The sequence below is a fragment of the Lentzea sp. NPDC058450 genome, from assembly GCF_042721395.1.
GTDB lineage: Bacteria > Actinomycetota > Actinomycetes > Mycobacteriales > Pseudonocardiaceae > Lentzea.
In genome coordinates this window covers 1-102,725 of sequence record NZ_JBHXLO010000034.1, presented here as the reverse complement: position 1 = coordinate 102,725, position 102,725 = coordinate 1, and the positions used below count along the sequence as shown (strand labels likewise).

The window sequence follows — 102,725 nt, the reverse complement described above, 5'->3', positions numbered from 1 at the left end:
CCTCACGCTGCCCAACCGACAACGAACTACCCGAATACACAACACTCCCCGGACGAAGGAACTGGAACCCAGTCCAACTTCCGGGGAGCAGTTCACATGGAAGACCCCCTGAGCCCGAACGCTACTCAGGGGGTCCGACAAGATCAGAACAGCTGCGTCACCGGTCCGGCGACGTCACCGGCGCATGAACGGCGGCACGTCCACCTCGTCGTCCGGGTCGTCCGTGACCGGCACCGGCCGGGACGGCAGCGACCCGTTGGGCGACAGCGACCGGGGCACCGACGGCACGTACCCGTTCCCCTGGGCCGGCGACGGCTGAGGCGGCACGGTGGTCGGCGGCTGCTGCACCGGGGCGGGCTGCACGGGCTGCTGCACCGGCGGCGCCTGGACCACCGGAGGCGGCGGAGGCGGCGCGGTGACCGGCTGCTGGACGTGCGCGACCGGCGCCGCCGTGGCGGAGGCGATCGGCCCGGAAGCGGTCCGGGGCGGCGAGGACAGCGCCGTCGGTTCCAGCTTCTTGTGCGTAGGCCCGCCGCCGTCGAACCCGGCGGCGATGACGGTCACGCGGACCTCGTCGCCGAGGGAGTCGTCGATGACCGTACCGAAGATGATGTTCGCGTCCGGGTGCGCGGCCTCCTGGACCAGCGACGCCGACTCGTTGATCTCGAAGAGTCCGAGGTCGGAGCCACCGGCGATGGAGAGCAGGACGCCGTGGGCGCCTTCCATCGACGCTTCCAGCAGCGGCGAGTTGATGGCCTTCTGGGCGGCTTGGACCGCCCGGCCCTCGCCTCTGGCCGAGCCGATGCCCATCAAGGCAGAACCCGCGCCGGACATGACCGACTTGACGTCGGCGAAGTCCAGGTTGATCAGACCGGGGGTCGTGATCAGGTCGGTGATGCCCTGGACACCGGAGAGGAGCACCTCGTCCGCCGAGCGGAAGGCGTCCATCAGGCTCACGCCGATGTCGCCGAGCTGCAGCAGCCGGTCGTTCGGGATGACGATGAGCGTGTCGCACTCGTTGCGCAGCGCCTGGATGCCGTCCTCGGCCTGCTTGGCGCGGCGCTTGCCCTCGAAGGAGAACGGGCGCGTCACCACACCGATGGTCAGCGCGCCGAGCTTGCGGGCGATCGAGGCCACGACGGGTGCGCCGCCGGTGCCCGTGCCGCCGCCTTCGCCGGCGGTCACGAAGACCATGTCGGCCCCCTTGAGGACCTCCTCGATCTCTTCGCGGTGGTCTTCGGCGGCCTTGTGACCGACCTCGGGGTTCGCTCCGGCGCCGAGGCCGCGGGTGAGCTCACGGCCGATGTCGAGCTTGACGTCGGCATCAGACATCAGCAAGGCCTGCGCGTCGGTGTTCACCGCGATGAACTCGACGCCCTTGAGCCCGACCTCGATCATGCGGTTGACGGCGTTGACGCCGCCACCACCGATGCCGACGACCTTGATCACCGCGAGGTAGTTGTGCGGGGGCGTCATCGGATCCGCCTTCCTGATCGTGGTCCGTGCTGTGGTGCTGGGTGGGGATGCACCCGGATTGAAACTCTCAACCTCTCGTCGAGGTCCAGAGTTATGTCAACCCCATATGTTCCTGCTGGACGGTAAGCACCGGCGGTGCGTCGGTCCAGCAGCCACGCCGTAGGGTCCCAACACTGTGCGCTACTACTCCCCGGTCGTGCCGTCAAGTAGTGCGCACGGCCCTGAGGACGACGCCCCACAAGCCTAGTCGGACCTCGAATCGGAGATCGTCTCGCCCGCCCTAACCGCGATTTTCTGTCAGGGGTCCCCGCTAGCGTCGAGGCATGGGGATGAAATTGCTGGGCATCGCGCTGAGCGCGATCGCCCTGGGGGCGGTGATGGTCGCACCCGCGGGTGCGGCGGAGGACGGCAACGAACTCGTCGAGATCAGGAGCGTCCTGCTCGGCGAGTGCCTGCAGGCGGCGGAGGAGCCGCACCGGGCCACGATGCTGCCGTGCACCGGCGGCAAGGAGCAGTACTGGGAGGTCGTGCCGGTCGGCGAGGGCAGGAACCTGCTCCGCAGCGTCGCGAACCACCGGCAGTGCCTGAGTGAGCGGTACAACTTCTACTACTGCGAGGACGAGGCGCCGCACGGTTTCGCCTCGATGGTGCCGGAGCCTTCCGGTGCCGTGCGCATCAGGTTCGGCGACTCCGACGCCTTCATGAAGGTGTCGAGCCGGACGGACGGCACCCAGGGCGTGCTGATCGTCCCCTGGGGCGAGCGCGACGAGCAGCAGTGGGAGGTGCGCACCGTCGGGACGACGGGGCCGTCTCCCGACACCACGGGCCAGGTGGTGCGGATCCGCTCGGCCGAGACCGAGAGGTACGGCTGCGCCGGCCTGTCCGGCACCAGGCTGCTGCCGGTGCCGTGCGCGGACGTGCCGGAGCAGAGGTTCCAGCGGATCGAGGTGGGTCCGGGCGTGACGGCGTTGCGCAGCGTCGCCAACGGCAAGTGCCTCTCGCTCTGGGGCGCGGGGGCCGTCGAGCCCGAGGTGACGCAGGACTGCGTGCCCGCCGACGCCCGGCAGCAGTGGTCGATCGAGCCCACGAAGCTCGGCTCGGCGCGCCTGCGGAACGCCACGGGCGAGAAGTTCCTGACGCCGGGCACCGGCTGGGTGTTCATGACCGAGCACTACAGCAACACCTGGCAGCAGTGGGACCTGGTGCCGGCCTAGCGGTATGACCGGGGGCGTGGCCGGGTTCGCCCGGCCACGTTCCGAACCGCCGGCCGCCGCGCGTCACCGGCCCGCCCGAACGTCAGCAAGACCGCACCGCAGCAATCCGCCGCGCCGCCAGCCACCCGAGACCAGCACCAGCCACAACCCGACGCCCGACGTGACGCCCGCACCGCAACCCGAGTCACCGTCCAGCAAGCCCGAACGTCAGCGAGACCGCACCGCAGCGATCCGCCGGGCCGCCAGCCGGCCGGAGATCAGCACCGGCGGCACCCCGACTCCCGGCGTGGTGCCCGCGCCCGCGAGCGCCACGTTCTCGGCTCCCCGCACGACGTTGCGCGGCCGGAACGGACCGGTCTGCGCGAAGGTGTGCGCCAGCCCGAACGGCGTGCCCGCCGCGTTGCCCCAGTCGGCCGGCGTCACGAGCACCTCGTCGCGCACCGCCGCGCCGAAGCCGTCCAGTCCGCGCGCCTCCAGCGTGCGGACCAGCTCGTCGCGGTAGCGGGGGCCCACGCGCTGCCAGTCGACTGGACCCACCCGCAGGTTGGGCGTCGGCGCGAGCACGTAGTGCAGGCCGTCCTGGGCGTGCGTCACGAGCAGCGACGGGTCGGACATCAACCGTCCCTTGTGGACGATCTCGTCGAACGTCCCCCGCCACGCCCGCCCGAACAGGATGTTGTGGTGACCGAGGTCCCACGTGCGGTCCGTCGCGGCGTGCAGCACGACGGCGGACGGCGACCAACGCCGAGGCAGCAGACGTCGTGGTGCCTTGCCCAGCAACCGATAGGCGTCCGGCAACTCACACGCCAAAACAACGGCGTCACACGCGATGCGCTCTCCACCGGCGTGCACGGCCACCACACGCGCGCCACTCCACTCCAGCCGTGTGACCGTTGCGTCGTAACGGAACTCCGCACCGTGCTTCACCGCAGCAGCAGCCAACGCTTCAGGAACCGCGTGCATCCCGCCGCGTGGGTAGTACACGCCGGCGATGGTGTCCATGTACGCGATGACCGCGTACGCCGCGAGGGCCTGCTGCGGCGGCACACCGGCGTACAAGGCCTGGAACGAAAAGAGCCGGATCAGCCGTTCGTCCCGCAGGAAACGCCGCAGCTGCGACTCCAGCCGCCCGAACCCGCCCAGCGCGCAGAGTCGCGCCAGCTCCGGCCGCACCAGGTCGAACGGCGAGTCGAAGTTGGCGCCGATGAAGTGCTCGCGCTGCACCGAGTACAGCCCCCCGAGCCACCGCCGCAGCTCCCGGTACCCGGCCGCTTCCCTTGCCCCGCAGACGGTGCGGACCTCGTCCTCCATCGCCGCGGCGTCGGTGTGCACCGAGATCCGCGACCCGTCGGCGAACCGCGCGCGGTAGGCGGGAGCCACGGGGTCGAGCGTCAGCCAGTCCGCAAGCCGTTCCCCCACAGCGTCGAACGCCTCTTCGAGGTACTCCGGCATCGTCAGCACGGTGGGGCCGTTGTCCGCGACGAACCCGCCGACCCGCACGGTCCCGGCCCGCCCGCCAGGGGCGTCACCCTTTTCGACCACCGTGACCCGCCTGCCGGACCCCTGCAGGTGCAACGCGGCTGACAGTCCGGCAAGACCGGCGCCCACAACGACGACGTGGTCCGGCATTGAGTACTTCCTTCGGGTGACAACGATCAATCTGGCTAATACGGCGAGTGGCACTCCGATGAGCACGGTAGTCGTTCATCACCAGGAGGCACGTCTTGGCACCCGCACCCGCGTCCGTGCGTTCGCTCGTCATCGAGGCGATCGTGTTGGAACTCGTCACGAGCAGGCTCGGCAGCCTCGTCGTACGAGCGGCGATGGCGCGCCTGAAGCAGAACGGCTAGCGGCGACCCGAGGAGATTCCCGTGTGCTCCCAACCGATCCACCGGCCCTCGCACCGGCGCCCGCGCCGCTGGCCGACGCCGTCCCGCCCACCGGCACCCCGCCGGTAGCCGCACCGACCGAAGGACCTCCGTGGAACCCATTCCACCGACAGTGGTGAACATCGGGCCCGAGCCGACGCCGAGACGCCGGCCACCGTGGCTCGCGATCGGCTTCGCGCTGGTCGCGCTCACGGCGGGCGGACTCGGCTTCGGGCTCGGCAGAGCCACCGGTCCCGACCTGCTGCGCACGGCCGACACGAACCCGCCTGCGTCGTCGACGACCTCAGGGCCCGCGTCGTTCACGATCGTCGGGTCGATGACTGTGAACGGCAACTGCGGTTCCGGCGGCTACAGCGACATCAGGCTCGGTGGCCAGGTCGAGATCGTCAACCAGGACAACGAGGTCCTCGCCGTCGGAGTGCTCATGACCGGCGTGGGTTCGTGCAAGTTCACCTTCTCCGTGAGCGGCGTCCCCGAAGGAGAGCGGCTCTACGGCACGAAGATCGGCAACGCCAACCGCGGTGTCATCTGGAAGTCGCAGCAGGAAGCCGAAAGCCAGGGCTTCCACCTGACGCTCGGCTAGGAGCCAGGAGCTAGGACACCGTGGCCAGGTCCGGCGACGACACGTCGAACACCAGGCCCTGGCGCGTCAGCAGCACGAGCAGCACGGCCGCCTTGCGCGGCGTGTTCTCGGCACTGCCCCACTTCACCACGCGGTCGCCGGTCAGCGTCAGCTTCACGTCGGCACCGGTCGTCGCCGCCACCGACACCACGTCGGGCCGCAGCTTCTCCGGCAGCTCGTTCATCACGCCGACGACGGCGCGGGTGGCGGGATCCGACGACGACGGCAGGGTGAGCACCAGTTCGGGCACGCCCGGCGCGGCGGCGGGCAGGACCGCGTAGTCCTTGCCGGTGGAGTCGACGAGGTGGAAGCCGTCGGGCAGCTTCACCGAGCCGACCGGGATGCGTTCGGTGATCAGCAGGCGCACGGTGCCGGGGAGCTGGCGTTCCACCTCCACGGCGGCGACGCGCGGGATGCCGGCCACGCGGTCGTGGATCTCCTGGAGGTCCAGGCGGATCAGGGGTGAGCCCGGCTCGATGTCGGCGACGGCGCGGACCTCGTCCTCGGTGAGGGCCGCGTTGCCGCGGACGTCCACCTGCGTCACGCCGAGCAGGGGCGTGAAGAAGACGCAGTAGGCCAGGGCCACCACGGACAGCACTGTCAGGAGCGCGACCAGGCGGCGGCGCAGGATGGTCCTGCGCCGCGCCCGGTACTCGGCGCTCTTCGGTCTCCGGTTCGCGGGGCGAACTCGCGTGGACCTGCCGCGAACCGGTGCGCTCATGACAGCGCGCTGACGATCTCGGGACCGAGCATCGTCACGTCGCCCGCGCCCATGGTCACCACGAGGTCGCCGTCGCGGACCAGCGACGCCACCAGGGCGGGCACGCGGTCGAACGACGGCTCGTAGTGCACCGAGGCCGTGACCTGGTCGGCGATCAACGCGCCGGTCACACCCGGTTCCGGTTCCTCGCGCGCGCCGTAGACGTCCAGCACGACGACCTCGTCCGCCAGCGACAGCGCGGCGGCGAACTCGGTGGAGAACGTGCGGGTGCGGGAGTAGAGGTGCGGCTGGAAGACCACGACCACGCGGCCCGCGCCGGCCACCGGACGAGCGGCGCGCAACTGGGCGTCGACCTCCGTCGGGTGGTGCGCGTAGTCGTCGTAGACCGACACCCCGCCGCCACGGCCCTTGAACTCGAACCGCCGGCGCACGCCACCGAACGCGGCGAGCCCCTCCAGCAGCCCGGTCTGGTCGGCACCGATCTCCAGGCCGGCCAGCAGAGCGGCGATCGCGTTCAACGCCATGTGCTCGCCAGGAACGGCGACGCGGACCTCGACCGGCACACCGTCGATCTCGACCGACGCGAGGCCGCCCGACTCGAACGGCTTGTAGTCGACGAGCTTCGCGTCGGCACCGGCCCGGCCGTACTCGCGCACGCGGATGCCGCGCGCACGGGCCTCGGCGATCAGGCGAGCAGCACCCGGATCGTCCACACAGGACACCAGCACGCCACCCGGAACGATCCGCTCCAGGAACGAGTCGAACACGGCCGTGTAGGCCTCGACGGTGCCGTGGTGGTCGAGGTGGTCGGCTTCCACGTTCGTCACGACGGCGACGGACGGCGAGAAGAACAGGAACGAGCCGTCCGACTCGTCGGCCTCGGCCACGAACACGCCGCCGGTGCCCTGGTGGGCGTTGGCGCCGGACTCGTTCAGGTCACCACCGATGGCGAACGACGGGTCGACGCGGCAGTGCTGCAACGCGACCGTCAACATCGAGGTGGACGACGTCTTGCCGTGCGTGCCGGCGACGCACACGACGCGATGGTCTTCCATCAGCGCGGCCAGAGCCTCGGCACGGCGCAGCACGGTGATGCCACGCTCGCGGGCGGCCGCGTACTCCGGGTTCGTGTCCTTGATCGCGGTCGACACCACGACCTCGGTCGGGCCGCCGACGAGCTGGTCCAGGTTCGCGGCGTCGTGGCCGACGGCGATCCGCGCGCCCTGGGCCCGCAGCGCCAGCACGGTCCGCGAGTCCTTGGCGTCGGAACCGGACACCTGCACGCCGCGCGCCAGCAGGATGCGGGCAATGCCGCTCATGCCGGCACCACCGATGCCGACGAGGTGAACGCGTTCGAGACTCACTTCTTGATCACATCCAGAACGGTGCGGGCCAGGATCTCGTCCGCCTCACGCCGGCCGGTGCCGAGCGTCGCGCGGGACATGTGCGCGAGCCGCTCGCGGTCCGCCATCAGCGGCACGACCAGCGACGCGACCTTCTGCGGCGTCAGCTCCTCGTCGGGCACGAGGATGCCGCCGCCCGCCGAGACGACCGGGCCGGCGTTGAGCGCCTGCTCGCCGTTGCCGATGGGCAGCGGCACGAAGACGGCCGGCAGACCGACGGCCGACACCTCGGCGACGGTCATCGCGCCCGAACGGCACAGCACGGCGTCCGCAGCGGCGTACGCGAGGTCCATGCGCTCCAGGTACGGCACGGGCACGTACGGCGGGCGGCCCGGAACCTGTTGCACGGCAACGGTGTTCTTCGGACCGTACGCGTGCAGCACGCCGACGCCCGCGCGGGCGAACTCGGCGGCGACCGGCGCGACGGCCTCGTTGATCGACCGCGCGCCCTGCGAACCGCCGAACACCAGCAGCGTCGGGGCGTGCGGGTCGAGGCCGAAGAACTGCCGGGCCTCGGCCCGCAGCGCGGCGCGGTTCAGGGACGTGATCGACTGGCGCAGCGGGATGCCGATGATCTGCGCGTCGGTCAGGCCGGAGTCCGGCACGGCCGCGGCGACGTGCTCGGCGAACTTGGCGCCGACCTTGTTCGCGAGACCAGCCTTGGCGTTCGCCTCGTGCACGACGATCGGCACGCGGCCGCGCGCGGCCAGGTACGCGGGCAGCGCCACGTAGCCGCCGAAGCCGACGACGACGTCCGCGCCGACGCGCTCCAGCACCTCACGCGTCTGCTTCACGGCGCCGCGCACGTTCAGCGGCAGCTTCAGCAGGTCGAGGGTGGGCTTGCGCGGCATCGGCACCGGCGGGATCAGCTCCAGCGGGTACCCGCGGGCGGGCACGATCTGGTTCTCCAGGCCGCGCGCGGTGCCGAGCGCGACGACGCGTGCGTCCGGTCGCAGCCGCATGACCGCGTCGGCCAGCGCCAGTGCCGGCTCGATGTGACCCGCGGTGCCACCACCTGCGACCACGACGCACGGACCACTGGGGGCAGGGTGCCCGGTCAAGACTTCTCCCGAATGTGAGTTGATCGATCAGTTGTGTCGCCCGCGACCGCGGGTCGACCGGCCTTGCTCTGAACGGCCCTGTGTCCGCCGCGATTCGCGGCGACGGTACTCCGAAGGCGGAGCGGAGCGTCCAGCCATACGACGTTCGTCGACCACCGGGAGTTGCGCGGTGCGCCTGCCCGGTGCGCGCGGAGGGGTGGAAGGACGGGACGGCTTGCGCTTGGCCGGCGGCCGGTACGCCTCGGGCGCGGGCAGCTTGAGCAGGCCGCCCACCCGGCCGGGGCCGAGCGAGCGCAGCGCCGCGACGGCGTCCGGCTCGTGCCGCGCGCAGTTCGCGAGGATGCCGAACACGACCATGGTCGTGACGACCGAGGTGCCGCCGGAGGAGATCAACGGCAGCGTGAGACCGGTGACGGGGAGCAGCCGCACGACGTAGCCGATGTTGATCGCGGCCTGCGCGACCAGCCACACCGTCAGCGTCGCGGAGACGATCCGGATCCACGGGTCGGTGTTGCGCGACGCCACCCGCAGCCCGACCCAGGCCAGACCGCCGAACAGCGCCAGGACCAGCGCGCACCCGACGAACCCGAGCTCCTCGCCGATGACCGCGAAGATGAAGTCCGACTCGACGTTGGGCAGGTAGCGCCACTGCGAACTGCCCTGGGCGAGCCCCTTGCCGAACAACCCGCCCTCGGCCAGGGCGTACATCGCCTGCCGGGCCTGCAGTCCGGCGCCCTGCGGGTCCGCGTCGGGGTTGAGGAACGTCGTCACGCGCTGCAGCCGGTACGCGGCACCGATCGCGAGGACGACGGCACCCGCCACCGCGCCGCCGGCGATCACGCCGAACAACCGCATCGGCGCGCCGACGAACCACAGCAGGCTGACCAGCACGACGCCGAGCGTGATCGTGCCGCCGAGGTCGGGCTGGAGCATGACCAGCGCGAACACCAGCATCGCGACCGGCACGACCGGCACCAGCAGGTGGCGGTACTGCGACAGCAACGCCCGCTTGGTCACCAGGACGTGCGCGCCCCACAACGCCAGCGCGAGCTTCACGGCCTCGATCGGCTGGAACGACACGGGCCCGAGCGTGAACCACGACCGCGCGCCACCGCGCACGTCCCCGAGCGGGGTCAGGACCAGCGCGAGCAACACCACGCCGATGCCCATCGCGGCCGTCGAGAAGTGCCGGAGCTTGCGCAACGGGAACCGCAGCATCACCCAGAACAGCACCGCGCCGATGCAGACGTAGATCAGCTGCTTCTGGAACACGCTGTACGCGGACACGCCCGAGGCGACCTGTCCCGGCGCCGACGCCGACAGCACCATCACCAGGCCGAGCACGGTGAGCATGCCGAAGATCGCCAGCAGCAGGTGGAAGTCGGCGAGCGGACGGCTCAGCCACGACGTCAGGCCGCCGCGCAAGGAGGCGACGCGGCCCGCGGGACGAACCTTCCGCTTGCTCTTCGGCTTGTCGGCGACGACGGTCACCAGATCATCGTCTCCTGTGTCAAGCGCTCGAACGGGGATTCCTGGGGCGTGTCGCCCCTTTAGCACCCTACCGACCGCCCGTGAGGGCCCTCACGGCGTCCGTGAACGCCTGCCCGCGGTGCGCGTAGTCGGTGAACATGTCCATCGACGCCGCCGCCGGAGCCAGCAAGACCGTGTCACCGGACTGCGCGAACTCCTGCGCGGACCGCACGGCCGCGAGCATCGGGTCCTCGTCATCGGCCACGTCCAGCACCCGCACCGGAACGTCCGGCGCGTGCTTCGCGAGAGCCTCCGCGATCACCGCGCGGTCCTGGCCGATCAGCACCGCGGCTCGCAGCCGGTGGGCCTCGGTCCGGACCATGTCCTCGACCGACGCGCCCTTCAACAGGCCGCCGGCGATCCAGACCACGCTGTCGAACGCCCGCAGCGACGCCACCGCGGCGTGCGGGTTCGTCGCCTTCGAGTCGTTGACGTACTTCACGTCCGCCGCGTCGACAGTCACGAGCACCGCCCGGTGCGCGGCCGGTTCGAACGCCTCCAGGCCTTCCCGCACCGCCTCGGACGGAACGCCGTACGCGCGCGCCAGTGCCGTGGCGGCCAGGGCGTCCGCGATCCCGGGAGGACCGGCCGGACGGATCTTCGCGACCTCGACCAGCGGCTCGTCGTCGGCGAACGCGCGGTCGACCAGCCAGCCGTCCCGCACGCCGAGCTGACCGGCCGCGGGCTCCTCCAGCGTGAACCCGACGCGGTCGCGGGCGGGCGCGGCTTCGAGGAGGTCGACCACGCGGTCGTCCTCCAGCCAGCCGATCGCCACGTCACCGGTGAGGACCCCGGCCTTGGCCTGCGCGTAGGCGTCCATGCCGCCGTGCCAGTCCAAGTGGTCCTCGGCGAGGTTGAGCAACGCTCCCGCCTGCGGGCGCACCGACGGCGCCCAGTGCAGCTGGAAGCTCGACAGCTCGACGGCGAGCACGCGACGGCCCGCCAGCAGCGCGTCGACGACCGGGAGGCCGACGTTTCCGCAGGCCACGGCATCGGCACCGGCGGCGTGCAGGATCGACTCCAGCATGCCGACGGTCGTCGTCTTGCCGTTGGTGCCGGTGACCGCGAGCCACACCGGCGGGTCGGCCAGTTCGGTGCCCATCCGCCACGCCAGCTCGACGTCGCCGATGACCTCGATCCCGGCGGAGGCGGCGGCCGCGAGCAACGGGCTGGACGGCTGCCAGCCGGGGCTCGTGACCACGAGAGAGGTGCCGGCCGGGGGTTCCGCCAGGCCGGGCACCAGCTCCACGCCTTCGAGCAGGGTTTCCAACGCCGCGAGGCGTTCTGCCGAAGAGTCCGTCACCACGACCTCGGCGCCCGCCGCGAGCAACGCCTCCGCGGCGGACCGGCCGGTCACTCCAGCACCGGCGACCAGCACCTTCGAACCAGCCAGTTTGGTCATAGCCCTAGAAACCGCCCGTCAGCCACTCGCTGTAGAACACGCCGAGCCCGAACATGCAGCAGATGCCGGCCATCAACCAGAACCGGATGATGACCGTGGTCTCCGCCCACCCGGCGAGCTCGAAGTGGTGGTGGAACGGGGCCATGCGGAACAAGCGCCGTCGTGAGGTGCGGAACACCGCAACCTGCAACGCCACCGACAGGGCCTCGACCACGAACAGACCACCGATGACGATCATCAGCAGCTCGGTGCGGGTGGCGATCGCGAGACCGGCGACGAGACCGCCGAGCGCGAGCGACCCGGTGTCACCCATGAAGATCTTGGCCGGAGCGGCGTTCCACCAGAGGAAGCCGATGCAGCCCGCCATCGCGGCCGCGGCGATCACGGCGAGGTCCAGCGGGTCGCGGACGTCGTAACAGCCGGCCACGGCGTAGCTGGAGCAGTTGTAGCGGAACTGCCAGAACGAGATGACGACGTACGTGCCGAACACCATCGCCGACGAACCGCCGGCGAGGCCGTCGAGACCGTCGGTCAGGTTCACCGCGTTCGACCACGCGGCGACCATGCCGTAGCAGAAGACGATGAACCCGATGACGCCGAACGACACCACGGGGATGTCGCGCACGAACGACAGGTTGACCGACGCGGGCGTCAGGCCTTCCTTGTTCGGGAACTGGAGCACCAGGACCGCGAACGTGATGGTCGCGATGAACTGGCCGACCAGCTTCGCCGTCTTGTTCAGGCCGAGGTTGCGGGCCTTGCGGATCTTGATGAAGTCGTCGAGGAAGCCGACGAGGCCCAGCGACGTCGTCAGCATCAGCACGAGCAGGCCGGACGCCGTCGGGGTCTGCCCGGACGCCGAGGCCGACATCGAGTTCACGAGGTGCGTGCCGAGGTAGCCGGCCCACATCGCGACCAGGATGGCGAGGCCACCCATGGTCGGCGTGCCGCGCTTGGTCTTGTGGTGCTGCGGACCGTCCTCGCGGATCTCCTGGCCGAAGCCCTGCCGGGAGAAGACCTTGATCAGGTAAGGCGTCAGCAGGATGGACACCGCGAGTGCGATCGCGGCCGCGATCAGAATGCTCTTCACTTGGTTCCTGCCTCCAGCAGGGCCTCGGCGATGCGCCACAGGCGGTAGGCGTTGGATGCCTTGACCAGCACTACGTCACCGGGCCGGACTTCCCCCGAGAGCAACGCGAGCGCCGCGTCCGCGTCCGGCACCAGGACGGATTCGTCTCCCCAAGATCCTTCCAGGTGCGCGCCCTGGTGCATCGCGCGGGCCGGGTCACCGACCACGACCAGCTTGCTGATGTCCAGGCGCACCACCAGGCGGCCGATCTCGTCGTGCTCGCGCACCGCGTCGTCGCCCAGTTCCGCCATCGGGCCGAGGACGGCCCAGCTGCGGCGGGCGGGCGTCGTCGCGCGCGCGATCGAGGCGAGCGACTTCAACGCCGCGCGCACCGAGTCGGGGTTCGCGTTGTAGGCGTCGTCGATCACCGTCACGCCGTCCGCGCGGTCGGTGATGACCATGCGATGTGCGGAGACCCGTTCCGCGGCGCCCAGTCGCCGCGCCACCTCTTCGGGCGTGGCGCCCAGTTCGAGTGCGATCGCGGCGGCGACCAGGGCGTTGCCGACCTGGTGCGCGCCGTTCAGACCGAGCTTGACGCGGGCCTCGCCCTGCGCGGTCTTCAGCGTGAAGCTCGCGCGGGCCTGCTCGTCCAGCTCGACGTCCACGGCGCGCACGTCCGCGTTCGGGCTCTCCCCGACCAGGACGACCTTGGCCTTCGTGCGGCTCGCCATGCCCGCGACCAGCTGGTCGTCGGCGTTCAGGATGGCGACGCCGTCCTCCGGCAGCGACTCGACGAGCTCGCCCTTGCCCTGCGCGATGCCCTCGCGCGAGCCGAACTCGCTGAGGTGCGCGGTGCCGACGTTGAGCACGGCGCCGAACTTCGGTGGCGCGACCTCGCACAGGTTCGCGATGTGGCCGACCCCGCGCGCGGACAGCTCCAGCACGAGGAACTTGGTGTCCTCGGTGGCCCTCAGCGCCGTCCACGGGTGGCCGAGCTCGTTGTTGAACGAACCGGGCGGGGCGATCGTCTCGCCGACCGGGCTCAGCACCTGGGCGATGAGGTCCTTGGTGGACGTCTTGCCCGCCGAGCCGGTGATGCCGACGATCGTGAGGTCCTTCAGGCGGTCGGTGACGTGGCGAGCCAGCTTGGCGAGCGCCTCCAGCACCGCCGCGCCCTCACCGGTCTTGTCGCCCGCGAGCACGTAGGCGTTGGTGTGCTTGGCCTGCACCGGCGGCGCGATCACCGACGGCGCGTCGACCTCGCGGCCCGCCAGCACCCCGGCGGCGCCCGCGGCCACGGCCTGGGCGGCGAAGTCGTGGCCGTCCACGCGTTCCCCGGGCAGAGCCAGGAAGAGGCCCCCCTCGGCGACCTCGCGGGTGTCGAACTCGATGGTGCCGGTGACCACCGGACTGCCATCGGTCGCGTGCAACCGTCCGCCGACGATCTCCGCGATCTCGGCGAGCGTGAGTGCGATCAACGGTGCGCCTCTCTGATCGCGGCGGTCAGCGTCTCGACGTCCGAGAACGGATGGATCACGCCGGCGATCTCTTGTCCCGTCTCGTGTCCCTTGCCCGCCACGACGACGACGTCACCCGGATGTGCGAGCTCGACGGCCTTCTCGATCGCGAGCCTCCGGTCGCCGATCTCCAGGACCTCGCCCCGGTTCGCGGTGGCGAGCGCCCCTTCGAGCATGGCGGCCCGAATAGAGGACGCGTCTTCGCTCCTGGGGTTGTCATCGGTGATGATCAACACCTCGGCCCGTTCCGCGGCGGCCTCGCCCATCAGCGGGCGCTTGGCGCGGTCCCGGTCGCCACCGCAGCCGAGCACGATGATCACCCGGCCGTCGGTCTTGGCCCTGACCGCGTCCAGCGCGAGCGCGACGGCGGCGGGCTTGTGCGAGTAGTCGACGACGGCGGTGAAGTCCTGGCCCTCGTCGACGCGCTGCATGCGGCCGGGGACCTGCACGTTCTTCAGACCCTCGGCGATCGCCTCGCCGCTGATCCCCTCGAGGTGCAGGCAGGCGATCGCCAGCAGGGCGTTCGTGATGTTGAAGCTGCCCGCGAGCGGCAGGTGGATGCGGAGGTCGCCGTCCGGGCCGTGCGCGGTGAAGGTCTGCTCCCCGGTCGCGCTGACCTCGACGTCGCTCGCGGTCCAGTCGGCCTCGGTGGTCCTGGCGACGGTGACGGTGCCGGGCTGCACGAGCCGCGGGCCCCACTCGCCGTCGACGCAGACGACCTCCTTGCGCGCGCGGCCGTCGAACAGCTGCGCCTTGACCTGGAAGTACTCCTCCATGTCGGCGTGGAAGTCGAGGTGGTCCTGGCTGAGGTTCGTGAACGCGCCGATCTCGAACTCGGTGGCGGCGACGCGGCCCATGTGCAGCGCGTGGCTCGACACCTCCATCGCCACGTCGGTGACGCCGCGCTCGGCCATCACCGCGAACAACGCCTGCAGGTCCGGCGCCTCGGGCGTGGTGTGCGAGCTGCCGAGCTGCTCGGTGCCGATCCGGGTGCCGACCGTGCCGATCAGGCCGGTGTGCTTCCCGGCGGCGCGCAGCACCGACTCGATCATGTACGTGGTGGTGGTCTTGCCGGACGTGCCGGTGACCCCCCACAGCTTGATCTTCTGCGACGGCTGCCCGTAGACGTGCGCGGCGAGCAGACCCACGACCTCGCGCGGACGCGGGTGGATCAGCACGGGCACGTCCTTGAGGGCGTCGCGCGCGGCGCCGGCCTCGTCGGTCAGGACGGCGACGGCGCCGTTCTCGATCGCCGTGGCGGCGAAGTCGGCACCGTGGACGTGCGCGCCCGGCAGCGCGGCGTAGAGGTCTCCGGCGACCACGTGCTGAGCACGCAGAGTTACCCCTGTCACCTGGACGTCGGCATGCGCCGGCCTGGTCAGGTGCACGTCGGCGACCGCGGCGAGAGCAGCCACGGAAGCAGGGCGGATGGCAGTGGGGCGGGGCGGGGCGGTCGCGACCTTGCCCTCGAGCTTGGCAGGCACGGGCGAGAGGCTACCGGCCTGCGCGGAGTGGGTGAGCGGCGCGTTGGCGTTCGGGTGATGATCAGCGGCTCTGCGCCGTTCGGGTGGCCTCGTCCGCTGGTCTGCGTGAGCGAGCCCGTCCGGCGGAACAAGTTCCTGCCCGCCTTGGGACTTCCGGCCCTGTGGGCACTGGTGCGGCTGCGGTGAGGTAGAGCGCGGCAGGAGGCGGCGATGAGAACACGCACGGCGGTGGAACCCAGGAGATTCTCCTTCTGGGCACCGGATTTCAGCAGGTCCGTGACGGTCGGGGTGGACACGTCCGAATTCGCGTATCACGCGTTCGAGTGGGCCGCGCGGCACGCGTGGTCGCTCCGGACGGACCTCCAGGTGTACCTGGCGGACCCCGGTGACACGACGGTCCAGAAGGTCCTGGAACGGCTGCCGATGCTCACCGCCCACTTCCGCCCCAGTGGCGACGACCCGGTGGCCGCACTGGTGGGGGCGTCGGACTCGAGCGCGACCTTGGTCCTGGGGTGCAAGGGAGAACAGCACCGCGGCCTGGGTCTGGGGTCCCTCGTCCTCCCGGTGTTGCGCCGCGCGCGGTGCGGCGTCGTGGTGGTGCGCGGACGACCTGAGGCGATCCGCGGCGAACACGGCTGGGTCACCGCTGCCGTCGGCGGGTGCGAGGACCCGGTCGTGCTGCGGCGCGCGGTCGAGCTCTGCCGCACCCGCCGAGCGCGGCTGCGGTTGCTGCACATCCACCTGCCCGCGCAGCACGACCCGTCGGCGCCGCGGGACGAGGCCGCGCTGCGCCGGGCCGTGTTGTTCCTGCGGACCACGGCTCCCGAGCTGACGCCCGAGGTGCGGGTGGAGGCACGGCACCCGCACGAGTCCATGGCGTCGCTGGACTCCGACCTCGTCGTGGTGGGTCGCGGCGGGCAGCACGACGGGGTCGGGCTGGTCACGCGGGCCGCGCTGCACCACGCGTCGTGCCCGGTGCTGGTGGCGCGCGCGGAGCCCGCGAAGGACTAGCAGGTCTTGCGCAGGACCGTTCCGGTCGTGCCGGGCAGCGCCACGAAGTTCACCGGCGCGTTGTGCTCGTTGAACTGCGTCGAGGCGAGGCGGACGGTGAGCGGTGCGCTGCCGGTCCGGTTGGCGTTGACGATCACCGTGCCGCACTCGAAGTCGCGCTGGTGCACGTTCTTCGCGATCTCGAAGTGCTCGCCGAGCGGGGCGCCGAGGTCCCAGTCGTACTCGGTGCGCCACAGCGACGGGTTGTCGTAGCGGTCGGTCTCCTCGATCTCGGAGATCGCCGCGTTCTCGCCCGCGGCCAGCAGGTAGCTCGCGAACGCGTAGCGGAACGGCTGCTCGGCGCCGCTGTGGTGCGGCTGCACCCAGGTGATCTTGCCCTTGGCCTCGTTGGCGGTGATCTGCTCGATCTGCCGGCTCCAGCCCTGCGCGTACTCGCTGAGCAGGTCGGAGTCGCCGAAGGTCAGCCACCACTCGTCGAAGCCGCCGTCGAGGTGCTCGACATAGCTGTCCCACGCGCCGTCGTGCAGGCGGGCGTTCGACATGTTCGCGACGGTCTTGAGACCCGCGTCCACGAACTTCTGCCGGGTGCCGGCGAGCATCGAGCGGTAGGCGTCCTGCATCGAGGAGTCGGTCGGGTACTTCGCCGGGCACACGCCGTCGTGGTAGGTGTCGCAGGCGAACAGGGCGTTGTCCATGAAGACGCCGTCGAACGCGCCGGCCGACGACTTCACGACGTTGTCGGCCCACGCGTTCTGGTACTCGGCGTTGCCGACGTCCATCTGCCAGTGGCCCTCGTAGCCGTCGTACTCGAACCGGTCGCCGGAGGCGTCGGTCAGGAACCACGACGGGTCGGCCGCGCAGTAGCCGACGCCGGCGGGGAGGTCGGCGTCGTCCACACCGTTCTCGCAGGCGTAGCTGCGCGTGGAAGAAAGATCTTTGTAGACGAAGGTCTGGATCTTTGTATTAGCCGCTTTGAACTTCGCGGCAAGATCCTTTTCCCAGGCGTTCAGAACGACGTAAGAACGCCGTTGCGCCTCTTCGTAGATCATTTTCTCACTGGTCGGAGTGCTGTTCATGTGGAGCCAGAAGGAATCGACCACGGACGGATCCTCGTCTGCCTGAGCTGCGGGAATGATCGTCACCGCCAGGACGCCCGCCAAGATCGCAATGCTGAAGGAACGCACGCCGAACCCCATCTCGCCTTGCCACTCCGGTTTCGGAGCATTAGACGTGATGGAATGCGTCTCATTACGGCGGGAAATTAACAGATGACATCGAATTGTCCTGTTGTCATGCCTGGGCGTGCTTCAGGTCACGCCCAGGAATTACATCTGCAGCTGCACGAACGGCGTCTGCTCGGCCGACATCGGCACCTGGAACCGCTGCGTCAGGAACGTCGCGATGTCGTGGAACAGCGGCGCCGCCGACGAGCTGAACTGGGTGCCGGTGGGCGCGTCGAGCATGATCCCCACGACGTAGCGCGGGTTGTCCGCCGGCAGGATGCCCGCGAACGTGATCCAGTACTGCGACTGCGAGTAGCACTTGCAGTTCTGGTCGATCTGCTGCGCCGTGCCGGTCTTGCCCGCGACCTGGTAGCCGGGCAGCGCGGCCTGCTTGCCGGTGCCGTTCTGGTTCGCGTCGCGCGGGTCGGACTGGGTGACCGAGCGGAACATGTCGCGCACGGTCTTCGCGGTCTCCGCCGACACGACCCGGACGCCCTCCGGCCGTTGCTTCTCCGACCGCGCGCCCTCCTCGCCGATCTCGGCGCGGACCAGCCGCGGCGGGATGCGCACGCCGTCGTTGGCGATGGCCTGGTACATCCCGGTCATCTGCAGCAGCGTCATCGAGAGGCCCTGGCCGATCGGCAGGTTGCCGAACGTCGAGCCGGACCACTGGTTGAGCGGCGGGACCTGGCCCGCCTCCTCGGCGGGGACGCCGGACTGGGTGCGGCGGCCGAGACCGAACTTCTGCAGCATCTCGGCGTAGCGCTCCTGGCCGACCTCCTGGGCGGCGAGCAGCGTGCCGACGTTCGAGGACTTCGCGAACACGCCGGTGAACGACATGGGCACGGTCGGGTGGTTCCAGGCGTCGCGGATGGTCCGGTCGGCGACCTTGATCGACCCCGGCACCTGGAGCACGTCGTCCGGCTTGTGCAGGCCGTACTCGACGGCGGCCGCGGCCGTGACGATCTTGTTCACCGAGCCGGGCTCGAAGCTGTAGGCGACGGCGGTGTTGCGCTTCTGGTCCTCGGTGGCCTTGCCGAAGTCCGTCGGGTCGTACGTCTTGTCGTTGGCCATCGCGACGATCTCGCCGGTGCGGCTGTCCAGCACCACGGCGGAACCGTTCTTCGCGCCCGACTTCTTCGTGTAGTCGGTGACCATCTTCTGGACGGCGTACTGGGTGTCGATGTCGATCGTCAGTTCCAGGCTCTTGCCCGGCTGCGGCTTGACCAGCTCGCGTTCGGTGTTGGGGATGACGAGGGTGTCGTCGCCCGACATCGTGTCGACCACGCGCCGGCCCGTGCGGCCCGCGAGCACGTTGTCCTGCGCGTTCTCCAGCCCGAGGATGCCCTGGACGGTCGGCGGCTTCTCGCCCTCGCGCCAGTTCGCCGCGCCGATGATGTTCGAGGCCACATCGCCGTTGGGGTAGATGCGCTTGGAGCGGTACTCCGAGCCGATGTCCGACGGGAACTTCGCGACGATCTTCGCGGCCTTGGCCGGCTCGGCCTCCCTCGCCAGCACCTCGTAGGTGATGTCCTGGACGAGCTGCTGGTAGATCGACTCCTCGTCGGTCTTCTCGCCGTTGACCTCGGGGCCGAGCGTCTCCGACATGAACTTCGCGATCTCGCGCGCGTGGTCCTCGTACGTGCCGGGATACTTCTTCGCGTCCTTCGCGTGCGCCTCGTCCCAGGTCTTCCGCGCGCGTTGCGGGAGGACGTAGAGCGCGCGGACCTCGATCGAGAACGCGAGCTGGTTGCCGTTGCGGTCGAGGATCGAGCCGCGTTCGGCAGGGATGTCGATGGGCGTCGTGCGCTGCTTCTGCGCCTGCTGCGACAGCTCGGCGGCCTGCAGACCCTGCACCTGCACGAGCTTGACGCCCGCGATCAGCAGCGCGCCGATCAGCAGGATGCGGCCGACGGCGATGCGCACCCTGCTGTTGCCGCCCAGGCGGGTGGCCGGCCGGGAGCCGCGCACGGACAACGGCCGGCGCGGTCCCCTGGTCTGCGGACCCGGCATCTCAGCCGCCCGCCGGAGGCGTCTGACCGGCAGGCGGCGTCTGCCCCTCGGGAGGCGTCTGGCCCGCGGGAGGCTGCTGACCTGCCGGAGGCGTCTGGCCCGCCGGCGGCGCCGGGGTCTCCGAGGACGGCGCGGGCGGCGGCGCCGGCTTGGTCGCCGGGCTCGGCTTGCCGAACTCCTCGATCGAGCCGTCCGGGTTCTGCCGCAGCCTCGCCGGGTTCACCGGCTCGACGAGACCCATCTCGCCCGCGCGGCGGGCCAGGTCGGTCGGCGACTCCAGCAGCGCCACCTCGCGGCGCAGCTGCTCCATCTGCAACGTCAGCCGCTCGGCCTCGGCCCGCGCCTCCTGGAGACGGTAGGTGTCGGCGGCGGCCTGGGTGGAGAAGTACATGATCCCGGCGACGCCCGCGCCGAGCACGAGCATCACGAGCACGACGAACGGCGCCTTGGACGCGACCTTCTGCTGCGGCGCGGCACCGCCACCCCGCAGGTTCTGGGCGCGCTGGGCCCGGCGGGCGTAGGCGCGCTCCGCTCCGGCCGTACGCCTGCGAGCCTTGTCCTTCTGCTCGCGCTTGTCCTTCGACGACTTGGACGGGTCGCGCGGCGACGGCCCGCCGACGCGTGCGGGTGCCGTCATCTCGGTTCTCCGATCCGCTCCGCCGCGCGCAGGCGCACCGGCGCCGCACGAGGGTTGTCCTCGATCTCCTGCTCGTTCGCCAGCTCGGCGCCCTTGGTGAGCAGCTTGACCTCGGGCCCGTGGCCCGGCAGCTCGACCGGCAGCCCTGGCGGGGTCTTCGACTTCGCGAGCTCCGCGAACGCCTGCTTCACCATCCGGTCCTCGAGGGACTGGTAGGACTCCACGACGATCCGGCCGCCGACGCCGAGCACGCCCAGCGCGGCGGGCAGGGCCAGCCGCAACGACTCCAGCTCGCCGTTGACCTCGATCCGCAACGCCTGGAACGTCCGCTTGGCCGGGTGCCCGCCGGTGCGCCGCGAGGCCGCGGGCACGACGGCGTAGAGCAGCTCGACCAGCCGTCCGGAATTCGTGAACGGCTCCTTGTCGCGCTCGCGCAGAACGGCCGAGGCGATCTTGCCCGCGAACCGCTCCTCGCCGTACGTGGAGAGGATCCGGGCGAGGTCGCCGTGCGAGTACGTGTTGAGCACGTCCGCCGCCGTCATGCCGGTGCCCTTGGACATCCGCATGTCGAGCGGGGCGTCCTTGGAGTACGCGAACCCGCGTTCCTCCTCGTCGAGCTGCAACGAGGAGACGCCGAGGTCCATCAGCACACCGTCCACACGGGAGTAACCGAGGTCTTCCACGGCTTCGTCGATGTGGTCGTAGGTGACGTTGACGAGCTTGACCCGGTCGCCGTGGCGAGCGAGCCGCTTGCCGGCCATCTCGATGGCCTGCGGGTCGCGGTCGAGCCCGATGAGCGTGAGTTCCGGGTGCGCGCTCAACAGCGCGTCGGAGTGGCCGCCCATGCCGAGGGTCGTGTCGACAACGATGGCAGGCTTGCCTTCGAGCGCCGGAGCGAAGAGTTCCAGGACGCGGTCCAGCAGCACCGGAACGTGCCGCGGCTGATCCATCGTCCCTCTACTCCCCTTAATGCGCGTTTCGGGTGACGTCAGGTCCCCGCCCGCCCGTCGAACCTGGCGCCGGGGAAGGTGCGCCAGGGCCGATACTCGAGCGGACCGAGGCCTCACGGCACCCGAATCGCGTTGGAACATCCGGCCTGTTGCTCGGCTGACCGCCATCAGAAGACGCCCGGAATGACCTCCTCGCGAGCGGTGGCGTAGCCGTCCTCGTGCTCGTCGAGATAGGTCTGCCAGGCCGCCGCGTCCCAGATCTCCAACCTGGTGAACGCGCCGACGACCACGCACTCCTTGGTCAACCCGGCATACCGGCGCAGTTCCGGTGCGATCAGGACGCGGCCCTGACCGTCCGGACGCTGCTCGTCCGTACCCGCGAACAGATAACGCTGATAGGCGCGTACGGCGTCGTTCGTGAACGGCGCCTCGGCGACCTTCCTCGCCATCTGCTCGAACTCAGCCCGGGGGAACACGTACAGGCAGTGGTCCTGGCCCTTGGTGACCATGAGACCTCCCGCCAGTTCGTCCCGGAACTTCGCAGGCAGTGTCAGCCGACCTTTGTCATCCAGGCGCGGGTAGTGAGTGCCGAGGAACACGGCAGACACCTCCCTTGCCGGGCGACGAGACCGGCAGTGGAGCCCCCGTCTGCCCCACCGGCCGCCACAGTACCCCACTTTTCACCACAGTCAACGTTGAAACAGGTGTTTACACAGCATGTCGAAACTCGTTTGTGCTGGTAGACGCCGTGGGGCGGGCCGGGGGGACGGTGGGGGAACTCGTGCGGCACCACCGTGGCGGGTGAGGGTTCGGCCGCGAATAAGCACTCGAACGGCCTAGAAAATTCCGGGAAAACGGCGCGTGACGGCGAGTTGGTGGGGGAAGGTGGATGGCATGGGTTTTCGCAGGTGCGCCGGGACTGTCGGTGCCGCCCGCTACCGTGATGACGAAATGGTCACGGTGATCCAGGCCTACCGGTTCGCGCTCGATCCGACCGCAGGTCAACGTACAGCCCTGCGGTCGCATTGCGGCGCGCAGCGCTATGCGTTCAACTGGGGACTGGCGCGGGTCAAGGCCAACCTGGACCAACGTGCGGCCGAGGCCTCCTACGGCATCCTCTCCGGGGAACTCACCCCGCCGGTGTCGTGGTCGGCCTTCAGCCTGCGCGCGGACTGGAACCAGGCGAAGGCCGCAGCCGCGCCGTGGTGGGGCGAGAACTCCAAGGAGGAGGCCTACGCGTCCGGGCTGGCCAACCTGGCCGCCGCGTTGACGAACTGGCACGACAGTCGCAGAGGCAGGAGACGCGACCCCGCGGTTCGGTTCCCCGGGTTCAAGGGCAGGCGAGCTGGGTCTTCCTGCCGGTTCACCACCGGCTCCTACGGCGTCACCGGTGATCGGCGGCACGTGAAGTTGCCGCGCATCGGCGCGGTGCGCACTCACGAGTCCACGCGCAAGCTCTCCCGCCATCTGGAGCGCGGCACCGCGCGCATCCGGTCTGCCACCGTGTCGCACCGGTCCGGGCGCTGGTTCTGCTCCTTCTCAGTGGAGATCACCCGGACCGAGCCGACGCCTCGGCGGCCTGACGGCGCGGTCGGCGTCGATCTCGGTGTGACATCGCTCGCGGTGCTGTCCACGGGTCTGGTCGTGCCGAACCCGCGACACCTCAGCGTCTCGCTTCGCGCTTTGCGCCGGCTGCAGCGCCAGGCAGCTCGGCGCATCGGCCCCGACCGGCGCACCGGGCACCAGCCCTCGAACCGATGGCGCAAGACTCGCGCCAAGATCGCACGGCTGCACGCCGGAATCGCGCACTCCCGACGCGACGGCCTGCACAAAATCACCACCGGGCTGGTCCGCGAGTTCGGCACGATCGTGCTGGAGGACCTCACCGTGTCCGGCATGCTGCGCAATCGCCGCCTGGCTCGGCACATCGCGGATGTCGGCATGCGCGAACTGAGGCGGCAGACCTCTTACAAGTCCGCCTGGGGCGGTTCCCGGCTGGTCGTCGCCGACCGCTGGTTCCCGTCCTCGAAGACCTGCTCGGACTGCGGTGCGGTGAAAGCCAAGCTGTCGCTGCGCGTCCGGGTGCACGACTGCGACGAGTGCGGCTTCGTGCTCGATCGCGACCTCAACGCCGCCCGCAACCTCGTCGCGCTCGTCAGCGAGGCAGCGGGTAGCACGTCCGCGGCGAGTTGCGCCGGGACGAGAAACAAGCCCGACGGAAACCCACGTCAGACTCACGCAACGTGGGCAGCGGGTACCGCCGCGGGAAGGCCCGGCCGCGGCCGGGCCAACGCCGCACCGCGAGGTGACGGCTACCGAGCGCAGCGGCCCGACGTCGCTCACGCCTCAGGTAACGGAAGGTGGAAACTGGTGGTGGAGGATGCTGCCGGTAGCTAACGGCGCTTAGCCAAGGTTTGACACACTGCGTGAAACGCTCACACGTCCGTGTTCCGGACACGGCTGCTGGAGGTTTAGTGACGCCGGGAAGCCCAAGCGCGAACAGTCACGCGCCGGTCGATCAGGTTCTGGGTGAGTTGCACGGCGCCGTCCAGCGGATCGCCGCCAACGTGGAGCGGGTGCTCGTCGGCAAACCCGACGTGGTCCGCCTCGCCCTGGTGACGCTGCTCGCCGAGGGGCACCTGCTGGTCGAGGACGTGCCGGGTGTCGGCAAGACCTCGCTGGCCAAAGCGCTGGCCCGTTCGATCGACTGCACGGTGAGCCGCGTGCAGTTCACGCCCGACCTGCTGCCGAGTGACATCACCGGCTCGTCGATCTACAACCGGCAGGAGAACGACTTCGAGTTCCGGCCGGGACCGATCTTCGCGAACATCGTCGTCGGCGACGAGATCAACCGCGCCTCCCCCAAGACGCAGTCCGCGCTGCTGGAGTGCATGGAGGAGCACCAGGTCACGGTCGACGGCAACACGTACCCGCTGGGGTCGCCGTTCATGGTGATCGCGACGCAGAACCCGATCGAGATGGAGGGCACCTACGCCCTTCCCGAGGCGCAGCGCGACAGGTTCACCGCGCGCGTGTCGGTCGGGTACCCGGACCCGCAGGCCGAGCTCGCGATGGTGGACGAGCACGCGGGCCACAACCCGCTCGACGACCTGCGGCCCGTCTCGGACGCCGCGCAGATCCTGCGGCTGATCGAGGCCGTGCGCCGGGTGCACCTGTCGCCGGAGGTCCGCCGGTACGCCGTCGAGCTGGTCTCGGCGACGCGCCGCCTGCCGGAACTCCGCCTCGGTGCCTCGCCGCGGTCGACGCTGCACCTCGTGCGGGCGGCCCGTGCGCAGGCCGCGCTCGCCGGTCGGGACTTCGTGGTGCCGGACGACGTCCACGCGGTGTCGATCCCGGTGCTGGCCCACCGGCTGGTGCTGACCGCGGAGGCCCAGGCCGCCCGCCGGTCCCCCGCCGAGCTGATCAGGGCGCTCTTGCAGCGCGTGCCGGTGCCCACGGCGGCGCTGGACCCGAGTGCGGCGTTCGTCCGCAGCATGAACAACAACAACGCAGGGACGCCACGCTAACGATGCGCACCGCACTCTCCGGTCTGACCACGCGCGGAAGATGCTTGCTGGCCGCGGGGTTCGCCGCCGGAGTGTGCGCCGCCGTGCTGAACGAGCGCGACCTGTTGCGGGTCGCGGCCTTCGTGATCGCGCTGCCGCTGCTGGCCGCGTGGCTCGCGACGAGGGCTCGGGTGGGGCTGCACGCCGCCCGGTACCTCGCCCCGAGCCGGGTGCCGGTCGGTGCCGCGTCCGAGGTGAAGCTCGACCTGCGCAGCACCGGACGGCTGCCCACGGGCGGCCTGATGCTGGAGGACACCGTTCCGTACGCCCTGGGCGCGCGGCCGCGGTTCCTCGTCGAGCGGCTGCCCCGCAACACGCCGACGTCGTTGCGCTATCCGCTCAAGCCGGTGATGCGCGGGATCCAGCAGGTCGGGCCGTTGATGGCGCGGATCACCGATCCGTTCGGGCTCGCCGAGTTCGACCGCGAGCTCGCCGGCCGGTCACGCCTGGTCGTGGTGCCCCGGGTCGTGCGGCTGTCGGGGTTGCCCGGCGGGTCCGGCATGGGCGCGGGCGACGACGGCTCGGTGCGGCTGCGGGCCGGTCAGGGCGAGGACGACGCGGTGGTGCGGCCGTACCGGCAGGGCGATGACCTGCGGAAGGTGCACTGGCGGTCGACCGCCCGGCGCGACGAGCTGATGGTGCGCGTCGAGGAACGCCCGTGGCGTGGCGGCACGACGGTGCTGATCGACCACCGGGTGCACGCGCACCGCGGCAGCGGGCCGACGGCGTCGCTGGAGTGGGCCATCTCGTTCTCCGCGTCGATCTGCCTGCACCTGCACCACTTCGGGCACCAGGTCCGCCTGGTCTCCGAGGACGGGCGGGTGCTCGCGGGCGGGTCGTCCGACGGCGGGCACAGCGACCACGTGGTGCTGGACTCGCTCGCGGCGTTGCAGGGTTCGCACCGCCGTGAGCTGAGCGGCGGCACCGACCCCGGCGCGGGCCAGGAGGTCATCGCGGTGCTGGGCGGGTTGTCGCCGGCGTCGGCGGAGGAGCTGATCCGGTACCGGCCGCGCGGCACCCGCAGTCTCGCGGTGCTGCTGGACGTGAACGCGTGGGCCGGCGGGACCGACCAGGCCGCGCCCGAACCCGAGGACGCCCGGCGGTTGCTGGCGGGCGCGGGCTGGGGCGTGGCGGTCGCGAAGCCGTCCGCGTCGATGCAGCAGGTGTGGCAGGAGTTGTGCGCCTCGGCAGGAACCCGGGGTCCGTCGTTCCGCTCGGAGGTGGGCTGAGATGGGGAGCCGTTCCGCTCCTGCCAGAAGCACCGAACCGGAGTGGTTCACCTCGGCGACGCCGTGGATCGCCGCGCTGGCGGTGCTGTGCGCCTCGACCGCGCTCTCCGGCGTGATCGAGGGCGACCTGTGGCTCGTCCGGATCGCCGTGATGATCGTCGCGATCACCGTGACCGGCGCGTTCCTGCGCGCGACCAGGCTGCCCGCGCCGTTGGTGGCGCTGGCCCAGGTCTTCGTGCTGTTGTGCCTGCTCACCGCGTTGCACACGCGGTCGGGCATCTTCCTGTTCATCCCCGGTCCGGACGCGCTGAGCGAGCTCGGCGACGTGCTCGCGGAGTCGGTGGCGCAGGTGCAGACCGGGGTGCCGCCGGTGCACGCGTCGCCGGCGATCCAGGCGCTCGTCGTGCTCGCGATCGGTCTGGTCGCGATCCTGGTCGACACGCTCGCGGTGGCCGCGGCGGCTCCGGCGGCGTCCGGGCTGGTGCTGCTGTGCGTGTTCGCGGTGCCCGCGTCGCTCGCCGACGAGATGCTGCCGTTCTGGACGTTCGTGCTGGGCGCGGCGGCGTTCGCGATGCTGCTCGCGGTCGACGGCCAGCACCGGCACGTGGCGTGGCGCGGCCGGCTCGGGTCGGGCTCGGCCAGCGGGTCGGGTTCGTCGGCGACGTCGGTGGCGGCCATCGCGATGGTGATCGCGCTGGTGGTCGGGTTCGCGTTCACGTTCGTCGGCACGGTCGGGCGGTTGCCCGGCAACGGCTCGCTGGGCGGTGGCCGGGGTGGCATCGGCCTGAGCGAGATGACGTCGTTGCGCGGCATGCTGAACCGCGGCCAGTCGGCCGAGGTGTTCATCGTGCGCGGGATGCCCAAGGAAGAGCCTGTGTACATGCGGGCGTCGACCCTGGCGCAGTACGTGCCGAACAAGGGCTGGGAACGCGGTTCGCCTCCCGGCGGCTCGCCCGCGCGCGGCGAGCTGCCGCTGCAGGCGGGTGACCGGGGCGAGGGCAACTCCGTCACGATCAAGATCGAGCCGCGCAGCTGGCGGAGCTACTGGCTGCCGACCTACGGCAAGGTCCGCTCGATCCAGACGTCGGACGACCAGTACCAGTTCGACCCCAAGAAGGGGGTCATCTACACCCAGCAGGAGCGCGAGCCGGAGCCTTACGAGATCAACACGGTGCTGGCGACCCCGGCGAAGGGCGCGCTGCGGCTCGCCCCGGCCCAGGCGAACGCGGTCGACCGCGAGTACTACTCGTTCAACGGCGTCGAGCAGGAGGTCCAGGACCTCGCGAAGAAGGTCGTCGACGGCGCGACCAACGACTTCGACAAGGCCGCGAAGCTCACCGAGTTCTTCCACGGCTCGGAGTTCAAGTACGACCTCAAGACGCAGGGCGACGTCAACCGGGACGCGCTGACCGACTTCGTGACGAAGAGCAAGGTCGGCTACTGCGAGCAGTACGCGTCCGCGATGGCCGTCATGGCGCGCGTGGTGGGGCTGCCGTCGCGGGTGGCGATCGGCTTCACCGCGGGCGTGCTGTCGCCGGACCAGTCGTACCGGACGATCAGCACCGAGGACGCGCACGCGTGGGTTGAGATCTTCTTCCCGAACTACGGCTGGATGACGTTCGACCCGACGCCGGTCGACGACGGCCGCGGCATCGTGCCGCCGTACCTGCGCGAGGAGGCCCAGGGCCAGGACGAGCTGCCGACCGCTCCGGCGGAGACCGAGACGTCCACGCCGACCGCGAGCGGATCGGCGCAGGCCTCGACCTCGCCCGACGGTGAGGACGGCACGGCGGCCATCGGTGACGCGACGGTGCAGGACACGTCGAGGGACTGGGTTCCGTGGGCGGTGGGCACCGTCGTCGCTCTCGCGTTGCTCCTCCAGCTCTTCCGCCGGATGAGCGCGAGGACCGGCCCGCCCGGTCCCGGTGACGTCGGCGGAGACCAGCGGCGGGACGGTCCCGCACCGCCGCCGACCGGTCCGGTGGCAGCACTGCGGCGGTGGAGCGGGCCGATCTCGATCGTGCTGTGGGCGGTCGCGTTGCTGCTCGCGGTGGCGTGGCTGTCGTACTGGCTGACGGCGTTGCTGCTGGTGTTGATGCTCGTCGCGACGCCCGGAGTCGTTCGCGCGATGCGACGGCGTGACCGGCTGAGGCAGGTCACCGGGCTCGGACCCCGGGCTGCCTCGGCGGCGTGGAACGAGCTCATCGCCGAGTCGATCGACCGCGGCGCGCCCGTGCCGGCCGCCGAGACGATCCGGATCGCGGCCCGCCGGCTGGCGCGCGAGCACAACCTCGACGACGCGGGCAAGGAAGGTCTGCGCACGGTCATCGGGGCGATCGAGCGGTCCTGGTACAGCCCGAACCCGGCGGCCGACCCGGCGTTGCCCGCCGCGCTGGAGGCGGTGCGGCAGTCGTTGCGGCTGAACGCGCCGCTGTCGTGGAAGGCGAAGCTGTTCCCGAAGTCGGTGCTGAGGCCGGTGCCCGCACCGGTGGCCGACGTGCCGGAGCGCGAGCCGGTCGGGGTCTGAGTTCCCCTGGTGAACGAGCAACGGGCCCGCTCCCCTTCGTGGGGGGCGGGCCCGTTGCTGTGGATCAGTGGTTACTGCTCTTCGTCGAACCGGCGACGGAAGCGCTCTTCCATCCGTTCGGAGAACGAGCTGCGGCTGCGCGCGGGCTTGCCGTCCTCCTGCGTGCCCTCGGCGACCTGGTCACCGCGACGCAACGTCGTCAGGGTGATGAGGGCACCGAAGAACATGAGCAGGAAGCCGAAGACGCTCACCACGGGGATGCTGGCGATCGAGAGCTGCGGGAGCATCACGCCGGTGATGAGCGCGGCCACGCCGACCACGAACAACACGATGCCTTGTACGCGGCGTCGCTTGGACGGCCGCCGCAACTTGGCGCCCCGTACGGTAGATGCGAACTTCGGGTCCTCGGCGTAGAGCGCGCGCTCGATCTGGTCGAGCAGTCGCTGCTCGTGCTCGGAGAGTGGCATCGTTCCTCCTCCGGCACAGCGGTCGCGGGCGCCGGGTGTTTTCGGTTTGCGCCGAACCCGGCGGACGACCCACCCCTGGGACGTCACCCTCCAGGATACGATCCGCGCGCCCCGGCGACTACCCAGTCGGCCTTCTCACTCGGTCTGTTCTGTCACCATCATCCTCCTGGGGCAGTGGTGAGGCCTTCGTGAGGCTTGCTCAATGCCCTTGTAGCCGTCCGTTCACGCCTCGTTCGACCTCCTGATCCGCCGGGGACAGCCCCGCTTGCTCGGATCAGTCGCATGACCGAACTCATCGTCAACGGCGCCGCCGAGCAGGGCCTGACCGGCTGGCTCGTCGTCGCGGGCGCCCCGATCGTGCTGCGGTACGACACGGGCCAGGGGTATCCGGGGCCCGGTGATCCCGGTCCGGCACAGCGCGGGTCGTCGTTCTTCGGCGGCGGCGGCACGCCACTGAGCACGCTGCGACAGAGCGTGACATTGCCGCGCCGAGCGACTCGGTTCGCCGTGTCGGCGTGGCTCGGCGGCTACGCGGCGCAGCAGGACGGCGCCCGGTTGTCCGTCGAGTTCCTCGACGCCGGCGGCACTCCGCGCGGCCTGGTCGTGCTCGGCCCGGTCACGGCGGAGGAACGCTCCGGCCGCACGGGCCTGCTGGAGCGGACGTTCCAGGGCACCGTGCCGCCCGGCAGCAGGACGGCGGTCGTCACCTTGCAGATGACCCGATCCGGCGGCGGCACGTCGAACGACGGCTACGCGGACAACATCTCGTTCACCGTGGAGGCCCGCTGATGCTGAACCGACGTGATCTCCTGCGCGCCGCTGCCGCCGCGGGCGCCCTGGGCACCGCGTGGCCGTTGGCCGAGGGCCTCTCCCCTGCCGAGGCCCACGCGGCCGCGCTGGACCTGGGCGCCACGTGGGACGCGGCGCCGTTCACACTCGGGGTCGGCTCCGGGGACCCGTTGCCGGACAGCGTGATCCTGTGGACGCGCCTCGCCCCCGAACCGCTGGCGTTCGAGCAGCCGCTGCCCGAGATCGTCGAGGTCGAGTGGTCCGTCGCCCTGGACCGCACGATGCGAGCCCGCGTCGCGTGCGGCACGGTCGCGGCCTCGAACCTGTTGGGGCACAGCGTGCACGTGCCCGTCTCCGGCCTGCGTCCCGGTCGCACCTACTACTACCAGTTCTCGGCGCTGGGCAAGCGTTCCCGCGTGGGACGCACCCGCACGGCCCCGGTCGGCGCGGTGTCTCGCGTCCGTTTCGCGACGGCGAACTGCCAGGCGTTCCACGACGGCTTCTACGCGGCCCACCGCGGCATCGCCGCGGAGAACGTCGACTTCGTCGTGCATCTCGGCGACTACATCTACGAGCACGGCCAGGTGGGCGGCCAGCACGTGCGCGACCACGAGGGCCCGGCCGTGCTGTCCCTTGCGGACTACCGCCGCCGCCACGCGCTCTACAAGGGAGACGCGTCCCTGCGCGACGCCCACGCGGCCCACCCCTGGTTCCTCACCTGGGACGACCACGAGGTGGTGAACGACTACAGCGGCACCGAGGGCTCCGCGCCGTTCGTGAAGCGCCGCGCCGCCGCCTACCAGGCCTGGTACGAACACCTCCCGATCCGCTCCGGCAGCGCCTTGGAACCGCAGATCTACCGCCGCCGGGAATGGGGCTCCCTGGTCGATCTGACCGTTCTGGACCTGCGCCAGTACCGGTCCGCGCAGAACCTGGCCGACGGCACGATCCTGGGCGCCACGCAGAAGAAGTGGTTGTTGGACGGTGTCTCCGGCGCCCGCGAGGCGTGGCAGGTGTGGATCAACTCGATCATGCTGTCGCAACTGAGGCGCCCCGGCGGCGGCTACTACTTCACCGACCAGTGGGACGGCTTCCTCGCCGAACGCCGCGAGGTGCTCGGCCACGTGGCGGCCGCGGAGCTGAAGGACCTCGTGGTGCTCACCGGCGACTGGCACTCGGCGTTCGTCGACGACATCCGCCCGGACTTCGACGACGTGTCCTCACCGGTGATCGGCACCGAGTTCACCGCGCACTCCGTCACGTCCGGCGCGTACTCGCCGGAGTGGAACGCGGCGAACGGGCCCGTGATGGGGGCGGCGAACCCGCACCTGAAGTACTTCGAGGGCAACAGGTACGGCTACGACGTGTACGAGGTGACGCCCCGGCGGTTCACCACGCACATGAGGGTGGTCGGGGACCGGCGGGACGCGGCGTCGCCGGTGACGACGCTGACGTCGTTCCACGTCGACCGGGGGAAGGCGGGGAGCTACGAGGACCCGGCGACGGCGGGGTCCCCGGCGCAGTACCGACGGGCCTGACGTCGGGCCGGTGTTGTTGAGCGGCGCAGGCGTTGCCGTTGTGGCCGAACGAAATCGGCTGCAGTGGGCGTCGTTGAGCGTCGTTGAGTCGCGCCGGCGGCAGGCTGAGCGTTGCCGGCACGGCAGAGCGGTTCCGATGTCGTTGAGCAGTACCGGCGGCGGCGCTGGGGTGCTGAGTGGCATTGCGCCAACTGTTGCCGTCGGCGTCGGCGTCGGCGTTGGCGTTGGCGTCGCAGAAAGTGTCAGACCCGCTGAGTAAGCTCGAACTCGGGGGTTCCCGGGCCCTGTGTGGCTGAGGGCGGGCCCCCGAATCCGGGGCTACTCAGCGGGTCTGACAGTTCTGGTCAGTCCGGCAGGTCTTGCCGGACCTCTGCGGCCGTGCCGATCAGCTTGCGATCTTGTAGGCCCGGATGATCGTCGACTCACCCGTGTTGCCGGCCGCGTCCGTGGTCTTGGCGCGCAGCGAGGCGTACCTGGCGTTCTTCGGGTGGTGCAGGAGCAGCTTGTCGCCGACGACCTGCGCCTGCTTCCAGGTGGCGCCGTCGTCGTAGGAGACCTCGACGGTGAGGCGTTTGACCTTCGGCGTGTTCGCCGCCTGCTCGACCTTGAGCGGGACGATCTGCACGCGGCCGCGTGCGGTGTCCTCGTCGTCGAGCTTCGGCTGGTAGCGGACGACGGTGAGCGGCAGGGTCGTGATGTCGCTGGTGTGCTTGGACTTGAAGGTCCAGGCGCCGCTCACCTTCGTGGACAGTTCGGCGTCGCGGCTGTGTTCCATCTCCGCGCGGTAGGTGCCTTCCTCGGCCGGCACGTCGAAGACGGCGGTCGGGGTGTTCTGCTCGCCCACCTTGGAACCGTTGCGCGACAACGTGGTCTTGGCCGTGCCGCCGTTGACCCTGCCCGCGCCGCCGTTGTTGTCGGTGAAGAGCGGGACCACGACGGCGATCTGGTCCTCCAGACGTGCCAGGCCGAAGCGCGGCTGTTCCGGGACCGACGGGCCGAGGATCGCGGCGCCGAAGGTCTGCTCGTACTTCTTGCCCCCCTTGAAGGAACGGCTGGGCGTCTCGGTCGAGTACTCGTTGTTGTTGTCCGGGCCGACCCGGTCGTAGATCCAGCTCCACTTGCCGGTGACGGTCGTGACGAGGTCGACGGAGTGGCCGCCTTCGGGGACCGGGGTGAACCAGGCGAAGCCACCGCTGCCGTCGACCGGGTGCGGCATGACGGCGACGCCGTGCTGCCGGCCCTCACCCGCCGGGCGGAAGCCCGTCTTCACCTCGGCCAGGTCACTCGCCTTGGCGGTGCGTTCGTAGCCGGTGGGCAGGCTCTTCTCGGTGTACATCATGCGGTAGCTGACCGGCGTCCTGTCGTCGCGCGGCGTGCCCTTGGCCTGTTCGGCGATGGTCACCGAGAAGCCCTGCGGGGACGGTCCGATCTGGGCCGTGTACGCCTGGCCGGCGAGGCCGTCGAAGAACGCCCAGCCGTGGCCGAACGGGCTGCCCGCGACCTGGGCGCTGTAGCCGATGGTCCCGATCATGCCCTGGGAGGCGGGGTCGGGGGTCCTGAGCGCGACCGGCTTGGCCAGGCGCGTGTCGATCGTGATCGACCCCTTGCCGGCCACGACGAACTTCGGCTGCACCACGAACGCGACCTTGAAGTCCGCGCTGATCACGGAGCTGTCCACCAGGTACTCGCCCTTGGGCAGGCGGACGTTCTTGCCGGTTCCGGGATAGCGCTTGCCGGTCTGGGCGTTGACGAACACGGTGCTCTGGTTCTCGGTCGGGTTGCCGTCGGCGCCGAGCACCGCGACCGCGGTGTCGTAGCTCTCGACCTCGCGGTTGACGCTCACCAGCGTGCGCAGACCGTTCGACGCGACGACCGCGCCGCTGTAGGCACCGTCCGCCGCGGTGACCCTGGTGTCGGCGGTGATCGTGGCCTTGGCCTCGCCGCCGGCCGGGACCGTGACCTTCGCCGGGGACACCGTGAACAGACCCGCCGGAGCGGGCTTGCCGTCCGGTCCCTTGACGTCCGCGCTCAGGTCGAGCGTGACGGGCGCGGTGCCGGGGTTGCGGTAGGTGACCTCGCGGACGACCTTCTCGTCATCGTCGTGCGGCCACTGCTGCACCCCGAAGTTGATGTTCGCGGGCTCGGCGACCACCTGCTGCGCCAGCATCTTCGGCACGTCGACCCGGCCTGCGCCCTGGTCGAACGCCGTCAGCGACGGGTTCGCCCTGGCGGAGGCCATGATCGTCGCCTTGAGCCGCTCACCGGACCAGTCCGGGTGCTGCTGCTTGAGCAGCGCGACGACACCCGCGACGTGCGGCGTCGCCATCGACGTGCCGTCCATCGCGACGTGTCCCTGCGTACCGGCCTCGGCCGCCACGATGCCGACACCCGGCGCCGTCACGTCCGGCTTCACCGCTCCGTCCGCGGCCGGGCCGCGGCTCGAGAACGACGCGATGGCGTCGTTGCGGTCCACCGCTCCCACGGTCAGCGCGGACTCGGCGCTGCCGGGCGAGCCGATCGTCTCGGGACGCCCGGAGTTGCCCGCCGCGACGACGAACAGCACGCCGTTCTCCCGGGAGATCCGGCTGAGCGCCTCCTCGATCGGGTCGATCTCGGGGGTGTCACCGCCGCCCAGGCTCATGTTGACGACCTGCGCGCCCTGATCCGCCGCCCACTGCATGCCCGCGAGGATCGCCGAGTCCGGGCAGCCGCCGGGCTGGCAGACCTTGCCGTCGAGGATCTCCGCGTCCGGCGCGACACCGCGGTACTTATCGCCCCTGCTGGCGATGGTCGACGCGACGTGCGTGCCGTGCCCGACCTCGTCGGTGTTGTCCGGCGAGTCGGTGAAGTTCTTCTCGGCGACCTGCTTGCCCTGCAGGTCCGGGTGCTTCTCGTCGACGCCCGTGTCGAGCACCGCGACCTTCACGCCCTTGCCCGTGACGCCGGCCTGCCACGCCTCCGGCGCACCGATCTGCCTGGTGCTGCGGTCGAGCGACACCTTGCGCACGCCGTCGAGCCACACCTTCTCCACCGCGCCGCCGCGCAGCGACTCCCAGGCGCTGCCCGACTTCGCGGCCGTGCCCGTCACCAGACCGGCCACCGGCTCCTGCGCCGCCAGCGCCGTGACTCCCGATCGCGCGCCCGCCGCCGGCCGCACGATCAGAGGAACGGTGCCGCGCCGCGCGTCGTCGTAGCCGAAGTCGGCCATCGACGTCACGTCGAACAACCGCGGGTCGAGCTTTCCGTTGTCCACCAACGCGATCGCATCCGCCGGCACCACGTGCTGGTGCCCGTCGCGCGTGAACGTGCGCACCGGGATCCTGCCCCTGCCCGGCCCCGGTACGACCCGCACGACGCGGTTGCCCGCCAGTTCCACGCGGTCACCGGTGATCAGCGTGACGCTGCGATCGCCTTGCCCCGGCGACTCCTGCGCGTGCGCGACCGCCGCCGTCCCCGCGATCGTTCCCGCGGTGACGAGCCCTGCCGACAGCGCGAGCGCGGTGAACCCCCTGCGGGCACCTCGCTGTCCTGCTCTCACTGGTACCTCCAGTGCTCGATGAGGTGTTGCACCAGTGACCGTAGGGACACCGAGCGTCACCCACCTCCGCCTGAAGGCCGGAGCAGCGCGCGGGGATGTCATCCCGCAGCGGTACGAGGTCTGGCCGATCGGCTGGTTGACACCTCCTCGTTCGTTTGGACTCAGCCGCCTTTTCGGGATTGAGTCGTGACCCGACTTTCGTGCACACTTCGTGCTGCCGTCATCTGGGGGCGGCACCGGGGGCTTGGGGGAAGGTCGCTCTACTCATGCGTGTTTCGTTTCGTGCTGCCATCTCGGTGGCGCTGCTCGTCGGTTTCTACGTCCTCGCCTTCGGGTTGATCGCGGGCCTGCTGGCCCTGGAGACGTACGTCCTGATCGAACGGCCTGTCGTCGGGCTCAAGTTCGCGCTGTTCGTCGTGCCCGTGGTGTACGCGATCGGCAAGGGTCTGCTCTCGCTCGACCGCCGCGTCCGCGCCGAGGTGCCCGGCCTCCTCGTCACGCCCGAGGAGCAGCCCGACCTCTGGAGCCTGGTGCGCCGCCTGGCGAAAGAGGTCGGCACCCGCCCGCCGGACGAGATCAGGATTCTCGCCGCGGTGAACGCCGGCGTCTCCGAGGACACCCGCTTCCTGGGCCTGCGCGTGCTGAAGCGCCGCATGTTCATCGGTGCACCGCTGCTCACCTCCTTGACCGAGAAGCAACTCATCGCCGTGCTCGCCCACGAGCTCGGTCACTACGCCAACAAGGACACGCGCCTGGCCGGTGTGGTGGTCTCCGGCCGTGACGCGATGCTGCGCGCCGGTTCCCACATGAACACCGAGAAGTGGTTCCAGCGCATGATCGCGAAGCTGTTCCGCGGCTACGCCAAGCTGTACCTCCGCGTCTCGCAGGCCATCAGCCGGCGCCAGGAGTTCGCCGCCGACCGCTTCTCCGCCACCCTCGCGGGCTCGTCCGCCGCCGCGTCCGCGCTGCGCGAACTGCCGGTGATCGACGCCGCGTGGGACCTCTTCACCGAGCGCCACCTGACCGTCGCGTGGGAGCTCGGCTACCTGCCCACGACGTTCTTCGACGGCTTCGCCCGCCTGCGCACCGCCCCCGAGCTCCACGAGAAGCTGGAGGAGATCCGCCAGGACCCGCACGACCCCGACCGCGGCCCGTACGACTCGCACCCGCCGTTGAAGGACCGCATCGGCGCCATCGAGACCATGGCCCTGGAACCGGAGTCGGGCTGGGGCGACCGCCCGGCGCTGGACCTGCTCGCCGACCCGATGCCGTTGCTCGACGCCGCCGTGCTGGACACGCTCGTGGCCGACGCCGCGGCGAAGGAACGCGTCGACTGGGCCACGCTCGGCCACATCGGCGCGCGGGCCCGAGTCGTCCGCGGCACCCAGCGCCTGCTGGAGAAGAGCGCGGAGCTGACCGGCAAGCAGCCGTCACTCACGACCGTGCTCGACGCCCTGGACGCGGGCCACCTCGCCGACCTCGGCACTCACGTGCCGGGCGACCGCGAGGCAGGCGCCCGTGCCCGCCGCGAGATGGCACGCGGCGAGGTGCTGCCGGAGCTGTCCGCGTTGGTGGCGCTGGCCTTCTCCGACGCGGGCCTCGCGCACTGGGAACTCGACTGGCTGGGACGAACCACGTTCGTCACCTCCTCTCAGGACTTCGACATGGCCGAGCACCTCGACGCCGCGGTCGCCGACCACGGCAGCACCGCGGGCCTCCGCGCCGCACTCGCCACCGTCGGCGTGGCCCCCGACTACCGCCCCGCGCACTGAGCGCGTTCGATCTTCTGGAGAACTTCCCGTGGTGCTCTCGCTTCTCTTCAAGCCCAAGGAACTCGTCCGCGTGGTCCGCCTCATCCGCGAGGCGAAGCGCCGCGGTGTGGAGGTCGACGAGCTCCCCACCGACGTCGTGGCCTCGTTCGTGCTGCCCAAGACCCACCCCGAGCGCTACGGCCTGGTCCCCGACGACGAGGTGACCACCACCTCCCCCATCGCAGACCTCGCACTCGCCGCCGTGAAGGACGACGTCCGAGCCGGCAACTGGGAGAACGCCGCCGACCTGGTCGCCGCTACCGGCGGCGACTGGGACCGCCGCGACCGGGTCGTCTGGGCCCTGGCCGACCTCGCCGCCAAGGACGACGCCTGGATGCAGGCCTGGATCGAGGCCCGCCCCGGCGACCCGCACTGGATCGTCGTGCACTCCCGCTCACTCGTGGCCCTGGCCTGGGAGATCCGCGGCAGCGCCAGCGCCTCCGCGACCACCCGCGAACAGTTCGACGGCTTCCACCGCGTCCTGTTCGAGGCGCGCGAGGCCGCCGCCATCGCCGCCTCGGTCCTGCCCGACGACCCCACGCCGTGGAGCACGTTGCTGACGCTCGGCCGCGGTCTGCAGGTGGACAACGACGAGTTCCGCGCGATCTGGGCCGAGCTCGTCGCGCGCGACCCGCTGCACCACTCGGCGCACACCCAGGCCCTGCAGTACTGGTGCCGCAAGTGGTTCGGGTCTGATGCCTTGGCGCTGGAGTTCGCTCTGGAGGCCGCGGCCAAGTCGCCGAAGTTCCTCGGGTTGCCGTTGCAGGCCGCCTATGAAGCCGACAACTCCGACTCGAACATGTGGAAGGACCCTTCGGTCGTCCGGTCGCTCGACGCTCTGCTGGACCGGTTGGCGGATGAGGGGGCGGACACGCACGCGCTCCGGAACGACCGGGGGTATGCGATCTTCGGGCTGATGCAGTTGCGGCGGTTCGAGGAGGCTGTGGGGCAGTTCCGGGCTTTGGGGGCGCTGGCGGATGCCGGGCCTTGGAACTACTTCGAGGAGCCTCGGTTGTCGTTCTTGAGCGTTCGGGGGAAGGCCGTCGGTGAGATGGCCAAGGGGCGCGGGGTGAAGGCTCCTGTCCGGTAGGGCGGGGCGAGGGGTTGGGGTGCGGGGCTTGGCCGAGGCCGGGCTTGGCCGAGGCCGGGTTTGGCTGGGCTGGGGTGTGGAGCTTGGGCTTGGTCGAGGCCGGGTTTGGCCGGGCTGGGCTGGGTGTGAAGCTCGCGCTCGGGCTGGGTTTTGAAGCTCGGGCTAGGAGTCGCAGGCTGGGATTGGGGCTTGAGGGTCGGCGCGGTACGTCGCGGGCGGAGGTCGGGGCTAGGGCCGCGGGCCTGCGGGGTCGGGATTGAGGCTCGGGTCGCGGGCTGGGGCTGGGGTTGTTGAGGTTGGGACAGCGGGCCGGCGTGGGGACGCGGGGCTGAGGTAGCTGGGTTGAGCTGCGGGCGTGCGGAGGTTGGAGCTCGCTCGGGGCTGGGTGTGAGAGGGACAGGCCGGCTCAGCGGGTTGAGTTGAAGCGGGTTGCCGGGGCGGGGTGGTGGCCTGCTTGGTTGGGTTGGGGCTGACCGCGGAGGCGGGTTGCCGGGGCGGGGTGGTGGCCTGCTCGGTTGGTGGTGGGCTGCTTTGGGTCAGCCGATTGGTTGTGGGGTTCTGGCTTGCGGAACTGATGGTGGGCGGCGGTCCATCACGGCCAGTTCCAGTTGGCGGGCCGGGGAGTCGCCCAGCAGTTTGCGGGCCAGGGTGGTGCCCTTGCGTGGGGCCAGGGCCAGTTCTGCTCTCAGGGCTTGGACGCCTACGTAGTGGGTGACCTCTTCGAGGATTGATTTCGTGTCCGGGATTGAGCGGGTTCTGCGGATCGCGTCTACCGCCGCTCGTTCCAGCGGGGCCACGTGGAAGCCCCTTCTGATGGCCGGTTTGGGCAGGCGGTCTGTTCGTTCCAGGCGCAGGGTGGCGTGGCCCCAGGCTCTTGAGTTGCGTGGGGCGAGGACGTGAATTGCGTCTGCTGTCGGGAGGACCGACCTCATGCCGTGGAGGTAGAGGGCGTCGTAGGCGGTCAGCATTGCTCCCTCGCCTGTGTAGAGGAGGGCTGCCTGGACCAGTTGTTCTCTCGACGGGCCCGCTCTGGAGAGCAGGACCATGTTCGGGAACAGGCGTTGCCACGGGCCGCCTGGGCGGGAGCGTTGGTCGATCAGGGACGCGGACAGTCCTATGTGGAGCAGGGCTGCTACCGGGGCCACTCGGTGCAGGAAGAGGGTGCCCAGGGTTTCCAGGTCGATGGGGTGGCGCATGGGTTCAGCTTGCGGCAGGGGTGGGTGTGGGAGTGCCGGCACAGCTGAAGTTGTGGATAACTCGCGGGTTGTGGACAGGTTGCGATCATTCGGGCTTCGGTTCGAAGTCCGCTGTCCTTTCTGGACTCTCGCGGAGGAGGGACGCTGGGCGCACCGCCAGCGAGCCGAAGCGGGAACGGGCCTGGTCGGCGGCTTGATCGGCTTCGCGCCAGCCTCGTTCCGGTGCGTCGAAGATCAGCTGCTGGGCCGAGTCCGCGTTGTCAAGACCCTCTATTCGGACGCCGATCAGGCGGATGGCTCCGGGTGGGGTCTGGGTGTCCAGGAGTTCCACGGCCACTCGGTAGACCTCCTGGGTCACGTCCGTGGCGACCGGGAGGGTGCGGGAGCGGGTGATCGTGGTGAAGTCGGCGAAGCGGACTTTGATCGAGACCGTTCTGCCCAGCAGACCCTTGGCGCGCAGGGAACCCGTGGAGCGTTCGGAGAGGCGGAGTAGTTCCCGGCGCAGCAGCGAGCGGTCGGTCACGTCGATCTCGAAGGTCTCCTCGGCGCCGATCGACTTCTCACGGGAGACCGGGACGACCGCGCGGTCGTCCACGCCGGAGGCCAGGGCGTAGAGGTGGTCAGCCAGGGCCGTGCCCACCTTGCGGCGCAGGCGCGGCAGCGGCGTGGAGGCCACGTCGGCCACCGTCTTCAGGCCCAGTTCCTCAAGGCGAGCAGCGGTTTTCGCGCCCACGCCCCACAGCGCGGAGACGGGCAACGGGTGGAGGAACTCCAAAGCGGCAGAAGAAGGCACGACCATCATGCCGTCGGGCTTGCACATGCCCGAGGCGAGCTTCGCGAGGAACTTCGTCGAGGCCACGCCCACGGAGCAGGTGACGCCGTGGTCGGCGAACACGCGCGACCTGATCAGCTCACCGACGCCGCCCGGCGTCAGGCCGAGGCGGCGGAGAGCGCCGCCGACGTCGAGGAACGCCTCGTCCAGGGACAGCGGCTCCACCAGCGGGGTGATGTCGCGGAAGATCGCCATGACGCCCCGCGACACCTCCTGGTAGAGGTCGAACTGCGGCGGCAGGTAGACGGCGTGCGGCGCCAGGCGGCGGGCGTGGGCCGTGGGCATCGCGGAACGGACGCCGAACGTGCGGGCGAGGTAGTTGGCGGAGCAGACGACGCCGCGGCCACCGATGCCGCCGACCACCACGGGCACGGATTCGAGTTCCGGGCGTTCGCGGATCTCCACTGACGCGTAGAAGGCGTCCATGTCCACGTGCAGCATCCGGCAGCCCGTGTCGTCGGGCCACACACCGTCGCGCGCACGGTATCGATCGACCAGGCCGCGTGGCAGGTTCGCACTGCGACCCATGAACACCCTCCTCGAACGCCAGTTCGAAACGGATCCTACAGTTCGTACACGCGCGCTGCGTTCTCCGACGCGATGAGCCGCGCTATCCGGTGAGCGTCCTCTTCCAGGAACGCGTCCGTGCGCAGCCCATCGGCCAAGAAGTCGGACAACGCGCGCCGGAACAGCAACGCACCGAGGTAGTACAACTCGGGCAGTGCGAACGCGTCGGAGGAGAAGAGGAACTTGCCGTACGGCACGATCTCCAGCGCCTCCGCGAACACCCGCGACGCCTGATGCCCCAGCCCGTGCGTGGCCAGCCCGAGATCGCAGAACACGTGCGGGAACACCTGCGCGAGATACCCGGCCTGCCGATGGAACGGGTAGTTGTGCAACAACAACACCGGCACACCGAGAGACGCGGTCGCACGCAGGAATGGCGTCAGCAAAGTCGGATCGCACAAGTGCAGGTCGAGGTCCGAGTCGCCGTACCCGACGTGGAACTGCAACGGCAGCCCGGCGTCCAGCGCCTCCCACGCCAGCCAGGCGATCACCACCGGGTCCGCCAACCGCCCCGACGTCCACGAAGCACAAGCGCGCAGAACGTCGGCATCCGAAGGCCGCGCACCAGGCAGCCCGAGCCCGATCCGGTAAGCCGCAACGGACTTCGCCCCCACCGCGGCACCGGAGGCCAGCTCCGACCGCACCGCCGAGACGAAGTCCGCGGGCGACACGTCCGGCCGCACGGACTCCGCCAACGCCTCCAGCCGCACGATCGAGTGCGCCACTCCCCCGCCCAGCCCGGCCAGCTCGGCGCCGGACAACAACAACTCGGGCCGGAACCCACCGTCCACCAGGAACGTGTGAATCCCCGACGCCATCAGGAACGTCCGCGACACCTCGGCGATGTGCAACGAGTTCCGCCGTTCGAGGTACGCGTCAGCGGAGGCGTGCCGGGGCAGGTCCAGCAACGGCGCGCACCACCGCCGCACCGCGAACCCCAGCGCCGAGTCGAAGAACGACCCGCCCAGCGGAGAGACCTCATCGGCCTCCAACAACAACGACTCGAACTCCGGCCGTGTGCTGTCCGCGCGCAACACACCATGACAGTGGTGGTCGATCAGCCCGAGTTCGGCGACGAACGGCAAAATGCCCATAACCTTAGGATCGTGGACTCTGCGGAACGGGACCAGCGGTTCGAGCGGGCGACCGAGCTCTTCGACGGGCTCAACGCCAGGGACGTGAGCGTCGTGGCGCTCACCTGGGTCGACAACAGCGGCATCACCCGCACCAAGTCGGTGCCCCTGCGCAGGCTGGCCCACGCGGCCGCGCACGGCGTGGGCGCCTCACCGGTGTTCGACGTGTTCCTCTTCGACGACTGGATCATCCAGGGCCGGTTCGCGGGCGGCCCGGTCGGCGACCTCCGGCTGCACCCCGACCTCGACCGCCTCACGCCCCTCGCGGGTCAGCCGGGCTGGGCCTGGGCCCCCGCCGACCGGCACTTCCAGAACGGCGTCGCGTACCCCATGGACCAGCGCCTGCAGGCGCGCAAGGCCGTCGCGAAGCTCGCCGAGCACGGCCTCACCGCCCAGGCCGGCTTCGAGATCGAGTGGTGCGCGGGCAAGCAGGGCACCGACGACTGGGTCCCCGCGACCACCGGCGGCGCGTACGGCCACGCCCGCCAGGTCGAGCTGTCCGATTACTGCGTCGACCTCCTCAACGCCCTCGACCAGCAGAACGTCGAGGTCCTGCAGTTCCACCCCGAGTACGCCGCGGGCCAGTTCGAGATCTCCACGGCCCCGGAGGACCCGCTGAACGCCGCGGACACCGCCGTCCTCGTCAAGGAGACGATCCGCGCCGTCACGATCCGGCACGGCATGCGCCCGTCGTTCTCGCCCAAAGTCATCAACGGCGGCGTCGGCAACGGCGGCCACCTGCACCTCAGCCTCTGGCGCGACGGCACGAACCTCTTCGACGGCTTCCAGGACGAGGCGCGGAGGTTCAGCGCCGGCGTCCTCACCCACCTCCGCGCGTTGTGCGCGATCGGCTGTCCCTCTCTCGCGAGCTACCTCAGGCTCGTGCCGAACACGTGGGCGGCGCCGTTCGTGGCGTGGGGCGAGGAGAACCGCGAGACGGCGCTGCGCCTGATCAAGGACAACCTCGAGATCAAGTGCTTCGACCTCACCGCGAACCCGTACCTGGTCGTCGCGGGCGTGCTCGCCGCCGGTCTCGACGGCATCGCCACCGAGGCCGAGCTACCCGAGGGCCTCAACGTCGACCCGGCCCTGCTCGGCACCGTCCAGCGCCTGCCCACGTCGCTGAAGGAGGCCGTCGACGAGTTCGAGAAGGACTCGGTGCTCGCCGAGGCGTTCGGTCAGGAGCTCGCCGGCACCATCGCGGACGTCCGGCGCGGCGAGATCGAGCGGTACAAGGACGCCAGCCCCCAGGGCATCGCCAACATCACTCGCTGGCGGCACTGAGCTCCTTGCGCAGCCGCGTGAGCGCCCGGTGCTGAGCCACCCGCACGGCACCGGGCGTGGAGCCGACCGCCTCGGCCGTCTCCTCCGCCGACAGACCCACCATCACCCGCAGCACCACGATCTCGCGCTGCTTCTCCGGCAGCACCTTCAACAGCGTAGCCATCTGGTCCGACAGTTCTCCCTGCATCGCCCGCTGCTCGGGCCCGGCCGCCGTGTCCATCGACTCCGGCAACTCCGGCACGGCCTCCGCCCGGTTGCGCGAGAAGCTGCGGAACGAGTCCGCCACCTTGTGCGCCGCGATGCCGTAGACGAACGCCAGGAACGGCCGCCCCTGATCGCGATACGACGACAGCGAGGTCAGCACCGCCAGACAGACGTCCTGCGCAACGTCATCAGCCGACGCGAACGTGCCGACGCGCGCACGGCAGTACCGCAAGACCAACGGCCTGATGGTGCCCAACAGCCGTTCGACGGCGGCGCGATCACCGGCGACAGCGCGCGCGACGTGCTCGTCGGCCGACTGCTGGCGACCCGAGTAGTAGGAGGCCGCCGGCGGGTCGACCGGCTCCTCGGGAGCGACGGTGGTCCGCTCGACCAACGCGTCGATCGTGCCCCGGGATGCGGAGACCGGCCCACCGACGGATGAGGCCTGGACGGCTTCCGCGGGCACCTTGCGGTGCAGGCCGGGTGAGAACTCCACGTTGATCACCGTTCCTCTTCTGGACGCCGGCGCACGGCAAGGCGCGCGCGCCGGATCCGTCCTTCGACCGCGCGCGGGGTGAGCCGCATCAGCTCACCGATCTCCGCATGCGAGTAGCCCTGGTCAGAAAGGAAGAGCAACCGCCGGGTGTCCTCGCTCAGCGCGGCGAACGCGGCGTTCGCGATCTGCTGTTCGATGACCGCGTCCTCAGGGGTTCCCTCGGCTTGGACGTGTTCGAGGGAAGCAAGGGTGTCCACGAGCCGTACGTCCTGCCAGCCGTGCGCACGCGTCTGCCAACGCCGGTAGACGTTGGGAAACGCGAGCACGCACGCGTTGACGAAGTACTCGGTCAACGGCTGGCCGTGCTCAACGGACCATTCGCGCCCGAGCAGTCCCCGGTCGCGGAAGTAGACGAACCCCTCGTACACGGCGTCGCTCGCCAGTTCCTCGGCCTCCTGCGGCGCGATGTCCTGCTTCTGCAGGTACCGGCCGTTCCGCCCGGAGCGGGCGAAGATGGCACCGGACCGCACGAGTTTCGTAACGATCGTGAGTCCGTGTCCGAGAAGCTGGCGGTGGAACTGGTCCCAGCGGACACCGGTCAGCCCCGACTCGCGGAAGTGCTGAACCAGCACCCCGTCGATGCGCAGCCGGTCGGCGGCAAGCGCTGAGTCCGAACTTCCCATGCCCCCTGCGTCCCTATGTCGGCGTCTTCCTGCCCTCTAGGTATGTCGTTTGGGTGCGTTCTCCCCACGCAACCGCTACGACTCGTCACAAATGCAAACGAATGTCACCCGATCGGGACAGCTAACGACGCGATTTCCTTGCGAAGGCGACCGAGCGCGCGGTGCTGTGCGACCCGCACCGCACCCGGCGTCGACCCCACCGCGTCCGCGGTCTCCTCCGCGGACAGACCCACCACGACGCGCAGCACGAGGATCTCCCGCTGCTTCTCCGGCAGGAGGTGCAACAGCTGTCCGAGCGTGCCGTTCAGCTCGTCCTGGAGGACGAACTCCTCCGGTCCGTGGCCCCGGACGGCTTGGTCGGGGACCTCGGCCACCGGCTCCGCACGGTTACGAGCCAGCGACCGGTGCGCGTCGGCGACCTTGTGCGCGGCGATGCCGTAGACGAACGCGAGGAAGGGCCGACCCTGCTCCCGATAGTTCGGGAGAGCCGTCAGCACGGCCAGGCAGACCTCCTGCGCGACGTCGTCCGCGGTTGTCGCGGAACGACCCACACGTGCGCGACAGTACTTCACCACCAGCGGGCGCAGGTGGCGAAGTAGCTGCTCAGTGGCCCTGCGCTCGCCCCGCACAGCCAGACTGACCAGTTCCGCGGATAACGCTGAACTCTCCATCCGAAGGTTCCCCTCGTCGACGTCCCGTGGAGGAGACGTGCGACGCGTCACTCCTTATGCGGAAAGTAGGGAGAACTTTCAAACGTCACCCGTTCAGAGCAACGAAGAGCGGTTGGTAATAGGCGTCGAGCAACCACTCCACGTAACCGAAACCCGCGCGTTCCGCCAATTCGGTGATTTCGTGACGAGTAATCGCCCAATACCGTGCCTTGCCCACGACGACCCGCCACGCGTCCGCTTCGTGCAGCCGGAACATCTCCAGCTCGTACTGATCGCCGTCCCAATGCCAGAGCTGGAACCACACGACGCGACCCGGCCCGACGGACGGAGGAGTCGCCAACGGACGCTCGTTCCGGATCGCGTCGTAGTCGCGCGTAGAGAGGATGATCCGACCACCGGGCCTCAGCACGCGGCGCATTTCACGCAGCGCCGCGAGCACGTCACCGGGCGTCAGCAAATGGGGCAACGCGTTGTCCGCCGCCAGCACCACGTCGAAGGAGCCGTCCGCGAACGGCAACGCACGCATGTCCGCAGCGAACGCAGGCACCGAGACGCCACGCGCAGACGCCTCCACAACGGCCCGAGAGGCCGCCAGAGGGCTCAGATCGGCACCCACGACCTCATAGCCGCGCAACGCCAGACCGATCGCCTGTGTGCCGATGCCGCACGCACAGTCCAGAACGCGCGCGCCCGCCGGAACGAACTCCGCGAGCTGCGCCGCCTGACGGGCCATCGACGCGTCCCAGTCCGGGAACATCAGGTCGTACGTCCCGGACAGGGCGTCGTAGAAGGCGCCGGTCAAATCAGCTCCTCGACCCCCACGGTCGAACGCAGCTTGGCCAGCGCGCGGTGCTGGGCGACCCGCACGGCGCCGGGCGTGGATCCGATGGCCTCGGCGGTCTCCTCCGCCGTCAGCCCGACCACGACGCGCAGCAGCAGGATCTCCCGCTGCTTGTCCGGCAGCAGCCGCAGCAGCTGACCGAGCCGCGCCGACAACGACCCGAGCAGCGCGTTCTCCTCGGGGTCGATCGTGAGCGACGGCCCGTCCGGCACCTCGGCGACGGGCTCGGATCGGTTGCGCGCCGACACCCGGTGCGCGTCGGCGACCTTGTGCGCGGCGATGCCGTAGACGAACGCCAGGAACGGTCTTCCCTGTTCACGGTAGGTGGGCAGGGCCGTCAGCACGGCCAGGCACACCTCCTGCGCCACGTCGTCAGCCGACGCGTACGCACGTTCATTGCGGCCTACGCGCGCACGGCAGTAGCGCGCCACGAGCGGTCGCACGGAGGCCAGCAGTCGTTCGACGGCAGGCCTGTCACCCGCGACGGCCTCGTTGACCAGTGAGGCCAGCAGGTCGGAACTTTCCATCTCGTCGGTCCCTACTTCGGCAGCGGAGGCCATTATCGTTCGCCGCCGCGTCGTTTGGGACCACTCATCAGGGTCATAAAAGTCCCGAATGCAAACCGTTTCAGGCGATGGTCCGGCGTGCCAGCACGTGCAGCCTGGCGGCGACGTCCCGCAGCGGGGACCTGGTTGCGGCAGCCAGTTCCAGTTCCGCGAGCGCGTCGGCGGCACCCGGATTCGCGTCGAGCACGACACCGGGGACCAGATCAGAAACTACCCCGTGACCTTGCAGGATTTCGACTGCCAACCCCGCGTCGAGGACGAGTTTTTCGAGCCCGGCCACGTCGAACCGGCGCTGCAACGGGTCGCGCGTGCCCGCGAGCTGCCCCGCGTCGTCGTCCAGCAACCGCCGCGCGTCGACGATCCGGCCGGCGATCGCGCGGTGCAGGATCGCCGCGAAACGGTTCGCGACCAGCACCGACACCGCGCCGCCGGGGGCCACCGCGGCGGCCATCGACGCGAGCGCGGCCGGTGCGTCGTCGACGACCTCCAGCAGCCCGTGCGCCAGCACCAGGTCGGCCTCACCAGCGGGAACGCCCAGCGCGTCGGTGTCGCCCTGCACGGCGTTGATGGTCACGCCGGCCTCGCGCGCACGGGTGTTGAGCGTCGCCAACGCGTTCGGGGACGGCTCCACGACCGTGACGGCGCATCCGGCCGCGGCGAGGGGCACGGCCCAGACACCGCTGCCGCCACCGACGTCGAGCACGCGCGGCGGTTCTCCACCCCTGCGCTCGCGTGCGGCGGCCAATTCCGCGTCGAGCAGCCTCTGTACGGCGTCCGGTCGCATGGCCAACAGACTAGGAGACCCTAGAGTAGGTCTGTGCATACGGTGTCCGTGCTCAGCCTCAAGGGAGGCGTCGGCAAGACGACGGTGGTGCTCGGCCTGGCCTCTGCCGCCCTCCGCCGTGGTGTCCGCACGCTGGTGATCGATCTCGATCCGCAGTGCAACGCCACGTCGACGCTGGAGCCCGAGGAGTCCAAGGCCAGCATCTACGACGTTCTGCAGGACCCGTCCGAGGAGAACCTGGAACAGGCGATCCGCCCCAGCCGCTGGGGTGACGGCATCGACGTGCTGTCCGGGTCCGAGGACGCCGAGCTGCTGAACCACCCCGATCCGAACGAGTCGCGGCTGCACCGCCTGAAAGACGCGCTGCGCACGTTGCGGGACATGTACGACGAGTTCCCGTACCACCTGGTGCTGCTCGACTGCCCGCCCTCGCTCGGCCAGCTGACCCGCTCAGCGCTGGTCGCGGCCGACCGCGCGCTGCTGGTCACCGAGCCGACGATGTTCGCCGTGGCGGGCGTGCAGCGGGCGTTCGAGGCCGTGCAGAACGAGCGCGAGCAGAACAACGCCGACCTCCAGCCGCTGGGTGTCGTCGTGAACCGCGTGCGGCCGCGTTCGCACGAGCACCAGTTCCGCATCGACGAGCTGAGGGACATCTTCGGCCCGTTGGTGATGCCCGTGGCGTTGCCGGACCGTCTGGCCGTGCAGCAGGCACAGGGCGCGTGCATGCCCATCCACGAGTGGGGCACGCCGGGCGCACGGGAGGTCGCACTCGCGTTCAACCTGCTGCTCGCCCGCATCCAGCGCATCTCGCGCAGCCGGCGCCGGGCCGTGCACCACGACTTCGACGACGACGAGATCCAAGAGGCGGTGGATGCCTGAGGGCGACACCGTCTTCCTGGCCGGCCACCGGATGCACGAGGCGCTGGCCGGGAAGACGCTGCGCCGCGGCGAGCTGCGGCACCCTCGGCTGTCGACGCTGGAGCTGACCGGGCTGGACGTGCTGGGGGTGCGCACCTACGGCAAGCACATGTTCACCCGGTTCTCCGACGGCCACAGCCTGCGCAGCCACTTCCGCATGGACGGCTCGTGGCACCTCTACCGGCCGGGCGAGCGCTGGCGCCGTCCGGCACACCAGGCCCGCGCGGTGTTCGAGGTGGACGACCGTCAGGCCATCGGATTCGCGCTGCACGACATGGAGTTCGTGCCGACCGCTGAAGAGGATCGGCTCATCTCACATCTCGGACCTGATCTTCTAGCTGATGGGTTCGACGCCGCTGAGGCCGTTCAGCGGTTGACCGCTGATCCTTCCCGGGGCATCGGGCTCGCATTGTTGGACCAGCGGATCATGGCCGGTGTCGGCAATCTCTACCGCGCGGAAGTTTGTTTCCTGTTGGGAGTTCTTCCCACGACTCCGGTGTCATCTGTGGACGCCTCACGTGCGGTTGCGCTGTCGCGGAAGCTCTTGCAGGCCAACCAGTGGCGACCGGAACAGATCACCACGGGCGACCGCCGGGTGCAGCACTACGTTTTCGAACGCACGGGCAAACCCTGTTTGCGTTGCGGCACAAGAGTCCGATCGGACGAGATCGAGGGCAGATTCGTGTACTTCTGCCCAAAATGCCAATCCGGTTGAACCGAGACGCGCTCCCGCCCGTGTCCCCCAATATGGCGGTAAATCTGGATGCGCTGCGCCCCGGCTTCACCGACGACCCCTACGCCGTGCTCAAGAGCCTGCGCGACGCGGGCCCCGTGCACAGGGTCGAGACCTTCGGCGTGCCGATGTGGCTCGTGACCCGGTACCCCGACGTGCGCGCCGCGTTGGACAACCCGCTGCTGTCCTCCCACGGCAAGGCGCTCGCCGAACCGCTGCGCGGCCATCCGCACTTCGCGTCGTGGTGGTTCGGCGACCTGTCGGACCACATGATGAACAGCGACGAGCCCGACCACACGCGGCTGCGGCGCGCGGTGTCGAGCCAGCTCACGCCCCGGCGCATCGCGGCGCTGCGCCCCCGGATCGAGCAGGTGGCGACGCAGCTCGCGGACGAGTTCGCGGACGGCCGGTGCGACCTGATCGCGGACTTCGCGGCCCCGCTGCCGATCACCGTGATCATGGAACTGCTCGGCGTGCCGTCCGTCGACCAGGAGAACTTCCGCTACTGGGCCGACGTCGTCACGGGCCTCGCCGACGGTGACGCGTCGTCCGCGCGCGAGGAGACCTCCGGGTACCTGCGCGACCTCGTGACGCACAAGCGGACGTCCGGCGACGACGACCTGATCGGCGGCCTGGCGCGCGCGACCGGCGAGACCGCGCTGAGCGACGACGAACTGGCGTCGCTCGCGTTCCTGCTGCTCGTGGCGGGCTACACGACCGCCGTCGACCTGGTCGGCAACGGCGCGCTGGCGTTGCTGCGCCACCCCGAGCAGCTCGAACTGCTCCAGCGCTCCTCGTCGCTGCTGCCCGGCGCGATCGAGGAGTTCCTGCGGTTCGACGGCCCGACCTCGCACCTGCTGCGGTTCGCCACCCAGCCGTTGACCATCGGTGGCGTGCAGATCCCGGCGGGCGACGTCGTGCTGCTGTCGCTGGCGTCGGCCGAGCACGACCCGAACCGCTACCCGCGCGCCGACCAGCTCAACATCGAGCGGGCGGACCGGCAGCACCTGGCGTTCGGGCACGGCATCCACTTCTGCCTGGGCGCGCCGCTGGCCCGGCTGGAGGGCGAGGTGGCGTTCAAGACGCTGCTGTCGCGGTGCGCGGGGCTGGCGCTCGACACGTCCCAGCCGCTGGGGTGGCGGGTGTCGCTCGGGAGCCGCGGGCTGCGGGCGTTGCCGGTGACGTTCCTGGCCAAGCCGAAGATGCCGCTGGACGAGCAGGCGACGATCAAGGTCGCGAAGCCGACCTTCTAGCGCGCAGCCGGTCCAGCTCCTGCCGGGCGCCGGGCAGGTGGCCCGCGTCCATCAGGCGCAGGAAGTAATGCGCGTACCCGGACGGCATCGGCAGCAGCTCGCGGAAGCCCCGGCGCAGCTCCTCCGCCTCCAGCCGCTGCTCGGTGGTCAGCTCGACGTGCAGGTCGAAGTAGCCCGACCCCTCCATCAGCTCGGCCCAGTCCTCGATCTCGTCGGCGAGCGGCTCGTCCTTCCAGTCCGACTTCGGTTCGAGCCTCTTGAGCACGTACTCGACCGGGTTGCCCAACGCCACGCTGACGGCCAGCGTCACGTCGTAGTACGGCCGGTCAGGTCGCCACAGTGCGATGAACGCTTCTTGTGCGGTAGCGCCGCCTGCGAGCAGAGCGCGCGCTTCGTCCGTGAGATCCCCCATGCCGTTCATGATGCCCAGGGATGTAACGCAGGTGCTCGAAGTCGGCAACCATTAGCGTGAGTCAGCCGATGACAGCACCACGACATCCACCACCAGCGTCTCCCACGCGTGCGGCGCGCGCGTTCGAGGAGCTCTACGAGGCCGAGTTCGACGTCGTCATGGCGTACTTCGCGCGGCGCACGTCGGATCCGCAGACGGCCGCCGACCTGACCTCGGACACGTTCGTCGCCGCCATCACGTCGTTCGCGACGTTCGACCGTGCACGGGGCACGGCACGAGGCTGGGTTCTCGGCATCGCACGGCGGGTGTTCGCCCAGCACTGCGAGACCGTCACGCGCGGACGGGACGTGGTCGCGCGCATCCGGGGACGGCGAGTGCTCGACGGCGACGAGATCGCGGAGCTGGTCGCGCGGATCGACGCGGAACGGGCCGGGCGCGAGCTGATCGCGGCCATGTCCGCGTTGAGCGCCACCGACCGCGAGGTGATCGAGCTCGTGGACCTGGTGGGGATGGCGCCGAAGGACGCCGCGACGGTGCTGGGCATGTCGTCCGGCGCGCTGCGGCTCAGGCTCTTCAGGGCGCGTGGCAAGGTGCGCGCTCTCGCGGACGGGGGACAGTGATGACGACGTTCAAGGACAAGCTGCTCAACGACCTGATGCGCGAGCACGGCGAGACGGTCGAGGAGGCGCCTGAACGGCCCGTGAGGTCCACACGGCCGTTGCTCGTGGCTGCTGGTGCGCTCGTGCTGGCCGGGGTGGCGACCGTGGCGATCGTCAACAACGACTCGCCCGCGTACGCCGTGACGAAGAACGCCGACGGCACGGTCACGGTCACCATCAAGGACATCAAAGGCGTGGACGGGGCCAACGCGAAGCTGCGCGAGTACGGGATCAACGCGAAGGCCGTGCCGATGTCGCGGGACTGCGCCGACCTGGACGAGAGCAAGATGGACGCGCGCGACTACCGGCTGCCGGACCACGGCGAGGACGGGTCGCTGACGTTCCGGCCGGGCGACCTGCCCGACGGCTACAAGGTGCTGCTGGGCATCTCGAACCTGCCGAACCGCGGCAACGGGCTGGGCTACACCGGACCGATCCGCGACCCCGCCCCGGACTGCCTGCGAGAGGTCGGGAGCTAGGTGCCGCGCGCCCGCCCTGAGCTGCCGTTATAGGGTGGGCGCGTGGTGTACAAGCAGGTGGTTCGCAGGGCGTTGTTCGGAATGCACGGCGGCGACGCGGAGCGGGTCCACGAGACCACGCTCGCCATGATGGAGCGGCTGAGCCCGCTGGCGCGGTTCGCCCGCAACCAGAACAACCCGCGCACCGTCTTCGGTGTCCGCTTCCCGAACCCGGTCGGGCTCGCCGCGGGCCTCGACAAGGACGGGCGCGCGCTGCCGGCGTGGGCCGCGCTGGGGTTCGGGTTCGTCGAGGTCGGCACCGTCACGTGGCACGCGCAGCCGGGCAACCCGAAGCCGCGGCTGTTCCGCCTGCGCGAGGACGAGGCGATCATCAACCGGATGGGCTTCAACAACGCGGGTGCGCAAGCGCTTGCCGCGAAGCTCGACCACACGCCGTTGAAGGCGCCGCTCGGCATCAGCCTCGGCAAGTCCAAGATCACGCCGGTCGAGGACGCCGTGCAGGACTACCTCGACTCGCTGAACGCGCTGAAGCACCACGGCGACTACTACGCGATCAACGTCAGCTCGCCGAACACGCCCGGCCTGCGCAGCCTCCAGGACAAGGGCGCGCTGACCGAGCTCGTTCAGGCCCTCACCGCCGCCACCGACAAGCCGATGCTGGTCAAGATCGCGCCCGACCTCACCGACGACGCCATCGCCGAGGTCATCCAGGTGTGCGTCGACAACGGCATCAAGGGCCTCATCGCCACGAACACCACCCTCAGCCGCGAGGGCCTCGTCAGCGCGCACAAGGCGGAGACCGGCGGTCTGAGCGGCCGGCCGCTGACCCAGCGCGCGAACGACGTGGTCCGGTTCATCACCAAGAACAGCGACCTGCCGGTGATCGGCGTCGGCGGCATCCGCACCGCCGACGACGCGAAGCGCATGATCGACGCCGGGGCGAGCCTGGTGCAGATCTACACCGGGTTCATCTACGAGGGCCCCGGCCTGGTGTCGCGGATCAACCGGGCACTGAGGTGAGCGTGCGCTCGACGTGTTCCCAGCGGCCGACCGGACGGTAGCCGCGCAGGACCGTGAACAACGAGCGCAGCACGGCCACGAAGTCCACGAACACGATCACCATCAGCAGCGGGTAGGCCAACGGCGCCAAGGCGAGCAACGGAGCCTTGGCGCGCCACGGTTCGGTCAGATCGCCGATGATGGTGAACAGCGCCACGCCCGTGTACACCGAACACAGCAGCAGGATGCCGGTGAACCAGCCCGTCTGGAACGTCGCGCTGATGACGACGTAGATGAACACGGGCTCGAACAGCACGAGCACCTCCCCCGCCGCCGTGTACGGCAGGTGCACCCAGGTGAGCAGCCGCGAGCACGTGCGGCCGAAGAAGAGCGAGCGGTGCTTGTAGAACGCCTGCAAGCGCCCGAACTTCCACCGGAACCGTTGCCGCAGCAGGCCTTTGAGCGACGGCACGGCCTGCGTGTACGCGATGGCGTCGGCCGCGAAGATGATGCGCCAGTCGTAGTTCCCGCGCATGGACAGGATCTTCATCGAGAAGTCGATGTCCTCGGTCATCGTGTCCGTGTCGAAGTAGCCGCACGCGCGCACGATCGACGTGCGGAACATCGACCCCACACCGCCGATGACGTACTCGCAGTTGAAGACCGTGTAACCCTGCTTGAGCCGGTGCACGACCGCGTACTCCAGCCGCTGCACCCACCCCAGCGCGCCGCGCTGGTCGGCGATCTTCACGTTGGCCGCCGCCGCGAGCACCATCGGGTCGGCGAAGTGCGCGACCATCTTCGTGACGGCGCTGCGGGACAACGTCGAGTCGGCGTCCAGCACCATCACCAGGCCGTCGCCGACGAGGTGCATGCCGGCGTTGATCGCCGCCGCCTTGCCCGCGTTCTCCTGCGAGACGACCTGAACGCGCTCGCCGAAGCGGTGAAGAGCGGCCACCGTGCCGTCCGTGGAACCGTCGTCCACCACGATCACGGAGACGTCGTCGTAGCAACTGTCCAAAACGGACTGAACCGCCCGTGCGACGCACAGCTCCTCGTTGTACGCGGGGATCACGACCCACACCGTTGGCGTGTAAGGCAATGGACGTGAACGGAACAACGAGAGGTCGTAGAGGTCAGCCGCCACCAGGACGACACACACGCGCACCACGCCGATCATCGCGAGCGGCACCATCAACCACGCGAAGGATGTCATCGGCGGTGACGCAGCAACCGGATGCGTGTGGCGACCAGACTGCCCGCGATGATGGCGCAGGCGAAGAAGAGCACCACGTAGTACGCGGCGACCATGACCGAACTCCCTCCAGTGGACCGGAAACTGGATCGGTCCGAAGTGGAGTCACGGAAACCACACCAACGTGTGGTGGCTAGTTACGGCGCGCAGCCCTGAGCCAGCGCATCACCGGGTGCAGGATCACGACCAGGAGCGAGCCCCACACCATGCCGCCGAGCTCCAGGTCGCCGATCTCGATGGTCAGGTCACCGACACCGGCCACCAGCGCGGCGCCGCCGACCATCGCGTTGACCGGGCTCGCCAGGTCGACGCCGCGGTCCATCCAGATCCGCACGCCGACCAGCACGATCAGGCCGTAGAGCACGAGCGTGCAGCCGCCCAGCACCCCCGGCGGGATGGTGCCGAACAGCGCGATGGCCTTCGGGGAGAACGCCAGGAGCACCGAGAACACGCCGGCGAACGCGAACGCCGCCGTCGTGTAGACGCGGGTCACGGCCATCACGCCGATGTTCTCGGAGTACGTCGTGGTGCCCGCGCCGCCGCCGAGGCCGGACAACGCGGTCGACAGGCCGTTGGCGATGATCGCGTCACCCGCGCTGCCGTCGAGGTTGCGGCCGGTCAGCGCCGCGACGGCCTTCACGTGCCCGACGACCTCGGCCACCAGCACGATCACCACGGGCAGCATCAGCAGCACGACCGACGGCCGCAGCTCCGGCTGGTAGAGCCGCGGCAGGCCCACCCAGGCCGCCTCGCGCAGCTCGGCGATCCGGGCGGACGGCACGGCACCGAACGCGAGGCCGCCCATCCAGACCGCCACGAAGCCGATCAGGACCGAGAACCGGAACACCAGACCGCGGCCCAGCACGCCGGCCAGCAGGATCACCACGGTCGTGAGACCGGCGAGCAACGGCTGCTCGCCGAAGTTCGAGGTGGCCTGCCGCGAGAGGTTCAGGCCGATGAGGATCACGACGGCACCGGTGACGACCGGCGGCATGACCGACTCCAGCAGCCGCACGCCGAGCGCCTTGACCGCGATGCCGACGACGATCACCAGCAGGCCGGCGGCGACGACCCCGCCGAGCTGCGCCGCGATGCCCTGCTCGCGGGCGGCGATGAGGGGCGCGACGAAGGCGAACGACGAGCCGAGGTAGCTCGGGACCCGGTTCTTGGTGATCACCAGGAACAGCAGCGTGCCGAGGCCGGAGAACAGCAGCGTGGTGGCGACGGGGAGACCGGTGGCGGTGGGCACGATCACCGTGGCGCCGAACATGGCGACGAGGTGCTGCACTCCGAACCCGATGGTGAGCGGCCAGCTCACCCTCTCCTGGGGTGCGACGGTTTCACTGTCGGTGATCCGACCGTCCCCGTGCACGGTCCACAACGCCAATGCACTGCCTCCCGGCAATTCAGCCGGACTTCCCGCAGACCGGCCCCGAGATCCTGCCACGCCATGTAGCGGCTACGGCTAGATAACAGTCCGATAATCACACGATTGCAGCAAAGATCTCCAGAGAGACTCGCCGAATAGCCGTAACCAACTACGGAGCGTTACATTCAGTACGCTGAATAGCCTGAGACGTCCCGCATCGCAGACGCCAAACCGGCCATGTGATCGGTCGCGTCGTCCAGCACCTCGGCCGGGTTCTGGAACTGCGTGCTCGCCGCCAGGGCCTTGCCGGCCTCGGCGACCAACGCACAGTAGCGGTCCACGCCGTCCGCGAGCTGGATCCGCAGCACTCGCACGCCCTCGACCAACGACGCGCGCTCCAGGTGCGGCGCGTTGTCGCGAGCGCGTTCGACGGCCTGCAACTGCGCCGAGACCGCGCGGATCGCCGAGGAGGCCTCCTGGGCGGTCTGACGGGCCTGCTGGACGGACTCGGTGGGCATCGACGTGAGCGCCGGCGAGTCGAGCTGCACGAGCAGCTGCGTCATCGCGTCCTCGGCGCTGTGGAGCTTCTCCATGGGCACCCGCGCGGACGAGATGTGCGCGGGCAGCGGCGGCCGGGGAGCGGGCGGCGGCGACAACGCGAGGCGCTGCCGGGCGACGCCGATCTCCTTCAGCTTGAACCCGCTGCGCACGGCGAGGACGGCGGGCACCGCCGCGCCGATCGAGCCGGTGACGGCGGCCCACGTGCCGAGCACGCCGATGAAGCCCAGCACCGCGAGGGTGCCGAGCATCGTGATCACGATCAGCCAGAACGTCAGCACGGCGTTGGTGCGCTTGCGCCGGCGTTCGAGCTTCGCGACCGGGTCGTTCCACTTCTGCAGGCGGTAACGCGCCTGCTCGGCCAGCGGGTGGCCCTGGAGCGACGCACCCAACTCGTTAACGACCTTGCGGACGATCTCGTTGTTGGGACGGTTTCTCCAGGGCTCCATGATCACCTGCTGACTCCTCCTGCCCAGGGCCTGCTCCCTGGGCCTCGTTCGATGAGAGGCGCGCCTGAGGTGGTTCCTGGTGGTGCGGGCGGACGAGCCGCGTACCGGTGTTGTACGTGGGTCGTCCGCCCGTGCCTCCAGGGGCCGCCTCAGGCCCGCCTATCGCGGACACGGGCCCAGGGAGCAGGCCCGTCGCCCAGATCAGTTCTGGGCGGGCGGGACCTGCTGCTGGGTCTTCTGCTCCGACTGAACGCGCTGCGCGATCTCGGCCTGGATCTGCGCGGCCGCGCTGTTGCCCGCCGTGACCTGCTGCGGGGTGCTCGACTGGCCGCCGTGCATGGACGCGCGGATCTGCTCCAGCCGCGACGAACCGGCGAGCTGGGTGGTCGAGGCCTGCACCTCGAGCATCCGGCCCTGCACGGAGTTCTGGGCGAGCTCCGCGGACCCGAGCGCGGTCGAGTAGCGCTTCTCGATCTTGTCGCGGACCTCTTCGAGCGACGGCACGTTGCCGGGCGCCGCGAGCTCGCTCATCTGGTTCAGCGACGCGGAGACCTGCTCCTGCATCTTCGCCTGCTCGAGCTGGCTGAGGAGCTTGGTGCGCTCCGCCAGCTTCTGCTGCAACATCATCGAGTTGCGCTCGACCGCCTGCTTGGCCTGTGCGGCGGCCTGCAGCGACTGGTCGTGCAACGTCTTGAGGTCCTCGATGCCCTGCTCGGCCGTGACGAGCTGGGTGGCGAAGCCCTGCGCGGCGTTCTCGAACTGGGCGGCCTTCTGCTCGTCGCCCTTCGCGCGCGCCTCATCGGCGAGCACGAGCGCCTGACGTGCGGAGGCCTGCAACTTCTCGACGTCGCCGAGCTGGCGGTTCAGCTTCATCTCCAGCTGACGCTGGTTGCCGATGACTGCTGCCGCCTGCTGGGAGAGCGCCTGGTGCTGACGCTGCGCCTCCTCGATGGCCTGCTGGATCTGCACCTTGGGGTCAGCGTGCTCGTCGATCTTCGACGAGAACGACGCCATCAGGTACTTCCAGAACTTCACGAACGGACTGGCCATCTCCTACGCCTGCCTTCTCGGTGCCGGTGTTGGATCCATCGTCTCAATTGTGCGTCGGCGTATCCACCGACATGGGGAGATATCCGGGAACACCCTGACCCACCCCGGGACTTAGGTAGACACGCCTTGCAACGTGCCAATCCTGCCCGCACCCGCGTCCCGAGACGCGGTGACCCAGCGTGCTGATGCCAAGCCGTTGCCTGCCGTTCAGCCCGCTGCCGTCGTTGTCAGTTGAACGTACGAAGAGGCAATCTTGTTGCAGACCGTCACGTGGCGGGGGCCACAGGCTTCGTGAGTTCACCCGAATGCAGGCGACCCCGCACGCCAGAGGGCGCACGGGGTCGTGGATGACATGGGGTTATGCCGCAGCGACGGCCTTGGGCTTCTCGCCGATCTTGCTCGTGAGCCTGTGACTGAGCATGGGCTGCAGGCGCAGATCGGACAGGTCGTCCGAGAGCGTGGACGGCAGCACGCGGCCACCCTCCAGCTTGCGTCCGTCCGAACGTCCGTCCGGAACGGTGTCGGGCACCGTGTCCGGCGTCTGCTGGACGGCGCCGATGTCGGAGGCGACGTGGTGCAGCAGTTCGGACAACGGAAGCTCTAACGCGTCACAGATGGCCGAGAGGAGCTCGCTGGAGGCCTCTTTGCGGCCGCGCTCCACCTCGGACAGGTACCCCAGGCTCACGCGGGCGGTCCGAGAGACCTCGCGCAGCGTGCGGCGTTGGTTGGTGCGGGCATGGCGAAGCCGATCACCGATCGCCTCGCGTAGCAGCACGGTCATCGCGCGCCTCCTTCCGGCCGGCCGTGTCCCTACGTTACCGATCGACACCGACAACGGGCACTGACTTCCGAACACGTCCGCCAAGGGCGAACGAACGCGGAGTCATCATTTGTTCCCGGCGTCGGTCATCAGCAGGTAATCCGAGAGCAGGACCAGGGCTTTTTCCACCGACCCCCGACGCACAGCAGAACGATCACCACTGAGAGTGATTGTCCGCACTGTGGACACTCCAGGTCCGCTCAAGCCGATGTGGACCGTTCCCAGGGGCACACCGTCCTGCGGATCGGGTCCGGCGACCCCGGTGAGCCCGATTCCCCAGTCCGATTTGCACCTTTTCTTGGCGCCTTCGGCCAGTTGGATCGCGACGTCGGGATGCACGGCCCCGTGCTCGTCGAGCAACTGCTGATCCACGTCCGCGAGCTCGTGCTTGAGCTCGGTGGCGTAGACGATCAACCCACCGCGGACCACGGCACTCGCCCCCGGTGTGTCGACGATCGTCGCGCACAGCAGACCCGCGGTGAGCGACTCGGCCGTGGCGACGGTCTGGTTCCTCGCTTTGAGCAGTTCGACGACGTTCATACCACCGCCCTCCCTGCCCTCGCCTTCAACTTGAACGCGCGGATGACGTAGTCGATTCCCGTGACGATGGTTAGCACGAGCGCGACCGCCATGATCACCCACGCGATCAGCTGGAGCACGTCGTTCTGCGGCAGCACGAACAGCCCGATGGCGATGACCTGGGCCAACGTCTTGGCCTTGCCGCCGCGGCTCGCCGGGATGACGCCGTAGCGGATCACCCAGAACCGCAGCAGAGTCACGCCGATCTCGCGCACGGCGATGACGATCGTGATCCACCACGGCAGCACGTCGAGGATGCTCAACCCGACCAGCGCCGAGCCGGTGAGCGCCTTGTCCGCGATCGGGTCGGCGATCTTGCCGAAGTCGGTGATGAGCCCGTGCTTGCGCGCGAGCGTGCCGTCGATGTGGTCGGTGAAGCTCGCGACCGCGAAGACGGCGAACGCGATCAGGCGCCACGTCGTGTCGAAGCCGCCCGCTTCGAACAGGGAGAACAGGAAGACCGGAACGAGTACCAGCCGCGCCATCGTGAGGATGTTCGCGACGTTGAGCAGCGGGACCTTCCGGGCTTCTGTCATGTCCCGATTACCTCGACGATCAGGTCCACGCCCTCGGAGTCGACCACCCGGCAGCGCACGAAGTCGCCGCGCTGGAGCCCCTCGGCCTCGAGCACGATGCACTCGCCGTCGACCTCGGGCGCCTGGTGCTCCGCGCGGCCGACGCAGTCGTTCTCGTCGTCTTCCTCGGTCTCGATCAGCACGGTGACCTCGGTGCCGACCCGGTCCTCCGCGCGCTGGCTGGTGAGCTCCTCGACGAGGTTGCCGATCCGCTGCACCCGCTCCGCGATGACGTCCGCGTCGAGCTTGCCGTCGAGCTCCTCGGCCTCGGTGCCGTCCTCGTCGGAGTAGCCGAAGATGCCGACCGCGTCGAGCCGCGCCTCCGTGAGGAACCGCTCGAGCTCCTGCAGGTCCGCCTCCGTCTCGCCGGGGAAGCCGACGATGAAGTTGCTGCGGATGCCGGCCTCGGGCGCGTGCTCGCGGATCTGCCACACGAGCTTGAGGAAGCTGTCCGTGTCCCCGAACCGGCGCATGCGGCGCAGCACGTTCTCGCTGGAGTGCTGGAACGACATGTCGAAGTAGTTCGCGACCTTGTCGGTCTTGGCGATGGCCGCCACCAGACTCGGCTTGGTCTCCGCGGGCTGCAGGTAGCTCACGCGCACGCGCTCGACACCGGGGATGCTCGCGAGGCGCGGAAGGAGTTGTTCGAGGGCACCCTGGTCGCGCGGCAGGTCCTTGCCGTAGCTCGTGGAGTTCTCGCTGACGAGGAAGAGCTCCTTGACGCCGTTCTCGGCGAGCCACATGGCCTCGGAGACGATCTCGTCGGGGTGCCGCGACACGAACGCGCCGCGGAAGCTCGGAATCGCGCAGAAGCTGCATCGCCGGTCGCAGCCACTTGCGATCTTCAGGGGCGCGACGGGCGCGTCGTCGAGGCGCTTGCGGGGCGTTTTGGTCGGACCCCAGCCGTGGCCGGGCACCTGAACGGCGTCCTTGGCCTCCTGGCGCTTCACCGGCGTGATCGGCAGCAGCGTGCGGCGGTCCACCGGCACGTGCGACTCGACGGGCTTGCCGTGCAACACGTCCTGAAGGCGCTCGGCGAGGTCGTTGTACTGGTCGAAGCCCAGGACCGCGGCCGCCTCCGGGAGGCTGTCCGCGAGCTCCTTGCCGTAGCGCTCCGCCATGCACCCGACGGCCACGACCTTGGCCCCGGTGTCGGACGCGGCGAGCAGCGTGTCGACGGAGTCCTTCTTGGCCTGCTCGACGAAGCCGCACGTGTTGACGACGACGACGTCAGCGCCCTCGTCCACCAGCTCCCAGCCGCCCTCGCCGAGGCGTCCGGCGAGCTCTTCGGAGTCGACCTCGTTGCGGGCGCAGCCCAGGGTCAGCAGCGACACGCGTCGCGGAGTGGTGGGAGAAGACACGACGCTCAGAGTAACCGGCCCAGGTCCCACCGCTGGAATCGCGCTGCCGAGGGCGATGTCCAGGAACGGCACCCACATTTCGTCCACTTCTGATGTCCAGTGCTCGTGGACCCTGTGCCCGTGCTCATCGAGTTGCTGAAGCAGGGGTACGCGGTGCCGGTGCTGCTGGCCGTGTTCGCGCTGCTCACCCGGCACGTGTGGGTCGAGCTGGCCCGTGCGTTCCGCGACTGGGTGCGCTCCGGTCACGACCGCCGTCGTGCCGGCCTGGAGAAGAAGGTGGTCGACCACGCCCTCAAGAGCGAGACCGAGGACGAGCGCGAGCACTCGGTCGAGCTGCTCCGCCTGTTGTTGAACGCTCCTGGTCACTCCCTGCCCGAGACACCTCCACCCGAGACACCTCCACCTGACGACCCACCGCCTGAGGAGAAGTCCTACTGAGGCGCGGCCCATACTTGACGGTTGTGACCAGTGGGGTAGTCGTGCGGCGTGCCCGCACCAGCGACGTGCGCGCCATGAAGGCGTTGATCGACGGATACGCGGGCAAGGTTCTGCTGGCCAAACCCCTGGTCACGCTCTACGAGGCGGTCCAGGAGTTCTGGGTGGCCGAGGAGGACGGCGAGCTGCTCGGGTGCGGCGCCCTGCACGTCATGTGGGAGGACCTGGCCGAGATCCGCTCCGTCGCGGTCTCCCAGCTGGCGCTGGGCAAGGGGGTGGGGCACCGGATCGTGGCCCAGCTCATCGCCACGGCCAAGGAGCTGCAGCTCGGGCGCATCTTCTGCCTCACGTTCGAGACCAAGTTCTTCAACAAGCACGGGTTCGTGGAGATCGAAGGGACGCCGGTGAGTCCCGAGGTCTACGAGGAGATCATGCGGTCGGTCGACGAGGGTGTGGCCGAGTTCCTCGACCTCAGCTACGTGAAGCCGAACACGCTCGGCAACAGCCGGATGCTCCTGGAGTTGTAACTCTTCGAGTAAATACTCGAAGAGTCTTGACTCAACGAACGGCACGCTCCAAGATTCGGGGCGTGTCCGAATCGCTGACCGTCGACGAGCTCGCTGCCCGGATCGGCCTGCCCAGCAGCACCATTCGCATGTACCAGACGAAGGGTGTGCTGCACGCGCCGAGACGGCAGGGACGCGTGGCGTACTACGACGCCTCGCACGTCGAGCGGTTGACGTTGGTGCAGCGGTTGCAGCAGCGGGGGTTCTCGTTGCCGGCGATCGCGGAACTGATCCAGGCGAGGGAAAAGGGCGAGTCGGTCGCCGCGGTGCTCGGCATGGGCGAGACCGAGGGGCCCGACGACTGGGTTCGGATCAAGGTGCGCGACATCAAGCACCTGATTCCGATGGGAGACGTCCAACCGCGACTCCTCCTCCGGGCTATGCGGTTGGGCTTGGTGCGGTGGAAGTACGGCTGGCCGCACGCGCGTCGCTGGGCACTCGAAGCGGGCGGTCGGCTGGCCGGCCTCAGGGTGCCCAGCGATGACGTCATGGACAGCTTCACGCGCCTGCGCACGGCGACCGACGCGGTGGCGGCGGACTTCGTGCGGTTGTTCGAACGGCAGTTCTGGCCGGAACTGGCGCGCAAAGCAGGGGATGAGAACCAACTCGAGAACGTGCGGGCGTTGCTGGTCGAGCTGACGTACACGGCGGAGACCGCGGTGGTCGGGACGCTGCGGGAGTCCATCCGGGACGCGGCGGAGGAGTTCGCGTCACGGCACGGGTTGTTGCCCAGTGACGACTACCAGCCCGCGTGGGCCGAGCAGCCGTTGCCGCCGATCGCCGAGAACCTCATGGATCCGGCCGGTGATCTGCCGAGCGAGCAGGAGATCGAACGCTTCCTGCAAAGGGGGGACGAGGATGAGCCTGGTCGCTGATCCCGCCTGGCACGCGCAAGTGAGAGACGAAGGCCTTGTGGTGTACGCGGGAGCTGATCTCGCGTACCTGATTCCGGACCTGCCCAGGGCGGTGGCCGTGGCGCTGGCGGGACTGTTCGAGCCAGTTTTGAGGGGAGTGGCTCGAACGGTCGACGAGAACCGGTTGGGGGAACCGGTTCGCCAGTACCTGGCCCAGCTGAGGACCCTGGGCGCTCTCCGCCCGGCCGGGTTGCCTCAGGGCGAAGCGCACCAGCCGATGGGGGTCGGCACGCGCTTCGTCGGAGAGGCACCCGCCGGGCTGGCAGAGCTGTTGCCGCACAACGAGAATCCGGATCTCCTGCTCGTGGTGCGGACGACCGGCACGCTGGTCGACCTGATCGAGGTGGCGCGCGAGACGAAGGTCCCGCACCTGTTGCTGGACCTCGCGTACCACCACACCGCCGCCGTCGGGCCCTTCGTGGTGCCCGGTGCCGGCGCGTGCCTGGCGTGCCTCGCGGTGCGGGCGGGGCGGCGGTGGGGGGATCCGCCGCCTCCCCCGCATCCGGCGGCGATGACGCACGACTTCCCTGTTTCTCTTGCTCTTCAAGCGATCCAGAACATCCGCAACGGCTCGCTGGCGCTGCTCGACACGGTCGTCACCGTCCACCTCGACGAGTTCACGACGACCCGCGAGAGCGTGCTGCCCGCGGCCGGGTGCGAGGTCTGCCCGGCCGTCGAGGTCGGGCGAGTGTCACTTCCTTGGGGGAACCTTGAACGCGACGGCAGTCCGGTTACCTGACCAGTTCTCACCCGGTGCGGCCGCCGCCAACGCCGCGACGCCCACCTGTTGCTGTTGTTGTTGCTGCTGCGCCGTTTCCTCGGTGGGCGCCGCCGTGCAGATCCCTGCGGCCCTGCGCGAGGACACCAAGCACCTGCCGCAGCCCCGCAGTCTGCTCGTGCTGCCGTCCGCGATCTTCCCGCTGCTCATCGTCGTGCTGCCGTTCGTGACGATGGGCGCGGTCTTCGACCTGCACTGGGGCTGGTGGGTGGCAGCGGCGACAGCCGCCCTGTCGTGGTCGGTGGCGGCAGGGTTCATCGCCCGGTCGCCCAAGCCGTGGCGCAGCTTCGGCAGGTTGCTCGGCTGGACCGTCCTGTGGTGCGTCGAACCGTTCGCCGTGCTCCTGGTGCTGGGCCCGATCGCGGCGACCCACGAGATCGCGGCGGTGGTGGTCGGCGTGCTCTACGTGCTCAGCGCCCTGCTGTGCGGCTACGGCATCTTCCGGCACTACCGGAGCAAGCCGTGAGGACCGTGGCGGAGGCCCTCGCGGAACGCGCCGTCGGCTGGCGCCAGGGCGTGGTGTCGCAGCTCCAGCCCGTGCCGCACAGTCTGTCCGATGTGGACGTCGAGGGCTGGGCCGCGGTGCCGGAACCCTTCGCCACGGGCGGAACCTCCGGCGGCACCACGAGAACAGCCGCCATCGCCGAGGCCCTCGAACGCCATGCGGCCGCACGTGCACAGCTCGACACCGCGACCACCGGCGAGTGCTGGCCGCTGGAACACTTCAGCCTGCACACGGTCGAGCAACGCGTGTCCCCGAACTACCGCTACCGCAAGGGATACGTCGACACGAGGTACACCACCGCGTGGACGCTCCCGGGCAACACACCGATCCGCGTCCCGGCGGGCCTGGTCGCGCTGGACCCGTCCTACGGCCTCCCGGCGACGTCATCGGGCCTCGCCGCGGGCCCGTCCACGACCAGTGCCCTGCTCCGCGCGGTCCAGGAACTCGTCGAGCGCGACGCGTTCACCACGACCTGGCTGCACTCCCTCGCCCCGCAACGCTTCGAGGCGGGCCTGCCGCACGGCGTCCAGGCGTTCGACCTGACCCCGGCCTACAGCCCGCACCCGGTGGTGGCCGTCGCGGGCTCGCTCCCGATCGCCGGCAAGCCACGACCGACCCTGGGCCTGGCGTGCCGCGCCACCACGGCAGAGGCCGTGCGGAAGGCCTACGAGGAATGGGTCCAGGGCACGGTGTTCATCGAGGTCTGGCTGGCCCGCAACGGCGCCGAGCCCATCACCGACGTCACGGACTTCGACAAGCACGCCGCCTACTACGCCACGAACCCGGAGCAGTGGGACGCCCTGCCGTGGTTCCAAGGCTTCGAGGCGGACCCACCAGAAGACGCGCAATCCCAAGGCACAGCGGCAGAACTGACCGAACTGGTGCACGCCCTGGCCAACGCGGACATCCGTCTCGCCTACCGCGAACTGACCACGCCGGAACTCTCCGCGGTGGGCCTGCACTGCGTCCGGGTGCTCTCCCCGGACCTCGCGCCGCTGCACTCCGACCACAACTGGCCGCACGTCGCCGGCCGCACCGGCGAGCTGGACTGGCGCTACCCGCACGCGTCACCAGGCACGTTCCCCAATCCCGCACCACATCCCCTGGGGTGAGCCCGTGTTCGACGACTTCTGGGCCGCGAGCCGCTTCTCCCCTCTGCACCAACGCAGACTCGGCGACCAGCTCCGCGACTTCCGCCCGCCGCCCCAGCTGATCGACCCGTTGGAGCTCCCCACGACTCCCACGCCACTTCCCCGCCCGGCAGACCGGCTGCAGAAGCTGTTCCAGGCGCGCAAAAGCACCCGCGACTTTGCCCGAAAACCCCTGAGCGACAAACAACTCGGCGCGGTTCTGGGCGCGCTCACCGACCACAGCTTTCCGTCGGCGGGCGGCCTCGACCCGTTGCGCTGCTACGCCTTCGTGCACGGCCGCGCGGTCCGCTACGACATCCGCCGCCACGCCCTGCAGGACATCGGTCCCGCGCCGGAGAACCTGCCCGAGATTCTCGGAACCCCTGACACCCCACCGCTGACGATCGTCCTGGTGTTAACGGACAAAGACTCGTTCGAGAAGTACGGCGAACGCGCGGGCCGCTTCGGCTTGATCGAAGCAGGTGCCGCGGCGCAGACGATCTGCCTCCGTTTGGCCGAACAGAACCTCGGCGGCTATCTGCTCGGTGGAGTAGCCGACCACGAGATGCTGCGGGCACTGGGACTTCCCCGTGAACTCCGGGTGGCCACCGCGATCGCCTGCGGCCATCCGGGCACCTGACGTTCATCAGATCGTGTCTACCGAGGACAGTCGATCACCCGCTACAACTGGCGAGACCCTGCTCACAATCCGAGGAGCTCGCCATGTCGAAGACCCTGCGCTCGGCATTCGTGGGTGCCGCCGCCTCGATCGCCCTGATCTTCACGGGCGCCCCGGCACACGCCGTGGACATCGTCGCGGTCACCGACGACTACCTGTACTCGAAGTCCCTGAGCCAGTTCACAACACTGCGCGCCCAGCAGCCCTACGCGGGTCAGCTGGACTGGTCGTCCGACGGCTGTTCGTACTCGCCGGACAACCCCTTCGGCTTCAAGTTCCTGCCGACCTGCCACCGCCACGACTTCGGCTACCGCAACTACAAGCGGCAGGGCCGGTGGAACGAGACGAACCGCCTGCGCATCGACAACAACTTCAAGGCCGACATGTACAACCAGTGCGGCTCGAACTGGGCGTGCAAGCGCACCGCGGACCTGTACTACGCCGCCGTCCGCCAGTTCGGCGGCAGCGCCAGCTCCACCGCCACGAGCATCCAGAAGGCCGGCCTGAAGTAGGCACGCGCGCAGCGGACGGCCTCACTCGTCGGTGGGGCCGCCGCCACGCATCAGGTAGACCACGTTCTCCAGCTCGTCCGGCTTGATCAGCACCTCACGGGCCTTGGAGCCCTCGGACGGCCCGACCACCCCGCGCGTCTCCAGCAGGTCCATCAGCCGTCCGGCCTTGGCGAACCCGACCCGCAGCTTGCGCTGCAACATCGACGTGGACCCGAACTGGGACGTCACGATCAGCTCGGTCGCCTGCACCAGCAGCTCGAGGTCGTCGCCGATGTCGGCGTCGATCTCCTTCTTCTCGCCGGCCTTCTGCGCGGTGACGCCGTCGGTGTACTCGGGCTGGGCCTGGTTCTTGGTGAACTCGACGATCGACGAGATCTCCTCGTCGCCGACGAACGCTCCCTGGATGCGGACCGGCTTGCCGGCGCCCATCGGCAGGTAGAGCGCGTCGCCCATGCCGATCAGCTTCTCGGCGCCGGGCTGGTCCAGGATGACCCGCGAGTCGGTCAGCGACGACGTGGCGAACGCGAGGCGCGACGGCACGTTCGTCTTGATCAGGCCGGTGACGACGTCGACGGACGGGCGCTGGGTGGCGAGCACCAGGTGGATGCCGGCGGCACGGGCCTTCTGCGTGATCCGGACGATCGCGTCCTCGACGTCGCGCGGTGCGGTCATCATCAGGTCGGCGAGCTCGTCGACGATCGCCATGATGTACGGGTACGGCCGGTAGACGCGTTCGGAACCGGGCGGCGCGGTGATCTCGCCGGACTTCACCTTGCGGTTGAAGTCGTCGACGTGCCGCACCCGGTTGACCTGCATGTCCTGGTAGCGCTGCTCCATCTCCTCCACCAGCCACGCCAGCGCCGCGGCAGCCTTCTTCGGCTGCGTGATGATGGGCGTGATCAGGTGCGGGATCCCCTCGTACGGCGTGAGTTCCACCATCTTGGGGTCGATGAGGATCATCCGGACCTCATCGGGCGTGGCGCGGGCGAGCAGCGACACCAGCATCGAGTTGACGAACGACGACTTACCGGAACCGGTCGAACCCGCCACGAGGAGGTGCGGCATCTTCGTCAGGTTCGCGGTGACCATGTGGCCCTCGATGTCCTTGCCGAGGCCGATCACCATCGGGTGCGTGTCCTTCACCGTCGAAGGCGAACGCAGCACGTCCCCGAGTCGCACCATCTCGCGGTCGCTGTTGGGCACCTCGATGCCCACCGCGGACTTGCCCGGAATCGGCGCCAGCAGCCGGACGTTGTCGGTGGCCACGGCGTACGCGATGTTCTTGGTCAGCGCGGTGATCTTCTCGACCTTCACGCCGGGGCCGAGCTCGACCTCGTACCGCGTCACCGTCGGGCCGCGGGTGAAGCCGGTGACCTGGGCGTCGATCGAGAACTGGTCCAGCACCCCGGTGATGGCCTCGATCATCTGGTCGTTGGCCTTGCTGCGGGACTTCGGCGCGTCGCCGTCCTTGAGGATGCCCGGCGGCGGCAGCTTGTAGTCGCCCTCGACCGCGCGCACGGCCATGTCCGGCGCGGTGGCGGCGGCCTTCTCCTTCTTCGCGACGGGCTTCGGCGCGGGTTCCGGTTCCGGCTCCTCCAGGGGCAGCTCCGGCGTCTCCTCGACCGGTTCCACGGCCTGGCGGCGCCGCGACGGGCGGCGCAGGCGGACCGGCTTCGGCTCCTCCTCCGGCTCGTCCGCGGTGGTGGCCTCCTCCTTGGAGGCGCCGGGGTGCAGCAACGAGCGGATTCGTTCGGGCGCCTGACGGATCGGTGTGTGCGTCACGACCAGCAGCCCGTACGCGAAGATCAGGAACAGCAACGGCCCGGCGACCCACGGCGTCAGCCCCTGCGCGAGGAACCCGCCGGCCAGGTACCCGAGCGCCCCACCGGCGCTGCGGCGTTCGACCGGGTCCATCGGCAGCCCGCCGATGAGGTGGAACATGCCGAGCACGCCGATCATCATCAGCGACGAGCCGATGATCAGCCGCGGCCGCGCGTCGGGCGTCGGGTCGGTGCGCATCAGCGTCACGCCGATGCCGAGCAGCACGACCGGCACGATCACCGCCGGGAACCCGACGGAGCTGCGCACGGCGACGTCGACCCACTGGCCGACCGGACCGCCCGCCTGCCACCACACGCCCGCGCCGGTGATCACGGCGAGCGCGATCAGCAGCAGCCCGAGTCCGTCGCGGCGGTGTTCGGGATCGAGGTCCTTGGTGCGGCTGACGGTGCGCACGAGGCTGCCGACACCACGGCCCAACGCACCCCACACGGCGCTGATGGCGCCGCCGCTCTTGCGCGCGGCGGGTTTCCTGGACGCGGTGGATCGCGCCCGCGGCTTGGCTGGTGCTTTGCCGCGTGACGTGGTCTTTCTCGAAGTCCCTGTGCGCCCGGCCATGTGTATAAGGTAGTCCCTCGCGTCTCACCAGCCCCGTTTGCAACTGGGACGCGTGCGAAACCTCATGGTTCCCCGGATCAAGCACGGTGTCGTTCCGACACGCCGTACGCTGCCCCGCGTGTCCACACCGCTCTTCTGGCGCGTGCTCATGGTGGTCGACCGTGGCCTGATCGCGCTGACCGGCAAGCTCGAGGTCTCGGGAGACATCCCGCCGGAGCTGCTCGGCAAGCCGTTGTTGCTGGCCTCCAACCACATCGGCAACCTCGACCCGATGGTGCTCATCGCGGCGTGCCGCAAGATCGGCGTCAACCCGCGCTTCATGCTCGCGGGCGGCCTGCTCGACGCGCCGGTCATGGGCCCGGCGCTCAAGGCGTGCGGTCACCTGCGCGTCGACCGGGCGTCGGCGAACGTCGGCGAGGCCATGCACCGGGCCGTGGCAGCGCTCCAGGCCGGTGGCGACCCGATCGCCGTCTACCCCGAGGGCAAGATCACCCTGGACCCGGGCATGTGGCCGGAGCGCGGCAAGACCGGCGTGGCCCGGATGGCGCTCGGCGGCGCGATCCCGGTGGTTCCGATCAGCCAGTGGGGTGCGCACGAGGCCGTGTACTGGGGGAACCTCAGCGTCGGCGGCTGGAGGGACCTGCTGCCCTACCTCACGTCGTGGCTGCGCGCGGTGCGCAGGCGCCCGACGTTCAAGGTCCACTTCGGCAAGCCCGTCGAGCTGTCCGACCTCAACGCCGAGACCATGGGCGACGCCCGCCGCGCGCACGAACGGATCATGCGCGCGATCACCGAGGGCCTGGCGCCGTTGCGCCTGGACGAACCGGACGTGCCGAAGTTCCACGACCCGACCCGTCCGACGACCGGTTCCTCCCCTTGGCGGCCCGCCTGATCGAGTAGGCGAGCACGGTCACCAGCATCGTCAACGGCATCGGGTTGCCCATCCAGAGCCCGAGACCGAAGTCGATCCCCGCGATGACCAGGCACGCGAAGAACGTCGCCGCGCTCGCCGTGGGCAGCTTGACCTTCGGGTCGGCCCACGGCGTACGCCCCCACGGCTTCGCGACGCTCAACCAGGCCTGGAACGAGATCGCGCTGATCATCAACGCCGTCCCGACCGGCATCCACGCGCTCGTGTGCCCGTCGATCGCCTGCGCCAGGTTGCCGCTCAGAATGAAGATGCCCACGTAGAGCTGGCTGACCGTGATCACGAACTTCGCGAGCACCCACCAGTGCCGGAAGTACCCCCACGGCGTCGTCGCGCTGAGCATGAACCCGCTGAACGCGCTGACGTTCGCCATGATGGCGAGCACCCCGTGGTCGAGGAAGCGCGCCATCCTGAACGCGTTCACGTCGCCCGTCTTCATGCCGTACAGCAGCAGGGCGAGCAGCGCGACGGCCTGGCTGAGCCAGCCGACCGAGGTCACGACGTGCAACCACACCAACAGGGTCCGAGCGCGCTTCTGCATGACATGTAGCTTGCCTACCTATCGCGGCGGGCACATCAGGGATCGCCCCTAGGCGAGGTCGTGCAGCCGTGCGCGCACCTCGGGCGTGCGCGGGTGGTCGTAGTCCTCGTAGATCGTCAGCGCTTCCAGCAGGTGCGTGCGCGCGACCTCCGGCTGGCCCGCGCTCGTCTCCCCCAGCCCGTGCAACGCCTCCGCGAGGCTCTTCCGGTCGCCGAGCACGCGCAGGAACGTGATGCCGTGCCGGAACGACTCCCGCGCCTGGCCCGCTTGACCGAGCCCGAGCAGCGCCCAGCCGATGCTGACCAGCGCCATCGCCTTGCCGTGCACGGCGTCGTGCGCGTCCATCAGGTCGAACGCCGTGCGCGCCGACGCCAGCGACGCGTCGAACTGGCCCGCCGAGCGCAGGATGTCGCTGTGGAACAGGCGCGTACCCGCCTCGCCGAACCACGACCCCACCTCGGCGTGACCTCGCAGCGCCTCGCCGAACCGGTCGACGGCCAGGTCGAACTGGCGCAGGCCGCCGTACGCCATGCCGAGGCCCGTCAGGCTCCACGCGGCGCCGGCCGCGTCACCGATCTCGCGCCTGATGGACAAGGCCCGGTCGAAGAGTTCCAGCGCGTCCGCGAAACGTTCGCCGCGGAACGCCGCGAGCCCCTGACCGTGCACCGCCCACGCGCGTACGGCCTGGTTGCCGTCACGGGCCGCGCTGCGTTCGGCGACGCGGTAGGAGCGCATCCACTCGTCGAGCGCGCTCGACACGATGAAGTAGTTCCACAGCGCCACCGGGATCTGCCAGGCCGTGGGCGAGTCGTGCTCCTCGCCCAGCCTCGTCACGGCCAGCAGGTTCGAGGATTCCGTTCTGCACCAGGTGAAGGCCTCGTCGTGCGAGGTGAAGTCCTGAGTGGACAGTGGCGGCAGCAGGAACGACGGGTGGTCGGGTGGCGCGATCAGGGCGCCCGCGGCGTTCGCGGTGTCGAAGTACCAGCCCAGCAGGCGTGCCACGGCGTCGTCGCGGCCCGTCGCCGACTCCTCGGTGGCGCTGAGTTCCGTGGCGTACAGGCGAAGCAGGTCGTGCAGGCGGTAGCGGCCGCGGGCGACCTCCTCCAGCATGTGGCCGCCCGCGAGCACGTCCAGCAACGTCCGTGCGCGCGACACGGGCACTCCTGCCAGCGCCGCCACGGCGTTCAGGCTGATCTCGGCGCCGGGGTGCAGGCCGATCAGCCGGAACGTCCTCGCGGCGTCGGGTTTCAGGGCCAGGTACGACCACGAGAAGGCGGCGCGCACGGCCGTGTCCTCGTCATCGCCCGTGGCCAGCACGTTCAGCCTGTCGCGTTCGTCCGCCAGGTCGCTCGCCAGGTCGGCGAGGGTCAGATGTGGCCGTGTGACAACGCGTTCGGCCGCGATCCGGACGGCCAGCGGGAGGTGCCCGCACAGTTCCACGAGCTTGGCGGCGGCCTCCGGTTCGGCGGCCACACGGTCGGAACCGACGGCGGACGTCAGCAGCGCGAGGCCTTCGTCGCGGGAGAGCGTCGACAACGTCAGGGAGTGCGCGCCGTCGCGGGCGACGAGTCCGCCGAGGTGGTTGCGGGACGTCACGAGCACCATCGACGTGGAGCGGCCCGGCAGCAGCGGGCGGACCTGCTCGGCGAGCCGTGCGTTGTCGAGCAGCACCAGCACCCGTTTGCCCGCGAGGACACTGCGGTAGAGCGCGGACTTCGCGGGCAGGTCGTCCGGGATGCGTTCGGACGGCACGCCGAGGCTGTGCAGGAGCTGGTGCAACGCGGCGGCGGGCTGCACGGGCGGTGCCGACGAGTCGAAGCCGCGCAGGTCGACGTGCAGCTGGCCGTCCGGGAAGCGTGCCGCGACCTGGTGCGCGAACCTGACGGCCAACGCGGTCTTGCCCACCCCGCCGGTGCCGGTGATCGCGACGAGCACCGGTGCGTGGTCGTGCGGGACGACCTCGGTGAGCTTCGCGAGCTCCTTCTCGCGGCCGGTGAAGTCGCGGATCTCGTGCGGCAGCTGGACGGGCACCAGCGCGGGCGCGGCGGGTTCCGGTTGCGGGTCGGGCCTGCCGACGAGGAGCTGTTCGTGCACCTGACGGAGCTCGGGGCCGGGTTCGATGCCGAGCTCGTCGATCAGCAACCGCCGCAGGTCCGCGTAGACGGCGAGCGCCTCCGCCTGCCTGCCGCCGCGGTACAGCGCGGACATCAGCAGGCCGTGCAGCCGTTCACGCAACGGATGCGCGCTCACGAGCGTGGTGAGTTCAGCGGCCACTTCGGCCTCACGACCGACCGTGAGCATCAGGGCCGCACGTTGCTCCACGGCCGTGAGCCGGAGTTCGGCCAGGCGCGCGCGTTCCACGGCGGCGAACGGTCCCGGCACGCCGTCCAGAGCGACGCCCCGCCAGAGTCCCAGCGCCGCGTCGAACGCGGCCAGCGCCTGTTCCGGCTGGTCGCGAAGCCGTCCGGCCTCGTCCAGGTGGGCGCGGAACACGGCCGCGTCCGAACACCGCGAAGGGAGCCTCAGCAAGTATCCAGCGTCCGTGGAGAGCAGCACGGAACTCGGTGCGCGCGACGCCCGGCCCGGTTCGAACAGCCTGCGCAGGCCGGCGACGTAGGTGTGGATGCCGTTGTCGGCGCTGGCCGGCGGGTCGTCACCCCACACGGCGTCGATGAGCTCGCTGCGCGACACGACGTGGTTCGCGCGCAAGGCGAGCACCGCGAGCACGGCTCTTTGCCGCGGCGGGCCGAGCGTCAGCTCCTGACCGTCCACCGCGGCCGCGAGCGCGCCCAGCAAGCTGACGCGCAACTCGTTCCGCACTCTTCGTCTCACTTCGTCGCTGTCCGCGTTCACCCAGCAACCTACCGTCAGTTTTCGTCCAGAAGCCATCCAGAGGGCGTGCAGAGACCTTCTCCACACTTCACTCAGGTGGATTGGGTCGAAATGAGGGGCGGGGTATGAACGCGGCCGAGGTCTTCGACACGCTCGGACTGGAATACCAACGCGCTTGGTCGCACCAGCCCGCACTGCACGGCACGCTCGCCTGGTTCGCCGCGACGCAGCCCTCGGGCTCGCGCGTGCTCGACATCGGCTGCGGCACGGGCGTTCCCGTGGCCCGCACCCTCGCCAAGGCGGGCATGAAGGTCACCGGGCTCGACGTCTCCCCCGTGATGGTGGACCTCGCGACGGAGCAGGTGCCCGGCGCGACGTTCCACAAGATCGACATCCGCGACTTCGAGTCGCCCCCCGGCTCGTGGGACGTCATCTGCGCGGTGTTCTCGCTGCTGCAGATGTCCCAGGCCGAGATCATCCAGACCCTCGGCCAGATCTCGACCTGGCTGCGGCCGGGCGGCCACTTCTTCCTCGCCACCGTCGCGATCGACGTCGAGAAGGTGACGCTGCCCTGGATGGGGCAGGAGATCGAGGTGTCGTCGTTCTCCGAGGAGAACTTCGAGGCGCACCTGGCCGAGGTCGGCCTGCGCGTCGTGCGCCGGAGCCGGCCGGTCTTCACCCCGTCGTACCCCGGCGCCACGCCCGAGGAGTCGCTGCACCTGGTGTGCCAGCGCCCCTAGGCGCCGAGTTCCTTCACCACGTCCCAGAAGGCGCCCTCCGGTGCCCGATCGAACAGCGCCCGGCGCACGGCTCGGGCGTGCGCGGGGCGGGCTTCGGCCAGCGCGGCACGACCCGCGTCGGTCGCGATGACGAACATCCGCCGGCCGGGGCGAGGAACGGCTGGCGGCCGCGGCCGCGCTCCTGCCGGGCGTCGAGACGTTCGTCAACGACGTCGCCACGCCTTCGGGCAGGTCGCTGCTGGCCGACCACGTCCGCGCGGCCATGCCGGACCTCGACGTGCTGATCAACAACGCGGGCATCCAGCGACGCGTCGGCATCACCGCGGACCAGGCGCTGTGGGACGAGGTGCAGCACGAGATCGACGTCCTGCTCGCCGCACCGATCCACCTCGGCCGCCTGCTCGTGCCGGTGATGCTCGCGCACGGCCGCCCCAGCACACTGATCAACGTGACGTCCGGCGGCGCGTTCGTGCCGCAGCCGTTCGCGCCGGTCTACAGCGCCTCCAAGGCCGCGTTGCACAGCTACACCGTCAACCTGCGCAAGGCGTTGGCGGACACGACGGTCCGGGTGGTCGAACTGATCCCACCCGCCGTGGCGACCGAACTCGCCGGGCCGGGCCAGTCGCACGGCGCCGACCTCGACGAGTTCTGCGACACGGTCTTCCCGCAGTTGGACGGCTCGAAGCCCGAGGTCGGCTTCGGCCCGACGCTGCAGCTGATCTAGCGACCGATCGCCCGCAACCCCTCGGGAGGCGCGCCTTCGTGCACCTCGCCGTCACGCACGAGCCACGCCCGCCCGTAGTCCATCTCGCCGGTCAGCACGAAGAACCCGACCGGGTGGTCACCGTGCTCGTCCACGAACTTGGCGATCTCGGCGACGTGCGCACGCACCCAGTCCACCCAGTCCGCGCGCACGTTGCCGCCGTACGTCACGTAAAGCGTCGAGTTGAACCATCTCTCCGGCACGTGCCAGCCCGCCGAGTAGAGGTCGTGCTCGTGCTCGTCCAGGACCTCCCGCACCGCGTCGCGATGCTCGTGCGCCAGCTCGAGCCACCCGCGCACCGAGACGTAGAGGGCCATCAGTGCTGCTCCGCCAGCGCGCGACCGATGAAGTGCGCCGACAGCAACGCGAAGATGTACGCCTGCAACACCTGCACCAGCGCCTCCAGGAAGAACAACGCGATCGCGAGCGCGAACCCGATCACCGACACCGGCTTGAGGTAGATCGGCGCGTTGAACAGCAGGAACTCGCTGCCGAGCGTGAACACCAGGATCAGCAGGTGGCCCGCGAACATCGCCGCGAACACCCGGATCGCGAGGTTCACCGGGTCGAAGAAGAACTTGAGGATGACCTCGGTCGGGATCAGCAGGCCCCACAGCACGGGCTTCGGCACGCCCGGGATGACGAACTGGTTGCGCAGATAGCCCTTGAGCCCGAACTTCCGGATGCCCACGTAGTGGTAGAGCGGAAAGATGATGATCAAAGCGATCGCGAACGGGAACCCGCTGTGCGTGAACGTCGGGAACTGCACGAGCGGAATCAGCCCGTAGACGTTGTTCACCAGCACGAAGCAGAAGATGCTGACGATCAGCGGAACGTACGGCGCGAATTCCTTGGCACCGATCTGCTCGCGCGCGATCGTGTTGCGCCCGAAGTCGTAGACCGATTCCGCGGCGAACTGCCAGCGGGACGGCACGATCTTCAGGTTCCTGGTCGTGACCAGGAAGAACGTCAGGATGATCACCACCGACAGCACCAGCAGGACCTGCGGCTTCGTCACCTCGAGGGTGAACGGCAGGCCGAACGGCTCCTGCCAGCTGAAGATCGGTGGGAGAAGAATGTCTTCTTTGCCCGGTGGGTTGAAGACGTCATTACCGGCCATTGGGCGACCCCCTCGTCCATGGTCTGGGACTAGACCTTATCGGACGAGGGGGACGCAGATCACAGCAGGGTCACGCCGCGATCTGCTTTCACACCAACGGGTTACACCGGGATGACCGTCGGAACGATCATCGGACGGCGGCGGTAGGTCTCCGCCACCCAGCGGCCCACGACGCGGCGCACGGCCTGCGCGATCCGGTGCGTGTCGGTGATGCCCTCGGCCTCGGTGCGCGCGAGTTCCATCTCCACGAGCGGCACGACCGCCTCCAGCGCCTTGGGGTCGTCGGAGAAGCCCCGGCCGGAGATCGTCGGCGCCACCACGGCGCGTCCGGTGGTCTGGTCGATGGCGACGGAGATCGAGATGAAGCCGCCCTCGCCCAGCACGAGGCGGTCGGACAGCGTCGACTCGCCGACGTCGCCCACGGACAGGCCGTCGACGTAGACGTGGCCGACTACGACTCGGCCGGAGACCGACGCCTTGCCGTCGATCAGGTCGACGACGACGCCGTCCTCGGCGATCACGACGTGGTCCTCGGCCACACCCGTGGCGACCGCCAGCGCGGCGTTGGCGCGCAGGTGACGCCATTCGCCGTGCACCGGCATGACGTTGGACGGCCGCACGGCGTTGTAGAGGAACAGGAGCTCGCCCGCCGGGGAGTGGCCGGAGACGTGCACCTTGGCGTTGCCCTGGTGGACGACGGTGGCGCCCAGCTTGGCGAGGCCGTTGACGACGTTGAAGACCGCGTTCTCGTTGCCGGGGATCAGCGACGACGCGAGGATCACCGTGTCGCCCGCGCGGATCGAGATCTGGCGGTGCTCGCCGCGGGCCATGCGGGACAGCGCGGAGAGCGGTTCGCCCTGCGAGCCGGTGGAGACGAAGATGACCTCGTCCTCCTCCATCCGCATCGCGACGTCGAGGTCGACGAACAGGCCGTCCGGCACGTTCAGGAAGCCCAGGTCGGCGGCGATGCCCATGTTGCGGACCATCGAGCGGCCGACGAACGCGATCTTGCGCTTGTACTGCACGGCCACGTCGAGGACCTGCTGGACGCGGTGCACGTGCGAGGCGAAGCACGCCACGATGACGCGCTGGTCGGCCTTGCGGATCACGTTCTCGAGCACGGGGCCGATCTCGCGTTCCGGCACGACGAAGCCGGGCACCTCGGCGTTGGTCGAGTCGACCAGGAACAGGTCGACTCCCTCGTCGCCCAGGCGCGAGAAGCCGGCCAGGTCGGTGAGGCGGCCGTCCAACGGCAGCTGGTCGAGCTTGATGTCACCGGTGTGCAGCACCAGACCGGCGGACGTGCGGATGGCCACGGCCAGCGCGTCCGGGATCGAGTGGTTGACGGCGAAGAACTCCAGCTCGAACGGCCCGAACGGGTGCCGCTCGCCCTCGCGCACCTCGACCAGGCGCGGGTTCTGCCGGTGCTCGCGGCACTTGGCGGCGAGCAGCGCCAGCGTGAAGCGGGAACCGACGACCGGCAGGTCCGGGCGCAGCTTGAGCAGGAACGGGACCGCGCCGATGTGGTCCTCGTGGCCGTGCGTCAGGACGATGGCGTCGATGTCGTCGAGCCGGTCCTCGATGGCGCGGAAGTCGGGCAGGATCAGGTCCACACCGGGCTGATCGTCTTCGGGGAACAGAACTCCGCAGTCGACCACGAGCAGCCTGCCGGCGTGCTCGAAGACGGTCATGTTGCGGCCGACCTCGCCGATTCCGCCGAGAGCGACGACGCGGAGGCCGCCTTCCGGCAGTGCGGGTGGCAGTTCGGTCGATTGGGTCACGCGTTGACTCCCAGTTCGGCCGCGATGGCCTCGATGTCTTCGGCGGCGGCCGGCACCAGCGGCAGACGGGGATCACCCACGTCGAGTCCGCGCAGGCGCAGCGCCGCCTTCGTGTACGTCACGCCGGGAACCCGGCGGAAGGGTCGCAGCAAAGGCAGCAGCGACTCGTGGATTTCCTTCGCCCGGGCCACGTTCCCGGCTTCAAAAGCTTCGACGAGGTCCCGCAGGCGGTCGGCCGCGAGGTGGCCGATCACGCTCACGAACCCGACGGCGCCCACGGAGAGCCACGGCAGGTTCAGCGGGTCGTCGCCCGAGTAGTAGGCGAGATCCGTCCTGGCGATCACCTGGCTGCCGGCGTGCAGGTCGCCCTTGGCGTCCTTCACGGCGACGATGCGCGGGTGCTCGGCCAGCCGCAGGATGGTGTCGACCTCGATCGGCACGATCGCGCGCGGCGGGATGTCGTAGAGCATCACCGGCAGCTCGGAGGCGTCGGCGACGGCGGTGAAGTGCGCCAGCAGGCCTTCCTGCGGCGGCCGCGAGTAGTACGGCGTCACGACCAGGGCGCCGTGCGCGCCCGCCCGTTCGGCCTGCTGCACCAGGTGGATGCTGTGCGCGGTGTCGTAGGTGCCCGCACCGGCCACCACGGTCGCGCGGTCGCCCACGGCCTCGACGACGGCCGTGATCAGCGCCGTCTTCTCCCGGTCGGTGGTCGTGGGGCTCTCACCGGTGGTGCCGTTCACGACCAGACCGTCGTTGCCCAGGTCCACCAGGTGCTTCGCCAGTTCCTGCGCTTTGGGGAGATCGACCTCGCCGCGCGAGTCGAACGGCGTGACCATGGCGGTGAGAACGCGGCCGAACGGGCGGTTCGGCGCTGCGTAGGGGCTTGCGGGCATGCGCAGAAACTACCCGAGTTCACACACTTCGGTTCAACGACCGCACCCGTTGCACCGCGTCGGCGTCACCGCTGTATTCCACGCGGACCTCGTCGCGCCCGAACGCCAGCATCACGAGCTCGGCCACCTCACCGGTGATCACCACGCCGTTCGCGCCCTGCTTGACGACGACGTGGTCGCCATCAGGCCGTACGAGCGTCACGCCGACGGGCGACGACCGGTACGTCATGCGCGCGGTGAACGGCAGCACCTTCCACAGCACCTTCTCGCGGCGCTCGTCGTACGGCCGTGGCTCCCAGTCCGGCTGTGCCCGCCGCACGTCCTCGTGATGCACGAAGTACTCGCTGCTGTTCACCAGGTCGTCGATCGGCTGGACCCAGAACGGCGGCGTGCGCACGAGGTCGAGGAGCTCGCTCCACGCCTTGTGCGCGTAGTCCGCCTGGACCTTCTCGGTCCACTTCGTGAAGACGGGCAGCAGGATGCCGGGAGCGGTGTCGAGGCGGCGCTCGCGGATCGCGAGGTGCGCCGCCAGGTCCTTGGTCGACCACGTGCCGCACAACGTCGGCGCGTCGGGACCGAGCTCGGTCATCAGGTCGACCAGGGCCTTGCGCTCATCGCGGGCGAGACTCACTCCCCCATTCCACCACAGCCGGGTCTCGCTACGGCTTGTAGCAGTCCTTGAAGCCCGCCGGCTTGGACGAGTTGTCCGCGAGGAGCTTCTCGACCTGGTCGCGCTTCAGGTTCTCGGGGTAGCCGGGCCAGTCGGGCTCCTGCCCGTTGACGTGCAGCTCGTCGAGCCAGTAGCCGGACTGCCCCGAGGTCTTCGCGAACTCCAGCTCGCAGCCCTTGACGTTGACCATCACCTCGATGGTCTTGTCCTTGGACTTGATCGTGCGCTTGCCGATCTTCTTGGACTTCGACTCGGTCTCCGTGCTGGGCTCACCGGGGTTGCTGAAACCTGCGGCCTTGAGCTCGGAGACGAACTTGTCCTCGTTGCTGGTGCACGCCGAGAGGGCGGCTGTCGCACCGAGGACCAAAAACGCGGAGATGATCCGTCGCTTCACTTGTCAGTTGTCCTTCTTCGCACTGATGGTGCCGTCCAGTTTGCTGCCGTCCTTGGCGCCCGCGAGGCACCAGATCTTGCGCTCCGCGTTGCCGCTCTTGTCCTTGGTCCACGAGCTCTCGCTGGGAACCAGGGTGGTGAGCTTGAGCTTCGAACCGTCCTTGATCCAGGGCGAGTTCAGCGTCATCTCACAGCGTGCCACCCCGAGGCTCTTCAGGGAGTCGATTCCGGGATATGCGGCGTCGGGCAGGTTGGAGGCGACGGGCAGCGTGTCGATCGCGTCGAACACCTCGAAGTCGTGCGGCTTGTCGCACTCCTCGCGGGTGTCGGAGTTGAGCAGCTTGGCCGGCGCGACCTCACCGAGGCCGCAGGTGTTCTCGTACAGGCCGAACACCGGGATCTCCGCGCCCTCGCCGTACGTCAGCGCGGTGCTGCCGCTGCTGCCACCGGGAGTGTTGAACGCCTTGTTCGTGAAGATGCCGCCGGTGAACGCCGCCGCCGCGATGACGACCGCGCCGACCAACGCGATGATGCGGTTGCGCTTCTTCTTCGCCGGGTCGACGGCCGGGGCCTGCTGGTACTGCTGCGTCTGCTGGGGCGAGATGCCGGTGGGCGGCGTCGGCTGGTTGCCGATGCTGGAGAGCATCGCGCGGGCTTGCGGGCCGGACAGCCGGGCGTTCGGGTCGGCGATCAGCAGGCCGGTGATCACGGCGCCGAGCACGCCCGTCGCGCGGGTCAGCCGCGGCGTCTCGCTCATGATCGCGTGCAGCGTCGAGGCCGTGGAGGAGCGTTCGAACGGGCTCCAGCCCTCGACGGCGTAGCAGAGGGTCGCGCCCAGGGCCCACAGGTCGGACGCGGGACCGGCCTCGTGGCCATGGATGCGTTCCGGCGCCATGTAGGCGGGCGAGCCGATGAGGCTGCCGCTCGTGGTCAGGCGCGGGTCGTCGACGGCCTGGGCGATGCCGAAGTCGGTGAGCTTGAGCTTGCCGTCCGGGCGGACCATCAGGTTGCCGGGCTTCACGTCGCGGTGCACGATCCCGGCCTGGTGCGCGGTCTCGAGCGCGGACAGCGCCTGCAGCGCCATCGAGATGACCTGGTTCGGCGGCATCGGGCCGTGCACGCTGATCAACGTCGACAGCGTGGCCGCCTCGACCAGTTCCATGACGATGTACGTCGTGCCGTTCTCGTTGATCGCGTCGTAGACCGTGACGACGGCGGGGTCGTTGAGCTTGCCCGCCGTGCGTGCCTCACGGAGCGCGCGCTCTTCGAGCACACGGCGTTCCTCGTGCGCGATGCCGTCCGGCAGGTGCAGTTCCTTGATGGCGACGAAGCGCCCGATGTGCCGGTCCTGGGCGCGCCAGACGATGCCCATGCCGCCGCGGCCGAGCTCCGCCACCAGGGCGTACCGGCCGGCGATGACGCGCGGTTCGACTGCCTGTCCGTGCAACGTGCGCTCCTACAACCTCGGAACCGGGGGCGTTGACGGTACTTGAGACCCGCCAACTGGAGGATCGGTTCCTAAGCTTCCGGCGCTACAACCAGTTCGTGACCTGCGGCACGCAACGCCACCACGGCACGGCCCAAGTCGGTCTGCTTCACCAACAGATGGTCGGTGTCGTATGTGGACAGCGCGAACAACGAGACGCCCGCCGCCGCCAGTTCACCCGCGAGAGCGGCCATGATGCCGGTGAGGGTGAACTCCAGCGGCCCCCGCACGGTGAGCAGCCGCCAGCCCTTCTCCGCCGCCTCGCCGTCCAGTTCGAACGACGCGGGCCCGATGATCGACAGCTCGGCCGGGGTCCTGGTCACGGACACCAGGACGCCGGTGAGGTCGAGCAGCCCGCTGGGGACCGGCGCGTCCGGTGCCAGGCGCGTGACCGCGTATTCGCCGGGCCGGACGTCCACGATGAGCCGCTTCATGCGCTCAGCCTTCAACCACCAGCGGGCTGGAGGCAACTTCTGTGCCGTCCGGGAGTGTCGAGATCACGAAGTCGGCGAACGCGTTGGGCGCGGCCTTGGTCAGCTCGCGCAGGCACGCGACGGCGAGCTCGCGCAGTTCGACGTTGATGTGCTCGGTCGCGCGCATCGCGATGAAGTGCCGCCACGAGCGGTAGTTGCCCGTCACGACGATCTCGGTGCCCGTGGCGTTGGGCAGCACGGACCGGGCGATCTGCCGTGCGCGCCGGCCGTTGACGGACTTCTCCAGGCTCTGCACGAGGTCCTCGTACGCCTTCAGGCTCGCCTCGGTCGCGGCGACGAACCGCGCGTGCAGCTCCGGGTCCTTCGCGATCAGGTCCGGTTCGACGACGTCGGTCGGGTCGGTGCGCTGGGAGAGCTGCGAGTACGAGAAGTGCCGGTGCCGGATCAGCTCGTGGGTGAGCGAGCGGGACAGCTCGGTCAGGTAGAGCGACGCGCTGCCGTGCTCGAACGCGGCGAGGTGGCCGACGTCGAGCAGGTGGTGCAGGAACGTCGCGTTGGTGTTCGTCATCGGGTTCGAGCGGTCCCACGACTGGTAGCAGGCCCGGCCGGCGAACTCGACGAGCGCGGCGCCACCGTCCGCGTCGGTCGTCCACGGCACGTCGTCCGGTGGGATGAACTCGGTTTTCGCCACCAAGCGCACTCTCGGCATGTCGCCGACATTAGCCCTGACACCACGAGTTGGTTGCGCGATGTCGGATGTGACGTCATAGTGGTGTCATGGATCTGTCGCCGTACATCGCGTCACTGCGCGAGGACCTGGCGACGGCCGCGTCAGCGGGGGACGAGAACACCCGTCGAACGGCCGCCGCGTTGTCCGCAGCGCTCGAGCCAGCCGCGCGACTGGCAATCATGAACGCACTCGCCGACCTCGCCGCGGAGGTCACCGCCTCCCTGGACGGCCAGGTCGTGGAGGTGCGGCTCGCGGGAAGGGACGTCCAGGTGGTCGTCACCGGGTCCGCGGAGCCGGAGCCGGAACCGGCCCCGCGTCAGGAGGTGCCACTTTTTGGCGCCGGTGACGCCACGGGTGACATCAGCCGCATCACGCTGCGCATGATCAACGAGCTCAAGTCGAAGGCCGAGGAGGCCGCGGCCGCCCAGGGCGTGTCGCTGAACTCGTTCATCCAGCAGGCCGTGGGCGGTGCGGTGCACGGCAAGCAGAGGCACCAGCGGCACAAGGGGTGGAGCGGGAACACCGGGTCGGGCTCGCGGGTCCGCGGATGGGTGCAGGGGTGAGCGGGATGACCGAACCGACAGACAGCGAGCCGGCCGGCGTGGTGCGCCAGCAGAGCTTCGAGTTCGCGGGGGTCGCCGAGATCGACATCTCGCTGCTCAGCGGCCGGGTGCAGGTGCAGCTCGTCGACGCGCCCGGCGTGCACGTCGAGGTGCGCCACGACCCGAACGCGGGCAACTCGTGGACCGAGGGCCTGTCGAACGTGCTGAGCTGGGTCAGCGGCCAGTTCGGCACCGACAAGGCGGCGCCCCCGTCCGGTCCGGAGGAGGCCGTGCGCGACGCACGGGTCGAACTGCTGGGCAACCGTTTGCGCATCGAGTCGTCAAAGGCGCTGCCGTTGCGCGCCGTGCCGCTCTCGGTGGTGGTGACGGCCCCCGTGGGGTCGCACGTGGCATCACGGACCGGCGCGGCCGACGTCATCGTGACGGGCGGCGCGGGCAGGCTGGACCTGAACACCGGCACGGGCAGCGTGTCCGCGGACCGCGCGACCGGCGAGGCCAAGGTGAACTCCGGGGCCGGGACCGTGCGGCTGGGCACGATGCTGTCGTCGCTGAAGGCCAAGACGGGCAGCGGTGACGTCGAGGTGTCATCCGTCGGCGGCACGTCCACGCTGATCACCGGCACCGGTGACGTGTGGCTGGGCGCCGTGCAGGGCAACGTCCAGGTGCGCACCGGCAGCGGTGACCTGACCGTGGCCGACGCCGCGTCCGGGGAGCTGCAGCTCGGCACCGGCTCGGGCCACATCCGCGTCGGCATCAGGCAGGGCACGCTCGCGCGCATCGACCTGGTGTCCACGTCCGGCACCGCCCGCAGCGACTTCGACGTGTCGTCGGAACCGCTGGGCGACGCCACGCTGTCGGTCACGGGCCGCACGGGCAGCGGCAACGCTCTGGTGACCGCGTCTTCCACGAGCTGACCGGGGGGTCGGGTAAGGACGTCCCCGGTCAGGGCTCCTGGAACGGTTTGGAGCCGCCGGGGACGTCATCCGGAAAGAGCGGGCAGCGGATCTCCGCCGTCAGGAACTTCCGGACGAAGCTGGAGAAGTTCCCGTTGTAGGACCACTTCTCGCGCATGTCCGTGATCAGCACGGTCCACTCGTCCGGCTCGCCCCGGGTGTACCAGAGGCAGTGCTCGCCGTTGACCGTCATGCCCCAGGGCAACAGCCCAGGCCGGTCCGGGTGCACCCGCAGGCCGGGCGCCCGCCGCAGCGCCCGCAGCATCTTGGGCGCCGTTGCCATCCAGTTCATGAAACCGGCACGCGCTGTTGGGTGCAGGATGCGGACGTAACCGCCCACAATCAGGGGCGGATAGGCCTCGGCGAGATGCACGAAGTCGCTGGGCAGCGCTGTGCCGGCCCGGGCTTTGACCGCGTCCCAGTCAACCGGGTCCGGACGCCTCTCGGGCGCTCCCAGCAGATCGATCCACTCGTCAGGCGGCACCGTTCACCTCCGTGACCCTCAAGCATCGCCTGTGGCACTAGGGATTCGGTTGTACCGCAGTCCATCGACGACCAGTGAGACCACGGCGTCGAACGCATCCTGAATGTGAGGATTCCCCCACTCCTGGGCGTGCGCCGGGTGGTGGAACACCTGCGTCGCGTCCCACACCGCCTGCGCGGTCCTGTCGACGTCGTCGGTCACGAACTCAGCGGTGTCCACTCCGGCCTGGATGATGCGCGCGATCTGCCCGACCAGGTGGCCGAGGTGGTAGTCGAGGACGGCGCCGCTCTCGCTCGCCAGCACCTTGAACGTGGCGAACAGCTCGGGCTCGCCGGAGTGCGAGAGCCGCTTCTTGTCGAAGAGGCGCTGCAACCAGGCCCGCAGGTTGTCGCCCGCGCTCGCCGCCGGGTCGAGCGCCGACGCCATCTCCACGTGGATGGCGTCGAGCCAGCGCCGCGTCACGGCCTCGCGCAACGCGGCCTTGGTCGAGAAGTGGCGGTAGACGCTGCCGTGGCTGACCCCGAGCGCCTTGGCGACGTCGACCACCGTCGCCTTGGCCGGGCCGTACCTGCGCAGGACCTCCTCGGTCGCCGCGAGGATCGCCTCCGCGGTCAACGTCTCCGCCACGTCACGTCACCTCTCGCTGTCCAGCATCGCCATCTGCTGGGCCGGGTACCGCGTGCCCGCGGCGGCCCCGACCGGAACGACGGCCTCGATCTCGTCCAGTTCCCGCTCGGTGAACGTCACGCCGACGGCACCGATCGCCTCCTCCAGCCTCGCACGCTTGGTCGTGCCGACGAGAGGCACCACGTCCTCACCGCGTGCCGCGACCCAGGCGATCGCGAGCTGCGCGACCGTGACGCCCTTGGCCTCGGCGATCTCGCGGAGCTTCGCGACGAGGACCTCGTTGCTGCTGAGGTTGTCGCCCTGGAACCGGGGCGTGTGGCTGCGGTAGTCGCCGCCGTCGAGCGTGAGCGGCGCGGAGGAGATCAGGCCGCGCGACAGCACGCCGTACGCGGTGATGCTGATCCCGAGTTCCCTCGTGACCTGCAGGATCTCCCGTTCGACGCCGCGTTCCAGCAGGCCGTACTCGATCTGCAGGTCGGCGATGGGGTGCACGGCGTGCGCGCGGCGGATGGTGTCGGCGCCGACCTCGCTCAGGCCGATGTGGCGGACGCGGCCCTTGTCGATCTGCTCGGCGATGGCGCCGATGGTGTCCTCGATCGGCACGGCCGGGTCGAGCCTCGCCGGCCGGTAGATGTCGACGTGGTCGGTGTCGAGGCGCTGCAGCGAGTACGCGAGGAAGTTGGCGACGGCGACCGGCCGGGTGTCGAACCCGATGAACGCGCCGTCCGCGTCCCTCAGTCCGCCGAACTTGACGCTGAGCTGCACCTCGTCGCGGCGTCCCTTGATCGCCTCGGCGACCAGCAGCTCGTTGTGGCCCTGGCCGTAGAAGTCGCCGGTGTCGAGCAGCGTGACGCCCGCGTCGAGGGCGGCGCGGACGGTGGCGATGCTCTCGTCCCGGTCGGCCGGGCCGTAGGCGTTGGACATGCCCATGCAGCCCAGGCCGATGGCGGACACGACGGGACCGGTCGCTCCGAGCTGACGCTTCTGCATTTCGAACCCCTCCGTTGTCTTCGGTCTCCTCCACCATGCCCGTTGGACTGACAGATTTCAATATCTGTCAGTCCATTTTTGTTGGCGTGATTGACAAAATTGTTTTGAACGTTCAAAGTGATTTTTGCGATGAGAGACGTGATCTATCTGGACCGGATGGAGCAGGCCGAGACCCTGCTCAAGCCGCAGCGCGTGGAGGTGCTGCGGCAGCTCGCCGCGCCGCGCTCGTGCACCGAGGTCGCCCAGGTGCTCGACCAGACGCCGCAACGCGTGCACTACCACGTGAAGCAGCTGGTCAAGGCCGGTCTGGCCACCCAGGTCTCGGAACGGAAGGTGCGCGGCGTCCAGGAAGGCCTCTACCAGGCCGTGGCGCGGTCGTACTGGCTGTCGCCGCGTCTGGTCGGCCGGATCGGGTCGCGGGACGAACTGGCATTGGGGCATCTCGTGGACCTCGCCGAGCAGATCCAGGTCGACGTGGCAGCCCTCGACAGGTCGACCGAGCTGCCGTCCGTGGGCGTGTCCGGCGAGATCCGGGTGCCGCCCGAGGACCGCGCGCGGTTCCTCGCCGAGCTGCAGACGACGTTGCAGGACCTCTTCACCCGATACGGCGGCGCGGAAGGGGATGCGTTCCGCATCGCGCTCGCCTGCTACCCCAAGGGAGACGATCGATGAGCACCGGAATCACCCGAGTCCGCACCTCCGCCTCGCCCGCCGCCGTCTTCGCGGCCCTGACGACGGCGGACGACCTGCGCGTGTGGCTCGCCGAGCACGCCGACGTGGACCTCGAGCAGGGCGTGTACGAGTTCTGGGGGCGCTACACGCCCGAGGGCGAACGCGGCCGGCACAAGCTGCTGGGCGTCACCGAGTCGTCCGTGCGCTTCTCGTGGTTCCTGCACGGCACCGAGTACACGATCGAACTCGGCGTGGAGGAGCGCGACGGCCAGACGCTGATCGTGGCGTCGCAGTCGCCGTTCCCGGACTGGGGCGCGGCCATCGAGGACGAGGGCAAGGCGGGGGTCGTCCAGACGTTCTGGTCGCTGTCGCTCGCGAACCTGGTCGAGCACGTCGAGAACCGTCCGGTGTTCGCGTTGTGCGACTTCTCGACGCCGGAGCAGAAGATCGAGGTCGACATCGCGGCCGAGCCCGCGGCGATCATCCACGCGCTGACCGACCCGGACGTGTTCGCGCGGTACTTCGGGGCGCGGTGCGCGATCGAACCGCACGTCGGCGGCCGGTGGACGATGGGGAGCAGCTTCGACGAGGAAGCGCACGCCGCGAAGATCCTCGCGCTGGACGAGGAGCGCTTCACGCTGGAGTTCCCGGACGGGATGGTCGCCGACTGGCAGCTGAAGGGCTCCGAGGGCAAGACGCGGCTGACGTTCGTGCAGAGCGGCTTCGACGTGACCGACCCGCCGTACGGCGGCTGGCTGGGCTGGCTGTCCGGGTTCGCGGACATGCGCCGCATGCTGGAGCTGCCGTCGTGGCGGCCGATGTGGCACTCCTACGAGGCGCCCGGACTGCCTGACGGGGTGCTCGTTCTCGAATGATCGGGCGTGGAACAGGCGGGTGAGAGCCAGATCATTCGGCTCTCACCTGTTTACGCCTGGCTATCGTCGGTTCTTAAGTCCGCGGCTAGAGCCAGGCCATCACGATGGCCGGTGAGGCCGCGAGGAAGCTGAACCTCGCGAAGCGCCCCACCATGCCGGTGGCCACGAACATCAGCGTGGACATGCCGGCCAGCCCGGCGAGCACGCTCGTCGCCATGAACGGCGGCACCCCGACCAGCGCGCTCACCCCGTGGGTGCCGGCCATCCAGTTCGGGTGCGCCCGGCACTTCACGTGGATCCACTCGCCCCACCGGTGCATCCGCGTGCCGGGCCCGAACCAGCGGCTGAGCTTCGACGGCTTGCCGGTCTTCTTGCGGTGCATGAACTTCGGCAGGTGGATGTCGCCGCGCGCGGCGTAGAAGTACAGCAGTTTGCCCAGCACCTGGCCGACCGCGACCGAAAGGCCGACGACCCAGAACGATGTGTCCGGCCAGCGCGCACAGAGTCCCAAGACGAACATCTCGATGCTGATGAGAGGGACTATCGCTGAGCCGAGCGCGACCCCGAAGGTGAGGCCAACCAAGGCGAGCACCCGGCCGAGGCTACACACATCTCAGAGGTCGAGTCGGACGGCGAGCTCCCCGGACACCCGGATCTCGCGCAACGGACGCCCGCCTGCGTCCAACGTGCGCACCGTGCCATCACCCGTCCAGCCCAGTCGTTCGTAGAAGCTCTTCGACGCCTTGTCGGCCTCGGGAATCCACGCGATCCCCCTGCTGGCGCCCGTCTCCTGAAGCCTCCTGCCGGCCTCCGCGACGAGCCGCGTGCCGTGCCCGCGCCGGCCCCACCGGGGTTCGACGAGCACGCTGACGAGTGCCGTGGTGTCCGCGTCGTCGGGCAGCGAGCCGTCCGCCTTGGCCACCTCTTCGTCCGGCGCCTTGCTGGCCACGACGAACCCGACGGTCCACTCCCCCTCGGTCGCCTTGAGCACGGCTCCGCTGTGGACGGCGAGGGACCACGCCTCGTCGGCGTCGAGCGTGTCCAGCACGTCCTTCGGCAGCAGCTCGGCGTAAGCGAGCCGCCAAGTCTCCCGATGGATGCGGACGATCTCCTGAAGGTCAGCAGCGGTGGCGATCTGGACGCCGGCGTCGGCCATAAACCCAGCCTATCGACGCCTCGTCCCGGAATTGTCAGGGGTGCGTGCCACCATCGTCGCGTGCAGACGATGAGTGCGGACGTGGCCCGCCGAACCGCGCTGGGCGCCCAGGGCTTCACCGACGGGAGGCCCTCCGCGGCGACCCGCAGACACCTGCAACGAGTCCTGTCCCGCGTGCAGCTGCTCCAGATCGACTCGGTCAACGTGGCCGTCCGCGCGCACTACATGCCGTTGTTCTCCCGCCTGGGCTCCTACGCCCCCACCCTGCTCGACGAGGCCGCCTGGACCCACTCGGCCCGCAAACCCCGCATGCTCGTGGAGACCTGGGCGCACGAGGCCTCCCTGGTCCCGGTGGCCGACTGGCCGCTGTTCCACTCAGGAGCCAAGAAACGAGGCTGGTGGCAGAACTACCAGACCCTCGTCGACCGCTCCCCCCAACTCGTCGACGAGGTCCTGGCTGCCGTCAAGGAACTGGGCCCCATCGGCGCGGGCGCCCTCGAAAAGGCCCTCCTGGGCGACTCGGGGCGCTCCAAGGGCCCGTGGTGGGACTGGTCCGAGGTCAAGCGGGTCTGCGAGGTCCTGTTCGGCGTGGGCGTCCTGACCACAGGCACCCGCCGTTCCTTCGAACGCCTCTACGACCTGACCGAACGCGTCATCCCGGCCGAAGTCCTGGCGCAACAGTGGACCCCGGAATCCGGCGCCCGCGAACTGATCCAGCGCTCGGCGGTGGCCCTCGGCGTGGCCACGGAACCAGACCTGCGCGACTACTACCGCCTCAACCCCCGCCACTCCCAGGCCGCCGTGGCGTCGCTGGTCTCGGACGGCGTGCTGGAACCGGTCGCCGTGGAGGGCTGGAAGGCCGTCGGCTACCGGCACGTGGAGGCGCGCGCGCCGCGGCGAGTGGTCGGGCGAGCGCTGCTGTGCCCGTTCGACCCGCTGATCTGGGAGCGAGCCCGCACCGAACGGATCTTCGGCTTCCGCTACCGCATCGAGATCTACGTCCCGGAACCCAAGCGCGTGCACGGGTACTACGTGTTCCCGTTCCTGCTGGACGGTGAGCTGGTGGGCCGCGTCGACATCAAGGCGGACCGGGCGGCAGGGGTGCTGCGCGTGCAGTCGGCCTGGGCGGAGCCCGGGGTGGACCGGCCTCGGGTGGCGGCGGAACTGGCTGCGGAGTTGCAGCACATGGCCGAGTGGCTGGGGCTGGAGGAGGTTCTGGTGGTGCAGAAGGGAGACCTGGCCGCAGACCTGATCACGGCGGTCCTCGCCGGCTGACCGCTGACGAACGCTTGGGGCGCAACCCTCCACAGCAACGCAAAAGCCCCGGACCAGTCGGCCCGGGGCTTCCGTCAGGAGTGCAGTTCGATCGCTTTCCGCATGGTCTCGCGAGCCCGCCCGCGGTCCCCCGCGATGTCGTACGCGTAGGCCAGCCGGAACCACACCCGCCAGTCCGAAGGCGACGCCTCGACCTCGGCCCGCCGCTCCTCGAACCACGAGTCTGCGGCGTCCCGATCCACCCGCCCGGAAGGCCGGCGCGGCAGGTGCGAGACGTCGGGCAGCAGCCCGTCCGCCTCCAGCTCCCGCGCCATCTTCTCGGTCTCCCACCCGAACCGCAGGTTCGAGTAGACGAGCCACACTCCGAGCAACGGCAGGATCAGCACCCCGACCCCGAGCAGCACGCCGACGATCTCGCCGGTCTGCATCAGGGCCACGGCGCGGCCGGCGAGCAGCACGAAGTAGACCGCGAGCGCCGCGACCAGCGCGGCGACGGTGAGGCGGACCTTCACAGGTCGAGGTACTTGTCGAGGCCGACGGCGAGTCCGGGGCGACCGACGATCTCCCGCACGCCCAGCACGACGCCGGGCATGAAAGAGGTGCGGTGCAACGAGTCCTGGCGCAGCGTCAGGGTCTCGCTCTCCCCGCCGAACACGACCTCCTGGTGCGCGATCATGCCGGAGATGCGCAGCGAGTGGACGTGCACGCCGTCGACGACGGCGCCGCGCGCACCCGGTTCCTCGACGGTGGTGGCGTCGGGCATCGGGTCCATGCCGGACCGCGCGGCGGCGATCAGGCGGGCCGTGTGGGCCGCGGTGCCGGACGGGGCGTCGGCCTTGCGCGGGTGGTGGAGCTCGATGATCTCGGCCGACTCGTAGTAGCGGGCCGCGATCTCCGAGAAGCGCATCAACAGGACCGCGCCGATGCCGAAGTTCGGCGCCACCAGCACGCCGACCGAAGGCTGCGCGGCCAGCAGCGCCGACACCGCGTCCAGCTTGCCCGCGTCGAAGCCGGAAGTGCCGACGACGCAATGGATTCCGGCGCTGATGCAGAACTCCAGGTTCCCCATCACGACGTCGGGGTGCGTGAAGTCGACGACGACCTGCGCACCCGCGTCCACGAGAGCGGACAACGGGTCGTCGGCGTCGATCGCCGCCACGACCTCCATGTCCTTGGCCGCCTCGACGGCGCGGACCACCTCGGAACCCATGCGGCCCCGCGCGCCGAGAACTCCGACGCGAATCATGCAATCACCTCGTGTACCTGGTCCGGCAGATCGTCGGCGTGATCGTAAGGTCCCACCACCGCCGCGGCGACGGGGCGGCGCAGCAGATCACGTGCGAGCAGCGCCACTTCTTCGGCCGACACGGCGTCGATGCGCGCCAGGGTGTCTTCCACGCTCAGGTGGTCGCCGTAGTTCAGCTCGGACTTGCCGATGCGCGACATCCGGGAGCTGGTGTCCTCCAGGCCCAGCACCAGCGCACCGCGCAGCTGTCCCTTGCCTCGCGCCACTTCCGCGTCGGAGAGCCCGCCGCGGGCCACGTCCACGAGCACCTCGCGGATGACGCCCGCGGTCTCGCCGAGACGGTCCGGCTGGCAGCCCGCGTACACGGCGAACGTGCCCGTGTCGGCGTACAGGCCCACGGACGAGTAGACCTGGTAGGCCAGGCCACGGCGTTCGCGCACCTCCTGGAACAGCCGCGAGCTCATGCCACCGCCGACGGCCGCGTTCAGGACGTTCAGCGCGAACCGGCGTTCGTCGTGGCGGTCCAGGCCGCGCATGCCGAGCATCATGTGCGCCTGCTCGGTGTCATCGGTGTGCAGCACGAGCTTCTGCGCGTCGGCGATGCGCGCACGGCCTGCCCGCGGCACGACCGCGCTGCCCTCCCGCGACAGCCGGTCGCCGAGAGCCTTGCGCACCAGGCGCATCACGTGGGCGTGCTCGATGTTGCCGGCGACGGAGAACACCATGCGCGGCAACGTGTAGCGCTTCTTGTAGAACGAGTAGAGCGCGTCGCGTTCCATGTCCTGAATGGACTTCTCGGTCCCCAGCACCGGACGGCCGAGCGCGTGCCCGCCGAACAACGCCTCGATGAACGCGTCGTGCAGCAGGTCCTCGGGGTCGTCGTCGCGCATCGCGATCTCTTCGAGCACGACACCGCGTTCGGTCTCGAAGTCACGCGGCCCGCAGATCGCCTCGAACACCACGTCCGCCACGAGGTCCACCGCCAGCGGCAGGTCCTCGTCGAGGACGTGCGCGTAGTAGCAGGTGTGCTCCTTCGCGGTGAACGCGTTCAGCTCGCCGCCGACCGCGTCGATCTCCTCCGCGATGGCCGCGGCCGACCGGCGCGCGGTTCCCTTGAACAGCAGGTGTTCCAGGTAGTGCGCGGCACCCTCGACCTCGGGCCGTTCGTCGCGCGACCCGACCTGCACCCACAGCCCGACCGACGCGGACCGCACGCTCGGGATGCGCTCGGTGATGACGCGCAGGCCCGACGGCAGCATGCTGCGCCGCACCTCGGACCCGGCGGACGCCTCCAGCACGCGGGTGCTGCCCGGCTTCTGGAGGTGTCCCAGCGTGTGAGTACGCGGACGGCCGCGGGTGGATGCACCCGCGGCCGTCACGTTGTTGTCTGTCGCACTCACTGCGCGGGAGCCGCCTCAACAGGCGTTTCCTCGGCAACGGGAGCGTCAGCCGGCTTCGCGGCGTCCTCTTCGGACACCACGACGAGGCTGATCTTGCCGCGCTGGTCGATGTCGGCGATCTCGACGCGGAGCTTGTCGCCGACCTTGACGACGTCCTCCACCTTCGCGATGCGCTTGCCGTTGCCCAGCTTCGAGATGTGGACGAGGCCGTCCTTGCCGGGCAGCAGCGAGACGAACGCGCCGAACGCGGCCGTCTTCACCACGGTGCCCAGGAAGCGCTCGCCGACCTTCGGCAGCTGCGGGTTCGCGATCGCGTTGATCATGCCGATCGCGGCCTCGGCCGAGGGGCCGTCCGCCGCACCGACGTAGATCGTGCCGTCGTCCTCGATGGAGATGTCGGCACCGGTCTGCTCGGTGATCGAGTTGATCATCTTGCCCTTCGGGCCGATGACCTCGCCGATCTTGTCGGTCGGGATCTTGACCGACGTCACGCGCGGCGCGAAGGCGCTCATCTCGTCCGGGTCGGAGATGGCCTCGGCCATGACCTCGAGGATCGTGTAGCGCGCGTCGCGGGCCTGGCCCAGCGCCTGCGCCAGCACCTCGGACGGGATGCCGTCGAGCTTCGTGTCGAGCTGCAGCGCCGTCACGAACTCCTTGGTGCCCGCGACCTTGAAGTCCATGTCGCCGAACGCGTCCTCGGCACCGAGGATGTCGGTCAGCGCCACGTAGCGGGTCTCACCGTCGACCTCGTCGGAGACGAGACCCATCGCGATGCCGGAGACCGGCGCCTTCAGCGGGACACCCGCGTTGAGCAGCGACAGGGTGGACGCGCAGACCGAGCCCATCGACGTGGAGCCGTTGGAGCTCAGCGCCTCGGACACCTGGCGGATCGCGTATGGGAACTCGTCACGCTTCGGGAGCACGGGCATGAGAGCGCGCTCAGCCAGTGCGCCGTGGCCGATCTCGCGGCGCTTCGGCGAACCCACGCGGCCGGTCTCACCGGTCGAGTAGGGCGGGAAGTTGTAGTGGTGCAGGTAGCGCTTGTGCGTCTCGGGAGACAGCGAGTCGATCTGCTGCTCCATGCGCAGCATGTTCAGCGTGGTGACACCCAGGATCTGGGTCTCGCCGCGCTCGAACAGCGCCGAGCCGTGCGTCCTCGGGATGATCGCGACCTCGGCACCGAGGTCGCGGATGTCCGTGAGGCCGCGGCCGTCGATGCGGACCTTGTCGCGCAGGATCCGCTGGCGCACGAGCTTCTTGGTCAGCGAGCGGAACGCCGCGCCGATCTCCTTCTCGCGGCCCTCGAACTGCTCGGCCAGCTTCTCCAGCGTGGCGGCCTTGACCTCGTCCAGCTTGGACTCGCGCTCGGCCTTGCCCGCGATGGTCAGCGCCTGCGCGAGCTCGCCGGACGCGGACGCCTCGACGGCCTCGAACGCGTCGGCCTGGTAGGCCGGGTACGTCGGGAACTCACCGGTGGCCTTCGCGGCGACCTGGGCGAGCTGCGCCTGGGCCTCGCAGAGGACCTTGATGAACGGCTTCGCGGCCTCGAGACCCGCGGCCACGACCTCCTCGGTGGGGGCGGTGGCGCCCTCGCCGATCAGGTCGATCACGTTCTCGGTGGCCTCGGCCTCGACCATCATGATCGCGACGTCGCCCGAGTCGACCACGCGGCCCGCGACGACCATGTCGAACACGGCCTTCTCGAGCTGCTCGTGGGTCGGGAACGCGACCCACTGGCCCTCGATCAGAGCGACGCGGACGCCACCGATCGGGCCGGAGAACGGCAGACCCGCGAGCTGCGTCGACGCGGACGCGGCGTTGATCGCCACGACGTCGTACAGGTCCTTCGGGTTCAGGCTCATCACGGTGATGACGACCTGGATCTCGTTGCGCAGACCGTCCACGAAGGACGGGCGCAGCGGACGGTCGATCAGGCGGCAGGTGAGGATGGCGTCCGTGCTCGGACGGCCCTCACGCCGGAAGAAGGAGCCGGGGATGCGGCCCGCGGCGTACATGCGCTCCTCGACGTCCACCGTGAGGGGGAAGAAGTCGAAGTGCTCCTTGGGGTGCTTCGACGCCGTCGTGGCGCTCAGCAGCATGGTCTCGTCGTCCAGGTACGCCACCACGCTGCCGGCGGCCTGACGCGCGAGGCGCCCGGTCTCGAAGCGGATGGAGCGCGAGCCGAACTTGCCGTTGTCGATAACGGCAGTCGCCTCGTGGACCTCGATGTCCGTCATTTACTTGTTACTCCTCGTCTTTTGGACACCGCACACGCGTCTTGACGAGGCCGGTCTTCGATCGAAGTCCCCTGGGGCGTCTTCCACCAGGGAACCACTACCGAGGACCGGCGATAACTGCTTCGCGCGATGCGGGTCCTGTTCGTTCCTCTTTGCAACCAGGGATCTGTATACACCCGGTTGTGCGCCGAGGGGGAGTGACCGGCCGGTCACTCCCCCTCGGCAAGTATCACCTGCGCAGACCGAGGCGCTGGATCAGCGCGCGGTAGCGGTTGATGTCCACCTTGGTCAGGTAGTTCAGCAGACGGCGGCGACGGCCGACCATCAGCAGAAGACCACGGCGGGAGTGGTGGTCGTGCTTGTGCTGCTTCAGGTGCTCGGTGAGGTCAGCGATGCGCTTGCTCAGCAGGGCCACCTGGGCCTCGGTGGAGCCGGTGTCCGAGTCGTGCAGACCGTACTCGCCGAGGATGGACTTCTTCTGATCCGTGGACAGTGCCACTAGGTACTTCTCCTACTTGTTCAGGTCCGTGCGGCCCCACGCCCGCCGAATTGCTGGCCGGGGTAGCCGGTACTGGCCGCCACGGACCGCAGCCAGACCCAACTGCGAAGGCTATCAGGCACGACGCTCAGCGGCGCGCTGACGTGCGCAACCCCACCCGATCCACGGATGGCCGGACGCCGTCGGCGCTGCTCACGAGCACGGCACCATTAGGTGCGTGAACCGAATTGTGGTCGGTGTGTCCGCTGATGCCAACTCATTTAATTCGCCGTGAATTCCCGGCGGACCCGGTTCAGCGCGGACCCGCGGCCCTGATCGCGCGGCGGAAGAGCTCCGCGATCGCCGGGAAGTCCTCGGTGAGCAGGTCCGCGGCCTGCTGGAGCTCCATCCGGTCCGCGACGCGGCGCAGCACCGGGTACGCGACGCTCTCGTCGCCGTTGACCGGCAACGAGTCGCGCGACACCGTCGGCTTGGACTCGCGCACCTCGTCGAGCGCGCGCTGCAACGCGTCCGGAGCGCCCGTCGCCACGTCGGGCGTGAGGATCTTGCGCTCCAGCATGATCAGCCGGGCGAGCACGGAGGGGTTGCCGATCTTGGCCCGGCGGCCGCTCATCACCTGGCTCAGCATCGGCGCGCTGATCCCCAGCACGTCCGCGAGCTGGGCCTGGGACACGTTGAAGGCCACGACCAACCGCCGCACCCGGTCACCCAGAGGCTCCCCGTACCACTCCCGTTGCAGGGCGAGGTTGCGCTGAACGATCTTGTGGTCCTCCACCTTGGCCTCTCCAGTAGCCAGCACTCCGACCCGCATCCTGCCAGGCCGCGGACGCCCGGACGTCCGCTTCGCCCAATCTGACGGTCACGACTCGTGCAACAGTTCCCTCGTTCGGTCTACATCTCGATGCATTTGTTCGAGAAGTGCCTCGACGGAGTCGAACTTCTCCATCTCGCGCAGCCGTTCGATGAAGTCGACGGACACGCGCTGACCGTAGTAGTCCTCGTCCACGTCCAGCACGAACGCCTCGACGCGGCGCTCCTTGCCGGAGAACGTCGGGTTGGTCCCCACCGACACGGCGGCCCTGAGCGTCTTGCCCTTGGCGTCGGTGAACCAGCACGCGTAGATGCCGTCCGCCGGCACAGCGGCGAACTTAGGCGTGGACAGGTTGGCCGTCGGGAACCCGAGGTCCTTCCCCCGCCCGTCGCCCTTGACGACGATCCCCTCGAGCCGGTGCGGACGCCCCAGCGCCTCGGCCGCCGCCTTCACGTCCCCCGCGTCGATGCACGCGCGGATGTACGTGGACGAGTACGTCACCTCTTCTGCGGACACCAGATCAGCCCCCTCGGTCACGAATCCGAACCGCTGCCCGAGCTGGCGCAGCAGGGCGACGTTACCCAACGCCTTGTGCCCGAAGGTGAAGTTCTCACCCACTACGACAGCCGCCGCGTGCAGCTTCTCGACCAGCACCTCGTGCACGAACTGGTCGGCGGGCATCCGGCTGGTCTCCAGGCTGAACGGCACCACCACGAAGTGGTCCACCCCGAGCGCCTCGACGAGCGCGGCCCGCCGCCGCAACGTGGTGAGCTGAGCGGGGTGACTGCCCGGCCGCACCACCTCGGACGGGTGCGGGTCGAAGGTCATCAGCACGCTCGGCAGGCCACGCTGCTCAGCGAGCCCGACGGCACGCCCGATCAGGGCCTGATGGCCTTTGTGGACACCGTCGAACACGCCGATGGTCACGACGCAGCGGCCCCAGCCGCCGGGGAGGTGATCTAGTCCGCGCCAGCGTTGCACGGTGATCAGCCTACGACGGCGCCGCCGGGGACCGCCCGCCTGCCTCGCGAGGCGTTCCGTCCGGGCGGAACCCGGGCACGAGCCCGCAGGCGCGTTCGGCGTGTCGTCAGCCGGCCGGGCTCAGCACCACCACGGGTTTGCAGGCGGTGCCCTCGTCCTTGGCCAGCGCGATGACGTGCCCGTCCGGCCCGAACACCCCGTACGTCCCGTCGATCCCACCCGCCCGCAACCGCTGCCCGTGGGACAACGCCGACGCCTCGGCCGGGTCGATCTCCCGGCGCGGGAAGGCGGTGGCCACGGCCGCGTCCAGGTCCAGCGACAGCCCCGGCGTCTCCTCCAGCTGCGCCAGGGTCTTCGCCACCCGCAGGTCGAACGGCCCGACCCTGGTGCGCCGCAACGCCCCCAGGTGCCCGCCGACGCCCAGCGCGGCGCCGAGGTCACGGGCCAGCGCGCGCACGTACGTGCCGGAGGAGCACTCGACCATCACGTCCAGCAGCACCTGCTTGTCCTCACGGCGGGAGAACAGCACGTCGAACCGGTGGACGGTCACGGGGCGCGCGGGGATCTCGACCTCCTCGCCGGCGCGGACGCGGGCGTAGGCGCGCTTGCCGTCGATCTTCACGGCCGAGACGGACGACGGCACCTGCTGGATCGGGCCGGTCAGCTTCGCGATCTCGGCCGCGATCGCGTCGTCGGCCACGCCGGAAGCGTCCTCAGTGGACAGAACCTCGCCCTCGGCGTCGTCCGTCGTGGTGGACGCGCCGAGCACGATGGTCGCGAGGTAGGCCTTGCTGTCCAGGGCGAGGTGGCCGAGGAGCTTGGTGGCGCGCTCGATGCCGAGCACGAGCACGCCGGTCGCCATCGGGTCGAGGGTGCCGGCGTGCCCGACCTTGCGGGTGCCGAGAATCCTGCGCACCCGTGCCACCACGTCGTGCGAGGTCATGCCGTCCGGCTTGTCGACGACGACCAGGCCCGGTGCAACAGAGGGTTTCACGGCGGCAAATCTTAAGCGACGCGCAGAGCGTCCCAGCGACGACGCCGGATCTGCACCGGCACCATCTCGCCGCGCGCCTCGGCCTCGAACACCGCGGCACGGGCGCGGCGCCACCACACGAGCATCCGCCAGCCCCCGAACACGAGCACCAGCACGAGGAAGCTCAGCGCGACGCGGAACGCCGCGGCCGGGGCCAGCACGCCCTCCAGCAGGTCCAGCGCGACACCGATGCCGAGCGCCGAGACCGTCACCGCGAGGAAGCCGCCGACGTTGACCAGGCCGCTCGCCGTGGACTGCCGGTGCGACGGGTTGTAGTCGCGGGCCAGCGCGAACGCCACGCCCGAGATCGGCCCGCCCACGGTCAGCACCAGGAACACCACGGCGATGACGGGCGCCGGCACGTGCCCGCCGGGCCACAGCAGCAGCACGGCCCACCCGGTGAACGCGAAGCCGAGGAACCCGACCGCGATCGGCATGCGCCACTCGGGGTTGCGGGAGAACAGGCCACCGACGATCGGGCCCGTCACGATGCCGCCGACGACCAGCAGCCCGAGCGTGGACGACGCGGCGTTCGGGGACATGCCCTGCGCCTGCACCAGGTACGGGTAGCCCCACAGCAGGCCGATCACGGCGGGCGTCGACATCGTGCTGAAGTGCGCCCAGAAGCCGAGCCGGGTGCCGGGCACGCTCCACGCCTGCCGCACCTTCGGCCAGATCCTGCGCAACGGCACGGGTTCCGGCCGGGGCGCGGTGAACCCGGTGGGCACGTCCCGCACCCGCAGGAACGCCACGACCGAGTACGCGGCGGTCAGGCCACCCGCGACGAGGAACGCCCAGGTCCACCCGACCGAGCCGAGCAGGAGCGTCAGCGGCACGGTGGCGGCGAGGTTCCCGAAACCGCCGATCGTGGCCGTCACGGCGACGACCAGCGAGTACTGACGCGGCGGGAAGTGCGTCGCGACGAGGCGGATCACGCTGATGAACGTCATCGCGTCACCCATGCCGAGCACCGCGCGTGCGGTGAGTCCCAGCGCGTAGGAGTCGGCGATGGCGAAGAGCAGCTGGCCCGTGCCCATCAGCAACGCGGCGACGGTGAGGATGCGGCGCGGCCCGTAGCGGTCGACGAGCAGGCCGGTGGGAATCTGCATGAGGGCGTAGACACCGATCTGCAGCACGGTGAACACACCGAGCTGAGCGGGTCCGAGCCCGAAGCGTTCGCTCGCCTCCAGGCCGGCCACGCCGAGCGTGGTCCGGTGGAACAGGGCGGCGAAGTAGACGAAGACGGCGGTGGTCCAGATCAGCCACGAGGTTCGGGTGGCGCGATCGACCGGCGGCACGGCGACACTCTCCCAGGTCAGAGGCGGGCAGATATTAGTTACATCGCCTAAACAACCTTCTTGGTAACGATTTCATGCCGTGAAGTCCGACACAGCGCCCGTTCGGGGCTCACCGCCGGTGTGCCTGCTCACACGAGGGCTACCGGACCGCGCCCTCCACCGCCCACTCCCCCGACCGGGTGCGCCACACGACGGCCACGAGCCGCAGCACCATGAACGCGGAGAGTCCCGTCCAGATCCCGGCGAGCCCCCACCCGAACGCGTACGAGGCCCACACCAGCGGCAGGAACCCGATCACCGCCGAGCCGAGCGTCGCCGTGCGCATGAACTTCACGTCGCCGGCCCCCAGCAGCACACCGTCCAACGCGAACACCACGCCCGCGATCGGTTGCAGCGCAACGAAGAACCACCACGCGTTGGGGATCTCGCCGAGCACCCCGGCGTCCGTCGTGAACGCCCGCGGCAGCACGGTGATCAACGCCGCGAACACGATCCCGAGCCCGATGCCGAACACCAGCCCGTACCGGGTGACCTGCCAGGCGAGCCTCTCCGCCTGCCGCCGCTTCGACGCCCCCAGAGCCGCGCCCACCAACGACTGCGCCGCGATGGCCAACGAGTCGAGCACTAGCGCGAGGAACGTCCACAACTGCAGCACGACCTGATGCGCACCCAACGCCGCGACGGACGACCGTGCCGCCACGGAGGCCGCGCTGATGAAGCACGCCTGGAACGCAAGGCTGCGCAACACCAAGTCACGCCCCATGCCGAGCTGCGCGCGCATGGCCGTCCAATGCGGCTTCAACGACACCTTCTCCGCGAACAACGCCTTGAAGAACAAGCCGGCGGAAAGCAGCTGCGCCACCACGTTCGCGATCGCCGAACCCTCAAGCCCCCACCCGGCGCCGTACACGAGCGCTGGGCAGAGCACGGCGCTGATGCCGTTGCCTATCAAGATGTACTTCAAAGGCCGTTTGGTGTCTTGGACACCGCGCATCCACCCGTTGCCGGCCATCGTGACGAGGATGAACGGCGCACCGAACAACGCGATGCGCACCCACTCCACCGCCGCGTCCGCCACGGCGCCGTTGCCCGCGAGCAGCTCCGCCAACGGCCGCGCGAAGACCTGCCCGAGCAGCACCACGAGCACGCCGGCGGCCAACGCGAGCCACGTCGCCTGCACGCCTTCCTCGACGGCCTCCTGACGCCGTCCGGCACCGTGCAACCGGGCCGTGCGCGCCGTTGTGCCGTACGACAGGAACGTCAGCTGCGTGGACACCTGCGTGAGCAGCACGCCGCCGAGCGCGAGCCCGGCGAGCGGCAACGCCCCGAGGTGCCCCACGACCGCCGTGTCCACGAGCACGTACAACGGCTCCGCCGCCAGCACCCCGAGCGCGGGTACCGCCAGCCCGATCACCCGCCGAGCGGGAACCCGATCCTCCACCTGACGAACCTAAGCTTTGCGAAGCTCTTTCGTCCGGTGACGACGGCCACTCACGACCGTTGGGGCAACCCGAACACCTGCTCGCGCGCCACGGCGAGCGCCGAGTGCAACGCACCGGACCGCACCGGGTTCGCGGTGATCTGCGCGAGCGACACCGGCGTCCGCGGCACGACGAGCTTCAGCAGCTCGGCGGCCACCAGATCGCACAACGTCTCGCCGCCCGCGTGCGCGACCTGCCCGGACAGCAGCACGAGCTCCGGGTCGAGCACGCACACGACGTTCGCGAGGCCCAGCGCTATCCGATGCGCCAGCACCGTCAGGAACTGCTTGCCCTCCTTGCCCGCGTTCAGCGCGTGCGCGACGGCCTCCAGCCCGGACGCCTCGTTGATGCCGTGCGCGGCTGCGAGCTCCACGATCGCCTCGCTGTCGACCTGGTCGCCGTAGCGGCCACCGGGCACCTGCATCGAGTCGATCTCACCCGCGCCGCCCGTGACGCCGCGCAGCAGCGTCCCGTTCACCACGACCGCCGAGCCGATCTCGTCCGCGGGCCAGAACAGCACGAAGTTGCGCACCCCGACCGCGCGGCCGGAGCTCATCTCCTCCAGCGCGGCCAGGTTGATGTCGTTCTCGATCGACACCGACGTGCCGAGCAGCTCCCGCAACGTCGACGGCAGGTCGACGTCCACGAGCCCCGGCAGGTGCGGCGCGAACCCGAGGTGCCCGGTCGAGGGGTCCACCGCACCGGGCGTGCCGACGACGACGTGCGACAGCGCGTCGAGGCTCAGCCCGGCCAGCGCCGCCGCCTTCTGCACGGTCTCCCGGAAGACCTGGAGCGTGTTCTCCTTGGGCATCGGCGAGCTGTGCTCGGCCAGCAGCGAGCCGGTGATGTCCGCGATGGCCACGTCGATCAGCTCGGGCGTCAGCGCCACCGCCGCCACGTGCCCCACACCGCCGTTGACGGCCCACATCTGCGCCCGTGGCCCGCGCCCACCACCACGCAACCCGGTGCGGACGACCATGCCGTCCTCCTCGAGCCGCGCCAGCAACTGGGCGGTCGCGGGCTTGGACAGCCCGATGACCTCCTCCAGCTCGGCCCGGGTCATCGCACCGGTGCGCAACAACGTCTCGATAGCGGCCCGGTCGTTGATCTCCCGCAGCAGCCGCGGGCTTCCTGTCCGTGTCATGACCCCACCCGCTCCAACGCGCCCTTCAGCGCGGCAACGACCTGCTCCGCGGCCCCGTCGAAGGTGAACCCGGCCGCCAGCCGATGCCCACCACCCCCGAGCACCTGCGCCACCTCACGAACGTCGACCCGGCTCACGGCCCGCAGCGACACGGACCAGAAACCAGGCTTCAACTCCTTCAACACAGCCGCGACCTCGGCCTCGGAAGCAGAGCGCACGACGTCGATCACGCTCTCCACCTCCTCGCTCCGCACCCCACGAGCGTCCTCAAGGCTCACCACGGCATGCGCCAGCCCCAACCCGCCGGCAGCAGCCCGATCAAGCTCGGCCTTCGCCAACACCTGGGACAACATCCCGAGATACGCGAACGGATGCGCGTCCATCAACGGCCGTGTGACGGCATACGCGTCCACCCCGGTCTCCAGAAGACGCGCGGCCGTCTTGTGCGCCTCAGGCCCGGCCTTCCGAAACCCACCGGTGTCCGTCACGAGCCCCGCGTAGATGCACCGCGCGATCGGCTCGTCGACTTCAACACCCATCTCGTCCAACAACTTGAGCGCGATCAATGCCGTGGCCTCAGCGTGCTCATCAATGCAGTGCAACGTCCCGTACCGCGTGTTGGACACGTGATGGTCCACAACGATCACGGGCCCACGACACCCGGCCACCCGATCCTGCAAGGGCCCAAGCCGCTGCAAACTCCCGGTGTCCATGACCACCAGGAACTCAGGCTCCGCAGGCACCTCGTCGCGATGCACCAACAGCCCGTTGGTGTCCAACGCCTTCAGACTCTCCGGCACACCCTCGGGCTCCCCGAAGGCAACCCGCACCACCACCCCGCGCCGCTGCAGCGCAAGCCCCACCGCCAAAGCACTCCCGAGCGTGTCAGCGTCAGGATTGATGTGACTCAGCAGGGTCACATCACGGGCGTCGGCCAGCAACCGCGCGGCCTCGGCAATGGTGGTGCTCAGGTCGTCTGCCACAGGGAGACGTTAGCCGCTAACGGTCCCGAAGTGCGGTACGGCACCCTCAGACAAGACAGTTTCCATCCGATTCCTGCGGCAACGTGCCACGAGGACAGTCCCACCCCGGCCCACGACAGCCCCACAGGCCCACATCACCCCTGGTCAGAGGCAGCGAGGGCAGGCTGACGCAGGAGTCCCCTCGGAAGTTGACTCCTTGGGGTCAGTGGGTCGTTGCAACGCTCCTGGTTGGAGGGTTGTGTGGGTGTTCCGAAGGTGTCTCGGGATGTGCGGGTTCGGTTCTGGGC

At 69.7% G+C, this 102,725-nt stretch carries 100 protein-coding genes and 1 pseudogene; 36 read left to right on the top strand and 65 right to left on the bottom strand.

From position 1 onward, the window contains the following. Positions 1–174 precede the first annotated feature (174 nt). A complete protein-coding gene (gene ftsZ, locus ACFWNN_RS37365; protein WP_382444677.1) occupies positions 175–1,476 on the bottom strand; it encodes a cell division protein FtsZ in 1,302 nt (433 codons plus the stop codon). 323 nt (positions 1,477–1,799) lie between these two features. Here ftsZ and ACFWNN_RS37360 point away from each other — a divergent pair, with 323 nt between their 5' ends. Then, positions 1,800–2,690 carry an RICIN domain-containing protein gene (locus ACFWNN_RS37360; RefSeq protein ID WP_382444676.1) on the top strand — a complete coding sequence of 297 codons (891 nt, stop codon included), beginning with the start codon at positions 1,800–1,802 and terminating at the stop codon, positions 2,688–2,690. 207 nt (positions 2,691–2,897) lie between these two features. Here ACFWNN_RS37360 and crtI read toward each other — a convergent pair whose 3' ends face one another. Beyond that, positions 2,898–4,319: a phytoene desaturase family protein gene (gene crtI / locus ACFWNN_RS37355; RefSeq protein ID WP_382444675.1), complete on the bottom strand. Its 1,422-nt coding sequence runs from the start codon at positions 4,317–4,319 to the stop codon at positions 2,898–2,900. 95 nt (positions 4,320–4,414) lie between these two features. Between crtI and ACFWNN_RS37350 the strand changes: the two genes are divergently transcribed. Both ACFWNN_RS37350 and ACFWNN_RS37345 read left to right on the top strand, forming a co-directional pair. Further along, the gene (locus ACFWNN_RS37350) at positions 4,415–4,540 is read left to right on the top strand and encodes a hypothetical protein (RefSeq protein WP_382444674.1); all 126 of its coding nucleotides are present in this window, start codon (positions 4,415–4,417) and stop codon (positions 4,538–4,540) included. 130 nt (positions 4,541–4,670) lie between these two features. Continuing rightward, positions 4,671–5,162, top strand: a complete 492-nt coding sequence (locus tag ACFWNN_RS37345; protein WP_382444673.1) for a hypothetical protein — start codon at positions 4,671–4,673, stop codon at positions 5,160–5,162. Between the two features lie 10 nt (positions 5,163–5,172). Here ACFWNN_RS37345 and ACFWNN_RS37340 read toward each other — a convergent pair whose 3' ends face one another. From ACFWNN_RS37340 to ACFWNN_RS37305, 8 genes are all read right to left on the bottom strand, one after another. Further along, complete coding sequence (locus ACFWNN_RS37340; RefSeq protein ID WP_382444672.1) at positions 5,173–5,922, bottom strand: cell division protein FtsQ/DivIB; 750 nt, start codon at positions 5,920–5,922, stop codon at positions 5,173–5,175. Then, positions 5,919–7,241, bottom strand: a complete 1,323-nt coding sequence (gene murC, locus ACFWNN_RS37335) for a UDP-N-acetylmuramate--L-alanine ligase (protein ID WP_382444671.1) — start codon at positions 7,239–7,241, stop codon at positions 5,919–5,921. The genes ACFWNN_RS37340 and murC overlap by 4 nt, the downstream gene beginning before the upstream one ends. 41 nt (positions 7,242–7,282) lie before the next feature. Beyond that, a complete protein-coding gene (gene murG, locus ACFWNN_RS37330) occupies positions 7,283–8,350 on the bottom strand; it encodes an undecaprenyldiphospho-muramoylpentapeptide beta-N-acetylglucosaminyltransferase (protein ID WP_382444670.1) in 1,068 nt (355 codons plus the stop codon). A 63-nt stretch (positions 8,351–8,413) separates the two neighbouring features. Then, on the bottom strand, positions 8,414–9,877 hold the full coding sequence (ftsW, locus tag ACFWNN_RS37325) for a putative lipid II flippase FtsW (protein WP_382444669.1): 1,464 nt from the start codon (positions 9,875–9,877) through the stop codon (positions 8,414–8,416). A gap of 67 nt (positions 9,878–9,944) precedes the next feature. Next, on the bottom strand, positions 9,945–11,318 hold the full coding sequence (murD, locus tag ACFWNN_RS37320) for a UDP-N-acetylmuramoyl-L-alanine--D-glutamate ligase (RefSeq protein ID WP_382444668.1): 1,374 nt from the start codon (positions 11,316–11,318) through the stop codon (positions 9,945–9,947). A 4-nt stretch (positions 11,319–11,322) separates the two neighbouring features. Continuing rightward, positions 11,323–12,408 (bottom strand): phospho-N-acetylmuramoyl-pentapeptide-transferase, encoded by a 1,086-nt coding sequence (gene mraY / locus ACFWNN_RS37315; protein ID WP_382444667.1) that lies wholly within the window; start codon positions 12,406–12,408, stop codon positions 11,323–11,325. After that, positions 12,405–13,865: a UDP-N-acetylmuramoyl-tripeptide--D-alanyl-D-alanine ligase gene (gene murF / locus ACFWNN_RS37310; protein WP_382444666.1), complete on the bottom strand. Its 1,461-nt coding sequence runs from the start codon at positions 13,863–13,865 to the stop codon at positions 12,405–12,407. Before murF ends, mraY begins: the two co-directional genes overlap by 4 nt. Further along, positions 13,862–15,388, bottom strand: a complete 1,527-nt coding sequence (locus ACFWNN_RS37305; protein ID WP_382444665.1) for a UDP-N-acetylmuramoyl-L-alanyl-D-glutamate--2,6-diaminopimelate ligase — start codon at positions 15,386–15,388, stop codon at positions 13,862–13,864. Before ACFWNN_RS37305 ends, murF begins: the two co-directional genes overlap by 4 nt. 57 nt (positions 15,389–15,445) lie before the next feature. On the opposite strand from ACFWNN_RS37305, the gene ACFWNN_RS37300 reads away from it, so the two are divergent. Then, positions 15,446–15,574, top strand: a complete 129-nt coding sequence (locus ACFWNN_RS37300; protein ID WP_382444664.1) for a hypothetical protein — start codon at positions 15,446–15,448, stop codon at positions 15,572–15,574. A 24-nt stretch (positions 15,575–15,598) separates the two neighbouring features. Then, the gene (locus ACFWNN_RS37295; RefSeq protein ID WP_382444663.1) at positions 15,599–16,399 is read left to right on the top strand and encodes a universal stress protein; all 801 of its coding nucleotides are present in this window, start codon (positions 15,599–15,601) and stop codon (positions 16,397–16,399) included. Here ACFWNN_RS37295 and ACFWNN_RS37290 read toward each other — a convergent pair. The 5 genes from ACFWNN_RS37290 to mraZ form a co-directional block, all read right to left on the bottom strand. Next, complete coding sequence (locus ACFWNN_RS37290; protein WP_382444662.1) at positions 16,396–17,448, bottom strand: putative glycoside hydrolase; 1,053 nt, start codon at positions 17,446–17,448, stop codon at positions 16,396–16,398. The two genes, ACFWNN_RS37295 and ACFWNN_RS37290, sit on opposite strands and share 4 nt — an antisense overlap. 276 nt (positions 17,449–17,724) lie before the next feature. Next, positions 17,725–19,635 carry a peptidoglycan D,D-transpeptidase FtsI family protein gene (locus ACFWNN_RS37285; RefSeq protein ID WP_382444661.1) on the bottom strand — a complete coding sequence of 637 codons (1,911 nt, stop codon included), beginning with the start codon at positions 19,633–19,635 and terminating at the stop codon, positions 17,725–17,727. Position 19,636: 1 nt separating this feature from the next. Beyond that, positions 19,637–20,272, bottom strand: a complete 636-nt coding sequence (locus ACFWNN_RS37280) for a hypothetical protein (protein WP_382444660.1) — start codon at positions 20,270–20,272, stop codon at positions 19,637–19,639. Then, entirely contained in the window at positions 20,269–21,222 is a 954-nt protein-coding gene (gene rsmH, locus ACFWNN_RS37275) for a 16S rRNA (cytosine(1402)-N(4))-methyltransferase RsmH (RefSeq protein WP_382444659.1), read from the bottom strand. Before rsmH ends, ACFWNN_RS37280 begins: the two co-directional genes overlap by 4 nt. A 167-nt stretch (positions 21,223–21,389) precedes the next feature. Next, on the bottom strand, positions 21,390–21,821 hold the full coding sequence (gene mraZ / locus ACFWNN_RS37270) for a division/cell wall cluster transcriptional repressor MraZ (RefSeq protein ID WP_053733094.1): 432 nt from the start codon (positions 21,819–21,821) through the stop codon (positions 21,390–21,392). 352 nt (positions 21,822–22,173) lie between these two features. On the opposite strand from mraZ, the gene tnpB reads away from it, so the two are divergent. The 4 genes from tnpB to ACFWNN_RS37250 all read left to right on the top strand — a co-directional run bounded on the left by tnpB (position 22,174) and on the right by ACFWNN_RS37250 (position 28,544). Beyond that, positions 22,174–23,619 (top strand): IS607 family element RNA-guided endonuclease TnpB, encoded by a 1,446-nt coding sequence (gene tnpB, locus ACFWNN_RS37265; RefSeq protein ID WP_382444658.1) that lies wholly within the window; start codon positions 22,174–22,176, stop codon positions 23,617–23,619. Between the two features lie 77 nt (positions 23,620–23,696). Beyond that, positions 23,697–24,749: an AAA family ATPase gene (locus tag ACFWNN_RS37260; RefSeq protein ID WP_382444657.1), complete on the top strand. Its 1,053-nt coding sequence runs from the start codon at positions 23,697–23,699 to the stop codon at positions 24,747–24,749. Between the two features lie 2 nt (positions 24,750–24,751). Beyond that, the gene (locus ACFWNN_RS37255) at positions 24,752–26,017 is read left to right on the top strand and encodes a DUF58 domain-containing protein (protein WP_382444656.1); all 1,266 of its coding nucleotides are present in this window, start codon (positions 24,752–24,754) and stop codon (positions 26,015–26,017) included. A 1-nt stretch (position 26,018) separates the two neighbouring features. After that, the gene (locus ACFWNN_RS37250) at positions 26,019–28,544 is read left to right on the top strand and encodes a transglutaminaseTgpA domain-containing protein (RefSeq protein ID WP_382444655.1); all 2,526 of its coding nucleotides are present in this window, start codon (positions 26,019–26,021) and stop codon (positions 28,542–28,544) included. 71 nt (positions 28,545–28,615) lie between these two features. Here the strand turns inward: ACFWNN_RS37250 and ACFWNN_RS37245 are convergent, their stop codons facing one another. Continuing rightward, positions 28,616–29,011, bottom strand: coding sequence for a DUF3040 domain-containing protein (locus ACFWNN_RS37245; RefSeq protein WP_329789677.1), 396 nt, complete (start codon positions 29,009–29,011; stop codon positions 28,616–28,618). A gap of 282 nt (positions 29,012–29,293) precedes the next feature. Here ACFWNN_RS37245 and ACFWNN_RS37240 point away from each other — a divergent pair, with 282 nt between their 5' ends. Both ACFWNN_RS37240 and ACFWNN_RS37235 read left to right on the top strand, forming a co-directional pair. Next, complete coding sequence (locus tag ACFWNN_RS37240; protein ID WP_382444654.1) at positions 29,294–29,800, top strand: hypothetical protein; 507 nt, start codon at positions 29,294–29,296, stop codon at positions 29,798–29,800. Beyond that, positions 29,800–31,338: an alkaline phosphatase D family protein gene (locus tag ACFWNN_RS37235; protein ID WP_382444653.1), complete on the top strand. Its 1,539-nt coding sequence runs from the start codon at positions 29,800–29,802 to the stop codon at positions 31,336–31,338. The genes ACFWNN_RS37240 and ACFWNN_RS37235 overlap by 1 nt, the downstream gene beginning before the upstream one ends. Before the next feature lie 385 nt (positions 31,339–31,723). Here ACFWNN_RS37235 and ACFWNN_RS37230 read toward each other — a convergent pair whose 3' ends face one another. After that, positions 31,724–34,876, bottom strand: coding sequence for a S8 family serine peptidase (locus ACFWNN_RS37230; protein WP_382444652.1), 3,153 nt, complete (start codon positions 34,874–34,876; stop codon positions 31,724–31,726). Positions 34,877–35,142: 266 nt separating this feature from the next. Between ACFWNN_RS37230 and ACFWNN_RS37225 the strand changes: the two genes are divergently transcribed. Together ACFWNN_RS37225 and ACFWNN_RS37220 are read left to right on the top strand one after the other, a co-directional pair. Next, the gene (locus ACFWNN_RS37225; protein ID WP_382444651.1) at positions 35,143–36,648 is read left to right on the top strand and encodes a M48 family metallopeptidase; all 1,506 of its coding nucleotides are present in this window, start codon (positions 35,143–35,145) and stop codon (positions 36,646–36,648) included. 28 nt (positions 36,649–36,676) lie between these two features. Next, positions 36,677–37,777 carry a DUF4034 domain-containing protein gene (locus tag ACFWNN_RS37220; protein WP_382444650.1) on the top strand — a complete coding sequence of 367 codons (1,101 nt, stop codon included), beginning with the start codon at positions 36,677–36,679 and terminating at the stop codon, positions 37,775–37,777. A 536-nt stretch (positions 37,778–38,313) separates the two neighbouring features. Here ACFWNN_RS37220 and ACFWNN_RS37215 read toward each other — a convergent pair. The 3 genes from ACFWNN_RS37215 to ACFWNN_RS37205 form a co-directional block, all read right to left on the bottom strand. Beyond that, positions 38,314–38,973, bottom strand: a complete 660-nt coding sequence (locus tag ACFWNN_RS37215) for a hypothetical protein (RefSeq protein ID WP_382444649.1) — start codon at positions 38,971–38,973, stop codon at positions 38,314–38,316. Between the two features lie 85 nt (positions 38,974–39,058). Beyond that, a complete protein-coding gene (locus tag ACFWNN_RS37210) occupies positions 39,059–40,333 on the bottom strand; it encodes a DNA polymerase IV (protein ID WP_382444648.1) in 1,275 nt (424 codons plus the stop codon). Between the two features lie 35 nt (positions 40,334–40,368). Continuing rightward, positions 40,369–41,466 (bottom strand): amidohydrolase family protein, encoded by a 1,098-nt coding sequence (locus ACFWNN_RS37205; protein ID WP_382444647.1) that lies wholly within the window; start codon positions 41,464–41,466, stop codon positions 40,369–40,371. Between the two features lie 12 nt (positions 41,467–41,478). Between ACFWNN_RS37205 and ACFWNN_RS37200 the strand changes: the two genes are divergently transcribed. Next, on the top strand, positions 41,479–42,789 hold the full coding sequence (locus tag ACFWNN_RS37200; protein WP_382444646.1) for a glutamine synthetase: 1,311 nt from the start codon (positions 41,479–41,481) through the stop codon (positions 42,787–42,789). Here the strand turns inward: ACFWNN_RS37200 and ACFWNN_RS37195 are convergent. The 6 genes from ACFWNN_RS37195 to ACFWNN_RS37170 form a co-directional block, all read right to left on the bottom strand. After that, a complete protein-coding gene (locus ACFWNN_RS37195; protein WP_382444682.1) occupies positions 42,770–43,396 on the bottom strand; it encodes a sigma-70 family RNA polymerase sigma factor in 627 nt (208 codons plus the stop codon). The genes ACFWNN_RS37200 and ACFWNN_RS37195 overlap by 20 nt on opposite strands. Positions 43,397–43,494: 98 nt before the next feature. Next, positions 43,495–44,172 (bottom strand): RNA polymerase sigma factor, encoded by a 678-nt coding sequence (locus tag ACFWNN_RS37190; RefSeq protein ID WP_382444645.1) that lies wholly within the window; start codon positions 44,170–44,172, stop codon positions 43,495–43,497. A gap of 104 nt (positions 44,173–44,276) precedes the next feature. Continuing rightward, on the bottom strand, positions 44,277–44,843 hold the full coding sequence (locus ACFWNN_RS37185) for a sigma-70 family RNA polymerase sigma factor (RefSeq protein WP_382444644.1): 567 nt from the start codon (positions 44,841–44,843) through the stop codon (positions 44,277–44,279). 85 nt (positions 44,844–44,928) lie between these two features. Then, positions 44,929–45,645, bottom strand: coding sequence for a methyltransferase domain-containing protein (locus ACFWNN_RS37180; protein ID WP_382444643.1), 717 nt, complete (start codon positions 45,643–45,645; stop codon positions 44,929–44,931). After that, entirely contained in the window at positions 45,642–46,211 is a 570-nt protein-coding gene (locus ACFWNN_RS37175) for a sigma-70 family RNA polymerase sigma factor (RefSeq protein WP_382444642.1), read from the bottom strand. The genes ACFWNN_RS37180 and ACFWNN_RS37175 overlap by 4 nt, the downstream gene beginning before the upstream one ends. Before the next feature lie 100 nt (positions 46,212–46,311). Continuing rightward, positions 46,312–47,034 carry a class I SAM-dependent methyltransferase gene (locus tag ACFWNN_RS37170; protein WP_382444641.1) on the bottom strand — a complete coding sequence of 241 codons (723 nt, stop codon included), beginning with the start codon at positions 47,032–47,034 and terminating at the stop codon, positions 46,312–46,314. A gap of 33 nt (positions 47,035–47,067) precedes the next feature. Here ACFWNN_RS37170 and ACFWNN_RS37165 point away from each other — a divergent pair, with 33 nt between their 5' ends. From ACFWNN_RS37165 to ACFWNN_RS37155, 3 genes are read left to right on the top strand one after another with little or no spacing between them, the layout of a single operon-like run. Continuing rightward, on the top strand, positions 47,068–47,913 hold the full coding sequence (locus ACFWNN_RS37165; RefSeq protein ID WP_285638866.1) for a ParA family protein: 846 nt from the start codon (positions 47,068–47,070) through the stop codon (positions 47,911–47,913). Continuing rightward, the gene (locus ACFWNN_RS37160) at positions 47,906–48,667 is read left to right on the top strand and encodes an Fpg/Nei family DNA glycosylase (RefSeq protein ID WP_382444640.1); all 762 of its coding nucleotides are present in this window, start codon (positions 47,906–47,908) and stop codon (positions 48,665–48,667) included. Before ACFWNN_RS37165 ends, ACFWNN_RS37160 begins: the two co-directional genes overlap by 8 nt. Positions 48,668–48,699: 32 nt before the next feature. Further along, positions 48,700–49,938 carry a cytochrome P450 gene (locus ACFWNN_RS37155; protein WP_382444639.1) on the top strand — a complete coding sequence of 413 codons (1,239 nt, stop codon included), beginning with the start codon at positions 48,700–48,702 and terminating at the stop codon, positions 49,936–49,938. Here ACFWNN_RS37155 and ACFWNN_RS37150 read toward each other — a convergent pair. Beyond that, a complete protein-coding gene (locus ACFWNN_RS37150; RefSeq protein ID WP_382444638.1) occupies positions 49,913–50,350 on the bottom strand; it encodes a hypothetical protein in 438 nt (145 codons plus the stop codon). The two genes, ACFWNN_RS37155 and ACFWNN_RS37150, sit on opposite strands and share 26 nt — an antisense overlap. A gap of 68 nt (positions 50,351–50,418) precedes the next feature. Here ACFWNN_RS37150 and ACFWNN_RS37145 point away from each other — a divergent pair, with 68 nt between their 5' ends. The 3 genes from ACFWNN_RS37145 to ACFWNN_RS37135 are packed head-to-tail and all read left to right on the top strand — an operon-like array spanning position 50,419 to position 52,508. Further along, on the top strand, positions 50,419–50,970 hold the full coding sequence (locus ACFWNN_RS37145) for an RNA polymerase sigma factor (protein ID WP_382444637.1): 552 nt from the start codon (positions 50,419–50,421) through the stop codon (positions 50,968–50,970). Continuing rightward, complete coding sequence (locus ACFWNN_RS37140; protein WP_382444636.1) at positions 50,970–51,488, top strand: hypothetical protein; 519 nt, start codon at positions 50,970–50,972, stop codon at positions 51,486–51,488. The genes ACFWNN_RS37145 and ACFWNN_RS37140 overlap by 1 nt, the downstream gene beginning before the upstream one ends. Positions 51,489–51,530: 42 nt before the next feature. Further along, positions 51,531–52,508, top strand: a complete 978-nt coding sequence (locus tag ACFWNN_RS37135) for a quinone-dependent dihydroorotate dehydrogenase (RefSeq protein ID WP_382444635.1) — start codon at positions 51,531–51,533, stop codon at positions 52,506–52,508. On the opposite strand, the gene ACFWNN_RS37130 is transcribed toward ACFWNN_RS37135, so the two are convergent. From ACFWNN_RS37130 to rimO, 8 genes are all read right to left on the bottom strand, one after another. Then, positions 52,489–53,703 (bottom strand): glycosyltransferase, encoded by a 1,215-nt coding sequence (locus ACFWNN_RS37130; RefSeq protein WP_382444634.1) that lies wholly within the window; start codon positions 53,701–53,703, stop codon positions 52,489–52,491. The genes ACFWNN_RS37135 and ACFWNN_RS37130 overlap by 20 nt on opposite strands. 172 nt (positions 53,704–53,875) lie before the next feature. Next, entirely contained in the window at positions 53,876–55,060 is a 1,185-nt protein-coding gene (locus ACFWNN_RS37125) for a uracil-xanthine permease family protein (RefSeq protein ID WP_382444633.1), read from the bottom strand. Between the two features lie 236 nt (positions 55,061–55,296). Beyond that, entirely contained in the window at positions 55,297–56,118 is an 822-nt protein-coding gene (locus ACFWNN_RS37120) for a hypothetical protein (protein ID WP_382444632.1), read from the bottom strand. Between the two features lie 201 nt (positions 56,119–56,319). Then, entirely contained in the window at positions 56,320–57,168 is an 849-nt protein-coding gene (locus tag ACFWNN_RS37115; protein ID WP_382444631.1) for a PspA/IM30 family protein, read from the bottom strand. A 358-nt stretch (positions 57,169–57,526) separates the two neighbouring features. Then, positions 57,527–57,949, bottom strand: a complete 423-nt coding sequence (locus tag ACFWNN_RS37110) for a helix-turn-helix domain-containing protein (protein WP_382444630.1) — start codon at positions 57,947–57,949, stop codon at positions 57,527–57,529. A gap of 105 nt (positions 57,950–58,054) precedes the next feature. Further along, positions 58,055–58,528 carry a CinA family protein gene (locus tag ACFWNN_RS37105; protein ID WP_382444629.1) on the bottom strand — a complete coding sequence of 158 codons (474 nt, stop codon included), beginning with the start codon at positions 58,526–58,528 and terminating at the stop codon, positions 58,055–58,057. Then, complete coding sequence (gene pgsA, locus ACFWNN_RS37100; protein ID WP_382444628.1) at positions 58,525–59,103, bottom strand: CDP-diacylglycerol--glycerol-3-phosphate 3-phosphatidyltransferase; 579 nt, start codon at positions 59,101–59,103, stop codon at positions 58,525–58,527. Before pgsA ends, ACFWNN_RS37105 begins: the two co-directional genes overlap by 4 nt. Beyond that, complete coding sequence (gene rimO / locus ACFWNN_RS37095; protein ID WP_382444627.1) at positions 59,100–60,503, bottom strand: 30S ribosomal protein S12 methylthiotransferase RimO; 1,404 nt, start codon at positions 60,501–60,503, stop codon at positions 59,100–59,102. Before rimO ends, pgsA begins: the two co-directional genes overlap by 4 nt. Before the next feature lie 120 nt (positions 60,504–60,623). On the opposite strand from rimO, the gene ACFWNN_RS37090 reads away from it, so the two are divergent. The 8 genes from ACFWNN_RS37090 (at position 60,624) to ACFWNN_RS37055 (ending at position 66,022) form a co-directional block, all read left to right on the top strand. Then, a complete protein-coding gene (locus ACFWNN_RS37090; RefSeq protein WP_382444626.1) occupies positions 60,624–60,941 on the top strand; it encodes a hypothetical protein in 318 nt (105 codons plus the stop codon). Between the two features lie 23 nt (positions 60,942–60,964). After that, entirely contained in the window at positions 60,965–61,465 is a 501-nt protein-coding gene (locus tag ACFWNN_RS37085; RefSeq protein WP_382444625.1) for an amino-acid N-acetyltransferase, read from the top strand. 62 nt (positions 61,466–61,527) lie between these two features. Beyond that, positions 61,528–62,379 (top strand): MerR family transcriptional regulator, encoded by an 852-nt coding sequence (locus ACFWNN_RS37080; RefSeq protein ID WP_382444624.1) that lies wholly within the window; start codon positions 61,528–61,530, stop codon positions 62,377–62,379. Then, a complete protein-coding gene (locus ACFWNN_RS37075; RefSeq protein ID WP_382444623.1) occupies positions 62,363–63,157 on the top strand; it encodes a hypothetical protein in 795 nt (264 codons plus the stop codon). The genes ACFWNN_RS37080 and ACFWNN_RS37075 overlap by 17 nt, the downstream gene beginning before the upstream one ends. Before the next feature lie 94 nt (positions 63,158–63,251). Then, a complete protein-coding gene (locus ACFWNN_RS37070) occupies positions 63,252–63,662 on the top strand; it encodes a hypothetical protein (RefSeq protein ID WP_382444622.1) in 411 nt (136 codons plus the stop codon). Beyond that, positions 63,659–64,813 carry a YcaO-like family protein gene (locus ACFWNN_RS37065; protein ID WP_382444621.1) on the top strand — a complete coding sequence of 385 codons (1,155 nt, stop codon included), beginning with the start codon at positions 63,659–63,661 and terminating at the stop codon, positions 64,811–64,813. Before ACFWNN_RS37070 ends, ACFWNN_RS37065 begins: the two co-directional genes overlap by 4 nt. Before the next feature lie 4 nt (positions 64,814–64,817). Continuing rightward, positions 64,818–65,471 carry a nitroreductase family protein gene (locus ACFWNN_RS37060; protein ID WP_382444620.1) on the top strand — a complete coding sequence of 218 codons (654 nt, stop codon included), beginning with the start codon at positions 64,818–64,820 and terminating at the stop codon, positions 65,469–65,471. A gap of 83 nt (positions 65,472–65,554) precedes the next feature. Beyond that, complete coding sequence (locus ACFWNN_RS37055; protein ID WP_382444619.1) at positions 65,555–66,022, top strand: phospholipase; 468 nt, start codon at positions 65,555–65,557, stop codon at positions 66,020–66,022. Positions 66,023–66,043: 21 nt separating this feature from the next. On the opposite strand, the gene ACFWNN_RS37050 is transcribed toward ACFWNN_RS37055, so the two are convergent. Then, entirely contained in the window at positions 66,044–68,419 is a 2,376-nt protein-coding gene (locus tag ACFWNN_RS37050; protein WP_382444618.1) for a DNA translocase FtsK 4TM domain-containing protein, read from the bottom strand. 118 nt (positions 68,420–68,537) lie between these two features. Here ACFWNN_RS37050 and ACFWNN_RS37045 point away from each other — a divergent pair, with 118 nt between their 5' ends. Then, a complete protein-coding gene (locus tag ACFWNN_RS37045; protein WP_382444617.1) occupies positions 68,538–69,311 on the top strand; it encodes a lysophospholipid acyltransferase family protein in 774 nt (257 codons plus the stop codon). Here the strand turns inward: ACFWNN_RS37045 and ACFWNN_RS37040 are convergent. Together ACFWNN_RS37040 and ACFWNN_RS37035 are read right to left on the bottom strand one after the other, a co-directional pair. Beyond that, complete coding sequence (locus ACFWNN_RS37040) at positions 69,208–69,888, bottom strand: hypothetical protein (RefSeq protein ID WP_382444616.1); 681 nt, start codon at positions 69,886–69,888, stop codon at positions 69,208–69,210. The genes ACFWNN_RS37045 and ACFWNN_RS37040 overlap by 104 nt on opposite strands. A 48-nt stretch (positions 69,889–69,936) precedes the next feature. After that, a complete protein-coding gene (locus ACFWNN_RS37035) occupies positions 69,937–72,708 on the bottom strand; it encodes a BTAD domain-containing putative transcriptional regulator (RefSeq protein WP_382444615.1) in 2,772 nt (923 codons plus the stop codon). Between the two features lie 137 nt (positions 72,709–72,845). Here ACFWNN_RS37035 and ACFWNN_RS37030 point away from each other — a divergent pair, with 137 nt between their 5' ends. Next, the gene (locus ACFWNN_RS37030) at positions 72,846–73,460 is read left to right on the top strand and encodes a class I SAM-dependent methyltransferase (RefSeq protein WP_382444614.1); all 615 of its coding nucleotides are present in this window, start codon (positions 72,846–72,848) and stop codon (positions 73,458–73,460) included. Here ACFWNN_RS37030 and ACFWNN_RS37025 read toward each other — a convergent pair. Then, entirely contained in the window at positions 73,457–73,597 is a 141-nt protein-coding gene (locus ACFWNN_RS37025) for a hypothetical protein (RefSeq protein ID WP_382444613.1), read from the bottom strand. The two genes, ACFWNN_RS37030 and ACFWNN_RS37025, sit on opposite strands and share 4 nt — an antisense overlap. Before the next feature lie 17 nt (positions 73,598–73,614). On the opposite strand from ACFWNN_RS37025, the pseudogene ACFWNN_RS37020 reads away from it, so the two are divergent. Further along, a pseudogene (locus tag ACFWNN_RS37020) lies at positions 73,615–74,184 on the top strand (SDR family NAD(P)-dependent oxidoreductase); the annotation flags it as partial. Here the strand turns inward: ACFWNN_RS37020 and ACFWNN_RS37015 are convergent. The 9 genes from ACFWNN_RS37015 to thyX all read right to left on the bottom strand — a co-directional run bounded on the left by ACFWNN_RS37015 (position 74,181) and on the right by thyX (position 81,709). Then, positions 74,181–74,540: a hypothetical protein gene (locus ACFWNN_RS37015; protein ID WP_382444612.1), complete on the bottom strand. Its 360-nt coding sequence runs from the start codon at positions 74,538–74,540 to the stop codon at positions 74,181–74,183. The pseudogene ACFWNN_RS37020 and the gene ACFWNN_RS37015 sit on opposite strands and share 4 nt — an antisense overlap. Then, positions 74,540–75,343, bottom strand: a complete 804-nt coding sequence (gene atpB / locus ACFWNN_RS37010; RefSeq protein ID WP_382444611.1) for a F0F1 ATP synthase subunit A — start codon at positions 75,341–75,343, stop codon at positions 74,540–74,542. Before atpB ends, ACFWNN_RS37015 begins: the two co-directional genes overlap by 1 nt. Before the next feature lie 101 nt (positions 75,344–75,444). Next, on the bottom strand, positions 75,445–77,124 hold the full coding sequence (locus ACFWNN_RS37005; protein WP_382444610.1) for a ribonuclease J: 1,680 nt from the start codon (positions 77,122–77,124) through the stop codon (positions 75,445–75,447). Further along, positions 77,121–78,017: a 4-hydroxy-tetrahydrodipicolinate synthase gene (gene dapA / locus ACFWNN_RS37000; protein WP_382444609.1), complete on the bottom strand. Its 897-nt coding sequence runs from the start codon at positions 78,015–78,017 to the stop codon at positions 77,121–77,123. The genes ACFWNN_RS37005 and dapA overlap by 4 nt, the downstream gene beginning before the upstream one ends. Positions 78,018–78,036: 19 nt before the next feature. Next, complete coding sequence (locus ACFWNN_RS36995; protein WP_382444608.1) at positions 78,037–78,648, bottom strand: TIGR03085 family metal-binding protein; 612 nt, start codon at positions 78,646–78,648, stop codon at positions 78,037–78,039. Between the two features lie 28 nt (positions 78,649–78,676). Beyond that, positions 78,677–79,081, bottom strand: a complete 405-nt coding sequence (locus ACFWNN_RS36990) for a hypothetical protein (protein WP_382444607.1) — start codon at positions 79,079–79,081, stop codon at positions 78,677–78,679. Positions 79,082–79,084: 3 nt separating this feature from the next. Next, positions 79,085–80,527 carry a protein kinase gene (locus ACFWNN_RS36985; RefSeq protein ID WP_382444606.1) on the bottom strand — a complete coding sequence of 481 codons (1,443 nt, stop codon included), beginning with the start codon at positions 80,525–80,527 and terminating at the stop codon, positions 79,085–79,087. Positions 80,528–80,598: 71 nt separating this feature from the next. Continuing rightward, positions 80,599–81,000: an ACT domain-containing protein gene (locus tag ACFWNN_RS36980; protein WP_382444605.1), complete on the bottom strand. Its 402-nt coding sequence runs from the start codon at positions 80,998–81,000 to the stop codon at positions 80,599–80,601. A 4-nt stretch (positions 81,001–81,004) separates the two neighbouring features. Next, the gene (gene thyX / locus ACFWNN_RS36975; protein WP_382444604.1) at positions 81,005–81,709 is read right to left on the bottom strand and encodes an FAD-dependent thymidylate synthase; all 705 of its coding nucleotides are present in this window, start codon (positions 81,707–81,709) and stop codon (positions 81,005–81,007) included. A gap of 68 nt (positions 81,710–81,777) precedes the next feature. On the opposite strand from thyX, the gene ACFWNN_RS36970 reads away from it, so the two are divergent. Then, positions 81,778–82,293, top strand: a complete 516-nt coding sequence (locus tag ACFWNN_RS36970) for a toxin-antitoxin system HicB family antitoxin (protein ID WP_382444603.1) — start codon at positions 81,778–81,780, stop codon at positions 82,291–82,293. A gap of 5 nt (positions 82,294–82,298) precedes the next feature. Further along, positions 82,299–83,207, top strand: a complete 909-nt coding sequence (locus ACFWNN_RS36965; protein ID WP_382444602.1) for a DUF4097 domain-containing protein — start codon at positions 82,299–82,301, stop codon at positions 83,205–83,207. A 28-nt stretch (positions 83,208–83,235) separates the two neighbouring features. Here ACFWNN_RS36965 and ACFWNN_RS36960 read toward each other — a convergent pair whose 3' ends face one another. Genes ACFWNN_RS36960 through ACFWNN_RS36950 form a run of 3 tightly spaced genes read right to left on the bottom strand, consistent with a single transcriptional unit; the run spans position 83,236 to position 85,347 of the window. After that, positions 83,236–83,730 carry a hypothetical protein gene (locus ACFWNN_RS36960; RefSeq protein ID WP_382444601.1) on the bottom strand — a complete coding sequence of 165 codons (495 nt, stop codon included), beginning with the start codon at positions 83,728–83,730 and terminating at the stop codon, positions 83,236–83,238. A gap of 18 nt (positions 83,731–83,748) precedes the next feature. After that, a complete protein-coding gene (locus tag ACFWNN_RS36955; protein WP_382444600.1) occupies positions 83,749–84,357 on the bottom strand; it encodes a TetR family transcriptional regulator in 609 nt (202 codons plus the stop codon). 6 nt (positions 84,358–84,363) lie between these two features. Further along, complete coding sequence (locus ACFWNN_RS36950; RefSeq protein ID WP_382444599.1) at positions 84,364–85,347, bottom strand: aldo/keto reductase; 984 nt, start codon at positions 85,345–85,347, stop codon at positions 84,364–84,366. Positions 85,348–85,476: 129 nt separating this feature from the next. On the opposite strand from ACFWNN_RS36950, the gene ACFWNN_RS36945 reads away from it, so the two are divergent. Next, complete coding sequence (locus ACFWNN_RS36945) at positions 85,477–86,019, top strand: helix-turn-helix domain-containing protein (RefSeq protein ID WP_382444598.1); 543 nt, start codon at positions 85,477–85,479, stop codon at positions 86,017–86,019. After that, the gene (locus tag ACFWNN_RS36940) at positions 86,016–86,894 is read left to right on the top strand and encodes an SRPBCC family protein (RefSeq protein ID WP_382444597.1); all 879 of its coding nucleotides are present in this window, start codon (positions 86,016–86,018) and stop codon (positions 86,892–86,894) included. The genes ACFWNN_RS36945 and ACFWNN_RS36940 overlap by 4 nt, the downstream gene beginning before the upstream one ends. Before the next feature lie 85 nt (positions 86,895–86,979). Here ACFWNN_RS36940 and ACFWNN_RS36935 read toward each other — a convergent pair whose 3' ends face one another. Next, positions 86,980–87,477: a hypothetical protein gene (locus tag ACFWNN_RS36935; protein ID WP_382444681.1), complete on the bottom strand. Its 498-nt coding sequence runs from the start codon at positions 87,475–87,477 to the stop codon at positions 86,980–86,982. A 30-nt stretch (positions 87,478–87,507) separates the two neighbouring features. Next, positions 87,508–88,050, bottom strand: a complete 543-nt coding sequence (locus ACFWNN_RS36930) for a GNAT family N-acetyltransferase (protein WP_382444596.1) — start codon at positions 88,048–88,050, stop codon at positions 87,508–87,510. A 69-nt stretch (positions 88,051–88,119) separates the two neighbouring features. Between ACFWNN_RS36930 and ACFWNN_RS36925 the strand changes: the two genes are divergently transcribed. Continuing rightward, positions 88,120–89,325, top strand: a complete 1,206-nt coding sequence (locus tag ACFWNN_RS36925) for a winged helix-turn-helix domain-containing protein (protein ID WP_382444680.1) — start codon at positions 88,120–88,122, stop codon at positions 89,323–89,325. Positions 89,326–89,399: 74 nt separating this feature from the next. Here ACFWNN_RS36925 and ACFWNN_RS36920 read toward each other — a convergent pair whose 3' ends face one another. The 12 genes from ACFWNN_RS36920 to ACFWNN_RS36865 all read right to left on the bottom strand — a co-directional run bounded on the left by ACFWNN_RS36920 (position 89,400) and on the right by ACFWNN_RS36865 (position 102,438). Further along, complete coding sequence (locus tag ACFWNN_RS36920) at positions 89,400–89,837, bottom strand: tetratricopeptide repeat protein (RefSeq protein ID WP_382444595.1); 438 nt, start codon at positions 89,835–89,837, stop codon at positions 89,400–89,402. Continuing rightward, positions 89,834–90,571 carry a 4-hydroxy-tetrahydrodipicolinate reductase gene (gene dapB, locus ACFWNN_RS36915; protein WP_382444594.1) on the bottom strand — a complete coding sequence of 246 codons (738 nt, stop codon included), beginning with the start codon at positions 90,569–90,571 and terminating at the stop codon, positions 89,834–89,836. The genes ACFWNN_RS36920 and dapB overlap by 4 nt, the downstream gene beginning before the upstream one ends. Then, positions 90,568–91,902: a M16 family metallopeptidase gene (locus ACFWNN_RS36910; protein ID WP_382444679.1), complete on the bottom strand. Its 1,335-nt coding sequence runs from the start codon at positions 91,900–91,902 to the stop codon at positions 90,568–90,570. The genes dapB and ACFWNN_RS36910 overlap by 4 nt, the downstream gene beginning before the upstream one ends. A 65-nt stretch (positions 91,903–91,967) precedes the next feature. Continuing rightward, the gene (locus ACFWNN_RS36905) at positions 91,968–94,208 is read right to left on the bottom strand and encodes a polyribonucleotide nucleotidyltransferase (RefSeq protein ID WP_382444593.1); all 2,241 of its coding nucleotides are present in this window, start codon (positions 94,206–94,208) and stop codon (positions 91,968–91,970) included. Positions 94,209–94,437: 229 nt separating this feature from the next. Beyond that, the gene (gene rpsO / locus ACFWNN_RS36900; protein WP_045318466.1) at positions 94,438–94,707 is read right to left on the bottom strand and encodes a 30S ribosomal protein S15; all 270 of its coding nucleotides are present in this window, start codon (positions 94,705–94,707) and stop codon (positions 94,438–94,440) included. A gap of 292 nt (positions 94,708–94,999) precedes the next feature. Next, positions 95,000–95,482, bottom strand: coding sequence for a helix-turn-helix domain-containing protein (locus ACFWNN_RS36895; RefSeq protein WP_382444678.1), 483 nt, complete (start codon positions 95,480–95,482; stop codon positions 95,000–95,002). Between the two features lie 84 nt (positions 95,483–95,566). Beyond that, positions 95,567–96,499 (bottom strand): bifunctional riboflavin kinase/FAD synthetase, encoded by a 933-nt coding sequence (locus ACFWNN_RS36890; RefSeq protein WP_382444592.1) that lies wholly within the window; start codon positions 96,497–96,499, stop codon positions 95,567–95,569. Positions 96,500–96,605: 106 nt separating this feature from the next. Next, positions 96,606–97,493, bottom strand: a complete 888-nt coding sequence (gene truB, locus ACFWNN_RS36885; protein ID WP_382444591.1) for a tRNA pseudouridine(55) synthase TruB — start codon at positions 97,491–97,493, stop codon at positions 96,606–96,608. 11 nt (positions 97,494–97,504) lie between these two features. Beyond that, positions 97,505–98,830, bottom strand: a complete 1,326-nt coding sequence (locus tag ACFWNN_RS36880; protein ID WP_382444590.1) for a nitrate/nitrite transporter — start codon at positions 98,828–98,830, stop codon at positions 97,505–97,507. Positions 98,831–98,969: 139 nt separating this feature from the next. Continuing rightward, positions 98,970–100,271: an MATE family efflux transporter gene (locus ACFWNN_RS36875; protein WP_382444589.1), complete on the bottom strand. Its 1,302-nt coding sequence runs from the start codon at positions 100,269–100,271 to the stop codon at positions 98,970–98,972. Between the two features lie 50 nt (positions 100,272–100,321). Continuing rightward, complete coding sequence (locus ACFWNN_RS36870; protein ID WP_382444588.1) at positions 100,322–101,455, bottom strand: ROK family protein; 1,134 nt, start codon at positions 101,453–101,455, stop codon at positions 100,322–100,324. Continuing rightward, positions 101,452–102,438, bottom strand: coding sequence for a bifunctional oligoribonuclease/PAP phosphatase NrnA (locus ACFWNN_RS36865; protein WP_382444587.1), 987 nt, complete (start codon positions 102,436–102,438; stop codon positions 101,452–101,454). The genes ACFWNN_RS36870 and ACFWNN_RS36865 overlap by 4 nt, the downstream gene beginning before the upstream one ends. Positions 102,439–102,725: the final 287 nt, after the last annotated feature.

Bases quoted from the DNA above. Each gene is read 5' to 3' on its own strand.
- ACFWNN_RS37225 (WP_382444651.1), top strand. From the start codon at position 35,143: ATGCGTGTTTCGTTTCGTGCTGCCATCTCGGTGGCGCTGCTCGTCGGT.
- ACFWNN_RS37250 (WP_382444655.1), top strand. From the start codon at position 26,019: ATGGGGAGCCGTTCCGCTCCTGCCAGAAGCACCGAACCGGAGTGGTTC.
- ACFWNN_RS37210 (WP_382444648.1), bottom strand. From the start codon at position 40,333: ATGGGTCGCAGTGCGAACCTGCCACGCGGCCTGGTCGATCGATACCGT.
- ACFWNN_RS37255 (WP_382444656.1), top strand. From the start codon at position 24,752: ATGCGCACCGCACTCTCCGGTCTGACCACGCGCGGAAGATGCTTGCTG.
- ACFWNN_RS36970 (WP_382444603.1), top strand. From the start codon at position 81,778: ATGGATCTGTCGCCGTACATCGCGTCACTGCGCGAGGACCTGGCGACG.
- ftsZ (WP_382444677.1), bottom strand. From the start codon at position 1,476: ATGACGCCCCCGCACAACTACCTCGCGGTGATCAAGGTCGTCGGCATC.
- ACFWNN_RS36965 (WP_382444602.1), top strand. From the start codon at position 82,299: ATGACCGAACCGACAGACAGCGAGCCGGCCGGCGTGGTGCGCCAGCAG.
- ACFWNN_RS37105 (WP_382444629.1), bottom strand. From the start codon at position 58,528: ATGAACGTCGTCGAACTGCTCAAAGCGAGGAACCAGACCGTCGCCACG.
- ACFWNN_RS37160 (WP_382444640.1), top strand. From the start codon at position 47,906: ATGCCTGAGGGCGACACCGTCTTCCTGGCCGGCCACCGGATGCACGAG.
- ACFWNN_RS37300 (WP_382444664.1), top strand. From the start codon at position 15,446: ATGATCAGCGGCTCTGCGCCGTTCGGGTGGCCTCGTCCGCTGGTCTGC.
- pgsA (WP_382444628.1), bottom strand. From the start codon at position 59,103: ATGACAGAAGCCCGGAAGGTCCCGCTGCTCAACGTCGCGAACATCCTC.
- ACFWNN_RS37175 (WP_382444642.1), bottom strand. From the start codon at position 46,211: ATGGAAAGTTCCGACCTGCTGGCCTCACTGGTCAACGAGGCCGTCGCG.
- crtI (WP_382444675.1), bottom strand. From the start codon at position 4,319: ATGCCGGACCACGTCGTCGTTGTGGGCGCCGGTCTTGCCGGACTGTCA.
- dapB (WP_382444594.1), bottom strand. From the start codon at position 90,571: ATGATTCGCGTCGGAGTTCTCGGCGCGCGGGGCCGCATGGGTTCCGAG.
- murC (WP_382444671.1), bottom strand. From the start codon at position 7,241: ATGAGCGGCATTGCCCGCATCCTGCTGGCGCGCGGCGTGCAGGTGTCC.
- ACFWNN_RS37145 (WP_382444637.1), top strand. From the start codon at position 50,419: ATGACAGCACCACGACATCCACCACCAGCGTCTCCCACGCGTGCGGCG.
- rsmH (WP_382444659.1), bottom strand. From the start codon at position 21,222: ATGGATCAGCCGCGGCACGTTCCGGTGCTGCTGGACCGCGTCCTGGAA.
- ACFWNN_RS37050 (WP_382444618.1), bottom strand. From the start codon at position 68,419: ATGGCCGGGCGCACAGGGACTTCGAGAAAGACCACGTCACGCGGCAAA.
- ACFWNN_RS36905 (WP_382444593.1), bottom strand. From the start codon at position 94,208: ATGACGGACATCGAGGTCCACGAGGCGACTGCCGTTATCGACAACGGC.
- ACFWNN_RS37285 (WP_382444661.1), bottom strand. From the start codon at position 19,635: ATGCCGGGTCCGCAGACCAGGGGACCGCGCCGGCCGTTGTCCGTGCGC.
- ACFWNN_RS36930 (WP_382444596.1), bottom strand. From the start codon at position 88,050: ATGGCCGACGCCGGCGTCCAGATCGCCACCGCTGCTGACCTTCAGGAG.
- ACFWNN_RS37155 (WP_382444639.1), top strand. From the start codon at position 48,700: ATGGCGGTAAATCTGGATGCGCTGCGCCCCGGCTTCACCGACGACCCC.
- ACFWNN_RS36950 (WP_382444599.1), bottom strand. From the start codon at position 85,347: ATGCAGAAGCGTCAGCTCGGAGCGACCGGTCCCGTCGTGTCCGCCATC.
- ACFWNN_RS37030 (WP_382444614.1), top strand. From the start codon at position 72,846: ATGAACGCGGCCGAGGTCTTCGACACGCTCGGACTGGAATACCAACGC.
- atpB (WP_382444611.1), bottom strand. From the start codon at position 75,343: ATGGCCGGTAATGACGTCTTCAACCCACCGGGCAAAGAAGACATTCTT.
- ACFWNN_RS37235 (WP_382444653.1), top strand. From the start codon at position 29,800: ATGCTGAACCGACGTGATCTCCTGCGCGCCGCTGCCGCCGCGGGCGCC.
- dapA (WP_382444609.1), bottom strand. From the start codon at position 78,017: ATGCCCGCAAGCCCCTACGCAGCGCCGAACCGCCCGTTCGGCCGCGTT.
- ACFWNN_RS37280 (WP_382444660.1), bottom strand. From the start codon at position 20,272: ATGACGGCACCCGCACGCGTCGGCGGGCCGTCGCCGCGCGACCCGTCC.
- ACFWNN_RS37120 (WP_382444632.1), bottom strand. From the start codon at position 56,118: ATGGAGCCCTGGAGAAACCGTCCCAACAACGAGATCGTCCGCAAGGTC.
- ACFWNN_RS37015 (WP_382444612.1), bottom strand. From the start codon at position 74,540: ATGGCCCTCTACGTCTCGGTGCGCGGGTGGCTCGAGCTGGCGCACGAG.
- ACFWNN_RS36980 (WP_382444605.1), bottom strand. From the start codon at position 81,000: ATGAAGCGGCTCATCGTGGACGTCCGGCCCGGCGAATACGCGGTCACG.
- thyX (WP_382444604.1), bottom strand. From the start codon at position 81,709: ATGCCGAGAGTGCGCTTGGTGGCGAAAACCGAGTTCATCCCACCGGAC.
- ACFWNN_RS37115 (WP_382444631.1), bottom strand. From the start codon at position 57,168: ATGGCCAGTCCGTTCGTGAAGTTCTGGAAGTACCTGATGGCGTCGTTC.
- ACFWNN_RS37295 (WP_382444663.1), top strand. From the start codon at position 15,599: ATGAGAACACGCACGGCGGTGGAACCCAGGAGATTCTCCTTCTGGGCA.
- tnpB (WP_382444658.1), top strand. From the start codon at position 22,174: ATGGTCACGGTGATCCAGGCCTACCGGTTCGCGCTCGATCCGACCGCA.
- ACFWNN_RS37245 (WP_329789677.1), bottom strand. From the start codon at position 29,011: ATGCCACTCTCCGAGCACGAGCAGCGACTGCTCGACCAGATCGAGCGC.
- ACFWNN_RS37170 (WP_382444641.1), bottom strand. From the start codon at position 47,034: ATGCGACCGGACGCCGTACAGAGGCTGCTCGACGCGGAATTGGCCGCC.
- ACFWNN_RS37140 (WP_382444636.1), top strand. From the start codon at position 50,970: ATGACGACGTTCAAGGACAAGCTGCTCAACGACCTGATGCGCGAGCAC.
- ACFWNN_RS37110 (WP_382444630.1), bottom strand. From the start codon at position 57,949: ATGACCGTGCTGCTACGCGAGGCGATCGGTGATCGGCTTCGCCATGCC.
- ACFWNN_RS37240 (WP_382444654.1), top strand. From the start codon at position 29,294: ATGACCGAACTCATCGTCAACGGCGCCGCCGAGCAGGGCCTGACCGGC.
- ACFWNN_RS37150 (WP_382444638.1), bottom strand. From the start codon at position 50,350: ATGGGGGATCTCACGGACGAAGCGCGCGCTCTGCTCGCAGGCGGCGCT.
- ACFWNN_RS36925 (WP_382444680.1), top strand. From the start codon at position 88,120: ATGAGTGCGGACGTGGCCCGCCGAACCGCGCTGGGCGCCCAGGGCTTC.
- ACFWNN_RS37190 (WP_382444645.1), bottom strand. From the start codon at position 44,172: ATGGGAAGTTCGGACTCAGCGCTTGCCGCCGACCGGCTGCGCATCGAC.
- ACFWNN_RS37215 (WP_382444649.1), bottom strand. From the start codon at position 38,973: ATGCGCCACCCCATCGACCTGGAAACCCTGGGCACCCTCTTCCTGCAC.
- ACFWNN_RS36945 (WP_382444598.1), top strand. From the start codon at position 85,477: ATGAGAGACGTGATCTATCTGGACCGGATGGAGCAGGCCGAGACCCTG.
- ACFWNN_RS37340 (WP_382444672.1), bottom strand. From the start codon at position 5,922: ATGAGCGCACCGGTTCGCGGCAGGTCCACGCGAGTTCGCCCCGCGAAC.
- ACFWNN_RS37040 (WP_382444616.1), bottom strand. From the start codon at position 69,888: ATGCAGAAGCGCGCTCGGACCCTGTTGGTGTGGTTGCACGTCGTGACC.
- ACFWNN_RS37360 (WP_382444676.1), top strand. From the start codon at position 1,800: ATGGGGATGAAATTGCTGGGCATCGCGCTGAGCGCGATCGCCCTGGGG.
- ACFWNN_RS37025 (WP_382444613.1), bottom strand. From the start codon at position 73,597: ATGTTCGTCATCGCGACCGACGCGGGTCGTGCCGCGCTGGCCGAAGCC.
- ACFWNN_RS37130 (WP_382444634.1), bottom strand. From the start codon at position 53,703: ATGACATCCTTCGCGTGGTTGATGGTGCCGCTCGCGATGATCGGCGTG.
- ACFWNN_RS37055 (WP_382444619.1), top strand. From the start codon at position 65,555: ATGTCGAAGACCCTGCGCTCGGCATTCGTGGGTGCCGCCGCCTCGATC.
- ACFWNN_RS37290 (WP_382444662.1), bottom strand. From the start codon at position 17,448: ATGATCTACGAAGAGGCGCAACGGCGTTCTTACGTCGTTCTGAACGCC.
- ACFWNN_RS37075 (WP_382444623.1), top strand. From the start codon at position 62,363: ATGAGCCTGGTCGCTGATCCCGCCTGGCACGCGCAAGTGAGAGACGAA.
- ACFWNN_RS37185 (WP_382444644.1), bottom strand. From the start codon at position 44,843: ATGGAGAGTTCAGCGTTATCCGCGGAACTGGTCAGTCTGGCTGTGCGG.
- ACFWNN_RS36940 (WP_382444597.1), top strand. From the start codon at position 86,016: ATGAGCACCGGAATCACCCGAGTCCGCACCTCCGCCTCGCCCGCCGCC.
- ACFWNN_RS37205 (WP_382444647.1), bottom strand. From the start codon at position 41,466: ATGGGCATTTTGCCGTTCGTCGCCGAACTCGGGCTGATCGACCACCAC.
- murD (WP_382444668.1), bottom strand. From the start codon at position 11,318: ATGACCAAACTGGCTGGTTCGAAGGTGCTGGTCGCCGGTGCTGGAGTG.
- ACFWNN_RS36870 (WP_382444588.1), bottom strand. From the start codon at position 101,455: ATGACACGGACAGGAAGCCCGCGGCTGCTGCGGGAGATCAACGACCGG.